This is a genomic window from Terrisporobacter mayombei (assembly GCF_020748465.1).
Taxonomy (GTDB): domain Bacteria; phylum Bacillota; class Clostridia; order Peptostreptococcales; family Peptostreptococcaceae; genus Terrisporobacter; species Terrisporobacter mayombei.
Genome location: NZ_JAHZMP010000007.1, coordinates 1 through 115,343, shown reverse-complemented (window position 1 = coordinate 115,343; position 115,343 = coordinate 1). Strand labels below are relative to the sequence as shown.

Sequence of the window (115,343 nt, the reverse complement as noted above, 5' to 3'; positions counted from 1 at the left end):
TCACCACCCTTACTAGCGTTATAAGAGTCATTAGAATATTCAAGTGCTAAATCATCAAAATCTTCTCCATTTAGCGCTCTTTTAAGTAGTTTTTCCGCTACTTCTTTATTTTCCTTCTTTTTATCATCACTTAATTCTTTTCCATTTTCATCATAATTACTAATTAAGATATGAGATGCTCTTATTTGGAAGAAGTCTTTTTTATTATTGTTATAATAATTCTTGGCTTCTTTTTCACTTACTTTAGAATTTTCTTGTAAATACGTTGTTGCTATCATTTCTTTTTTTAGACTTTCTTTCATATAGTCCTTAGTAAGATTAAATTTACTTAAATATGCATCCTCAGTTAAATTAAATGATGACTCAATTGATGACATAGTTTTAGAGTAGTTGCTCTCCACTTCAGCATCAGTTACTGTAATTTTTGCTTCTTTTCCAGCTTTATATAATGCTTCTAGATTTGTCATATAATTTATTGTGCTAGCTTCTTGAGATTCAATTTCTTCATTTGATAATTTTTTTAATCCTTGGTAGTAGAAGTATGGTTCCATTCTTTTTGCAAAATCTGCTCCTGTTATTTTAACATCTCCAACAGTTGCCAATACTTGTGATTTATTATAAGATTTATGAGTAGCTGGTAAGATTCTTCCCATATCTATTCCTATATAAATACCTGCGCCCATTCCTATAATTGCTACAATTAACATGGATACAATTGTCTTACCTCTTTTACCTCCTATGTACTTTTTTAGTTTACTTTTCTTTTCTCCACTATCCTCTTTATGTGAATGATCTACAGTCTCTTCTGTAGTTTCTACATTATCAATGATTTCATTTTCTTTATTCGGTTTATCTTGAGACATTTGGATCCTCCTAAATTTATTTCTTATTTATATATTACAACATATAATATTTTTTGTGTGAATAGAAATGGAAAGTAATATGAAATTTTTATGAATTTTATAATATTTTATAATCTTCGCAATAAGAAAGGAGTAATTATTAATGTTCCAATTAAACCATCTACCATATCTATCATTGTGTCTTTTAGGCCACCAGCTTGACAATTTATTTTAAATAATAAATCTAAAGTAAACTCTAAAATTTCCCATAAATTTGCTATTCCCAAGCTAAACATAAAAATAAAAATGAAGAAAAAAACTTTTTTTATATTTTTCCTATCTTCTTTTTTTGTACATACATTTATGATTGTATATGCAACCACACTTCCAATGGCTCCAGACCATATATGTAATATATCATCATAATAATTTATTTTGTATAATCCATAAGAAGTTCCAAGAACAAGAGAAAATAGTATAAATAAATCAAGCATTATTATCAGCATATCATTAAATAGGTAATCAAATTTTTTATTTGCTAGTCTAAGTATATAAGTTAATATAATACACCCTGCGCAAATAGCTGCGTAATTATATTTTTTAATAAATATTAAATAAACTACAGATAAACCATAAAACAGGCAGAGTAGCATATTTAAGCATTTTAAAATGTTTATTTTTTTCATACTATTATCCCTTACAAATTATAATATTTTAGGATCAATTTTATTTTTGCCTTCATCATAGGCCTTTAGAGGTCTTAATGCTGGTCCATTTAGAACCTCGCCTTTATAAGAAAACCTACTTCCATGGCATGGACAATCCCAAGTTTTTTCACCACTATTAAAACGAAGTTCACAACCTAAATGAGTACAAGTAATATCTACTATATATAAATGGTTATTCTTATCTCTATATGCTCCATATCTCTTTCCATTTATACTTACTCTTTTTCCTTCATCTTTATTAGGTAGTTCACTACTTCCTGATATAAATTTCCCTTTTATATAATCAATCGCAACTTCCACATTATTTTCTAAAAACTTAACATTTAAATAGCTTTTTAACCTACTTGGATTATACAAATCCTCATATTTAGATTTGTTTTTAGTAATTAAATCTTTAATTAAAATAGCACCCACACTACTATTACTAAGTCCCCATTTGCTAGTTCCTGTTATAATATACACATTATTTTTTTCATTATTTATCCTTCCAATATACGGTATATTATCTGATGAAATATAGTCCTGGGAAGACCAATCAGCTATAATCTCTTTCAAATGAAAATTTTCCTTGGCAAAGGCTTCTATGGCTCTAAAGTTATCACATTCGTTATCACATTTTCCTGTTTTATGATCATATCCTCCAGCGATTAAAAGATTCCTTTCCTTATCATCTTTACAAGTTCTAAATGTTCTAGTTGGCATTTCTACACTAATATAATTTCCTTCTGATATTTCATCTTTTAATTCTCCGCATAATAAATAAGATCTTGATGCTTCCTCTTTTGCAAAGAAAAATCTTAAGCCATCATACCATGCATTACATGATGCTATTATTAAATTTTTTGCTCTAATAACATTGTTATTCCCACATTTGATCAAACATTCTTCATCAATATTTACATCTACTACAGGAGTATTTTCGTAAATTTTTACACCCATTTTTTGATTTATTTTTCCTAAGGCGTCCACATATTTTTTAGGGTTAAATTGACCTTGGTTTTTAAAACATAAAGCTCCTTTTATACTCATTGGAATTCCTTCAATATAGTTCATATACTCACAAGGTATGTTTAATTCTTTACAAATTTCATATTCTTTCTTTATATCTTTAATATACCTGTCTTCTTCTGTATAAACAAAACTTGGGACTGTTTTAAAATTACAATCTATATTATTTTCTTTTATTATGTTTTCAATAAGTTTTAATCCTTCCTCATTTGCATCATAATAAAGTCTAGCTTTTTCACTAGAGTACTCTTTTTGTATTGTAGAATATATAAGCCCATGCTGGCTGGTTACTTTTCCCGTGTTTCGTCCTGATGTTCCAAATCCAACTTCATCAGCTTCTACAATAATAACTTTTTTATTTTCTTTAGCTAATAAATAAGCTGTAGTAAGCCCAGCTATACCACCACCTACTATTAAATAGTCTGCGTTTATATCCCTGTTTAAACTTTCATAATTTTTCTTTTCCTCTGATGATAAAATCCAATATGAATTCTTCATTTTTTCATCCTTTCATAGTTAATAATAGTAAATAATATTTATTATTAACTATTATTTGCTAAAATATTTTCCATCTTTGTATAAATTATTTTATTCATATATTTTTTTTATAAACTTGCTTTTTATAAATATTTTATCTATAATTAAATTATAAAATTGGTATATACCAATAGGTATATACCATAGAGGAGAAAAGGGATGAGATTAGTAGATAAAAATTCACAAATACCTCTTTATATTCAACTTATAGAAATAATAAAATATATGATTAATAACAATGAATTACAAGAAGGGCATTATTTAATGTCAGAAAGAGATATGTGTAAGATCCAAAATGTAAGCAGAATGACAGTTAATAAAGCTATTATTAACTTAGTCAATGAAGGAATCTTAGAAAGACGACAAGGAAAAGGTACTTTTGTTTCATATAAAAAACAAAAATTAACGTATGAAAAAATGCAAGGCTTTACAGAAATAGCAAAAGAAAAAAAACTAAAAGTAAAAAATGAGATATTAAAATTTAAATTAGATAAACCTAGTGATATAGTTAAGAAATACTTGCAGATAAAATACGATTCTTTCCTTGTTTTTCATATAGAAAGAATCAGATTTATTGATGAAGAACCTACAATACTAGAAAAAATATATATTCCTGAATATATGTGTCCAAATTTAAATGAAGATCTTATAAATAAGAATTCTTTATATAAATTATATAGAGAAAAATATATGCACAAAACTCAAAGGGCTAAACAAATTATTAATCCTATTACATTAGATAAAACTCAATCAAAATTATTAAATGTAGACTTAAGCTCTTTAGCCTTAAAAATTGATAGAGTTGTATTTACTGATAAGGAAGATGTTTTAGAGTATACTAGTTCTTTATTTATTACAGATAAACATCAGTATGAAATAATACTTAACGAAGATTAACAATTTAGGAGGGGATTATGAAGGCTATTATTAATGGTAAAATAGTTACCGAAAATAAAGTAATTGAAGATAAAATTCTTTTATTTAATGACAAAATAATAGAATTTTGTGACCAGGTAGATAAAAACGTAGAGATAATTGATGCTAAAGGTCTTTACGTCTCTCCTGGTCTAGTTGATATACATGTTCATGGTAGTTGTAATTGCGATGTAATGGATAAATCTTTACAATCCATAAAAACTATAGGTAATGGAATCAAAGAAAATGGTGTTACTTCTTTCTTGCCAACTACAATGTCAATGTCAAAAGAAGATGTATATGGCGCCCTTGATGTTGTAAGAGAGGCCATGAATATAAAATATGATGGAGCTCAAATTCTAGGTGCTCATTTAGAAGGTCCTTTTATAAATAGTAAATACAAAGGCGCTCAAAGGGATAAGTTTATTCAAGTTCCTAACTTTCCTTTTATAAAAGATTATGTAGATGTTATTAAAATAATATCTTATGCTCCTGAAGTTGATGATAGTTTAAATTTTACAAAGGAAGTAAAAAATAAAACTGATATAACATTATCCATAGCTCATACTAATGCAACTTATGAAGAAGCTAAGCTTGCAATAAAATTAGGTGCATCAAATGTAACTCATTTGTTTAATGCGATGAAACCTTTAAACCATCGAGAGCCTGGTGTAGTTGGAGCCGCTCTTACTAGTGATGTTTTCTGTGAAATGATTTGCGATAATATTCACGTAAATCCAGAGCTATTCCAATTTGTATTGAATAACAAAGGTAAGGATAAAGTAATATTGATAACTGATTGTATGAGAGCTGGTTGTATGGCAGATGGTAAATATGATTTAGGTGGGCAAGATGTTTTCGTAAAAGATGGTGTCGCAAGACTTACTTCAGGTACCCTAGCAGGTAGTGTTTTAAGATTAAATAAAGCAGTCTATAATTATAAAAAAAGCACAAACTTATCAATAAACGATGCAATAAATCTGGCTTCACTAAACCCTGCAAAATCAATAAATATGCATAAGACAAAGGGGAGCTTAGACATAAATAAAGATGCTGATATAGCATTATTTGACGAAGAATTAAATTGCTACATGACTATTTCTCATGGAGAAATTATTTTTAACAATTTAAACAAGTAACTATATTAATAAATTACTAAATATATTATAAAATTTTGGAGGGATACATTATGAGAATAATAGTTTGTGAAAACTACGAATCATTAAGCAAAAAAGCAGCACAAATAGTAGGAAGTCAAATGATTTTAGAACCAAAATCAGTTCTTGGTCTTGCTACCGGAGGTACTCCTATAGGAATGTATAAAAACTTAATAAAGATGTATGAAGAAGGATTAATCGACTTCTCAAAGATTAAAACTTTTAACTTGGATGAATATTATAAACTTCCTATAGATAATGATCAAAGCTATCATTATTTTATGGACGAAAATTTATTTAATTATATAAATATAAATAGAGAAAACATATATATACCTAATGGTATGTCTGATGACATAGAAGTTGAATGTGTTTCATATGACCAGTTAATTGACAATAATGGAGGCATCGATATACAAGTTCTTGGTATAGGAAATAATGCTCATATAGGATTCAATGAACCTACTATAAACTTTAAGAAGGGAACTCATGTAGTTACTTTAGATGAATCTACAAGACAAGCTAATGCAAGATTTTTCAATAGCTTAGATGAAGTTCCAACAAAAGCAATAACTATGGGAACAGGTTCAATATTCAAAAGTAAAAAAATATTACTTTTAGCAAGTGGTCAAAATAAAGCTGAGGCAATTTATAATACAGTTTATGGAAAAATCACACCAGAAGTACCTTCATCTATATTACAATTACACAAAGATGTGATTATAATTGTTGATAAAGAAGCTGCTAGCCGTTTAAATGAAAATGACTATGAGTTAATGAAAGAATATACAAAAATAAAATAAACTTTTTAATAATAAAAATCAGTAGCAATATAGCTACTGATTTTTTATAGTTATTCATTGTAAAGAGCATTAATTGTATTACTGTGTAGTTCTTCTTTTCTAAGTCTATCACTTTGAAGGAAATGGGAATAGAAAATATCAACTATAACTAAAACAGGGAACTGTGGTGAAATAGCTTTTCCATTTTCTAAATGTTCTTTAACAGCAATAAATAAAATTTCATCACAATAGGTTTTCATTTCTTCATCTTGTTTGGATGTTATTAAAACTATACTTGACCCCCTATTTGAAGCTTCTTTTAATGAGTTAATTACTTCTTTTGTGTTACCACTAACACTTATTCCAATTACCAAACATTCCTCATCCATTAAAACAGAATTCATCTTCATTATATGACTATCTAATATTGCTTCCACATTAACCCCTAGTCTCATAAGTCTTAACTTCATTTCCTGAGCTACAAGACCAGAACTTCCTCTTCCATAAATATATATTCTTTTTTTATTTGATATAAGTTCTACAACTCTTTGCATTTGCTTTTCATCTATCAATGTATAACTTTTATTTAAAAGCTCTTGATAAGTATCTAAAACTTGTTTTGTATAACTAGCTGTTATATTAGGAGTACTTTTTTCAAAACTTTGTTTGTACACGTAAGCAAATTGTCTATAACCATCAAACCCACATTTTTTAGCAAACCTGGATATAGATGCCTCTGAAACAAATAGTGTTTTAGATAAATTTTTCGATGATATGTCAATTTCTTCCGTATTATGAATGAAGAAATCTGCAATGGTTTTTTCTGAAGGTGTAAAGCTATCATATAAAGATTCTATATGCGGTACTATACTCTTTTGATATTCCTTAATTAATACTCTCCCTCTTTAGCTTTGTTAAAAATATATTTACCATTTATGTCTTTTTCACTTATATTTTTCATTTCAGCAACTTTCTTAACTAACACACTACATGATCCTAGCTCTTGAAAAGTAGACCCCATCATATTCATATAGCCTACTTCTCCACCACTCCCTAAAGCTCAGTGATATATTTCATTGTTTATAATAATTGCTCCACCTATACCTATTCCAGTAGTCAAACATAAACTTATATTTCTTCTATATCTTCCTTTGTGTTAGCACGAATCCCAACTACACAACCTTCTTTAGCCGCTTTAGCCATACACCCCATAATAATACAGTATATAATTTAAAGAAAATATTTTTAATACAAATTATTTTTTAGAAAGTACTTTCATGGATTTCATATTTTTAGACCTATTTATATTATTTTCATATAAATAAATGCATTTTCTTGCAATAAAAAAAGGAATCTACTCTGTATAATAGATTCCTTTTTTATTATATTTAATAAATTACTTTGTATTTAATCTTTCATATAAATCAACAAATTCTCCTGCTAATTGTTGAAATGTCATACTTGTCATTAAGTGATCTTGAGAGTGAACTAACATTACACTCATATCAGTTTTTTCACCACTAGCTTCTTTTTGTATTAATTCTGTTTGAAATTTATGAGCTTTAACCATAACTGCCTTAGATTCTTCAAGTTTTTCCCTTGCTATATCTATATTTCCTTTTTTAGCCTCATCTATAGCTTCAAAAGCTAAAGCTTTTGCATCACCAGCAAATCCTATGATCCCAAAAGTTATTTCTATCATTTTTTCATCCATATTGTCTTCCCCCTATAAGTCTTTATAATTTGTTAATAAAAAATTATCTTGTATGAAAACTTTCGTATCCTTAGAAGTTAATATTTTATGCTCCTTAAGTCTGGCCATAGAATATGATGTTGTTTTCATTAAAAAATCATCAATATAAGCAGGATGGCACATTATATCAGCTATTTCATATTCTTTAAGATAGTCTAACTTTTTCGCGAAATAATCTTCACTTACATTGTCACCATAAAAGGTATCTACTAAAGGTATAACTTTAGAATAACTAAAATCATACTCAAATCCACCTCTTATTGGTAAATTATATTTTTTTAAAATTTTTTCTATAACTGGTCTTAGCTTTTCTAAAGTATGAACATGATGATGACTGTCTAAATGTGTTATAACTGTTTTAGATTTCACCTTTTCAATTTGAGCACACAATTCATTGTATATTTCATCTAAATCCATATTTTCAATTACTTCATTGGTTATTCTTTTTATAAAATAACCATTTTCATCTACTATAGTTTTTAAGTTTGAAAGTAGTGGTTTATAACAGCTTAAGGTCAAATGAACACCACAACCTAAATTTTCATTTACTTTTAAAAGCTCCATAGCATGCTCAAATCCTGGCATATTTGCCATGGTACTAGTAGATGTAACTACACCAGATTTATATGCTGAAATTATACCATAGTTCACTGCTTCAGATAAACCAAAATCATCTGCATTTATTATTAGCTTAGTCATTTTATCACCTACTTATTAAATTGTGGTAGATATTCTTTATGAGCTTCCATCATTTCATCTAATACTACTTTAGCAATATCGTCTGATGGTACTAGTGGGTTTATACAAAGAGCAAGTAGTGCCGTCTCGTAGTCCCCAGTAACTGCAGCTTTTGCTGCCAATGATTCAAAACTCTTAATTTGACTTACTAATCCATCAGTACATTCTGGAAGATATCCAATGGAAAGTGGTTTAGGACCTTGTGAAGTTATTATGCTACTTACTTCTATAGCATGATCATCTTTGAAATTCCTTATGGCACCATTATTCAATGTATTTACCACTTGAATATCTTGTTTATTATTATATATTGAACTTATTAAATTACACGCTGCATCACTATAATATGCTCCACCTCTTTTTTCTAATTGCGGTGGTTTAATATCTAGGCTCTCATCTTTATAAAGTTCAAATAACTGATCTTCCAGCTCTTTAACTACTTGACCTCTAGCTTTTCCTTTTTTAAATTCATCTAATTCTTCTACTAACATTTCTTTAGTCTTATAATAGTATCTATGATATGGACAAGGTATGGCTCCTAAAGCTCTTACAAATTCTGGATTAAAATCAATAGCTTTTATATTTTCCATACTTATTTTCGTTGTAATGAATCTTTCAATAGCCTCTTTTGTTACGTCTTTTCCATCTAAGCATACCTTCAATCCATACACCATATGATTTAGTCCGCCAAACTCCATATAGATTCTATCTGGTTCTACTTGAAATAATTTAGCTACATCATTCTTTAAATGTATTGGTACATTACAAAGGCCTATATATTTTTTAAAGTTTGTATATTTAAATACTGCTTCACTTATTATTCCCGTTGGATTTGTAAAGTTAATTAGCCACGCATTTGGACATAATTCTTCTATATCTTTTATTATGTCAAATACTACTGGTACTGTACGAAGGGCTTTAAATAGCCCTCCTGCACCATTGGTTTCTTGTCCTATTAATCCGTGAGATAGTGGTATTCTTTCATCTTTTATTCTAGCCTCTAAAAGCCCCACTCTAAGCTGTGTTGTCACAAAGTTAGCATCTTTTAGGGCTTCTCTTCTATCTAGCGTAAGATGAATTTCCATATCTATTCCTGCTTTTTTAACCATCCTTTTGGCTAAACTACCCACTATTTCTAATTTTTCTTTTCCCTCTTCTATATCAACTAGCCATAATTCTTTTACTGGCAATTCTTTATGTCTTTTAATAAAACCTTCTATTAGCTCGGGAGTATAACTTGATCCTCCTCCAATTGTCACTACCTTTAAACAGTTTTTCATGTCATACACCATCCAATCTGTATATATCTATATTTAAGCAAGATTTTTTACCCTATTTGTCCTGAATCTTTTGCTAATTTTTTCTTTGCCATTCTTTCATCCGCCCCTACAAATGGTAAGTATATTAGAACAGATAATACTATATTAACAAAGGCTAATATACCTCCCTTTAAACTACCTGTTGCCATTACTGCACTAAATATTGGAGGTGTTATCCATGGTATTTTAGGCATTATTACTGGTGGTACAAGTCCACTAGATATTGCAAAATATGCTGTTATAGTGCATATAATTGGTGCTAATACAAAAGGTATCATATATACTGGATTTAACACTATTGGCATACCAAATATCATAGGTTCATTTATATTAAATAATGCTGGTGGTCCACCTAAAGCTATCATATCTTTACGTCTTTTACCTGCTATTAATAAAGCTATTACTAAACCTATAACCATTCCTGATCCACCTAAATATACAAATGCATCAAGAAAAGCTCCTGCAAATACATGATATCCTTCTGTAGCTCCAGCCGCCATTAATTCAGCATTTTTTCCACCAAGTTCCATTAATATAGGTTCAACAACTGGTAATGCTATATTTGCACCATGTAATCCAAATATCCATAATACATGAACGAATATTGCAACAAATATTGCTCCACCTAAAGAGTCTGCAACACCTGTTAAAGGTTTAGCTAGATAAGTTTGTAATAAGTCATTTATGAATTGACCATCAGAAAGAGTAGATATTATAACTCCAACTATTCCCATTATAGTTAATGCAATTAAACTAGGTAATAACTTTGCAAATGATCTTGAAACTGCTGGTGGTACACTATCTGGCATTTTAATAGTTAACCAAGATACATTTGATAATTTAATATATATTTCAGTAGTTACTAAAGCAACTATCATAGCTGTAAATAATCCATTTGTAGAAACATAAGTCCAAGGAATAAATCCCCATCCAACTATTGCTTCAGTTGCACCTTCTGGTACTATGGAAGCTGTTTGTGGACTTAATACCAAGAATGCACATAAAGATATAAGACCTGCTTGCAAACCATTTCCGTCATAAGATTTTGCAAGAGAATACCCAACTGATACTGCTAAAAATAAAGACATTAGTGCTATAGATCCCCACCATAAGTTCCCACCTACTGCTCCAATGTGTCCACCTATTGTAGTACCTGTTATGAAATTTTGATACGGTTCAAAAGGCAAGTTTTTTGCAAGATTACCAAATGCGCCTATCATAGCTATTGATATCATTCCAACAAAACCATCTCTTATTGCCACCAAGTGCCTCTGCGATCCAAACTTTGCTGCAACAGGAACTAAATAACGTTCCATGAAAGACATAAATTTTTCCATAAAATTTCCCCCTCAATTTTTATTTTAAATTTGCTAGCTCTATTGCTCTGTCTAATACTGCTTTCCCATTACATGTTCCATAGTGCATCATATTGATTACTTCAACTGGAACATTATAAGGCTTAGCTATTTCTGTAGCTTTGTTTAGCATAAATCTTACTTGCGGTCCAAGTAATATTACATCTGCATCTTGAACCTCCTTATCAATATTAGCCTCAGATATTGCCCATATTTTTGCTTCAATACCTGATTCTTTTGCTGCTGCTTCCATTTTTGTTACTAATAAACTTGTTGACATTCCTGCTGAACAGGCTAACATTATTTTTATCATTTTATAATACCTCCATAAAATATTAGTTTTTATTTATTTTTGTGTATTTATATTTATATATCCAGTCTTTTGTTGATGATTTCAAATAGAGTATATAAATACATAAAATGTCTATACATTTATTTTGTTAATCTAATTGTATAACAAATGTATAGACATTTCAAGAAAACATTTTCATTTTTATTATAAAATTTTTATTTTTTATTTTTCTATTGTTTTGTTACAGCACTCAAAGTTAAAGTATATCCATAATGATAGGTATGAGAATATTCAAATACATCACCATTATCAAATCTACTTACTTGTTTTATATATAATATTGGCTCTTTCTTATTTAAATCCAGTTGTTCTTCCAATTTCTTTGTTGATATTATAGCTTCAACTTCTCTTTCTGCAATGGCTATTTTATATCCGCAATCTTCTTCTATATATTTATATAATGAATCTTCACAATCTTTCTTTGTTAAATTTGGAAAAAGCTTTACAGGCATATAAGTAACCATGTAAGATACTTTCTTTTTATCTGCCAATCTAACTCTACATATTTCCCATACATTTTCACCTAAATTTAAGCTCAGATTCTTTGATAATTCTTCGTCTGCCTCAAGCACCTTTATATCTATTAGTATATTAGATACTTCTTTATTTTTGCTTTTCATCTCCTTTGTAAATCCACTTACAGAAGATATATTATCATAAATATTTCCACCTAGTACAATACTTCCAATACCTCTTCTTCTCGTAATATATCCTTCCTTCACTAGATTACTAAGAGCTGATCTTACGGTCATTCTAGTTACATTAAACTCTTCACATAATTGATTTTCAGAAGGTATTAAGTCTCCTTGGCTTAACTTACCTGAGTCAATTAAATTTTTTACATACTCTTCAATTATTTTGTACATTGGTTGCCCCATATTTTACACTCCTTTGATAATTGTGTTTATAATGAATAGCCTACACTTCTAATATAATTATCCTTAATTATATACAATCAAAATAAATATATATACATATACATTATCTTAAGCTACATTTTAAATCAAGCAAATACTTGTAATTTTTTGCAATAAAAAACACCTTTTAAAAGGTGCCTCTTATTTTAATTATAAATTATTTTATATTTACAATCACATGATTTTATTTTGTTTAAAATTGTAAACTTATTTTACTTTGTCCAGTGGGTTTTTAAGAATTGCTAGTAAAATTGCTCCTACTACTGAACCTGCTAATAATGCCACAAGATACATTAAAGGATTTATTATTGTTGGAAGTACAAATATTCCTCCATGAGGAGCTCTAAGTCCACATCCAAATGCCATGGATAATGCACCAGCAAGACCTGAACCTATTACACAAGCAGGTATAACATGAAGTGGATCTGCTGCTGCAAATGGAATTGCACCTTCTGTTATGAATGATAATCCCATTATATAATTTACTATTCCTGACTTTCTTTCACTTTCACTAAATCTATTTTTAAAGAAAGTTGTAGCAAGAGCTATTGCTAAAGGAGGTACCATACCACCTATCATAACTGCTGCCATTATGGCAAATTGTTCTGGACCCGCATTTACTACTGTAAGTTGAGCTGTACCAAATACATAAGCTGCTTTATTGAAAGGACCTCCCATGTCTATTGCCATCATCGCTCCAAGAACTGTTCCAAGTAATATTTTACTAGTTCCACTCATAGAAGCTAAGAAGCTGTTAAGTGCTGTATTTACAGAACCAACTATTGGATTAATACTTATCATTATTAAGCCCATTAAAAGTATTCCAAATACAGGGAATAATAAAACTGGTTTAATTCCTTCTAAAGAATCTGGTAAATATGAGAATAATTTTTTAAGTAATAATACTAAATATCCACCAACAAAACCAGCAAGCAGTGCACCTAAAAATCCTGCACTTATAGCAGTTTTTGCATCATAATGCATAAGATTACTAAAAGTATATCCTGCACTTGCTATAATACCACCAACAAAACCAACTGCAAGACCTGGTCTATCTGCTATACTCATTGCTATATACCCAGCTAGGACTGGCAACATAAATCCGAATGCTTGACCACCTATTGTTTTAAAGAATGCTGCAAGAGGAGTATTCATACCAAAGTTAGCTGGATTAATTGTGTAGTCATCAAATAAGAAAGCTAAAGCTATAAGTATTCCTCCACCAACAACAAATGGCAACATGTGAGATACACCATTCATTAGATGTTTGTAAAATTGTCTTCCTATGCTTTCTTTTTCATTTGATGCTTCTTCTATATCATTTCCTCTAGAGCCATGAAAAATTGGTGCATCACCTTTAACAGCTCTGTCTATAAGTTCATCTGCCTTATGTATACCATCAGCAACTTTTGTTATTATAACTTTCTTTCCATTAAATCTGTCCATTTCAACATTTTTATCAGCTGCTACTATTATACATGTTGCATTTTCTATTTCTTCTTTTGTTAAAGCATTTTTAATACCTGCTGAACCATTAGTTTCAACTTTTATGCTTATTCCTTTATTTACAGCTTTTTGACTTAAATTTTCTGCTGCCATAAAAGTATGAGCTATTCCTGTTGGACAAGCTGTAACTGCGAGAATTGTAGGTAAATTAGATTTTTTTTCTTTTACAACTACTTCTTTTTCTTCTTCCTCTGGAAATTTTTCTTTTTCTTTCACATTTATCAAATTTAAGAATTCATCTACTGAAGATGCATTTATTAAATCATTTCTAAAACTTTCATCCATTAGTATTGTTGATAGTCTTGATAGCACTTCAAGGTGGGTATCGTTTGCTCCGTCTGGTGCAGCTATCATAAAGAATAAATGAGATAAACTATCATCAAATGCTTCGTAATCTATCCCTTCTTTTGATATACCAGCAGCTAAACAAGCTTTACTTACTGATTTGTTTTTTGCATGTGGAATTGCTACCCCTTCCCCGATGGCAGTAGTACTTAATTCTTCACGAGCAAGTATTGCTTCTTTATATTCTTTTTTATTATTTAAATTTCCACTATTGTTAACTAAATCAACTAGTTCATCTACTACACTTGATTTATCTTTTGAAACTAAGTTTAGTTTCACTGACTTTTTATTAATAAGGTCAATTATTCTCATTTTTTATCTCCTCTCAACATTTATTTTTTTTATTAATTTATCAATAAACTCTTTCTTTGCTAAATCTGATGAAAATGCAGTTGCACTTCCACTTGCCGCTCCTAGTTTTAAAGCTTCTTCATAAGAATTGCTATTTATGTATCCAGATATAAATCCAGCTACCATAGAATCTCCAGCACCAACAGAGTTTACAACACTTCCTTTTGGTACATTACTTATGAACACTTCTTTATTTTCTGTTATAAGAAGAGCACCATCTTTTCCTCTTGAAACTAGCACATTTCTTGCTCCCATTTCTTGAAGCTTTTTACCATAAGTTACTATATCATCTATGCTTTCTAGTTTTGCATTAAACATTTCTTCCAATTCATGATTATTTGGCTTTATTAAAAATGGATTATATTTCAATACATTTAAAAGTAAATTTTTAGTTGCATCAACCACAACTTTCACATTATTTGCTTTTACATGCTTCATGATTTTTTCGTATAAGTCTTCTTTTAAAGTTGATGGAATACTTCCAGAAAGAACTAAAACATCTCCTTCTTTTAATCCACTTAATTTATTAAATAATTCTTTAAGCTTTTCATCGCTTATATGTGGTCCACCACCATTTATTTCAGTTTCTTCATCACTCTTTATTTTTACATTGATTCTAGTAAATCCATTATCTAATTTTATAAAATCTGATTTAACATTTAAATCAGATAAAGAGTTAGTTATAAAGTCACCTGTAAAATTACTTACAAATCCAGTAGCCACATTATCATGTCCTAAAGTTTTTAATATCCTTGAAACATTTATTCCTTTTCCTCCTGGATATACGTGTTCACTATTTGCTCTGTTTACATGTCCTGTATTTAAATGTTCAAGATTAATAACATAATCTATAGATGGATTTAAGGTTACAGTGTATATCACTTTATTTCCTCCTTTATTTTTCGTATATATTATTTTGCTCTTTAAATTACTTTTGTATCCTATGACTATGATATATGAAAAGGCTTTCTCCAAAAAGACAAAAAATTTCTCTTAATTAAAAGAGAAATTTAACTTTGTCTGCTTTAGGTACGTTGCTTAAAACAGTTTTATAAACTTTTCATAAGATTTGTTTTCACAAATATTAACCACTTTTGATGTTGTATCTAATTTATTATAGATACTTGAAAATACTTGTTCATAGTCAAGTATCTTTTCGTTATTTAATGCTAGCATTATTACAAGCCTAACTTTTCCATACTCCCAATCTATAGGTTCGTTTAGAATACCAACTACTATTTTATTTTCTTTTATATTACCTTTAGAGCCATGAGGCATTGACACCATATTTCCTATTTCTGTTGTGGCAATTTGCTCCCTTTCAAAATAGGATTTTTTCATTTCTTCATCAATGATGTCTTTTTTTAATAATGCATCACTCATAAAGTCTAGAACTTCTTCTTTATTTTTACAATCCAAATCTGTAAAATATAATGCTCTATCAAAGAAGTCTTTCACATTCACATCTTCATAAACATATCCTGTGTCCATGAATTTTTCTATTATTTTAATTTCTTTTTCAGTTAAAAATGGTGATACATTAATAACTGGTATTTTGTTGTACTCTAAAGGCATTGTTGATATTAAAAAATCTACCACAGCAGGGTCTATATACTCAATTAAATAAGAAGGAATAATTTTTACTATTTCTATCCTGTCTTTAAATAATTGCTGTAGCTTAGTATTTATTAACATAGATGTACCAGCTCCAGATGCACAAACAATAATAACCTTAAATATTTTTCTTTTTTTATTACTTGAATATCTCTCCACTGCTCCTCCCACATGAACAGCAATATTAGATACTTCATCTTCACCAATTTTCAAATCCAGCTCATTTTCTATGGCTTTTTTAGCTATTTTAGCAAGCTCATAAGCATAAGGATATTTAATTTTCACATCATTATTTACCACATTATAGTTACAAATTCCCAACTTATCTTTTTTAATCAAATTATTTATATGGTTATATAAACACTCCATAAAGAACTCATCTTTACTAATATCTATGGCTGTAGCTAATTTTAAATTTTTACAAAATAAAGCAATTGCTTTAGTTATTTTTTCTTTATTTACATTATCATTCATTATTGCTTCACGTTTAACTTTATATTCTTTTATATAATTTTTAATAAATTTATCATAATCCTTGTAATTATTTCGGCTTAGTTTAATAAAAATTGTACTACATAGATTTTTGAATTCTATATCACTTAAAATTAAATTTTCATTATTTAAGTATTTTAATATTTCATTTTTCAAGTTAAATACTTTATTGCTTACATCTTCAGTTAAAAAATCTTGTAATGTTAATTCATTATGTTTTCTAGAGCATAAGTCTATTATGCATCTTATAACTTCTGATTCATCGGCTTCAACACCGATTCCATGCTTATGCCTAGACACAATATTTATATTATATTTGCTTAGAATTTCTTTTACTTCTTTTAAATCATTCTTTACAGAAGAAACACTAATAAACATAGCATCTGACAACTCTTCCAACTTAATACTTTTTTCTTCTTGTAAATTTAAGTTGAGCATTGTTTTAATTATAAATTCAATTCTATCTATGTTTCCTAAAGTATTATTATTACATTCAGATACATCAATTTTTCCTTCTAATTTATAACCTACTCCCCTAATAGAAATTATTTTAGTATCCTTTAGTTGTTTATTAATATCTTTAATTTCACTTTGAATTGTTTTTGTTGAACATCCAATCTCTTCACTTAAAGCTAAACTACTTACAGGATGATTTAACTCTTTCAATATTTCTATTATAGCTAAGGCCCTTGTACTTAAATTATTCATACTCACACCTCTTTTGCTCATATATTCCATAGATTTTAATAAAATTTCCCAAATATTATTTACCCATTTTTTATCTTTAATGTTTTATTTTTTTAGTTTTGCTAAAGCTTCAGCAAATGGATTATTGAAACTTTCTTCTTTTTTGTTTTGATTCTTTAAGTATTTTTGTATATCTTTTTTAGATCCTTTTTGCTTTTCTTCTTGCTTTCTTTTATTAAACGCAGATAATTTTTCTCTATATCCACAAGCACATGCAAATATTTTATTTTCTCCTTCGCCTCTAAGTTCTAATTTTTTATGACAATTAGGACATCTAGAATTTGTTACTTGTGATACTGTTTTTCTCGTGTTACACTCTCTATCTTCACAAACTAACATCTTTCCTTTTTTACCATTAACCTCAAGCATAAATTTACCACAGTTAGGACATTTATTTTTCGTTAAATTATCATGTTTGAACTTGCTATCACTTTTATTTATATCTTTTACTATTTCTTTTGTATAAGTTTTAATATCTTCAATAAAAGTCTCTTTATTTGCTTTTCCATTTGATATATCTGTAAGCTTTTTCTCCCACTGAGCTGTTAAGTCTGGTGTTTTTAATTTTTCAGGAGCTAAATCTAATAACTGTCTACCTTTTGAAGTAATGTGTATTTCTTTGTTATTTTTCTTTTCTACTGAAAAAGAATTAAATAATTTTTCGATTATATCTGCTCTAGTAGCAACTGTTCCCAAATTACTTTTCTCCATTTCTGTAAGTAAAGTTCCTTCGTTTAAGTATGGAGGTGGATTAGTTTTTCCAGTTTTAACTTTTACTTCTTCAATCTTTAATATATCATTTACTAAGATTGCTGGAATACTATCTAGTTTTTCTTCTTCGTCATCTCCATATCCTTCTGTAAATCCAAGGTTAATCACTTTATTACCTTTAGCTCTAAAGTTTTCTCCTTCACAACTACCAGTAATAGTCGTTTCCACATATTCAAATGGAGGGCAAAGTATGCTTAAAAACCTTTTTACTACTAAGTCATAAATTTTTCTTTCTTTATCACTCAAATCACCAAGAAATACTCTTTCTTCTGTTGGTATTATTGCATGGTGATCAGTGACTTTAGAATTATCTACAAAAGACTTATTTCCTTTAATATTAGTTTTTAATAATTTATTACAAACTTTTGAATAATCACTTACATTAACTGCTTTTATTCTATCTTTTAATGTTTCAACTATATCTGTAGTCAAATATCTAGAATCTGTTCTTGGATAAGTAAGAACTTTGTGATGTTCGTATAGCTTTTGCATTATTGATAATGTTTCTTTTGCTGAGAAACCAAATTTTTTATTTGCATCTCTTTGTAATTCTGTCAAGTCATATAGCGGTTTAGAGTATCTTTTCTTATCTACTTTTTTAACATCTATAATTTTTATTTCTTTATTGTTTAATTTTTTTGCTATCTTTTCTATTTTTTCTTCATTAAAAGAAGTTGTATTATTTTTTTTATCTATCCAATTCATCTTAAAATTAGAGCTACCTTTTTTAGTAGAAATATCTATAGAATAATACTCCTTTGCCACAAATTTTCTTATTTCATCTTCTCTTTTTAAAATCATTCCAAGAGTTGGAGTTTGAACTCTACCACAAGAAAGTTGAGCATTATATTTTGTAGTAAGAGCACGAGTCCCATTTATTCCTACAATCCAGTCAGCTTCTGCTCTTGCTATTGCTGAATAATATAAATTATTATACTGTCTTCCATCTTTTAATTTTTCAAAACCTTCTTTAATTGCTTTATCTGTACTTGATGAAATCCAAAGACGTTTAATTGGCTTTTTCACATGAGCTTTTTCTATTACCCATCTGGCAACAAGCTCTCCTTCTCTTCCTGCATCTGTTGCTATAACTATTTCACAAACATCATCTCTATTTAACTGAGATTTAACTGTGTTAAACTGTTTAGATGTTTTTTTAATAACTACAGTTTTTAGTTTTGTGGGTATTATTGGCAAATCTTCCATTTTCCAAGACTTGTATTTTTCCCCATAACTTTCAGGATCTGCAAGTGTTACGAGATGTCCTAATGCCCAAGTTACTATATATTTATCTCCTTCTATATATCCATTTTTATCTTTATTACAATTTAATACTCTAGCAATATCTCTTCCAACTGAAGGTTTTTCTGCTAACACTAATATTTTTTTCATTTTAATCCTTTCTTATTTTAAATACATTTTAAAATAATATGTTATATATATCTTTATCTTTATAACTAATAATTTTACCATAAAATTCACTTTGTTCATAGGTTCAACGAAATCTATCACATAATACTTTATATATCTCCTTAAATAATCCTAGTGTGATAAACTATAATTATCATATAAAATTAGGGGTGATATTGTGATAAGAGATTTAGTTGAAAAAAGCAGAAGTTACAGAGTTTTCGATGAAAGTTATAAATTGAAAAGAAATGATTTAGTAGATCTAATAGAGCTGGCTAGGTTTTCTCCTTGTGGCAAAAATGGTCAATATTTAAGATTCATTCCCATATATAAAGAAGACATTTTGAAGGAAATTTATCCTTATCTTACATGGGCTGCATATTTAAAAGATTGGACTGGTCCAACGGAGGGTGAAAGACCAACTGGTATTATTTTAATAGTCTCTAAGGAAGGTACTTTAATAGATCCTATTTTATCTTGTGACATTGGAATAGCAAGCCAAACTATAATGTTGGGTGCTGTTGAAAAAACCTTGGTGGTTGTATGATAAGAGCTTTAAATAGAAAAAGAATAGCCCAAATATTAAACTTATCTGAGGATTATATAATACATATAGCTCTTGCTATTGGAAAACCTGCACAGACAGTTATTGTAGAAGATATTAATAAAGATGAGGATATAAAATATTGGATGGAAGATAATAAAACTCATCATGTTCCTAAGATTATTATTAATGATTTAATCATAGATTAGAAATAAGAGGGTATGCTTTTAATGCGTATCCTTTTTCTTTTATTATACTTAAATATTTGCCTAAAACTGATTTCTTAAATTATCTTAAATAATAAAGTAAATTCTTTATATTTATTTGTGTGTTAATTTTTTTCTTGCATATATCTACACAATAACATTGATTATGACAAGCTAATTATTTTTTATATTATTTACAAAAAAAATTTTATGTATTTTTGTCGTTATATGTATATTAATTTAACAAAGATATTAATTTTCCTGTGCTACAATTTATTTAACAAAATAAGGGGGTGTGTAATTTGAACAAAAAATTACCAAAGGAGGCTTATGGAGGTGTAGCTGGAAAGGACTACGTTCCATATATTACTGATAAGTCAAGAACTGGTGGAAATGCTGCTGTACTTATTATTGGTATTGTTTTTGCTGCCATATTTTCAGCTTCTACCGCATACTCCGGTATGAAAGCAGGTCTTACTGTTGCTGCCGGAATTCCTGGTGCAATCATAGGTTCAGCCTTTGTTGCTATTTTTGCAAAACAAAAAGGCATACTTGGCAAAAACTTAATTCAAGGTATGTCAAGTGGTGGTGAATCTGTTGCCAGTGGTCTTATATTTGTATTACCGTCTGTTATATTAATAGGTAGTGAAGTTTCCTTCTTAGAAGGTCTTTCTGTTGGTGTTGGTGGTGTGTTATTTGGTATAGGTATAGCTTCACTTGTTTATAATTACTTAATTATTGATCAACATGGCCAACTTGTTTACCCTGAGTCTATGGCTATATCTGAAACTTTGGTAGCTTCAGACAGTGGTGGAGATTCTATAAAATACATGGGTGTTGGATTTGTTATAGGTGGTGCTTTAAATACACTTACAAGTGCTTTTCTAAATATAGCAAACAACGTAATGTCTTTTTCGGGTAAATCTTGGTATAAGTGGAAATTCGATTTGGAAGTTAATCCACTATTATTAGGTATTGGATTCATAGTAGGTCTTGATGTTTCTTTAACAATGTTTGCTGGTTCCATATTATCAGTATTTGGTATTACTCCATTACTTGGTTACTTCACCGAAATGGCCGGTGACGGTATCATGGTATGGAATAATGCCTCATTAGCAGTAAATCAAATGGCTGTTGCAGATATTTCTAGTGCTTATGTTAAATACATAGGTGCAGGTATGATGTTATGTGGTGGTATAATTGGGGCTATAAAACTTATACCAACTATAATTGCTTCAGTAAAAGAAACTGCTAAAGCAAGAGCTACTGCTACTAAAGGTGATGGTTCTTCTACTCAATTATTAATTTTAATAGGTGGAGTTATTATTGGGTTTATTGCTTCATTTATTATTTCCGGGAATATTTTAATGGCTATTATAGGAGCTATATTATCATTTATCTTATCTTTATTATTCGTTATAGTTGCTGGTAGATTAACAGGAACTATAGGAACATCTAACCTTCCTGTGTCTGGTATGACAATAGCTTCTTTAGTTATAGTTACTTTAATATTTGTAATTATGGGATGGACTTCTACAGTTGATAATAAATCTTTACTTTTATTTGGATCATTTATAGTTGTTTCAATAGCTATTGCTGGTGGATACTTTCAATCTCAAAAAGTAACTTATGTTATAGGTGGTAACAAAAACGAGATGCAACGTTATTTTACAATAGCAAGTATTGTTGGTGTTATAGTTGTTGTTGCTGTTATAGTTTTACTAACAGATCAATTAAAAATAACTGGTGATAACCCTCCATTTGCTCTACCTCAAGCTAACTTAATGTCTACACTTACTTCAGGTATAATGTCTGGTCAATTACCATGGGTTATGATTGTAGTTGGTGTATTTATGGCAATAGTTCTATACCTATTAGATTTACCTATAATGACAGTTGCTATAGGATTCTACTTACCGGTTGCAACTACTTCTATAATCTTAGTTGGAGCTTTAATCCGTGTATTTGTTGAAAAAACATCTAAAGGCGAAAAAGATAAAGAAGTTAAAGTTAGTAATGGTATAAGTTTATCTTCTGGTTTAGTTGCTGGTGGTTCTATACTTGGACTTATTGGTATAATATGTCAAGTAACTGGTGTAGTTGGCGGAAATGCCCCTACTGGATTTGCTGCTGGAAATGGTATGGCTGCCCTATTATTAGTTGTCTTAATAGTACTTACAATTATGCCTATCCTAAAATCGAAAGTTAAGGATGATGAATAATGAATAACGAGGATGCTTTAAAGTTAATATTTAAAATTTCAAATAATATAGATTACGAAGTTGATAATAAAATTGTAACTGTTTTAGAAAATCAAAATCATCCTATACAAAAGTTTTTTAGAAAGTTAAAATTTAGAATACCTCTTTATAAGAAGATTAAACTTGATGAATATTGTAGTTTTGTTTTTTTACAGATAGACGGTGAAAAAACTGTTGAGGAAATAGGCAAAAATCTAGAAAGTATTTATGGCAAGGATTGTCATCCTCTTTATGAAAGATTGTTAATGTTTCTAAATCATATTGAGATTAATTGTAATTATATAGAGAGAGTTGAGTAAATTTTAAGGGGCATATTTGATATGCCCCTTTATAACATTAATTTACCTACTCCACTTCAAATAAACCATGTCTATTAATTGTTTTCCATTTTCAAATATGGGATGATCATAATTGTCCAAGAAAAAGTTTTTTACTCTATGAGATTCTTCAAATCCACACTTTTGATAAAATGGAATTGTTAAAGTACTATCTCCTGTTCCCACATACATTATATTACAATCCTTATAATAATTAAGAATATAATTTATAAGTATTTTACCATAGCCTTTATTTTGAAATTTTGTAATAGTAGCTATATTTTTTAATTCATATACTCCACTACCTTCATTTGTAACAACACATTCTGCTTTTACGCCCTCGTCTATTAATAGGAACATGTCTCCTTTTTCAAGGTACTTATTTATCATACTTTCTTGCTCATCGGCAAGTAACAGTAAATCCATATATTCTTTTTTGTTGCTTAATACTTTAATTATTTTCATCCTATTATCCTTTTTAATTTTTATTTAAAATCAAGGTAAGTTGTATTTGCTGGAACTCCTGTTACAGAGGCATCATATCCTTCATCTAATAAATTAATTTGCATCATATCGTCTTTAGAAATTTCAAAATCAAAAATATCTAAATTTTCTTTTATTCTATTTTCATTTGATGATTTTGGTATAGGAATAATTGCCCTTTGCAAATGCCATCTTAATACAATTTGAGCAATTGATTTTTCATATTTTTGAGATAAACTAATCATAAGTTCATTATCGAATATTTTGCCTCTCATTATTGGGCTCCAAGCAATTAGTTGAATTTCATATTTATTACAGTACTTTACTAATTCATTTTTTTGATTTGTGGGATGCATTTCAACTTGATTTACCATTGGTTTTATCTTTGCATTTTCTATTAATTCTTCCAAATGGCTTTGTTTAAAGTTACAAACACCTATGGACTTTACTTTTTTACTTTCATAAAGATATTCAAAAGCCTTCCATGTTTCATTATTTAATTTGTTTGGCCAATGAATAAGATATAAATCTATGTATTCAACTTGTAAATTTTCTAATGATTTATTAAAAGCTTCTATAGTCTTTTTATATCCATGATCATCATTCCAAAGTTTAGTAACTAAGAATATATCTTCTCTGTTTATTTTACTAGCTTTTATTCCATTACCTATACCTACTTCATTTCCATAAAATGATGCTGTATCAATTTGTCTATATCCAACTTCTAAAGCATACTTAACAATTTTTTCAGTTTCTTTATTACTTCCTGATTGGTAAGTTCCAAAACCTATTGAAGGTATTTTTAATCCATTATTTAATATTTTTTGAATTTCACTCATATTGCTTAAGTCCCTTTCTTTTCTCTAATTAATTTATCATTTTTAACTAATTCTAATCAATTATACATTCAAGTAAATCATCCTTAGTAATTTTATAAAAAAATTTGTCTATATACAATGTATCTAAAATTTTAGATATATCATCTTTAACATATTTACAATTAATAAAAGATTTTTCTACCATAGAAATATCACCACTTAGAAAAAAATCACCTTCTATAACACAGCCTTTAATTATTCCCTTTTTAATATCAAGTTTAAAATCTACTCTTCCACCATCAAATCTTTTCCATCTATTAATATTAAATACTGGATTTTTACCATAATTCCAATCCCATGATTCAAATTTTTCTTCTTTGATTTTATTTGTAGCTTCAATATCTTCATCGGTAAGAGTATAGACTTTGCTATCTTTTAACAAACTTTTTAACATAATATCCCTAAAGTCTTCACTAGTAATATTTTTATCCATTACTTCACTAATATTTATTACTCTTTCTCTAACAGACTTTATACCTTTTGCTATAATTTTATCTTCTGCCACAGTTATGCTCTCAACCATTGCTTTAATATCTGTATTAAATAAAATAGAACCATGGTGTAACATAGCATCATCTTTCCTATATTGTGCATTTCCAGAAAACTTTTTATTTCCTATTAATAAATCATTTCTGCTATTGAAATGTGCATCAATCTTTTCTTGTCTAAGAGCCTGAACAATTGGTTCTGTAAATTTGCCAAAAGAAATGCCATTTTCTTTGTGATTTTTTTCTATAAATGTGAATTGCCAAGCCCCCACATCAGTGTAAATAGTACCTCCACCTGAATTACGTCTTACTACGTTTATATTGTTTTCTTTTATATATTTTTCATTAATTTCACAGTATGTATTTTGGTATCTTCCAATCATTACTGTAGGATTTGTTCTCCAAAATAAAAATATTTCATCGTCTCCCAAATCCTTTTCAGTCATCAAGTATTCTTCCAATGCAAAGTTAAAATATGGACTAGTCGAGTTACTATTTATATAAATCATGTTTTATCCCCTCTCTACTGCTTTTGCTTCTAATGCCTCTGCAGCTTTATAAGAACTTCTAACTAATGGGCTACTTGCTATAAATCTAAATCCTTTTTTCACTCCAACCTTTCTATATTCTTCGAATTTCTCAAGTGAAACATATTCTTCCACATCCACATGTTTTCTACTTGGTTGTAAATATTGACCTATGGTAAAAATATCACACCCTACTTGTAAAACATCATCCATAAGCTTATATATCTCTTCATCTTTTTCTCCAAGACCTACCATAATCCCAGTTTTGGTAAGAATTTCTGGTGTATTTTCTTTTACATATTTTAATACATATAAAGATCTCTCATATATAGCCTCCGGTCTAACTTTTTCATATAGTCTCTCTATGGTTTCCATATTATGATTAATAACATCGGGCTTTGCATTTATTATTATATCTAAATTTTTATCTTCCCCTTTTAAATCAGGAATAAGAACTTCTATTGTTACCCCTGGATTTAATTTTTTAACCTCTTCAATAGTTTTTGCAAAATGATTTGCCCCACCATCTTCTAAATCGTCTCTAGTAACACTTGTTATAACAACATGCTTTAAGTCTAATTTTTTAGCAGACTCAGCAACATGTAAAGGCTCCAGTGGATCTAAATGTGTGGGTTCACCATTAGTTACATTACAAAATTTACAATTTCTAGAGCATTGGTTCCCCATTATCATAAACGTTACTGTTCTTTTTTTATAACATTCACCCCTATTAGGACAATTTGCTTCTTTGCACACTGTATGCAGTGAATCATCTTCCATCATTTTTCCTATACTACCTACTTCACTGTCATAAGCAACTTTAAACCAATCCGGTTTTCTAACCCTTTTTCTTTTGCTCTCCATCATAATTTCACCTCTTACCATATTTTGTCTTATACTTTTATTGTATAAATATAAATAAGAGCTGTAAATAAATTATTTACAGCTCTTACTCATCTTTATAAATTTTATTCACTTTCTACAAGTCTCCAAATTCCCATCTTTGGACTTACAAATAAATCTTTTCTATATTTAAGTACTTTATCAACTTCATAACTAGAATTAACTAAACCTGAGTGTATAAGCACCTTCGCTATCTTACCTATTCTCATTTCTTCTTTTTCTTTTAGCATTTCTATTATTTTTTCACTTATTATATCCATTTCTTCTTTAGTATATTTCATATTATTCTCCTTTATATCTTTACTTATATCTTATTATATAATATGAAACATAATATTTATACTAAATATAAAATGATAAAATTAATATTTTATATCCAATTTATTTCTGCTTCTTTTCTTGGAGCTGTTCTTTTATATTTAACATTTGGGTATCCTACGACCATGCATGCAGCAATCTTTTGATTATCTTTTATTTCTATTAAATCTAATATTTCTTTATTATTCTCAGATGCTATTTTTAAAAATCCACTATAAAAAGTTCCAAGACCTAAAGCATCTACCATAAGATTCATATTTGAAGAAGCTATTGCTCCATTAAACTCATTATTAGCAGTCACAATTATTACTACTGGTGCATTAAAAAATAATCTATCATTTTTAATTGGATCTTCTTTATATGCTTTATAAAAATTAGTCCATAAAGTAGCATATCTTTTTAAATATTCTGTTTCAGGAGTTAAATTATTAAGAATATATTCACCTTTTTTATTTAAACTTTCAAAAGCTAATTCTTTTAATGGTTCTATTTTATTAGTAACTACAGTATAAGATACATCTTGACTATTAGTTGCTGTTTGTGTGAATCTACCTGCTTCTATTATTTTTTCTATTTTTTCTTTTTCAATTTCTTTATCTTTAAAGCTTCTCACACTTCTTCTAAATTTTATAAAATTTAATAGATTTTCAGATTCTACTTCAAAACTTTCCTTTTCATATTCAACAACATCATCCATATTATAATCATCTGTTGAAATTGCCATAGTTGAACAGACTGCTACACAATGACCACATTTCATACAAGCTTGATTTTTTATATTAGCTTTTTTATTCTCTATAAAAATATCATTTACTGGACAGTCTTTCATACACTTAGTACATCCTATACATTTTTCTTTATCTACATTAAACATTTTTAACCTCCACCATTTTTACTATCTTAATAAGTTAATAATTTCATTATAAAATATATAAAAATAATTTATAATTAATTACTAATTCATCTAGATTTTTAATCAATATATTGTTATTATATCACTATAATTTTAAAAAGGTCTAATGGCTATTATTCATATAATAATAACTTTTAGTTATATATCGAAATTGATTTTTTATTTTTAAGGAGAATAATTATGAACTTGCAACATTTGGAATACTTTATAACTATTGCACAAAATAAAAGCTTTACAACTGCTTCTAATATATTATCAGTAACACAACCTGCACTTAGTAAAGCTATTTCTAAACTAGAAGAGGAGTTAGATGTCCCACTTTTCGAAAAAAATGGTAGAAATATTGAGATCACCAGATTTGGAGAAGTATTTTTAAATTATGCTAAACTAGCATTAAATGATATTGAAAAAGGTATTGAAGAGTTAAAATATATGAAAAAAGACGAAGAAAAAAATATATCTCTTTCATATACTGAGTGTATTGGAACTAGTTTTATTCCTTTTATAATTAGTAGTTTTCTTGAAGTACATTCAGATATTAAATTTAAATTTAACAATACTTCTGTGGAAAAAATCTTAAATAATCTTAGCACTAGAAAAACTGACTTAGGATTTTTTGATGATATTAGTTGTATTAATAATTATCCTGAGATTAAAACTGTATTGGTTAGTAAACAAAAGTATGTTTTAGTAACATCAAAATCACATCATCTTTCAAATAAAACTGAAGTCTCACTCTCAGAGTTAAAAGATGAATTATTTGTAGTTTATAATAAGGGCTTCAGCAATAAAGGGATTTCTTATACTAAATTTATTGATTATACGCCAAAAATATCTGTACAACCTAGTGAGGCAGGTATTTTAGTTGGATTAGTAGCTGCTGGCGCAGGAATCACTATAGTTCCAAACACACCTATGATAAATACGAATGAAATTTCCATATTAAATATAAAAGAAGATATTGGTTATAAATCTATTTACATGGTATGGAATAAAAATAATTTAAATTCAAAAGTCATAAATGAATTTAAAAATCATATTTTAAAAATAAATAATATTTAAATTAATAGTATATAAAAGTATATTATCTATACATAACATAGTTATGTTGTGCTTACAAATAACATAACTATGTTATTTGTAAGCACATGTTTAAATCAAGTAAGTTTTTTTACATTTTTTAACTATACTTTATAATATCTCTGTTATCCTAAGGCTACATCTAAAATCATCATTATTACAAAACCTAATGCAAATCCAATAGTTCCTATATTGGAATGTTCTCCCACAGATGCTTCTGGTATTAATTCTTCTACAACCACATAAATCATAGCTCCAGCAGCAAAAGATAAAAGATATGGCATTAAAGGTTGAATAGTTGTTGAAAATAAAATAGTTAATACTGCACCAATAGGCTCCACTACACCAGATAAAAATCCATAAAAGAATGATTTTGATTTACTCACACCTTCACTTCTTAACGGCATGGAAATTATGGCTCCTTCTGGAAAATTCTGAATTGCTATTCCTATTGAAAGTATGAATGCTCCAGCCATAGTTATTGTACTTTCTTGACTTATAACTCCTGCAAACACTACTCCAACTGCCATTCCCTCTGGTATGTTATGAAGAGCAACTGCTAATACGAGCATAGTTGTTTTTCTTATTTTTTCACTTTTTAGTCCTTCTGGTTTATCATTATTATAATGCAAGTGAGGAATAATCATATCTAATATAAGCATAAATCCTATACCTACAAGAATTCCTATTGCTGCCGGAGCAAAAGCTAATTTGCCCATATTACTGCTCATATTAATAGCTGGTATTATTAATGACCATACAGAGGCAGCAATCATTACACCTGAAGCAAAACCAAGTAAACCTTTATTAACTAATGCATTAATCTCTTTTTTCATTATAAAAACACAAGCAGCTCCTAATGTAGTACCTACAAGAGGTATTAAAACTCCAATCATTGTATTCATTATTCTATCTCCCCCCATTCTTCGTATAATTTAAATACTTATGACATTTTTAAAAATAAAATAATTTCCTAAAAATCCATGCTTAAGATTGATACATTTTGAGAAAATAATTCTGGTTCATTATTTTATAATATTTGTGTAGATTTTTTCATTTTTATAATAACTATATCATTTTATTTATACCCACAGTTGATAATTATTATCAATTTTAATTATATAAAGATTACTTGTCAAGGAATTACATTGATTTTCACTATTTCAAAATTACATCTTTAATATTTGTATAGCTTAATATTTTACAAAAATAAAAGCCAGCAAACACTTGCTGACTTTTTATAAATTTATATACTCTATATATTTTTCAATATACTCTAGCTTTTCATTATTCTTATTCTATTTTCATTATATATTACTAAACATAATTAAATTTAATAAAATCTACTATAAAATTTCTATATTTTTTAGTATTTCAAATTTTTTCAAATTAGTCATTTCAATATTAACAGGTGTTATGGAAATATAACCATCAGTCACACAAGTAATATCACTATATTCATCTTGATCTAGTTCCCTAATATTTCCTCCTATCCAAAAATATCGTTGACCAAAAGGACTTATTCTTTCTTCCATTACATTATCGTATTTTCTTTCTCCCAACTTAGTTATCTTACTTCCTTTTATTGTTGTATTAGGTATATTTACATTTAATATACAGTCATTAAGTAAATTCAATTTATCTTTGATATTTTCTACAAGCATAACTACATATTTAGCTGATTCTTTATAAACTTCACTTTTAACTTTAAATTCATTATATGACACTGCAATTGATGGTTTATTTAAAATAAGCCCTTCTATTGCTGCTGACACCGTTCCTGAATATATAACGTCCGTTCCCAAATTAGGACCATTATTTATTCCACTTAAAACTAAATCAAAATCTATATCCTTAAATATAGCATCTATTCCCACTTTTACACAATCTGCTGGTGTTCCTGATATGGAATAGGCCTTTATATTATCTGCAATATAAGCTTCTTGCACCATTATGGGACTATGTATTGTTATAGAATGTCCTGTTGCACTTTTTTGACTTTCTGGCGCAACTACATAAACATTTGCTATTTTAGATATTTCTTTTGCTAATTCTATAATTCCATCTGCAAATATTCCATCGTCGTTAGTTATTAATATATTCATGAAAATTCCTCCTTCATCATATTATTTATTTTGCCATAATAATTATTACTTATCAATTTTTCATAAAAAAAGGATGAGATTCACCCTCATCCTTATATATTACTTTTCATAAATAAAAATTCCTACACTTTTATTTTACTTAAAATATTTTTCTTTAATTTTATTTATTTCTTTCTCATCGAGAGTTGATGCTATTCCAATTTGTCCATCTAGCATATGCCATACATAATTATGTACTTCCACTGCATTATTAAAATCTCCATTTTTCCATTTTGTAAGTTCTTTTTCTAAATATTCTTTAGCTTCTTTGTTTTTTATATTATTTATTGAATTTAGTGCTATTTCAATATTTTTAGGAGTTATCTTTATCACTCCAAACTTTTTGCCATCGGCTGGATTGATAATTTGATTAGACATTTTATGTATAAAATTAACTACTCCATACTCATCATAAACTGTATTTTTATTATTACTGTCATTGCTTTCTTTCGTTTTATCTACCTTGTATCTCGTTATTTTTACAAAGTGAATTTTATTATCCTCTACTACAGCCTTTGGAATTATTGTGTCCAACTCTAATGCGGCGCTTATTTCATCTACTTTTAAAACATCATTTATTTTTTCCAAAACTGCCATTACTGGCTTTACATAATAAGCTAATGCTGGACTATATACTCCGATAGATAATAAAATAACTATTCTATCTGCTATTTTAACATATCTTTTCTTATTTTTACTCTTACATATATCTACTTCTGCTTTATCTATAGCTTCCTTTATGATGCTATCTTTATCAAAGCTATATTTTATATCATCTATTTTCTCTTTATCTATATAAAAATCATTCATTTCTTTATCAATTTCTTCCATTGTCATATCATCCATATTTTCATTATTCAAATTAATATCTTTTTTCTTTTTAATCATTAATGTAATCCTCCTTTAACAGATTTTTCATGTCTTTTATTGCCTTTCTAATATGCGTCTTTATAGTATTTACTGGATGCTCCAAAATTTTGGATATATCTTCAATTTTCAAATCCTCTATATATCTAAAAATAATTACATCCTTATATTTATCTTCTAACTCATCTATTGCATTGTATAAATCTATTTTAATTTCTACTTGGTCATCATTATGTACTTTTTTTACATAATCATTTTCATCATGTTCCAACTCTATCATTCCATTTTTTCTCATATAATCATTTGATACATTTATAAGAATTTTGCTTAACCAAGTTTTAAAATATTTTGGTTCTTTTAAACTTTTTATGTTTCTATAAGCTTTATAAATTGTTTCCTGTACTATTTCTTTCGCATCTTCCTCATGTTTACATCTTAAATATGCCTCTTTGTATAATCTATCAAAATACATATTTATCAAATCTTCAAAGGCTTCTCTATCACCTTTAATAGCTTTTTTCACTAAAAGTATATCTTCCATGATTACTCCTTTCATTTTTGTTTTCAACTATTAGACATAAATTTATAATAAATCGTTTTAATTTTTTAAAATTTAAAAGTAATTTTATTATTTTAATGAATAAAACTCTTTTAATATTCCTAAATCATATATATCTACATGATAAATGAAAATTTCAACTTAAAATAATATAATAAATATCATTTCTGTATAAAACATCAATAATTATCTTTTCAATATTCTTAAATAAATATTAGAAAGTATCTGTTAAATTTTATTTTGCAAATATTACATATTTTTTTAGAAAATTACATTTGGTATATAAGTGAAGCTTGTAAATCACTTCATAAATCCACTGATGTGGAGTTAGTCATTTGGTGCTCTATTAGCGAGAAAATTTATTTGAAAGCTATTGAGGGAACTGTTGAATAGATATTAAGTTTAGTTGATAACTATCAATTTATGATTGGAAAGTTTAGAATAATGTTTCTAGAAGAAGAAAAGCAAATTAAAGAAAGCTGGAAAAGAACTTTTCGTATGGGAATTTTAGATGTCTTTTCAGTTTGTGGTGAGTTGGTAAATCACATTGTTTATCCAGGTAATGATTTAATTAAATATCTATGATTACAAAAAATATTAATATTTAATTATATCCTTTCTTATTAAAAACACTCCGTATAATCTATATTTTACCAGAAAAATTTGTAAAAATATAGACTTTTCATGAAAACATTTTCATACTACTATAATAGTATAAATCATTTTAAAAGTAGATAAATACTTGCAACAATAAAGGTAGCTATCTATTCTAAAGAGATCAACAATTCACCAAAATTTACTATTTTTATCTGTATGAAATTAGTAAAATAAACATTTAATATTGGAGGTACATATTATGAAAATTAATATCGTCACAAAAAAAATTGAATTAACAAATTCTATTAAAGAAAAAATAGAAAATACTTTCTATAACTTAGAAAAGTATTTAAGTAGTGATACAGATGTACATGTAAAATTAGATGTTACTAAGAGAAGTCAAAAAATTGAAGTGACTATATTTACTAAAAATGGGACAATAATTAGAGCAGAAGATTCTAAAAATGATTTATATAATGCTATTGATGAAGTCTACGACAAGTTATATAAGCAGATAAGAAAATTAAAAACTCAACTTATAAATAAAAATAGATCTAATGATAGTATTAGATTCAATAACATAAATGAATATAATGACATAAATATTGAAAGTGAAAATACAATAAAAAAAGTTAAGAAATTTAACCTTGATAAGCCTATAACAACTGAAGATGCTATTATGCAAATGGATTTACTAGGACATAACTTTTTCGTATTCAGAAATTTAGACTCTGAAGATATAAACATTGTTTATAAAAGACATGATGGCTATGGTTTAATTGAACAAATCTAATTATATAGTTTGAAATACAATTTGCTTTTTAATATTATTAAATAAAAATAATCTCTTAGATTTTTTCTGAAAGTAACTTTATATAGTAGTTTTAGTTAAGGTATGGATCAAATAAACCATACCTTAACTTTTTCTTTATACATTAATAACTTTTAGGAACCTATCACAAATTCATAAGAATTCAATTTAATTTTTTAATTATATCTTCTTATTCAACTCTTCCTTATAATGTTTTAAATGTTTCAGAAATTCCTCTCTTCCAGAGTGCATTGCAAAAATAAATTTTTTCTTTCCAATTATTTCTTCATTTCTTTTCCTAATGTTTTCTTTTAATAATTCATATTTAACAATTATTTCATTGTCATTGGCAAATTTTCTTATATGAACCATAATTTTTAAAGAATAACATACATCTATAACAAATACACCGTAGAAAAAGCCCATTACAAAAGAAAATGATAAATGGTTTGATAGCCAATAAAGAGATTCTAGTATATCAGGATGAATTAAAAAGTAATATATGGCACTTAATATTGCCCAAAAAATTGAAAACTTAGGACAAATAATACCTTGTATATTTCCATATTCATCTGTATAGTCCCATAACTTTATATTCATTCCTTTAATAAAAATAAGGCCAGCTAAATATTCAATAAAAGTAACAACTAAGGCCATAATAGTAAATAAAACTAATTCCTCTATAAATTTATTGTGTATAAAATTAATATTTATTTGAGCTAATAAAAATAATACACATAAACTAAATCCATAAAGGGGCAAATATGGTCCTATTAAAAATCCTGGATTTATCCATCTTCTTTCTGGGTTTGCTCCAGAGAAAAACCTTCTAAAAATTAATTCTATTACCCACCCTACAATACTTCCAATAAAAAATATAAATGCCAATATTAAAAAATAACTCACGATGTTCACCTCATTTTTTATAAGTTTTATATAATAGATAATTATTTAAATCTTTTTATACTTAATATATTTTAAATCTACTATTTGCATATAAAATCTAATAACGTTTATAAAATTTGCTTAAATTATTAATAACATAATCCACATGCTTTATATCCCTTTGACTTAGCTTGTAATTCAGTAATTTTAATAGCTCCCTTCATTCCGTGTGCATGTTCAGAAGAATGATATTTATTTGAGCTTGAATTGCCTCCATTTGCATATACAGTTTCATTTAAATTACTTTGACTTGTATTATTACTAGAGCTACTATTACTTGATATAGCACCTCCATTATTATATGTATCTACATCAAAACCTTTGTCTGTAACATATCCATTAACTGACCATATATTTAGCTTGCTTGCCTTAGCTTTATCTTGAGCTTTATATAAAGTATCTAGGTGTCTTCTTTGGGAATAAACATATCCAACTCTTGCTAGGCCTTCTTCTACAATTTTTTCATTAAACATTTTCCAACTTTTATCTTCTTTGTTGTAAAACCATAAATAGCATAAATGTCTATCATATTTATCAGTTTTATCTCCATGATCATATTCAATATATACTTTATCTCCTACTTGAAGTAATCCTTTGGCAAAATTTGATGCATCTATTGAATATGGTTGTGGGTCTACACCAGGTTTTACAGACTCTGGTGTATCTATTAATAATAATCTTAATGTAACTATTTTCCCAGAATCTTTCAATTTCACCTTCATTGTATCACCATCAACAACTCGTTCTACAGAAGCTTCAGCTGAGCCCTTTGGTACTGAACCATTATTAGACGTGCTGTAATTATCATTTTTATCTTGAGTGGTGTTAGAACCAGTTATTGTACTTAAAATTGTTGTACTACTAGAACATCCTCCAAAGAATAATGATAAAGACAGTGCTCCCGCTAATAATAATGATTTAAATTTGTTTGTCTTAAATAATTTCATCTGTCTCTCCTTATCATTTCTACATTATTTTACATTTTTTTAATCAATAATATAAGTATAACTTTTTTATGACAAATACTGAATAAGTTTTTGTTATAAATTTTCTTTCAAAACATAAAAGAGCCTAATATGAATTAGGCTCTTTACACTATTTTTTATTAAATTTATTAAAAGATTATTAATGTTTATCTTATTTAGAATAAAGTCTAATTCCAACCAATAAACATCCATCTATATAATCATAATTATTTTCATCTAAAAATTTAATAATTTCATCACTACCTGCTCCTGGTTGTATAACAACACATTTAAATTTCTTCTTATTTTCTTTTAATAGTTTTAATCCTGCAGGAGGATTAATGCATAAATCAATTATATCAATTTCTTCATCAATATCATTGATAGACTTTAATTCTTTTCCAACAGAATATACTTTATAATTACTATTAATCAGCTCATTTTTTATCTTATACGCATATTTTTCTTCATTTAATGTATCTCCTAACACTGCAAAAGTATTATATTGCATTATTTCTTTTAAATCCATAATTTTTCCTCCTAAGTTTTATGTACTCTATTATAATTAGTATTATTCATTTCAGTTTATATATAAATAATATTTCAAAATATAATTAAAATTTTCAAAATAAAAAGTCATATGGATATATACCCGTATGACTTAAATTACTAACTATTTTTCAATATTCTATTTCTTATTTCCTCCATACGATTATCAAGATCAGCGCTAATTTCAGCACATTCTACTAAGTTCTTAGCCAGCATATCTGCTTCTTCTTGAGGTATATCTTTTTTATAACGTAACTTATGCTCCAAACTTGCCCAAAAGTCCATAGCTATAGTTCTTAGTTGAACCTCTACCTTCATGTTTTTCTTTTCATTTTCTAAGAAAATTGGCACCTCTATAATTAAATGTAAACTTCTATATCCACTTTCTTTTGGATTTTTTATATAATCCTTAACTTCTATTAAAGTTACATCGTCTTGTTGTAATAAGCATTCTGCAAGTAAATATATATCTTCTGGAAAAGAGCAAATTACTCTTATACCTGCAATATCATTTATATTTTCTTCTATTGATTCAAGAGAAAATGGATATCCTTTACGCTTTAATTTTTTAACTATACCTTCTGGCGACTTTAGTCTAGATTTTATTGTTTCTATTGGATTTCTATCATATTGAAGGGAAAACTGTTCATTTAAAACTTTAAATTTTGTTTCCACTTCCATAATTGCACAACGATAATAAGACATAAGCTGGTTAAGAGGCATCATGTTACGTTGAAATAAATCTATAACATTATCATCGATTAATCCTTTTATAAGTTGATCCCTTATTTGCGCTTTTATCATTTGTAAGTTCTCCCTCCATGTCAAAACACTTTATAATAATTATAAATCTTCTTTAATTTTCTATTTTTAGTTTCTTTAAACTTTATACCTTATTATAATATCACAAATATGGATTATATAATATTATTAAATTATTTTTAATAATCTTCTGTACTCTTTACAATATCCCTTGTTATTAATAAAACATAAAATATTGTTAATCTCATATTCAGAATCTACGGAGATCATTATTGCCAATTCCTCTTTAGTTGAATCTATTATTCTATGATCATATACACAGTCATTAATAAGATCTATAATTTCATCCTTTTTAGGTGATTTAAATATTAATAGTGCTTCACAATTATGATTTATAGTTTTTTCTACTTCTATTTTTTCTTTAGTAAATGAATCAATATTACATACTCTTTTATCAAGTATATCAATTACATCAGCATAAGCCGCACTTCCTGTAGGTTCTTTCCCTGCACCTTTTCCCACAAAAGAAACCTCTCCTACAGAATTGCCATTTAAAACAACTATATTGTATTCATTATCCACCCTTGAAAGCAAACTATCATTGTCTACAAGTACTGGCCTAACATACCCACTAATTTTTTCGTCACTTATCTCACTTTTACCTACTAACTTTATTTTGCATCCCAATTTCTTTGCATAGTAAATATCTTTCATATCTATTCTTGAAATGCCTTCTAAATAGAAATCTCTCCAATAAACTCTTCTGTCATAAGCTAATGTTGATAAAATAGATAATTTTCTTGCTGCATCATATCCCTCTACATCTGATTCTGGATTAGCTTCTGCAAACCCCAATTCTTGAGCTTCTTTTAAAACTTCTTCATAAGATAAATTTTCATCATACATTTTACTAAGTATATAATTTGTAGTTCCATTTAGAATTGCATACATACTTTTTATCAGATTTCCTTCCAGCGATTCTATAAGTGGTTTAAGAACAGGAATTCCTCCACCTACTGATGCCTCAAATCTTAAGCTAACATTGTTTTCTTTAGCTATTGTCACTAGTTTGTCACCATATTCTGCAAGCATATCTTTATTAGCAGTAACAACATTTATTTTACTTTCTAAAGCTCTTTTTATATATTCATATGCAGGATTTAATCCTCCTATTAGCTCTACTAATATATCAAATTCTTTATTAAATACTTCCTCCACATCTTCTGTAATTAAATTTGCATATTTTGAATCTTTATGCTTACTTTTATTATTTACTAATATACTTACTATTTTTATATTTCTTTTTTCTTTATTACTGTCTATCATATCTACCAGACCTTTTCCTACCGTTCCATATCCAAGTATTGCTATTTTCATGTTTAAATCCTCCTTGATAACATATTAACTTCTTTATCCCCACAAATATAAAAAAGCCTGAGTATAAACTCAGGCTTTGTAGACTATAATTTATACTTATCTTTCAGCATAATTGCTGCAGGACTTAGCACCATTGTATATAAATATATACTGGTTGCTGGGTTTCACAGGGCCTTTCCCTCCACCTCTCTGGATAAGAAGTATTTAATTTTTTATTTGATTTAAATGATAGCAGAATTTATATTTAATGTAAAGAAAATTCTATAAACTTAAATTATATAAGCATTGTGTAATTCTTATATATGTTGATTACACATTCTATACAATTTATTCAATATTTCGTCAAATCTTTTGTCTTCTCTTAAAAAAGAATATTTATCATCTAATAATAATTTCTTCAAACTTACAAGAATATATGCTTTAGAGTGAACACCTGAATTTAGCTCTATTTTGTTAAATAATAAATATTTTTCAAAATTAAAATCCATCTCATAGCATTCAAGTAACTTTTCAATATAATCTAATGTTTTTTTAATATTTTTCTCCTTAGCATATAGTTCTCCATACATAAGATTATTACTTACTCCATAGATACTGCTAACCTGAAAAATATCTACGAGCTTATCTTGAAGTTTAAGCACCTCTTTTGCTATATCATAATCTTTATCTTGAGCAAATAAGCTTATATAACTATCTAAGGACATTTTTAGACTACTTAATTTTTTATAAGTTAAAGTTCTTAAAAGTTCAATTGCTTCATCTTTTTTATTTTGATTAATATATAATCCTACTAACATATCATCTCTATCTACTGTTATTTTTGGTAGGCTTAGTAAAACATCTTCTGCCTTTTTAAAATCTTCATTCATTGAATATAAAGAACTTAAGCTATACTTGGAAACTTCACTTATTTCTATTTTGCTACTTTTTGCAGATTCTTCAAATAAATCTATAGATTTATTTAAAATAACTTTAGCTTCTTCTTCATCTTTTGCACTTGGAATTGACACTATATATAAAGATGCCATTCTAAATTTTAAAAATATATTGTTAGGGTATTCTTTCAAATAAGCTTCACATGTTTTTATAGCATTTTCAACTGTATCTTTTTCAAATAATGAAGCACTTTTTTTACTATTTCAATTACATCTTCATTACTTATATCTTTTTAATAATTTAAAAGTTTATCTATTGAAGTATTAAAAAATCTAGCTATAGATGGTAGTAAAGCAATATCTGGGTAAGAATTATTACTTTCCCATTTTGATACAGCTGCAACTGATACTCCTACAGTTTTAGCTAAAGCTTCCTGTGTTATATTCTTTTCTTTTCTTAATTTATATATAACTTGACCTATTTCTAGCTTCATATTTGTCTGCCTGTTTTATAATTTATTAATAAGATCTTATATTTTCATTATAACTTTATACAAAAACTCAAACAATGGAGACGTAGTTAAATAAAAATCAAAACAATTTAACTACAGGTTAATTTTATTAATTATTAGTTAATCTTCTTTTTTTTCAAATACTAAGTCAAACTTCATTTTTTTAATATTTTTATAAATCAATCCCACAGTTACAATTCCTATACTAATTTGAACAATATAGTATAGTATATTATTAGTATCTAATGAAAAATAGGCTAGTATATAAGGTGTAATAAATAATAGTATAAAACCGACACTAAGATATCTATTCATCCTATTTCTATCTTTCATATCTACAATTTCACCTGTAAGAACTTCCATTAAAAACTTGCATTTTTAATATATTCCCCTTAATTTTTTATATTTCCACATTCTTCCATGTATCATAAATATCTTTATTATAAAGTTCCTCATTATCTATTGTAGGAAGATTCAACACACAGTTATTATCCTCATCAACATTTAAAAAACCTCTTCTTAAATCTTCTACACTTAACTTCATTTTATATTTATTATCTTTGAAAAACTCCGGTCTCATTAAATAAGATGCCGCCGTAACGTCCCAATTATAAGTACCATCAATTCCAAACTTATCTAAATTATAATCAAACCAATAATCTACTTTTTCCTTTATATAAGGAACAATAGGATTAGAATAGTCATTTAGCTCCCTTTCATAGTCTTCTCTAGTCACAAGAACTTTAAGACAGTTGTTTCCTGTGATTACTGAAACATTTTTCCCCTTAGTTAAAACTGTATATGTTGCTATAGGGTCACAAGAAAAGTTTAGCTCATCCATTTGTCTTTTGGCAAATATCAAAGGTTCAGTTATTCCTCCCATTAATACTATTTCCTTAATCTTATCAAAAAAAGTGTTGTCTTTTAAATAGGCTCCATAAAGATTCGTTAAAGATCCTGTTGCTAATATGGATAATTTTCCTTTATATTTATTTGCCATTTCAGCTAAATATTCACTTGCTTTATTATCTAAATCCTGTGGATTTTTTCCGCCTTCTAGAACTGGTAATTTTTCTACTTTTAGTTCTTTAACCATTTTTAAAGTATTAGGATAAACTACTTCTACCTTGTTATTTCCATAAGTAGTTGTAACCCCTAATAAATTTACATCTTTATTTCCAATTAAATATATTAATGTAAGGCCATCATCCACATCACAGTCCGCTACTCCATAAGTATTATCACAGTCAAATATTACATTTTTCATTTTTTGTCCTCTTTCAATCTTAATATTTATTCAATTAATTTATATTCAAAATTAAAATCTACACTTCAAAATAAGTAATCTCTTCTTCTTTTATTATTATTCCTACCTTATTTCCTTCTTTAAAGCAATCTTTGCTTAATAGATCTGCACTTGCTTTAGCTAGAACTTCTTTTTTATCTTTCTTTAATGTAATTTCCACAAAATCACCTAAGTAAGTAATTTCTTTAATTTGAAAATCATTTTTATTATTATCTATTATAACATTAGCTGGTCTTATCATAGCTTCATAATTTCCATCTTTCTTATTACATTTGATTTCAAAGTGCTCTGTTTTAAATATTTTATTATCAACTTTGCCAATAAAATAATTATTTTTCCCAAAATAATTAGCAACTTCTTTTGAATATGGTGAAGTATAAATCTTGTAAGGATTATCATACTGAATTATATCTCCATGCATAATAAGAGCGATTTTATCAGAAAGTTGTAAGGCTTCATTCTTGTCATGAGTAACCAGTATCATCGTAATCTTATTTTCCCTTTGAAGTTTTTTTACTAATTGTCCCATTTCAATTCTTAATTTTTCATCTAAGCCTGAGAATGGCTCATCAAGAAGTAAGATTTTTGGATTTGATGCAAGAGCTCTAGCAAGGGCAACTCTTTGCATTTGGCCTCCTGACAGTTCTTTTATTTTTCTATTTTCGAATCCTTCTAAATGAACTTCTCTAAGTAGCTTTTTTACTACTTTTTTTTGCTCATTTTTATTTATTTTCTTTAAATTCATAGCAAAAGCAATATTTTTTTCTACTGATAAGTGAGGAAATAACCTTAAATCTTGAAAAACTATTACTGCTCCTCTTTTCTCAGGAGATATATCTTGAATTTCTTTATCAAATAGAATTACTTTTCCTTCTTGTAAATCATTTAATCCTGCTATAGTTTTCAGTAAAGTACTTTTACCACAGCCTGAAGGACCTAAAAGAGATATAAACTCTCCACTATTCATATCTAAATTTATATCATGAAGGATCTCATTTCCTCCCATATTCACTTTTAAATTTTCTAATTTCAAACTCATTTATTTCACCTATTTCCTATACACCATAAAAGTCCCTGCTTATATTTTTATTAATTTTAGAAACTGCTACTTGGAAAATACTAAATATTATTATTGTTATGCCTAAAAATACTAAAGAGTATGTGGATGCCATATTTCTATCTCCTCCAGATAAGTATGGAAACATTACAATAGCAAAGGTTTTAACTTTGCCACCACCTATTAGCAATGTTAAAAAATACTGACTAAAAGATATTATATATGACATACTAAGTGATGATAAAATCACTGGTGACAAAATAGGCAGCGTTGTTTTAGTAAAAGCTTGAAGTTGTGTGGCTCCAAGAACTTGAGCTTGCTCTTCAAGTTTATTGCCTATAGCCATAGTTCCATCCATCAACAATCTTGTTGCATAAGGTAGAGAATAAATTAAGTGAACAATAATCACTCCCAATATACTATTACTCAGTCCCCACTTTATAAACATTACATGTATTCCCATTGCAAATACTGTTGATGGTATTAAAAATGGCAATAAAGTTGAAAAATAAAGTTGTTTTTTAAATTTAAAATCATAAAAAACAAAAGCTCTTGCAGTCATTAGTCCAATTATCACCGATAATATGGCAACTACAAAAGAAAGTAATATACTCGATATGAAAAGTTGAATCATTTCACTTTTTCGTGAAAAAATCTCATTTATTGCTCTTAAAGAATAAGTCTGTGGTAATAAATCAGGCCAAGCCCATCTTTCTGTAAATGACCATATTATTAAATTTAATATAGGTAGTATTATACAAATACTCATTATAATTAATATAATCTTATTAATTTTATTATTTTTCATCTTATCACCTACTTTTCTTTCATTGATGGTATATTATTTTTTATTAAATTGTAGTAAATAATTGCAGCTATTAAGGAAATCATAATTATTATTCCATTTAGTGCCATAGCATATGGTCTGTTCTGTAAATTTGGATGTATATATTGAATATAAGAAAGGACAGGCAAAGCTTTAGGTAATGTAGGTCCTAGCAATTGAGGTATTTCATAAGCTCCCAGTGAAAATACAAATATTATCAAGAATCCGCTTAATATAGTATTTTTACATAAAGGTAGCGTTACCTTTTTAAATGTTTCATACTTACTAGCACCCAAGTTTATGGCCGCTTCTCCCAAACTATCATTTATATTTGACATAATAGATAGTACAAAATAAATTATAAAAGGTATTTCCTTCCACAAATAAGCTAACATTATTCCTATTCCATATTTGTCATAAATCAAATTTAAAAATTGATCTGGCGAAGAAATAAGACCAATAGATGCTAAAATTCTAGCCATAAGTCCACTTTTCGAAAAAATGTTTAATATAAAGATAGCTACAACTATATGTGGAACTACAATAGGTATCTCAATTAACTTTTCATAAAACCATTTAGTTTTTTTGTTCATTACTATTACGATACAAATTAATGTGCCAACCGCAACAGAGAACATTGATGATGCAAAAGCTATATATAAGCTAAACATAATTGAAGATTTCATCTGTGGTGACGAAAGTACTTCTGCATAGTATTTTAGCGTGGGCTTCTCTAAACCAAAAGTAGGAATCACCCCAAAACTTTGGGTGATTCCATTAATAAGCCCTATTAAAAATATTATCAGAAGTAATATTTGTGGTATTAACAATATATAAGGCGTATATTTCTTTTTCATTATTTTCCTACAACCTCTTCTAACCATATTTCTTCAATTATTGGAACTAAACCAGCTGGCATTTCAGGAAGTCTTTTTGATAATAATTCATCTTGAGGTATTGTACCTTTTCCTATATCTACTTTATCAAATTCTGCTTTTTCTTCCTTGCTTAATTTATGATTGTCAACTACAGGTATAGTTTTTAACTTTTCAAGTCTTGATGCTTGCATTCCTGCACTTATCATCTCATTTATAGCCACCATTGCTCCAGCTTTATTTCCACTATTTTTAGCTATTGCCATATAATTAGTATTACCTATAGTTCCCTTATCGAATAAGAAAGTTTTTGTAGAATCAGTGTAACTTCCATTTTCTATTCCTCTAGCAACTGCATACGCTGTATAAGTCATATTCATTACTACTTCATTGTCTTTAAACATATTATCTAATTGAGTTGAGTCTGCTGGGAAAGATTTACCTTCATTCCATAAATACTTATTTAATTCAACTAAATAATCAAGAGCCGGCTCAATTGCTTTTTTAACAGTTTCTTTGTCTTCTTTCATATCTTGGAACTGCTCATATCCACAGATGTCATATATTACATTACGAACAAAAGCACTTCCTGTAAAATCAGGTAATGCTGGATATGTAATCTTACCTTTATTTGCTTTAGCAAACTCTAATAATTCTTTTGTACTACTTGGAACATCCTTTGTAACCGCACTATCATGCATAAATACTAACTGAGCTTTTCCATAAGGTGCTTCGTATCCTTCAGTTGGAAAACCAAAATCATATTTATTTTCATCTGCATTTAGATCAAGATATTTCTCTGCATTTGGAAGCTTTTCTAAAAATGGTCCGTAAAGCATGTTATTTTCTTTAGCTGATTTAAAATTTTCACCATTTATCCATATCATGTCTATACTTCCATCTTCTTCGCCAGCTTGTATTTCACCTGATAACTGGCTAAGTACTTGGTCTATATCCATTGGAACTCTTTCCATTTTTATATCGTATTTTTCTTTCATTTTTGGTTCAAAAACATCATCTAACCAAGCATTTAGCTCTTCGTCTCCACCCCATCCATAAAATGTAACTGTACTACCTTTTGCTTTTTCTAATACTTCTTCCCATTTCATATTATCTACATTTGTGGCAGTATCATTGCTTTTTCCACAAGCAACCATGGATAACATTATAATTGAACTCATTAAAATTGATATAATTTTTTTCATACCCTCACTCCTTTATCTTATAATTAAATAATATATTTTTTATTTTCTAAATTTAAACATAGCCCTATTAATCAAAGATTTCATGCCTAAAGGTACTTCTTCTTTCACATTTAACACTAATGGAAGTATATGATAAGAATTTGAAAATCCCTTTCTTTTAAAGTTTCCAACACAGGAAGCACAATAAGTAAATAACCTATCCTCTCCTGCTAAGGATACTGATTTTGCAAATTTCGTTGATATTTCACTTTCTTTAGAGCTAGCGCATCCTCCCAATCCACAACACTGAGTATCTTTAAATGAATTTTCTATTTTTCCTTCTAAAAAAGGTTTTATAGTATTAAAAAATAATTTTTCTTCTCTGTCTGGACAAGGATAGTAAATAGGAAGAGTTTCTTCCTTTATACTTTGCCCTAAATTAAGTTCTTTTAATTTTTCATAAATAGTTATTATCTTTATATCTAACTTCTCATTTAAAAAATAATAACAATTTGGACACACTACTATAATTTCTTCAATACTCTCTTCTTTTATTTTATTTCTTAAGGATTGTAAGTTTTTATTTGCATCATCTTCTAAGCCTAATTCTTCTATCGGTTTTTGGCAGCAATCAAAAATAACTCCAATATCATACTTTTTAAGTTGATCTATTAATACTTTTCCTGTTTTTGGGAATAATGATACAAAATTGCATCCTGGAAATAATACTGATTTTTTATTTGAATTTTTATAGTTGGCAAAAATATAAGGATTTTTTTCTTTTAAAAGCATATTATAATCCTTATCCATTATAACATTACTGTTATTTTTAACCTTTTCTTTTCTCATACTTAAAGCAATTTCTTTTCCATCAATATCTTTAGGACAAACGGCTTTGCACTTCCCACAAAGGAAGCAATGATAAGCTAAATCTTCTATTTTTGAAAAGCCTTCCAGGTCCATATTATATTTTTTTAGAAAATCACAATTTTTAGTACATAAGTTACAATGAATACAGTTTTGTGCTTTATTCTTCATTTTCTATTACCTCTTTACTATTTCCTAGATATTTTCTTTGAATAAGTATTCCTGCAAGTGTTACAATTATAGCTAATACTCCTGCTATTATAAAATATCTCCATTTGTTATTACCTGCTGTAAATCCTGCAGAACCTATAGTAAAAAATGATACTCCTGGAAACATAAAAATAAATGTATAGATTGTATATTTCCAAAATCCTATATCTGTTATTCCATAGGCAAAGTTTTGCAAGTTATATGGAAATATAGGAACCATTCTAGTAATCATTAGGATTATTAAATCACTTTTATCATTATCACTAAAAAGAAGCTTCTTCAATGTTTTATTTTTTTCAAGCATAGGTTTTATCATATCTTTTAGGAAAAATCTACCTACTATAAATGCCATAGATGCACCTAAAGTTGTAGCAATTAAGCAAGCAAATATACCTAGAACTGGTCCAAATAAAATTCCTGCAAAAACTGCAAAAGTTACTCCTGGAATGGCAAGTACAACACACCCTACAATTGTTAAAATTATATAAATACTTATGGCAAGTAATATATTATCCTTCACCATTTGCTTTATATAATCTAAATTTTTAGCATCACTAATATAATCAGACCATCCATAATGATTATTTAAAATAATTATAGCTAAAATTATAACTCCAAAAATACTTACTTTTAAAACATTCTTTTTCTTCATTTTTTCATCCTTCTATAATTACAAAATAATATCTCAAGGTAAATTTGTAAATCTCCTTGAGATAGTTAATACAATTGTTTATTTTTCATTAAATAATTTCTTTTTTTGCCTATCATTATAAACCTGCTTCATTAAAAATATTAACGTTGTTAAAGCAAATAAAATCAATAGACCTGTAACAAGTAATTTAGCTCCACCAGTTAACATTCCTCCTACATAAGAGTAAACTATTGTAGCTGGTAATTGACCAATTCCTGTTGCTATAAAAAACCCCATAAAGCCCATACCTGTTAATCCTGCTGCATAACTTATAAGATCAAAAGACATAAATGGCAGAAGTCTAGCTATTAATATACTTTGTTTACCATACTTAGTAAAAAACTGATCTACTTGCTCTATACCTTTTCTACTTGTCATCTTTACAGCAATGTCACGACCTAAAATTCTCGCAATAAAGAAGCAAACTACTGCTCCTGCCATGGCACTAGTCCATGATAATATTGCACCTTGCCACCATCCAAATAAGTTTGCATTGGCAAATGTAATAAGAAAAGCAGGTAATGGAGCTGCTATAGACTGTAATATCATTAACATAAAAGATATTGCCATAGCATAAGGTCCATAAGATTTAATAAATTCTCCAACTACTGTAAAATCACCACTTTTGAACATGAAAACTATATTATCAAAAGTTGTTTTTACACTTGGAATTACAAAGTAGCTTCCTATACTAATTATTATTAAACTCATAATTGCTAATTTTACATAGACATTATTCTTTCTACTTTTTACTTCTTCCATGACCTCTCCTCTCCCTAAATTTCATATAATTTCGTAAATTTATTTTATCATGGCTGTATTTTTAATTCTAATAGTATTTTTCTATATAAGTTAACTTGTATAGATTTTTTCTATAAGTATATATTTAACACTTCTTAAAATATCTATTTTCTATCATATCTAAGAATTCTTTTGATAAATAATCATCTAACTTCTTAGCTGTAAACTCATTTCTTATTAATTTATTAGAATCTTTATATTGAACCCAAGCCATAGCACACCAAGTAATTCCTCTCAAACATGTTATAGGAAGATATAGCCTTAATCTATCTTCTATGTCATTTGTATTAAATCTATCTCCAACAACTTTTATATATTCTTCAGTAAATTTTTCAATTTCATCTTGTGATAAAATAACATCTGTTTTCCAGAATGTAGTTGTTGGTGCTAGAAAATGACCTAAATCTTGTGCCGGCTCTCCTAATATTGGTTTTTCCCAATCTATTATATAGTTATTATTGTTTTCTCCATTTATTAAGAAATTGCTTGAATTTAACTCCGTATTAATAATACATCTTCGTCCCTTGTACTCTCCTGTACTTTTTATCATTTCTTGCCCTAAATTTAACATTCTTTTTATTTGTTTTTTCTTTTCTTCATCTCCTAAATGACTATCATAATAAGTTTGTATCATAGTTTCGCATTCATCAATTATTGATTGTAATGGGTTTTTAGGACATAATAAATGTAAATTTTCTTCTAATACTACACTATGAATATCTCCTAAACAATTGGCCGCTATATACAAATCTTTTCTATAATCTAAAGGAACTCCTTGTAAAAAATTCATAACTAAAACACCATAATCAAGGTGTTTCTTTCTTCCATCCACATATATTGGTATTGGCGTTCTTTTACTTTCTTTTAGTTGTAATAATGATTTGTACTCATATTCAATTTGATCGCTTAAGTCCATTTGACTGGCTGTATTTACCCTAAGAATTAAATTATCTTTTGTTACTGGATGAGTGAATAAGTAATTTATATTATATTCACCTTGTGCCAATAACTGAAAATCAATTTTATGTTCTTTAGGAATGTTTAATTCTTCTAAAAATTCTTGTCTTTTTACATACTCTTCTAAACCGTTAATCGTAAACATTCTCTTTCATACTCCTCAATAACCTTAATAATATATTTTGATGTGTGCATATCTTTACTTACATTTTCTTTTTTTATTTCATTGTAAAAGTAAACTACATCTTCTTTCTCATCTATATCAACATTTTTATTAGTTAAATCATAAGTTAAATTTGAATTTTTTATTGATGCTATAGTATCATCTAATACATTTCCATAACCATATTGCACATTTTCAAATACTGCTTTAGTAGGATTTTTCATCCCTACTAAATAATATCCCTTATCCACTGTTGGTCCTAAAACAATATCCTTTTTTCTCAAAATTTTAAAAGCCTTTTTTAAATCATCTTCTTTTAAAAAAGGTATATCACTTCCTATTAATATACACGAGTTATATTTTTTCCCTAAAACATACTCTATAGCATTATACATCTTTTCTCCTAAGTCATTTCCTTCTTGTATTTTATACTTAAACTTATGTCCAAATATACTTTTCATCACATTGTTCTTATCTTCAGGTGTATAGAATATAAAAATACCTCTTTTCAATTTTTCACAAGTGTATTTAATATCTTTTAAAAAGTTTTTGTGAATCTCTGCACACTGATCTTTTGTAAGAAAACTCTGTAGCCTTGTTTTTGTCTTCCCTGGTATGGGAACTCTTGTAAAAATAATAATTGCCTCTCTCATTTAATCACCTAATGTCTCTATATTCTTTGTTAATTTCATTTATATCTCTTCCACACAAATATTGAAGTTGTAGTTTTTGCATTTGAGTCATAGTTTTAAATATACCTTTGTCCAAAAATCTTCTAGCTGAAGTTGTTATTTGGCTATCTATTTGTTTAAAATAACACTTCTTTCTTTTTAGCCTTAAAGAAAATTCTAAGTCTTCCATTATAGGTAAATTAGGCATTCCACCAATTTCTTCAAATAGTTCTTTTGTTATAAATATTCCTTGATCTCCAAATGCTATTTTTCTTAGTTTAACTCTTAAGTTAGACATATAACCACAAATTTTCATCCATATTATGTCATTATCAAATTTTAATTTTAAACAACCTAATTTATTACCTTTATTTATTTCATCTTGAATTTTAATAATTACATCAGCTTCAATCTCACTGTCGCAGTGAAGGAAAAATAGTACATTACCATTTGAAACTTTGCTTCCATAATTCATCTGATTTGCTCTTCCCTTATGGCAATTAATCACAGTAAAAATACTATCTATTAAATCCTTCGTTTTATCAGTACTTCCTCCATCACAAAATATAACTTCAAAATTTCCTTTTAATTTAGCTAAATTATCTTGAAGTTTTATTATATTTTTTTCTTCATTATAAATTGGAATTATTATTGAAATCATGTTTCCATCCTTGTTGTTTTGTTAAATTTAAACTTCTATTGTCTAATCTAATTCTCTTATTGTTAAATCATATTTTTTTAATTCATTTCTTGAGGTTTCCATTAAGTAAGCTCTTTCTCCATATTCATTAACCAAACAATACTCATTTATCCAATAAAGCAATGGTTACTCTTTACCATGATAAATCTTTTTACTTGTCTTTTAATCAAATTATCCAGCTACTAAACCAACCAGATTATCATTCCACCACTTATTAAACGTTTGAACTAAATCTTTCTTTTTTATAATTAACTTGTCTGGTGAATATATGTAAGAAAAACTTCTATCAGTGTAATTTAATCTTATAATCACTAGTTATACCCCTTTTATTAAGTTTAATTATACCTTCTTTTTTTATAATTCATCAATACAATAATTCTCAATAAAAAATCCCACTGACATTATATCAATGAGATTTCAAAGTGACCCATCTGGGACTCGAACCCAGGACCCCCTGATTAAGAGTCAGGTGCTCTACCAACTAAGCTAATGAGCCCTAAATATTTAACTACATATCAATTGTAGCTAACATTTTAATAAAAATCTACCCTTAACTAGTTATTTTATCATTATTTTTTTTCATATAATTTTTATCTATTATAAATACAATCAAAAGATGGCAAATGCCATCTTTTAATTTAAATTAATTTTTAACATTATTTATATTTACATAGTTACTACTTTATTAACTATATCTAATTATTCTTTATTTAATTGTTTATTAGGTCAATAATTAACGATATATTCATAGTATATTCCTCTTAATTTATTTAATCTTCCTCCAATAAAGGAACTACATTTCCTCCATATGGAATTACATATATATCTTTATTTTTGCAATTAATTTTGTTTAATAAGTCTTCAATATTACTTGAAGCTGTTATTTTCATGTCTTTTACCATATCTGGATCTATAGAACTTAGCATATAAACATTGCATTTTGATATGGATTCGCAAGCTGCATAGAATATATACCCTCCTATTGTAAAGCTTGCTCTAAGTTCTTCATCTAAAACTCCTCTTTTTAATGGATCAATCCAGTTAAAGAAATCCGGTGCTCCTCCACCTTCACTACATTCAGCTAGTAAAATTAATGCGCCTCCTTTTTTTACAGCTCTAGTGGCGTTAAATAAGGATTTTGTTGACTGATATAAGTTAATATCCTTTGGATATCCTCCACAACTAGCTATTACTATATCTGCTTCTTTTTTTATACGCAATCCATATGCATCATCCACATATTTACAGCTTTTTAACCATGCATCATGGAAATCACCACATATTAATTTACTATGCTTAGATGATGAATTTACAACTATATTTATTCCAAAAGCTACATCTATAAATTTTGCAGCTTCATTCATATCTTCGTTTATTGGATTATGAGTTAAAAGTCTAGCTCCAACTAATGGATCTGATCTTTTTTCTGTTTTACTTAAACTTTGAATATGATTTTGTCTTATTGTTTGTCTTCCAGCAACACCAGGTATTATACTTTTTCTTCCTCCACCAAATCCTGCCATTATATGATGAACTGTGCCTGTTATCATTATTACTTTTCTTCCTACAACTAAAGGATTCACATAAACTTCAGTACCTGAAGGAGTAGTTCCAACATTTACTAAATCATCTGCATCACAGTCATGATTTACAATTTTAACTTTATCATAAACTGATTTTGAAGCTAGTTTACAAAGTTCTTCTTCACTTTGCTTTCTATGACTTCCAAGGGCCACAACTACTACGATATTTTCATGCTTGACTTTTAATTCTCCTATTAAATAATTTACTAATTGCTCACATATTAAATCTTGTCTTTGCCAAAATCGCGTTAAGTCGCTAATCACTATGGTTACTTTGTCATCTTCATTTATAATTTCATTTAAAGGTTTTGAGTTTATAACTTCTGTAGTTATTCCTTTTTTAAAAGCTTTTTTTAAATCTTTTATTTCATCCATAGGTCTTTCATTTAAAATACTTACTGATTTTGCTCCTTCTAAATTAATGCTTATTTTTTCTTTTCCATATTTCATTTCTACTGTATTCATATTTTACCTCCAAATATTTGTATTTTGTGCATTATATTAGTAACAGAATATTCTGTAGTTTATTTTTTAGATTACTTTACCTTTTTATTGTAAGAACAATAAAAAAGCTCTCGTCCTCAAAAGGACGAGAGCTTTTCTCGCGCTACCACCTTAGTTTATAAACAACTCACATTGCTTATCTTAATAAGTATCCTTGGAATACCCTACGTGTGTTATCACGTCACATCCTACCAAGCTATGTCCTTCACCTTTATCAACACATTTTTTGAATTTTATTTATCTATTTATGTCTTGCTAAATTTAAGTTATCTATTTTATTTTCTTCATCACTTGCAATTACTTTATTTTTTTCCAATAAACTTATTACTACAAAAGTAATTCCACTAACTACTATCATCCAGTATCCTATATCTTTGAACATATCATGAAGTTCTGAGAATTCTAGCCATGCTACTACAGCGAATACTGAAGATAATATGGTAAAAAAACCTGCATTTTTACTTGAAAACTTAGGACACCAAAGACCTGCCACTACTATTATGGAAGTTCCTATCGCCATAGATAAGCATACTTTCATTGCACTTAATATAGTACCAAGTTGTGATGATAATATATAAGTTAAAATTCCAACTACTAATATTATTATTTTATTTATCATAAATGATTTATCTTTAAATTTATTTCCTGCTTTAGTTCTAAAAAATACATCATGACTAACTGTAGTAGAGCATCCTATTAACATAGAACATGCTGTTGACATATCTGCAGCCCATAATCCTGATAATGTAAGTCCTGCCATAACTGGCGGTAGACTCATTATTATCATTGGAAGAGCCTTAGCTGCTGCCACATTAGGAATTAATGCTTTAGATGCTATACCAAGCATGGCACATATAAACCCTATTGGTATCATTAAAAGTGCTCCTATTCTAAAACCATTTACTGCACTTTTATCATCTTTAGATGTTAAACCTATCTGTACAGCTCCTTGTACTGAGTTTGTATTGCCACACATTACTATCATCCATGATATAATTGCTGGAATCCCCATTCCTGAGGTTAAACTCATATACGGTACATTTGGTGTTGATTCAGCCATAATCTTAGCTGCTTCCCACCCACCTTGATTAAATAAAACTAATACTGCTGATGTTATTATACCTATATAAATTAAAGAGATATTTAATATATTACTTACGCTTGCAGATCCCATTCCTCCCACAAATCCTACTAACATAAATATTAAGAAAGAAAAGAATGTTGCAGTTTTCAAATCAAATACATCTGGTAATAAACTAGATAATATTGACCCACCTGCTATATATTGAAGTGCTATAATTGTACATTGAATTATTATCATTGCTATGGTCATCATTACTCCTGCTTTTTCATCATATATAGATTGAATTAATTTTGTAACTGTGCTAAAACCTGATTTTCTTAGTTTTTTTACTATGGTAAAACTTGCTATAATTGCACCAAATGCCCACGCCACATTGTACCAACCTGCTGATAAACCAACAGAAAATGCATTTTCTGCTATACCTATAGTAGATGCTCCACCTATTGCTACACCTGCTATTGTGACAGCTGTAATCATTGTACTATTTTTATTTTTATATAATAAGAAATCTTCTCCTCCATCTTTTTTAGATTTTATAGATATAACAACACTAATTCCAAGTAACATTATCACGTATAAAATAACAATTATTAATGGTATATTCATTATAATTTCCTCCTTTTAATAAAATAATTTTTAAATGTTTTTTGTATATTGTATTTTAATAAAGGTTGCAACTACTTTATTAAAATATACTTACTATAATTTCAATGCTATTTTTTCAAAATATTCTGTATTTTAAGCTTAAAATTTGCCATAGCGGCTTATCCAAGAATTAAAAAAAGCCCTCGTCCTTAAAAGGACGAGAGCTTATCTCGCGTTACCACCTTAGTTTATAAGTAATTCACATTACTTACCTCTACAAGTACTCCTTAGAATACTCTGTCACTATAACGTGTGAATACGTCACATCCTACCAAGCTTAGCTCTTCAGTGTGAAGCTCAAAGATGTATTCATAATTAAATAAGTATGCACCTCTCATCAACCGGTAACTTTCTGTATATCTTTCTTTTAATTACTACTTCTTCTTATCATCGCTTTTGTTTTTTAGTTTGATTTAATAGTAGTTTTATTTTTTTGTATTGTCAACTATTTTTTTATAATTTTTAACTCAAATTTTATTTTAATAGCTAGTAAGAATAAAAAACTTAGCACATTTTAGTGCTAAGTTTTTTTATATTAACTATATTTTATTGTAATAATTCAAAGTATCCTGATGGATGGAAGAAATATATTGATCCATTATCTTTGTCTACTAAGTAAGCTAAGTCAGTTTCTATATTTGGTAAAAATACATATCCTCTTATTCCTTTTTTCTGCATTGCTTTAAAAGTATTTTCATTACCTTGGTATGTGTAAGTAAAGTCAACTTTTTCAACTTCTTTTAAATATTTATTTAAAACTGCTTCAGACTGTGATTTTGTCATTCCTGTTTTAACTTCTTCTTTATCTTTATCACCTTTTACAGCTGTATTGTTAACTGGCTTAGTAGATTCTTCTTTCTTAGTCTCAACTTTTTTAGTTTCTTCTTTTTTAGTTTCTACTTTCACTTTTACAGGCTTTTTATTTTTTACAACTGTAGTTTCAGTTTTTACTGGTGTATTAGTTTCTTCCTTTTGTGTTGTTTTGTCTTCATTGTTTTTTACAACTTCTGTTTTTACAGTATTTGTAGCTTGTTCAACTTTTACTGGTTTTACATTTTCTTGTTTGTTGCTTTGTGAGATTGCGTTTGCAATTGGAGTTATTAATAATGCTCCAGTTAATAATAATGTTATTGCTATAATTCCTTTTTTCATTTTTCAACACTTCCTCATAATATATTTTAAGATTTCTTAAATTTTATCTTTTATTTATATTATTATAATATCATTACCCCTTGAAAAATTACAGTTACATACTTGTTACTTTGTATTACAAAATGGTAACATAGGTAATTACAGATTGTTACCAAATTTCAATATTATGTAAGATTCACTCTCTTTATGTATAATCTAAATATTTTTGTAAATACTTCATGCAACGAAGTTCTTGAATTAAAAAACAGAGTCCTATGTTGAACTCTGTTTTTTGTTAAAACAAACTTTTTTATTCTTTATTTAACTTCAGATAAGTCTCTAAACCTTCTTTTAAAAGTATGGCTGCCTTAGATAAATCTTTAGTATTTAGAATATAGGCCAGTCTTATTTCATCAACTCCAAGACCAGATGTTTGATAAAATCCTTCAGCTGGACAAGGCATTACAGTTTCTCCATCTTTATCGAAATCACTTAGTAACCATTTAGTAAAGTCATCTGCGTTTTTTACTGGTAGCTTTGCAACTATATAAAAAGCACCACTAGGCTTTTTGCAAATAACACCTGGTACTTTTATAAGTTCATTATAAAGTACATCTCTTCTTTTTCTATATTCTTCATTAACTTCTGTTAAATAAGAATTATCTGTTTTGTAAAGTTCTATTGCTCCTAATTGTTCTAAAGTAGGCACAGATAATCTAGCTTGACATAACTTAAGTATACCTCCCATAAAAGGCTTATTTTTAGAAGCTAATGAGCCTATTCTTGCTCCACAAGCACTATAACGTTTTGATACAGAGTCTACAATTATTACTCTGTCCTTTGCTCTTTCAATAGTACCTATACTAGTATACTCACCATCATAAACAAACTCCCTGTAAACCTCGTCAGCTATTATCCATAAATTATGTTCAAGTGCTATATCTGCAATCATTTCTAATTCTTTTCTTGTATAAACTACACCTGTTGGGTTTCCTGGGTTTGAGAATAGTATAGCCTTAGTTTTATCATTAATTTTTGACACTATTTCATCTTTATTAGGTAAGTGGAATCCATTTTCAGCCAAAGTAGTAATTGGATTAATGTTCACTCCTACAGATTTAGAGAAGTTAAAATAATTTGAGTAAAAAGGCTCAGGAACTAATACATTATCACCTTCATCACAAATAGTAAGCATGGTAAATAATAATGCCTCACTACCACCATTTGTAATTAAAATCTCATCATTTTTAAAGTTTAAATTATAATTTATATAATACTTTCTTATAGCTTCTATAAGATCTGGTAAACCTTCTGATAAAGCATATTCTAAAACTTCACCTTTATATTCTCTTATAGCCTTAAAAAAACCTTCTGGTGTTATTATATCTGGCTGACCTATATTTAGATGATATACTTTTTTACCTTGATTTTTTGCTTTTGCTGCAAAAGTTAATAATTCCATTATAGTTGATGGTGGAACTGATTGTATTCTTTTTGAAATATTCATAAATTATCCTCCTAACATACTTCTTCAAACTTAGAATTTCCAAATATCACAAATAATATTTTGTAAATAATGATAGAAATATAAAAAAAAGCTAAGAATATGTAATTTACATATTCTTAGCTTTTTTTATAAATTTTTTTCAAATTTTTCTATATTCATTTCTAAGTTATTTATTATAAGCTCAATGCAGTTATTATCAAAAGGAGATATTAAATTACCAGTTTTAACTATTTGTAGAAAAGACTTCGTTCCCCCAACTTTACAAATTTTCAAATAATCTTCCCATCCTTCTTGTCTGTTTTCTTCCATTTTTTTAAGGAATTGGAATGCACAAATTTGTGCTAATACATAGTCAATATAATAAAATGGATCTTTGTATATATGTCCTTGCTTAAAGAACCAACATCCTTTTTCCAATATTTTATTTTCTTCATAATCCCTGTGTGGTAGATATTTTCTCTCTAAATTTCTCCATACGGTTTTTCTTTCATCCTTGCTCATATTAGGATTATCATAAACAATATGCTGGAACTCATCTACTACAACTCCATAAGGTAAGAATTTTATAGCTGAGCATAAATGAGCAAATTTGTATTTTTGAGTATCTTCTTTAAAGAAAATATTCATCCAAGGATACGTTATAAACTCCATACTCATGGAATGAATTTCACAACTATCTAAAGTTGGAAAGTTTATTTCTTGCATATCTATGTATCTAGACATAAATAATTGGAATGCATGTCCTGCTTCATGAGTTAATACATCCATATCTTCGCTAGTTCCATTAAAATTAGAGAAAATAAACGGAGCTTTATAATCTGGAATATAAGTACAATAACCTCCAGCAGATTTATTATGTTTAGTTTCTAAATCCATAAGATCATTATCCAGCATAAAATCAAAAAATTCTTTTGTTTCTTTTGATAACTCATTGTACATTTTTATTCCATTTTCTATTATGTAAGCTGAGTCACCTTTAATGATAGGATTTCCATCTAAAAATTCTAGATTTTCATCAATATAAGTTAATTTATCTAAATTTAATCTTTTAGCTTGTTTTTCATACAACTTATTACAAAGAGGCACTATGTATTCTAATACTTGTTTTCTTAAATCACCTATCATTTCTGGGTTGTAGTCTGTTCTATACATTCTTATATAACCTAATTCTGTAAAATTACTGAATCCTAGTTTTTTAGCTATGTCATGTCTTATTTTTACTAAATTATTATAAATTTCATCGAATTCTTCTTCATGTATTTCAAAGTAATTATAGTAAGCTTTAGATGATTCTTCTCTAACTTTTCTATCTTGGGATAACATATATTTATAAAGCCCAGATAGATTTAGCTCTTCTTCATTAAAGTTAACTTTTGCTGAAGCTAATAGTTTTGTATATCTAGACATTAATTTATTCTCTTCTTGCAATTGTGGTATTATTTCTTTGGAAAAAGATTTTAAAGAGTATTCACATATTTTATAAAATTGTTCACTAAAATCATTTATTATATTCTCTTTAAATTTAGAACTAATAATAGCATTATAAAAATCTGAATTTAATTCTGTATAAAGTGGACCATGTTCATCCCAATAATCTGTCTCCTTTTCATAAAATTCATCTGCCGTATTTATGCTATTTCTTATTGAAGCTATGGTAGACATGGTTTCAATGTGTTTCCTAATATTGTTTAATTCCATTATGTACGCGTATTGATCTTTGTAATCGTCAGCAGATTTTATTTTATTTACTAAATCTAAAAATGATTTTTTTATTTCTTCATAATTAGGTCTTTCATATTTATAATCTTGAAATTTCATTTTTGCCTCCTAAATTTTATAATAAATATAATTTATCATATACAAGGTTACTTTGCCAATTATTACATCTTTATCTCGTAATTTTTCTAGCTAAAGTAGCTGTCCAGACACCAACCATAGTAACACCTAGTAACATTTCCACACATGAAAACAGTACACTATATCCGATGGGGAATATATCCCCATAACCCACAGTTGTAAATGTAACTAAACTAAAATAAAAACAATCTATTAGATCCATATACATTAGTTTTCTTGGCAAATAAGATAATATGTTTAAATTATAATGAATTATCCTTTCATTAACGCAAAGGCCAGAAAACATATATATTATGGAAAATATTAATACAATTTCTAAGGACGATATAAGAGCAAATGTCGGTCTTTCACCATATCCACAAGTATAATAAAAAAAATTTGATTTTAATCTTTCAAATCCTTTTAAAGATTTTCTTTCTGCACATTTTGCAAGATAATAATATTCGCCAGAATAATTAAATAGTCTATTTTTTTCAAATACCCCTGATATGCTTTTATATGCTTTAAATATATTCTCATAAGAGCTTTTATCCTTTTTATTTAATTTTAATAAATCAATAAATGTATTTTCATCTACCTTACTTGTAAATTCATCTTCAAAAATCAGTATATTCATATCAGTTCTTATAGTTTTCATAGATTTTAAATCACAATCAGAAAAAATTATATTTTCAATAAAGCATTGATTAAAAATACTATTTCTAAGACTACTTAAAGAAAATTTAACTTCTGTAAATTTAGTGAATTCGAATACCAAATTTTTCATATTTGTTTTATAAAAATTACAATTTTCAAATTCACAATTTTTTTTAAATAAAGCTATAGTTTTTTCTTCATCTTCAAAATTACAATAATAAAAGTCTACATTGTAAAATTTACAGTTTTCAAATTCACTTCCCCAAAAAGTACAGTTTTCAAATTTAATATTATTAAAATTGCATCCAACAAATTTATTGTAATCTATATTTTTATTGGATATGCTTTTATATATATGTTTAGAATTAAGTTTTTTTGTTCCTATAGTTTTGTTTTCAATATGAGTAAATGGATATTTTATTTCATCAATATTTAGAATTTCTTTATTTTCACCGTATATTTCACTTGTCTTATATTTACTGTCACTTCTATATCTTACTTTTTTAGTATTTATTATTTCATTACTTTTCATAAATCTTTTTTCTAATTCTATTTTTATTATTTTTCTATTCTTATCAAAATCATAGATTTGCATAATATCACCTTAATTTAAGTATTTAATATATATATTGATTTTTATTTTTTAAAATCCTTTATTGTTAAATATTTTTGTTTTTTAATTTGTAATAATATAAAAAAGTTTTTAATATGTATTATATATAAAAATTTACTCCTTTAGAAAATTGGAGGGATATTATGAAAAATGAAAATAAAATTTTAGAGGATAAATTACCAAAGAACTGTTGTACTTTTTGCACTCATTTAAGTTTGGAAGGTCCCGATGAAAACTTTAGATATTATATAAAATGTATAATTAATAATAAAATTCCAAAACCAACAGACTGTTGTAAGTTCTTTGATCAGGAACACACTAATTTAACAACTTATGATTTAGATTATTTATATTTAGATTTTTTAGAAACTAGCCTTAGAATTAAATATGAAGACTATCTTAACTCATTATATTGGCAATTATTTAAAGAAAATACTCTAAAAAAACACAACCATACCTGCACTATTTGCGATAGTATGGAAAATGTAGATGTATATCATATAAATAAAAAATTAGGCCGAGAAACAGATAAGGATGTGATTGTTTTATGTAGCAAATGTTTTCCAATAAATAAAAAGTAATTGTATAAAATAATACAACTTACATATATTATTTTTAATATAGTTTGTGAAGGAGGTCTAAAAATTGGATACCAGTTTAAGATGTGATGCGACTAGATGTATACATAACAATGGTAATTATTGTTATGCTGGAAGAATAAGTATTGATGGTTTTCTTGCAGATGATATTGATGACACTTACTGTTCTACTTTTAAAGAAAAGGACTATCAGCAGTTTACTAGTTCTATTTACGGTGAAAATAAGTTAGATCCTACCACTATACAAAATATAAAATGCGATGCAATAAAATGCTCATACAATGATAATAAGTACTGTAGCGCAAAAAAAATAAAAATAAACAGCGGTAATGCTAGCTGTGATATGTTTGTTGAAAAATAAATATTTAATATAAAAATTTTAAAATAAAAAAGAAGCTACCGAATAGTAGCTTCTCTTTTTATTCTTCTTCAACTTCCATACAAGTTTCAACTTGAATATTATTTTTACTTTTTAAAGATTTTATACTTTGAATAACACTTTCATGAGTTAGTAATTTAGAATCAATATGACTTATTTTAAAAGCAATTTGTATAGCATAACCTAATCCAAATCCACTTATTATTGTACCAATTCCTACACTTCCTCCTAAAAACCAGCCTACTGTTAATGCTGTTAATTCTATAATTGTTCTTATTGTACCTACAGATTTTGATGATCGTTTATTTATAGCTAACATTAAACCATCTCTAGGTCCACTACCAAGAGCTGGTTTTAAGTATAATACAGTAGCTATTGCTGCTAAAATTATTCCTATTAACATCATAATAATACCTGTAAATAAATTATTTGCATACGGTACTATATTTAACCCTTCAAATATATCTAAAAACGTACCTATAAGAAATACATTTCCTAAAGTAGCAAATCCAATACCTTCACCCATAAATGCATCAATTATTATAATTACAACTCCCACTCCTATGGATATTTGCCCCATAGTAAGACCTGTTTTTAAAGAGATACCTTGATGAAGCACATCCCATGGACTTAGCCCAATATTTGCATGTATCATTACTACTATAGCTAATCCGTATACTATAAATCCCAATAATAATCTAGCTGTAACCTTAATTATTTTATTCATGATATTATTCCCTCCCCCCAATTAATCATATCAAATAAATGTAAAAAATAGTAATCTAATTTAAGAATTAAATATAAAAATTCTCTACTTCTTTAGATGTCTACGTTGCTTGAGTCATTGCATTAGTAAATTACTTTCATATTAAGCAATTTGAATTATAAAAAAGACATATCAAAAGATATGTCTAGGATATATGTTTTATTACACTTCACAGTTTTCTATTTGTATTATGTAATCATTACAATGTTTACATATGATTATACTCACGATATAACTATCGTTTACAAGATTTGCTCTATGTAGTTTGTTAAATGACTTTCCTTGGTAATCTTTGTCTATAGTGCTTATTATATATTTGCCTCCTTTAGTGTAAATATATAAATGATATTCTAAAAATGGGAAGAATTTTTCTTTCTCTTTTATTCCTTTTAAACACTTCGGACATGCTTCTATATAAAACTCTTCATCAAATGCTATTTCTTCTGGAGAGTTATTTAGTAATTCTATAATCATGTCCTTACCAATACCTTCAACTGGCTTGTCATCATCGTTGATTAATTCATCAAAATTTTCATCATTTAATATGTATTCTTTTTCATCATAAGTAAATTTAAACATTTAGTCACCTCTTTTATTTTATAAATTTAAAATAGCATTAATTTTATTATAATATGAAAAAACTAAATATCAAGACTATATACTAAAAAATGCCAACAAGTCTTACTTATTGACATTTTAATTATTTATGCAATTTCAGATTTAAAAGGTGTTGGGTCACTAAGAGCTTCCCTATATTCATCATCATTTATATAACCTTGATCATACATATGTTTTAACACGACTTTTTGCCTTCTTTTTGCCTCATCGTGTTGCATGAATTTTGCTGGATTATTTGTTATTCCTGCTAACATAGCACATTCACCTAAATTTAAATCTCTAACATTTTTCCCAAAATAAGCTTTTGCTGCATCTGCCACACCATAACTTGCTTTCCCAAAGTATATATTATTTAAATAAGCAGATAGGATTTCATCTTTTGTCATTATTTTATTCATCTGCATAGCATTATACATATCTCTAATTTTACGTTTCATAGTTCTCTCTTCACTAGTTAACAAGTTTTTTGATACTTGCATATCAATGGTGCTTCCACCTTGTGTTGATTCCGATAAAATATTATTAACAACAGATCTAGCTAAAGATCTAAAATCGACTCCTTTATGTTTATAAAATCTCTTATCTTCTGTGGCAACAATAGCCTGTCTCAAGTCATCTGGTATTTCATTGACTGGAACTACATTTTGAGTTACATAACTATTGTAAATTAAGTCTTTAGTCACATCAGGAGTTCCCTTAAGTGAAACAGCTACTAATACAGAGGCAAATATACTTCCTATGAATGTTAACATTAGAAAAATAGTTAAACATTTTTTTATAATATTATTTCTTTTACGTCTTTTTTTATCTCTTTTTTTATAGAATAATTCTTTTTCTAATTCAAAATCTTTATCTATTTCTTTTCTATTAACTCTATTGATTTCTTGTTTATTTTTAGTACTAACTGCATTATGTCTGCTTTTATTTGAATTATTAGAACTAATTTTTTTTCGTCTTATTTTATTATCACTACTATCGTAATAGCTCATATATACCTCCTTACTCGTTAAATTAATTATACATTGTAAATTAAAATAAATCAAAGTACAAAATTGTAATATTACACTGTGTCAAATGTAAGGTATAAATGATTAATATGTTGAAAAAGATAAATTTTTGAAGTATTGTTTAATCTTTTTAACATGAATAAATTAAATATTTATTACTTTTATAATTTTTTCTTTTTTGCTATCACTTAAATTCTCAAAAACTAACTTAAGTGGTGTATTTTTTTTCTCTAATACCACCCCTATTTTTATTTCTTTCTGTTCTCCACTAGATAATGTTCCTACAAATCCTAAATATTTATTTTGACTTTGTATAAATGTTTGCAACTTTTTATTATCTTGATAAACAAAATAATCTATATTAGATAATTCCACATTATCTAGTCCATTATTAGTTATATCCATAGTAATAATAGAATAAGATTCATAAATTTCTTCTAAACTAATTGCACTATTTATTGTTTCCACATTTGCGATTTCTATTTTAATGTCTTTATCATTAATATTATTTACATATAATGAATTTTGAAATTGGTTATTTTTATTAATAGAGTAAGATACATTATTAAAAGTAAATACTACTATTAGCATAAATATGTAAATTATTAGTTCCTTTTTCATGATACTCCTCCTTATTAAAAGTATTTTAACCAATATTTAGAAATATATTTCTAAACATCTATTTCTCAATTGAAACATGTTATTAATTTTCATAAAAAATATTATTTTTGTCAAAAATACTTGCACATTTTGTCGAATTTTGTTATTATAAATATACAGTTATTTCCCCAATAACTGATTACTCCCCAAAAAAATATATTCCCTAATAAACCCCTTTTTATAATATATTTTAATAAAAAAACCTACTTGAACGGATTAAAGTAGGTTTTTTTGATTCTCTTTTATAATTTTTCTTATTATTCTATATCCTTGAGCCTTACTTTCTACTTCCATATTACTTTTGGTATCTTTTATAATATTTGATTCTATTGACCATATTTTATCCTCTCGTTTTAATATAATATAGTTATCATCTTTTATCCATGTAAAGTAATCTTTGCTTCTTTTATCATATCTCCAATCAAGATTTTCCTTAATTTTTGATAAATCATTTAAAATATCTAATATATCTTCATATCTGTCTTCTCTATTTACTTGTAAACATTTTTCTATAACTTCAATTAAAGATTTAGGTATATGTGGTAAATATTTCTTTCTTACAGGAAACTTCCCCTTTGATATGGCTATTTTTAAGTCATTTAGATTTTTATATCTCTTAAGTTGATTATTATATTCCTCATTCCCATTACACATCCTATATAAAGTAGTTCCAACTTGGTAAACATCAATACTGCCATCTACAGTCGATGTAAAACATTGTTCTGGAGCTATATGTTTATAATAAACATTTTTCAACTTACCACATCCGTGAATATCAAGTTTTATTGCAGAGCCAAAATCACAAAGTATAGCTTGATTATTATCATCTATGAGGATATTATTTGGTTTTATATCACAATGAATTATATTATTATCGTGTACGTAATAAATAGCTGAAAGAAAGTCTAAAGAGTATTTTATAATTTCCCTTACTGTTAAACTTCTAGAATCCAATATATGATTTAAAGATCCTTTTCTATAATAAGGCATGGTTATATAAATATACTCATCATCATAAGTTGCATAGTTAATTTTTATAATATTAGGATGATTTAATGAAGATATCTTTTTAGATTCTTCAAAATATTTATTATATTCTTTTAGTTTTTTCTTATCTATTTGCTTTAATATCATCTCACAGTTAAGCTGTCTATCTTCAACTATATACAAAGCAGAATTTACACCTTCTGAATTAATCTTTTGTAATATTTTTAAGTTTAATTTTGGACTTATTTCCATAGTATTACTCCTTTACTTGAGAATAATTCTTCTAGAACTCCTTCCATCTTTACTGCATCTACTATCTCCACACCTATATCTCTATCTACTTCCAAACAATATGCTTCTATATTATATTGATTTATTATTGTGCTTATTATTTTTTTTATATAATATAATTTATCACCCATACTAAAAGAAATAGGTAATATAATTTCATCATCTTTAATTTGTCTTTTCTCATTTTGATCATAGTAAACTATGTAAAACTTAACTTTATCTGTATAAATATTTACATAAATGTGATTCATATCTAATCCCCCTATTATTCCTACTAATATATACTATGAATCTATACTTTTATTGAACACAAAATTTCCAATATAAAAAAGAGCTATAGATTTATCTATAGCTCTTAGTCTTAATTATATAGTTTCTGGAAATACTTCATCTTTTATTATTAAGAACAACTCTGCTGTAGCCTTAGTATCGCTATCAGCTCTATGAGCATTTTCATTAATAATATTATAATAATTACATGCAGTTTCCAGTTTTTTATTTTTTCCTTTATATGATTTACATTTTTTAAGCATTTCTAGAGTACATATATGATTGTCTATTTGTTCTAAATTATATTTTTGCAAATAATAATTTAAAAACTTCAAATCAAATTTGGCATTATGCGCTATCATAACTCTATCGCTTAAAAATTTTCTAAATCTTGGTAAAACAGTTTCTATACCTTCTTCATTTTCTACCATTTCATTTGTTATACCAGTTATTTCTGTTATAAAAGAAGGTATATTTGCATCTGGCTTTACTAATCTTGAATAATTCCTTACTATTTGATTATTTTTTATTTCTGTTATACCTATTTCTATTATTTCACAACCACTATATGGGTCTAGTCCTGTAGTTTCTAAGTCTACTACCACATATTCTTGCATAAATACTACTCCTTATCCAAAAAGATTATAAGTAATTTAATGGGTTTTGAGGAGTTCCATTTACTCTAATTTCAAAATGTAAATGTGGCCCTGTTGATCTCCCTGATGTTCCTATTTTAGTAACAACTTGTCCTTTTTTAACCTTATCTCCTACTTTAACTACTAAAGAACTATTATGAGCATAAAGTGACACGAGTCCATTATCATGTCTTATCATTACTGTATTTCCATAACTTCCCTGAACACCTGAGTAAATCACCGTTCCACTAGCAACAGCTACTGCTGGAGTTCCTGTAGGAGCTGGTATATCTATTCCTGTATGTAATTTGCTTACACCTAGTACAGGATGTATTCTATATCCAAAAGGTGAAGATATTGTACTATATCCAGGTACTGGCCATGATCCATTTGATATTACATCATTTGAATTACTTGAATTACTTAAATCTGATTTGCTAGAATTTGATTCACTAGAAGCCGCAGCATTTTCTGCTGCTATTTTTTGTAGCTTTTCTTCTAATGCTTCCTCTTCATTACCTAATTCGTTCTTTAATTTTTTCAGCTCTGCTTTATCTTCATCTAAGCTTTCTTTATCCTTAACTAACTCATCTTTAATTACTTTGGCTTCTTCTTTATTTTTATCTATTGTTGTTTTTTTCTCTTCTATTTCACTTTTATCAGATTCTAAATCTTTTAGCATTTGTTTATCTTGTTCTACAACTTCTTGTACTATATAAACATTATTTAAAAAATCAGAAATAGAATTACTACTTAGTATAACCTTTAAATAACCTAATGTATAGTTATTGTTTATAACTTTTAATCTTTCTCCTAAGCTTTCTTCATTTGAGGCTATATCTTCTTCTAGTTTCTTAATGTCTTCTTTTAATTTTTTCGATTCATTATTTATTGTTTCTATTTTTTTATTTGCTTGATTAATTTTTTCTTCTACTTTTTCTTTCTTTTCATTTAAATTTCTTATCTTTACATCTAATTCATCCTGTTTTTCTTGATTAGCTTTTAACTTGCTTTCTGTATTTTCAGCATTAATATATATTGTACTACTAGCTGAAAATAACATTGAGCAAATTAAAGCTGTTGATATTATTTTCTTCATACTTTTCCCCCAAATTTTTTTATACTTTTAAATATTTTTTTACAGATAGTCCACTTCCTAATATTCCTACCATTATTCCTGTAACAAATAATACTAAAACTAGTAAGTAGGATACGCTTGAAAGAGGCAACATCATATCTCCAATAATTGAATTTAGAGATATTTGCATATTTTCCACTACATACTTATACATTCCTGTACATATAGCAAGAGATATTAAAGAACCAAATAAGCCTATTATGCATCCTTCTACTATAAATGGAGCTATAACAAATCTATTACTACCACCTATATATTTTATAACTTGTATTTCTTCCTTTTTGCTATATACTCTGGCTTTTATGGTATTAGATATTAATACTAAACAAACTATTAATAGGAATCCTATTACAATTCCTCCAAATTGTTTTACTGTATTTGAAGCTGTTATAAAGTTTTCCATAATTTCTTCATAATATTGAACCTCTATAACACCTTCTATTTTTTCCATATTATTTGCCAAAGTTTTTATTTCCTGAGAATCAGCAATAGTTACTACAAAATAGTCATCCAAAGGATTTTTAACTCCTTCTAACAGCTCCTTATCATCACCAAAACTTTCTTTCATATTGTTAAAAGCTTCATCCTTCGTTTGATACTCAACGCTTTCAACTCCACTTATTTTTTGCAATTCTTCTTTTACTTTTAACCTATTATCTTTGCTTAATTTTGAATCTAAAGCTACTCTTATCTCATTTACTTCATTTTGTGTTTTCTCCATAAATGAGTTAATATTTAATACTATACATAACACTATTCCAAGTATGGCTAGAACTGACGTTACTGAAACTACAGAAATTAAACTCATAGTTTTATTACTAAATACACCTTTTAATCCCTGCTTCAAACTATATGTTATTTTTGATATTATCTTCATTATTCGCACCTCTTTGTGTCATAAATTATTTTGCCACCTTCAATTTTAACAATTCTCCTAGGAAATTCTCTTACTAACTCCAAGTTATGAGTAGCCATGATTACTGTAATACCTCTTTTATTTATTTCCTCTAGTAGCTTCATTATAGAAATAGAATTATCCATATCTAGATTTCCTGTGCACTCATCGGCAATTATAATAGAAGGTTTATTTACTAATGCCCTCGCTATACCAACTCTTTGACACTCACCACCTGATAATTCATCTGGGTATTTTTTATATTTATGAGCTATTCCTACACTTTCTAAAACTTCCATAACCTTATATCTTATATTCTTAGGATTTTCTCCTACTACTCTAAGTGCTAATTCCACATTTTCATATACAGTTTTTTCTTTAATTAATCTGTAATCTTGAAAAACTATTCCTATATTTCTTCTGTACTTGTGTAGCATTGAGTTTTTTATATTAGTTATGTTTTCTTTATTAACTATAATTGTTCCATCTGTAACTTTTTCTTCTCTAGTTATCAATTTTAGAAGGCTTGATTTTCCTGCCCCTGAATGTCCTACTAAAAAAATAAATTCTCCTTTATCTATTTTAAGATTTATATCTTGTAGACATTTATTTCCGTCAGAGTATTGCTTCTCTACTTTTGTAAATTTAATCATTGTCTCAACTCCATGTATTTTAATTTTAAGCATCTAATTAGTTACAATTTTGTTACTTTCTAGTTTATTATATCATTTTTTTGTAAAATTTTGAGGTAAAAAATAAAATTTTATATTTTTTCCAAAAAAAAGTGCTTGAAACTTTTTATAATTAAGTTTCAAGCTAAAAAAACTATTTATTTTTTATCTTTTAAATAAATCAATCCATTACCTTGCACTGTTCTAGGATATCCTAAATTTTTTGTATACTTTATAAGTTGTGCGTAAATCTCTTCTTGAGTTAAATCTCTTTGAAATTCTTCATGAGACCAATTTTTAAGTAGTGCTAAACTTCCACTAACATGAGGTGCTGCCATACTTGTTCCACTTAAACTGGCAAATTGATTATTAGGATAAGTAGATACTACATCTACCCCTGGAGCTACCAAGTCTACTACTAGATTAGCATTTGAAAAGCTAGCAGGAACCCCTTTTTTATCTACAGCACCCACTGATATTACATCTACATAAGATGCTGGATATGAGTATTCAAAATCACCTGCATTTCCATCACCTTCATTACCAGCAGCACATACTACTAATATATTATTATTAACAGCATGTTTTATTGCTTTTTCAAGCTTTGGGTCATTGTTTGGCATACCAAGAGACATGGATATAATATCAACATTCTTATCCACAGCATAATTTATAGCATTAATTACCCAGCTTACTTTTCCACTTCCAGTTCTATCAATAGCTTTTAAAATGTATAAATTAGACCATGGAGCTACTCCTACTACTGTATTATTATTTCCATTTGCAGCTATAATTCCTGCCACATGAGTACCATGACCAACTCTATCAATCACTATATTAGGGTTTTTCTTATCTTCATCAGTAAAATTTCTAACAAATACAATATTGTCCTTTAAACTTTCATGGTCAATATCGCAACCTGAGTCTATTACTGCGATATTTATACCCTCACCTCTACTAGATTCACTCCACATATTTTTTGCTTGAATCATGGCTACTCCATAAGGTGTTTTTCCTATATTTTTTACTCCTCGATTCATAATAAAGGGAATAAGTTTTACTTTATAATCATCATTTTGGTTTTTCATAATATTTCACTCCAATATTATTAAATTATATATTAGAAACATCTCTTACAAAATAAGATCTAATATTTTTAATTACTTCTCTTTCATTACTTAAATCAATATTATAAATATATTCCTCTTCATGTCCTTCTCTTATATATGTGCCTTCTACAATTGTTCCATTTTCAATAATAACCTTTAAATATGAATTTTCTGGTAGATGGAATGTTCCTACTCTTCCCTTTCTATCTGCATAATACTGACCAATATATTTGTAATCGTCGCAAGTATAAACTCCAATACCTTCCTTGCATCCATTTTTAAAATCACCACTATAAAAGGATTTATCTGCAAATACATATTTACCTACACATTCCATTTTGTCATCTTTCCACATTCCCTCATAAACATCCTTATTTGCAAAGTAGCAAGTTCCAAGACCTTCTCTTATACCATTTTTAATTTGACCTTTATAAATATATCCATTAGCATATCTTATTACATCCTCATCACTATTTATGTTGTACACCTTAGCATCTTCTTTTCTACTATGTATATTAAACATATTGTATCTATTTTTAAGGAATGATTTTGTGTTTCTTCTTAATAAGTAATTAATCGTTTTTTTACCTCCTACCACTGATGCCTTAATATTTTTTATATACCTTATTATTATCACTGCAAGGACAATAAAAAATATTATTTTTATTAAAGTAGACATTTTTATAACTGTAGTTATAAACATACACCCTCCTCCTCTTACATAATCCTCTTTCTTATTTATATTTATAATATTTATTATTTAAAACAAAAAAATGATTTCTTTTGAAATCATTTTACGTTATATCTGTTGCTACTTCAGTTATATTTTCTACTTCTAAATCTTCATTAAATAAATCAATTATATTATCAACTTCTTCCTCATATTCTTGTTGATTCAATTTATATAAAAGAGCATCGTCTAATAGTTCTTTCATATCTAGGTACAAATTATCTAAAACATAAAAATAACCTTCTTTTATATCTTTTAATTTATCCAGTGATTCTAGTTTTTTGCTTACATCTCGAATAATATCTATCTCATGAACATTTATTTCTTTTATAGATGATAAATATAGTTTAATAGTTTTAATAACTTCTAAAGATATACAGTAAATATCAAATTCCCCATTTTGATTATATAAATACTGTCTATATTCTTCGAGTCTATTTTCCAAATCTTCATTTAAGGCAGTGAATGGTGGTTTTAAAAAATCGTGTATTATTAATAAATTTCTTATTTTATCATTTTCTTCTAAGACCTTATCTAATATATATAAATTGTATGCATCATACAATGGATCATGTGCATCCCCACAAAACTTTACATTTGCATATTCTAAAAGATTTTTTAAAGATACATAGTTCATACACTTCATACCATAATTTATATACTTATCTTTAATGTCCACAAATAAGTTTCTTATATTGCTTAAAAATCTTGGATGATTATTTTTTTGAGAGCTTAATCTATCTGTATAATTAAAACAAGTTAAGTCTAAATTTCCAAACGTATAAATTCCTTCAATATCTGAATATATACCAAGCCATGATTTAAAATCTCTCATAACATTTTCATAAGTTGGGGCAGTCTCCAAATCTTTAGTTGTAATGTGGGTAAGTTCCTCAATATGAGGAAATACTTCTTGATTAGTTACTGGTTTGATTAAAGATTTAAACTTATCTATTTTTCCACTTTTAGTATCATATTTAATGGCACCTATGGCTATAATCTCCGCTTTAAAACTCTCCCTCTTACTTTTGGAACTTGGCATATTCATTTCAAAATCCATGTAAATCTTCTTCAAAATAATTCCCCTCTCTTTATAACTATAATTATATTTTATCATAATTAGTATAAAGAAAAACCGTTGAATTGTTATTTCAACGGTTATTTTATATTTTATTCTTCATATTCAAATTTATCTAAGAAGGAATGTCTTTCTCCATCTTGTTCCCAGCCTAAAACTGAATCTAAGTATACATTTTGGGCTGATCTAAATATTGATTTTTCAACCTCTTGAAAGTTATCCCCTAAAGATTTAATTAAGTCTTTAATTTCATATCTTTTATTTCCTGTTTTTTTAGCCGCAACCATACAAGCACAATTTAATGGCCATATTCCACTATTTTGTATAAATTTAATAATACTTTCTTCTCTTATATAATAAAGAGGTCTTATTATTTGTATTCCATCGAAGTTTGTTGAATTAAGCTTTGGAAGCATTGTCTTAAAGTTTCCAGCACATAATAAGTTAAGCATTGTAGTTTCTATAACATCATCAAAATGATGACCTAAAGCTAACTTATTACATCCCAATTCCTCAGCCTTATTATATAATGCCCCTCTTCTCATTCTTGCACACATATAACAAGGATAATCACTTGCTATTTCATCCGCTACTTCAAATATGTTTGCATCAAATAGTTTTATTGGTATTTCTAAATATTCACAGTTATCTATTAATAATTGTCTTATATCTTTGTGGTATCCTGGATCCATTGCTATAAATTCTAATTCAAAGTTTACTTGCCCGTGTCTTTTTAATTCTTGAAACATTTTTGCCATAAGTAAACTGTCTTTACCTCCAGATATGGCTACAGCAATTTTATCTCCTTCTTCAACTAATTTATAATCTTTTATTGCTTTTATAAATTTAGACCAAGTGTATTTTCTATATTTTTTTAATATACTTTTTTCGATTTCTTTCAAAGGTTTGCGCTCATCAAAAGGTACTATTATTTGACAGCCATTTCCTGCTAATTCACTCATCTTTTCACCTCATATTCTCTACATATATATACATAAAATTAATTTTATCATATTTCATAGGTTTTATACAAGCAAGTACTCACGATTTCGAATAATCGGAATAGTATAGAATTAAGATAGAAATATCTAATTCAACAAGGAGGTTTTGACAATATGGAAAATACATCTAGAGGAGTTTCACAAAACTGTGGTAACTGCTTAGCTAGACCATATGTAAATGATCAAGTGCTTACAAAAATATATAATCTTGAATGTGCGCTTAAGTACGGTACAATTTTTCCAGAGTTAAACTTATTTGATTCTGAAATGTATAATCCTGCATTATATTCATCACCTAAAAAAAGAGGAGGTAGAAGATAATGACAAGTATGAGTAGAGCTGAACAAATGCTTAGAGTCCAAGAACTTTGTTTTGCATGTTTAGATTTAAATTTATATTTAGATAATAATCCTACAGATAAGAATGCTATATGTTTATATAACTCATTAGGACAACAGTTTGAACAAGCAGTAAAAGCATATGAAAAAAAATATGGACCTTTGATGAACTTTGGTCATAGTAGTAGTTCTTGTCCTTTTGGATGGGTGGATGAACCTTGGCCATGGCAAAGAGAATTTTATGAATAAAAATATAATAGGGGGATTAAATTTATGTGGATATATGAAAAAGCATTACAATTTCCAGTAAATCTAAAGTGTAAAGATTTACAGATGGCTAAATATATTTATACACAACTTGGGGGACCTAATGGGGAGTTAGCAGCAGCACTTAGATACCTACAGCAAAGATATACTATGCCTACCGGAAAAACTATCGCATTATTAACTGATATAGGTACTGAAGAACTTGCCCATGCAGAAATGATATCTGCTATGGTTTACCAATTAACTGACGGGGCTACTCCAGAAGAAATGAGAAAATATGGTCTAGGTAGCAATTATGCTCAAAATGGACATGGTATTTTTCCTGCAGATTCTAACGGTGTTCCTTTTAGTGCTTCTACAATAGCTGTTATGGGTGACGCTGTTACAAACTTACACGAAGATATGGCCGCTGAACAAAAAGCTCTTGCTACTTATTATCAACTAATAAACCTAACTGATAATGTTGACATTAAAGATACTCTTAGATTTTTAGGCCAAAGAGAAATTACTCATTATCAAAGATTTGGGGAAGCTTTGATGGATGTTTATGAATACAACGATTGTAAAAAAGTATTTTAATATTTAAAAATATATATTTAAAAGAGGTTGCAAGTAAAATTTTTCACCTGCAACCTTTAATATTTACATTTTTGATAAAGCACTTATCTTGGTATTTTCCATCAAATCATAAAATTTAAAAATACTATCTCCGTCTTCTTCAATGAAATATTGTAAATGACATATTACTTCTTTAACATATATACTTTCTTCTCTACCATAAAAATCATAATATAAATCCTTTAAATATTGTAAATAGCATTTATTTATTCTAAGTTTTACATAAATACTTTCTTTCATATTTATATTTATTTTGTCCAACAAAATAGTATAAACACATATATATTCTTCATTTAAATTCTTTTCTTTTAATTTTTCTATTAATAATGACTTAATTCCTTTTGCTGACTCTTTATTAATAAATACATTGATAAAGTAATTTCCTCTGCAGTATTTATATTGATAAAAATCAGTTATCCTACACATAATAAATCCCTTCTTTAAAATTTCTTATCTAGGATTATTACCACTATATATAATATTTTATACATATTATTTCAACTAAAAAATCCCTAAGCAAATGCTTAAGGATTTTTTTTAATTATTCACAAGGTCCATCACCATACTATCTCCAAGTATGCCTTGAAACTTAATATATTCTTTTTTTACCAATATTATTAACAACTCACGAAGCAAGTCTATTACTACTTCTCCATTAAAATCATCTGTTAAGGATATATAAGGTACTTGAAAAATAAGTTCATTGCTTTGACTAAGTACAAATTTATTTGCTGTATAAGTAGTATTCAAGCTATTAATTAAATTTAATACTTCATCTCTTTTATCTTCTAGTGCTAATTTTCCAAAGAAAATGTTAATCATTGTATAAGCCGATTCACTTAATATTATTGCTGTCAAACAATTGTTAGTATAAATTTCTTGAAAAGATCTAAATAAAACTAGGTTATCTTTTTCTACAATAGTAAACATATTTTCCATAGATTTTTTCCTTAAGGCTTCCTCTAGTAAAACTTTCTTTACTTGTAGATTTTCCATTATTTCTCCTCCTGTTTTATCCTTGAGTATCTAAAAAAGATAAAATTCCTTGATATATCCCTTCTGCCAAATCTTTTTGGAACTCAGGATTCATTAATTTTTTTTCTTCTTTAGGATTACTTAAAAAGCCGCATTGTATTAATATTGCTGGCATATTGTTGCCTTGTAACACATCAAATGTAAAAGGTGTAACTCCTCTATCTTTTAAGTCTACATATGCTGACACAGACTTTTGTATCAGTGTTGCAAGTTCATCTGAAGCATCATTCGCTCCAACTCTATAAAATGTTTGAACGCCTTCTGCATTATTGTCTTCATTACCAGTCATATGAATTGATACAAAAATATCAGCGTTTTGCTTATTTGCATCTTCTACTCTTTCACTATTAGATAATGTAGTATCTGTATTTCGTGACACAACTACACTAATATCACCTTGAGACGATAGCCTTGATGATACTAATTTACTTATTTGTAAATCTAAATCCTTTTCTAAAGCTCCATTATTTGTTTTGTATCCTGCGTCTGTACCACCATGACCTACATCAATGTATACTACATATTTCTTCTTTTCCGTAGTACCTTCCTCTTCCAAATCAAATTGTTTTTCTTTGTTTACTTTGCTAGTGTCTTCACCAGCTCCAAATACTGCTGTAATAAGAGACCCTACATTATCCTTTGCCACAGATATACCTGAAAATACAGTTTGTAAAACTTTAAATAAACCAAATACTACTATTAATATACCTACAGTTAAAAGAATCAATTTTCTTTTATTTATCCTAGTTCTTTTTTTTCCATGTTTTCCTTTTTTGTTTTGTCTTGCCATAATTTCACCCTTCTTAGCATATTATCCCATATAATGAAAATAATTCTGATAAATTTATTTTAACACCAAGAAAGATTCTTTTCAACTTTACAAATTACATATAGTATCCAAATATCTTTAAATATCGTCTTTCTCCAACCTTCAAACTCAAAGGGTAATCTAATAAATCATAAGTATTTTGACTTTCAAGGTAATCATGAACTTTATCTCCGTCAAATAATATTCCAGTAATGATCATTGTATGATATGCTTTCCCATCTTTTATTAATTGAACAATATCACCTAACTCCATCTCATCGTAGTTAGATTCTGCTGCATATGCTCCAAAATTCTTTGTATTACCTTTGTTATTTCCAGTAAAATACTCAAAAAATGGCTGTGCCGCCGTCCAACTAGGTGTTCTCCTTTTATCACTATACCAATACCACTGTTTCATAATATTGTCACCATAAGGGTCCATGGGAACTCCTCCTGCATTTACACATTGAGAAATAAAGTTGGTACAATTACCTCCCCAATCTTCATAATCCTGGAATTTGGGATTTCTACTAAGTGCCCATTTTCTTGCATACTGAACAGCAGCTATTCTATCATATTCATAAAACTTCATAAAACATCATTTCCCCCCATACCTAAAGTACTATTTTCTTCACAATATTTTTTATTGCGTATTTACTAAGATAATGATAAATTTTGTTAAAAGGTATTTTAAATTCAAGTAAATTTAAAATTTCTTGATCTATTTCACAAGAAGAAAAAGGCAATACCAAATATTCTGAAGTAAAATAAAATGTATTTTCTTCATCTAAACAAATATTATCTTCAACTATATGATATAAGCTCTCATCTTCATTCTTTTGCAATTCAGCAAGTAATGTTTTAGCTTGAACCCATATATATTTTTTAAGTATTTTTATATAATCTACACTTTCCCTAAATAAATCTTTTAAAATAATCTCTTTTTTTAATTTAAAATCGTAATTATAACCTTTTAAATAGCTTATATCATAAAATCCTGCCAATTGTGAAAATTCAATAGCTAAACTCATAATATTATCCGATGCATATCCAACTTGAAATTCTGTAATACTATTTATATGAATAAATTCTTCACTACTTATGTTATAGCTATCTTCCACCACGCCCATAAAATTCATTATATCTTCAAAAACAAGTTCATTAATACTTTCTATCATTTCATTTTTTATATAATCTTTGTCATTCTCTTGTTTATAATATATTTTTGGAAAGTTTATATAGTATTTAATATAGTCTTTCTCGTATTGTAGAAGTTCTTTTGCAATTACAACCATAATCGCCGTCCTCCCTTTTATACTTTTATATTTAATAATATGAAAATGATCTTATTTTTATTATTTATATAATTATAAATGATAATAAAGCATTATAATAACAACCTATTACCTTTCATAGTTTCCATTCTCATTTAATATTCAAAATAATAACAATTAAAAAAGCTATAATGAAAATAAAATTTTCATTATAGCTACTTATGTTAATTAATCAATTATTCTTCTTGCTGTTACATATCCTTTTACATAATAGGAAGTTGATAAACTTTCATATCTTACTGTTTTTCCTGGGCTTGGTGAGTGAACAAATTTATTATTTCCCACATACATCCCTACATGACGTATACTATTTGTACCACTATTGAAGAATATTAAATCTCCTGGTTTTAAATTACTCTTGCTAACATGTTTTCCATTTGATGCTTGATCTCTAGAACTTCTATTTAAATAAATTCCTGCTTTTTTATAAGAATAGTATGTAAGCCCAGAACAATCAAAAGAGTTTGGTCCTGCCGCTCCATATACATAAGGCTTACCTACTTGTGCTCTTACTGCAGATACTACTGTATCAATCTTTTTGTTAGTTGTAGATGATGTAGAAGGTTTTGAGTACGTTACTTTAATATCACTTGAATCTCCTGAATATGTTTTCATATAGTCAGAAAATACATATCCCGTTGAAGAGTTAGATATTTTTACCTTAGACCATCCATTACTATATGATTTTACCACTCCTACGACGCTACCTTTTTTTATTGTTTTTTTGACACCATAATCTGTACCAGGACCTTTTCTAACATTAAGCTTTGTAGATGTTACCTTTCCTACCTTTTTAATGATATCCTTATTTTCATTTGATGTTCCTGATATAGTCTTTAATTTTGAGTAATCATTACTAATATATCTAGTACTACCTTTATATTCAACTTTATACCACCCATTACTACACGTAGAAATATATTTAAGTTGCGTTCCTTCTGTCACTGTTCCAGCTATATAATTATCCTTACTTGGACCTTTTCTAACATTAAGAGCATAACATGTTACCTCTACAACCTTAGTTGTTTTCTCTTGTTGACTTCTAGATGTAACTTCATTTGCTTCCACATGTTCATTTAAAGCAACTACAGGCACCATACTTGTTGTAAGTATCCCCATTGCCATTGCTTTTGATATTGACTTCTTATTTTTATTAAAAACCATACTCCACACATCCCCCCTTTGTAACATATTTCTAACTATTATAACATAGTTTAAATTCTAATTACCACTATTTTACAGAAATAAATTTTTTATGTCGAATATTTCCTAGAAAAAGTAGGAATATGTAGTCTCTTTTTTGTAACTATTCTTTCTAAATCCGTTAACTATATATTTAGAAAAACAGTATAAAGCTTTATTTAATGGTAGTTTTTCAATATTAATATATATATTCCAAGTCCATATGGCTGACTTTATTTTATTATGGCTTAAAGATGAACTAGACTTTCTATAAGAAGACAAAACCTCATCTAAACCATAAGCTACTACATTATTTTTCAATATTTTTAACCATAGTACAAAATCTTCATGATGACAGCTTTCAAATCTTATGAGCGTATCAATTTTTAGTCTATCTATCATCACTGTTAAACAACCTATATCATTTCCTTTTAAAAGTCTTTCATAATCTTCATATTTTTTAGTATTAATAACTTTATTTAAGCTTGTACTATTTTCATCTATTAAATCATAGGCAGTATATGTAAAGGAATAGTTATTGTTTAACATAAAATTTATCTGATTTTTGATTTTGTTTTTTTTATATAAATCATCTGCATCCAAAAATGAAATAAACCTGCCTTTTGCATTTTCAATACCTATATTTCGAGCTACCCAAACACCATTATTTTTATTACATTTTATATATTTAATAAAGGGAAAACTTTTACTATATTTGTTTATTATATTTTCGCTATTATCCGTAGATCCATCATCAATAATTATCATTTCTATATTTTTATAACTTTGATTTAAAACACTTTTTATACATTCTTCAATGTATTTTTCACCATTATATACAGGTGTAATTATAGATACTAAATTATTTTCCACATAGATTTCCCCCTTTTTATTTAATATGTAAAAATAGGGAGAGATTAATAATAATCTCTCCCTATTTTTTCGTTATGTTTTACTTTTGTTATATTTTTATTATCTTATTATATATATTTTACGAAAATATTTCAAGAAAAGTTATGATTAATAATAATTTTTTATTTATCTAGCACCTTCTCCAGTAAAAATTACCTTCACTGTTTTAAATAATATAGACAAATCTAAAAAAACACTTCTATTTTTGATATAAAATAAATCTTCTTTTATTTTATCTTCTGGAGATATTTCATATCCTCCATGTACTTGAGCATATCCTGTAAGACCAGGTTTAACTACAAGTCTGTTAATAAAACCCGGTATTTCGTCATTAAATTCCATAGTTAAAGCAGGTCTCTCTGGCCTAGGACCAATTACACTCATTTCTCCTTTTAAAATATTTAAAAACTGCGGTATTTCATCAATTCTTGTCTTTCGTATGAATTTTCCAATCTTAGTGATTCTTGGATCATTTTTTTCAGCCCATATAGCTCCATTAGTTTCTGAATTAATCCTCATAGATCTTAATTTATATATAAAGATTATTTTCCCATCCTTGCCTAATCTATCTTGTTTATAAAAAATAGGACCACCATCTTCTTTTTTTATTAGAAAACCAAAGACTATTATCATAGGTATAGAAATTACCAGTCCAATTATTGAAATAATTATGTCAAGTATTCTATGATATATTTTAAATAAGAAAGAGTCATTTACTATGGAGTAATCTATGTTTGTTGCTATTTCACTACTATAATTACAAACATCGTCTTTAAATTTCTCAACATATTGACCCATCATTGTGCTTATACCCCCCTATGCACAAATATACTTATTAGTACCATAATATTCCATTTAACATTCTATTAACATTATAGTTTATAAAGTTGTTTATATCAATATTTTTAATTAGTTTTCAAAGTTCTTCATATTAAATTCACATTAATATCAAATTAGCTTTAAACGCTGGTTAATTAATTTTAAAAAACAGATTATTTTATAATCATCTGTTTTAATTCATTGCCATTTTAATTTGTAATAAAGAAATACTATTCGATTCACTAAGAAGACCATCATTACGCCCCAATTGTTTTACAACTAATGTATGTCCTTTATCTACTTCTTTTATTTTTAAAGTCTTATCATCCACAAATGTAGTATCCATTTTTTTATTATTAATATATGCTGAGCTATTTTCTGTGAAATTTGAACCCTTTATTAGAATAGAATCTTTTTCATGCTCTAAATAAGAAATTGTAACATTATCTAATCCCATTTGCATACTATTTTTCTTAGGTTTTTCATCATGTGTTAAATAATAGTTTTGTCCAAATAATATATCATATTCTAATAGTTCTTCATATTTTTCAAAATTTTTATCATTTTTTAAGTAAGTACGAAATTTTTCCATAGGACCATATTTAAGCCCTGCCAATTCCATTGCCATACTTGCAATGTTATATGATTCTGTATTATCAAAATTATAATTATCTATTTTATAATTGCTATAAAAAGCTAAAGGAGCTTTATATGTATTTAAATAAAAGTCTTCTTTTAAAAATAAATTTAATGCTGGCATATGATCTGAATATAGTACAACTAAAGTATCTTCATGACTATTATCTACCATTTCCATAACATCACCTATAAAATTGTCCGTCTCTTTCAATTGATTAACATAATAGCATAATTGATTTTTATCCACATCTGATAAGTTTCCCTTTACCTTTATAGGAAAATCATAAAGTTTTGAAGCATCACCTGGATATGCGCTATGACCTTGTACTGAAATGGTGTAAACTAGATCGCTACCATCTGTACTATCAAGTGCTTTCTTTATATATTTAGTCAATACCTGGTCTTTAACCCAACCTCTTTCATTCTTATCATAATCATTCATATATTCTATAGAAGTAAATGTATCAAATCCAAGCTTCTCATAAGCATTATTTCTCATATAGAAATTTCCTTGGAAATTATGAATAGCATGAGCTTTATATCCTTGTGACTTAAGTGTAGTTGCGATAGAATTATAAAATTTTCCTTTTAATATTGTATTATAAGGAATTTCTCCTGGAGTTAAATAATCAATGTTGTTTCCTGTCATAACTTCATATTCAGTTCTTACAGTTCCTCCTCCTGTTGTTGGAACACTTGCCATGTAACCTTTATTTTTATCACATACTTTTCTAAAATTAGGAATAGGATCTTCACTAAAATTAGCTTCCTTTATCTTTGTTGGATCCATAAAAGACTCCAATTGTATAAAAATCATGTTAGGCTTATCTGAATTCAATTTTCTATTATCTTCTTTTTCTTTTTCATTTACTTTCGTTCTAATTTCTTCTATTGCAGATTTACTATAACCTTCAGGCTTAACCCTTATATATTTTACAGCAGATTCTATAGTAGAAAATATATAACCATTCCTCTTATAAGATGATGTTATATCCCATCTCATATATCCCATATTACCTTTATCATATTGAGTATTAGTTATTATTGGAAAAGAAATAAATAAAATTAATACTAATACCAAATTAGTTAAGCTCGTAATTCGTTTATTATTTTTTTCTTTTTTAAATAAATATATAGTTATACCAATAACCATTACTATAAAAATTAGTATACCAATAATCATTGGCAATGTAACATAATTTTCTGCTATTTCCAACCCTTCTCCAATAGAATAAACATCCGAAAAAGTAAATGGTACTCCTCTTACAGTAAATAAATATCTACTTACACCTGAAATAGTTACAATTATGAAAGAAAGTAAAAAATAAAAAGTTTTCTTTCTTTTCAAAATAAATATTAATGATGTTAACAGTAATATTAACATATAGTTAACAAGAAACACACCTGGCTTATTTAATACCAGTAATTTAACATACCTTAATTCCCCTCGTAGCAAATACTCCGTTATAAGTAATAGAAAAAATCCTCCAATTAACCAAATTAGAACTTCTTTAATTGACTTTTTATTAATTCTAAAATGTCCTTTTATATCATTCTTCATTTATGTCTCCCCCATTACATTCTTTTTCTCTATTTGAAAATTATAGCTTATTTAATATAAAAAGGACATTAAGTTTTTCTTACCTTTTTGTCATAAGTAAAAAAGGCCTCCTCATTATTAATCAATGAGGAAACCTTTTGAATTTATATAGCCTCTTCTAAAGAAGCATCGTCATTATTTTCTTTTATTTCTTTTTTTATTTCTTTAGGTTGTGACTCGTCTGTTTTTTGAGAATTATAAGTTTTTTTAGAGTCATTTGCATTCTCTTTTATCTTGATTTTATTAATTCTCTTTCCTACTTTATCAAAAGTATAAATATAACCATCTATTTGTTTATCACAAGATTTGTAAGCTTTTCCATCACTACCAAAATAATAATAGTCAGTATTTATCTTAAATTCTTTATTCTTAAACATTTTTCCATCATTACCAAAGTAGTAGTAGTCAGTTCCTACTTGGACCTTTTTATCAGCTACCATTACACAATTATTATCAAAATAGTAGTAAGATCCATCTATATATCTCTTATCTTTAACTGATTGACCCTTTGTATTTCCTGTTTTTGTAAAGTAATATTTTTTACCAGATACTGTTTGCCATCCTGTTTGCATTTTTCCGTCTTTACCAAAGTAATAATAGCTATTTTCTATTTTAACCTTTTTATTAGCAACCATTACATAGTTATTATCAAAGTAATAGTAAGATCCATCTATATATCTCTTATCTTTAACTGATTGACCCTTTGTACTTCCTGTTTTTGTAAAGTAATATTTTTTACCAGATATTGTTTGCCATCCTGTTTGTCTTGCTCCGTCTTTTCCTAAATAATATTTCTTACCAGATATTGTTTTTAAGCCAGTCTGCATTCTTCCCTTACTATCAAAGTAATAAGTTTTATTACCAACAGTATACCAGCCAGTTGCATATTTACCATTTGACTTACAATAATATTTATAACCATTATTTGTATGCCATGTATTTCTAAGTTTTATACCATATTGATTAGCAATCCATGCATCATCATTAGATGTGCTTTTTATTATTACTGTAGCTCCAACTCTTATTTTATTATATAGCCACTCTACATCCTTGTTGTGCATTCTGATGCATCCACCACTTACATTTTTGCCAATCGAACTTTCATTATTATTTCCATGAATTCCATATGTAGTTCCATATCCATACATATTTAACCCCATCCATCTTTTTCCTAAAGGATTTCTTGGGTCTCCTCCTGGAATATTACCTTTATTGTAACGTCTGTTTTTAATTTTATTTACTATAGTTGTTTTACGCTGTGGTGTTGGCGTACTTGCTTTTCCTGTTGCACATTTAAATTTCCTTACTAAAGTATAATTTTCATAGAAATTCAAAGTGTTATTTTTTGAGTTAACTATAATTAATTGATTAGTTGCTGCATTTGCTACAGGTATACTCGATGCTAATATCATTACAGTTGCCAATAATATTGTACAAAATGATTTAAACCTTTTCTTCATATTTCATTCCCCCTTGCCTGTGATAAGGTAAAATATTATACATTAATATTCTAACATATTTTACCTAAAGAAATGATGACAATTTTATTACATCATTTTTAAATTATATGGTAAGATAAAAGGCTTACAATTAATCCTGATAATGCATTTCCAATAAAAATTCCACATAATGCCTCTTTAAGTCTCATTCTTAAAATTGATGCAATAGCCGCGGCTGTCCATGTTCCCGTTGTCGGTAAAGGCACACCTACAAATAATATAATACCTATTATTGACGCTGTCTTCATTTTCTTCATACTAATTTCTATTTTGTTATCTATTTTATTTAATAATGAAACAAATATTTTTTTGTCTCTTAAAAATTTCATCACATGTCTATATGCTAATACAAGAGGTATACCCACTAGCGTAGATCCTAATACACTGGCAATATAAACCCCTATAGGGTTCAAATCTAAAGCTATGCCTATAGGTATGGCCCCTCGTAGCTCTGTAACAGGAACCATTGATAAAATCATTATTCTTAAATACTCCAATTCATACCTCCTTTTAAGATTTTATATTTCATATGTAATCATACCTAATAATTCATTATTTTCTTCATAGCCTTTTGGATTATTACTTTGCCATCTCCAGGAATCTTCACACATTCTTTCAATATCAAATTCTGCCTTCCATCCTAACTCTTTATATACCTTGGTTGGATCTGCATAACACATATCTATATCTCCAGGCCTTCTTTCAACTATTTTATATGGTATTTCTATGTTATTAGCCTTTTCAAATGAACTAACTAAATCTAAAACACTATAACCTTTCCCTGTACCTAGATTATAAGTTACTAAACCATGCTTTTCTTCTAGTTTTTTGAGTGCAGCCAAATGACCTTTTACTAAATCAACTACGTGAATATAGTTTCTAACTCCTATCCCATCAGGTGTATCATAATCATTTCCAAACACACTAAGTTCCTTTAATTGGCCAACAGCTACCTTCGTTATATATGGCATTAAATTATTTGGTGTACCATTTAGTTCCTCGCCTATTATACCACTAATATGAGCTCCTATTGGATTAAAATATCTAAGAATAGCTAAATTTAAGTTATTATTAGCTTTACTTAAATCGCTCATAACGTCCTCTATCATAAGTTTAGTAGCTCCATAAGGATTTGTTGTCCATAGTGGAAAATCTTCTTTTATTGGACAATATTCTGGCTTTCCATACACTGTAGCTGATGATGAGAAAACAAAGTTATTCACATTTAACTCTTTCATTAACTCAAATACAACTAATGCCCCTACTAAATTGTTTTTATAATATTCTAAAGGTTTTTCAACAGATTCTCCTACTGCTTTTAATGCAGCAAAATGAATTATTGAATTAATATTATTTTCTTCAAATACCATTTTAAAAGAATTTTTATCTGTAACATCTACATTGTAGAATTTAAATTCCTTATTTGTTATTTTTCTTATTCTCTCTAGTACTAATTTATTGCTATTACAAAAATTATCTACTATTACTACTTCTTAGTTTTCATTTAATAATTCCACAACTGTATGACTTCCTATATACCCTGCCCTCCTGTAACTAGTACCATAATTATTCCCCCTAAATTAACAATTATATTATTTAGCATAGGTTAAATCTACCATATTTTTGAAGATTCTTCAATTTTGCATATTAACCCATAATATAAAAAGCATCTTATAGTAATTTATAAGATGCTTTTTATATTAGATATTTATTTTACATATACAGCTACACAATAACCTACAATATTATTATAGCTTACTTTTAGCCACCCATTTTTTTCTTCATATATTTTAATACTTGCCCCACTCGGCATTGTAATTAATGTCTTACCATCCAAATTAGGTAAATCTCTAAGATTTAATCTAGTTGTAGTAGTACCCAACTTATAGTTTTGTGTTGCTTTTGATGTTAAGTATTCTGCAATTACCCATCCGGATTTATCATTATATTTTACTTGCGCCCAAGTTTTGTCACTATTATATGATAAAATACTTACCTTAGCATTTTTGGGTATTGTACATATCTTTGTGCTATTAACACTTGAGCTAGTTCTTAAATTTACATTTTCACTTGTATATAATGTATTGTTATCGCTTACTTTTTTTAAATAAGATTTGCAGATCCAACTCTCTTTTCCATTATAATTGAATTTAACCCAATCACCATATTTATCAAAACCTATTGGCTTTACTAGTACATCTTTAGATAATACTCCTATTTTTTTATAATTAGTAGAAGGCCCTGTCCTAACATTTACTGATGAAGTAGTTATGTGATCTTCATATTTAGAAACATCATTGTCACCTTGTGAAGTTATTTTTTCTATGTAAGTATTACTAACCCAACCAGTTTGATTGTTATAGTTAACTTTAGCCCAGTTATTATCACAAGAAAAGTCAATAACTTCAATAGTATTACCCTTTGGTATTGTTAAAGTTATTATATTATCCGTAGATGGTCCTTTTCTTAGATTCAACTTTTCCTTCGTTTTATAATCACCAAGTTTTTTATCAGTTTCATTACTATTTTCAACTTTTTTAATATACTTTGCACACATCCATACATACTGATTATTATATTTCACTTTAACCCACAATTTATCTTGCGAATACTCTAATGGTGTTATTATTGTACCTTTTTTTAGAGTTCCTATAGATATGTAGTCTGTTCCTGGCCCTTTTCTCATATTTAAGTTATCAGCCAAATAGTACTGAGTCTCCCCTAATTTCTCAGCCTGAATAAATACTATACTAGATGATACTGTCGTGCCTACTACTAAAGAACCAAGTATTACTTTTTCAATTTTTTTCATTTGTTTTCCCCCATTTTTACAAAAATCTTTCCCCATACTAAGACTCTAACATAATTTAACGAAAAAGCCAATATTTCTAATATTTTTCCAACTCATTTAAGCACAATAAATTTATTTTCTTGTGAGAATTAATTATAAACATAAAAAAAGAACCCTATCTAGGATTCTTATAATCAAGCAAATCTATAAGCGGAGTTCTGTATTTGATAATCATCTATCTAGGCATATTGTCACCAATATGCTCAAGCGACCTACCTACCGGAGAGTGCGAGCAACACTCTTTTGGCCCTCTTTTGGTCTTGCTCCAGGTGGGGTTTACACGGCTCTCTCAGTCACCTGAGAAACGGTGAGCTCTTACCTCGCCTTTTCATCCTTACCAAGAAAATCTTGGCGGTAATTTTCTGTTGCACTTTCCTTAGGATTACTCCCACTAGGCGTTACCTAGCACCCTGCTCTATGGAGCTCCGACTTTCCTCACGTAGCAAATGCTACCTGCGATTATCTGACTTACTTAATCTTCGTATATATTACCATATAAAATTATTTTTGTCAAAACCATTATATTCCAAACGTAATCATAACTTATTTTTCTTAAGATACATTTAAATTTAATTATAAATGTTAATTGAAAATATTTTATCGTAAAAATAAAAGGAGCCATAAAGACTCCTTTTAGTACAGACTATATTGCTGCTATCAATCCAACTATTAATGCACTAAGTACACTTACTGTAAAACCACCTATCATTCCTCTGAACGCTAGCTTAGCTAATTGATTTCTTTTTTCTGGACAGAATACAGATATTCCAGATATACATATACCTATAGAACCTATATTAGCAAATCCACATAATGAAACAGAAAGAACTAAAGCTGTTCTTGGGTCAAGAGTTTTTATAATTTCTCCCAATTGACCAAATGCAACAAATTCATTTAATACTAATTTACTTCCAAGTAATTGACCTGCAAGTTGAGCATTGTTCATATCAAGTCCCATTAAATATCCTATTGGTGCAAATAATACAGAGAATATTTGCTCTAAAGATAATCCAAATATTCCAAGAATACCATTAACAAGTGCAACTAAAGATAATATTGCTATAAGAGACGCACCTATACCAAGAACCATGTTAAGTCCATCATTTGCCCCTTGAGATATTGCTGATATTAAGTTAGGGTTATCACCTTTATTATCAATCTTAATTTCTTCAGCTTCATCAATTTTTAATTCTTTATTCTCTGGTAACATAATTTTTGAAACTATTATACTCCCTAGAGGAACTAAAGCCCCACCTATTAATAAATATTTCATTGGTATACCCATACCTGAATATCCCATAAGTACTGTAGCTGACATACTACCCATTCCTGAAACTAAAACAAGCATTATTTCACTCTCAGTCATATTTTTTAAGTATTTACTTACTAATATTGGTGATTCAGTTTGACCAAGGAACATATTTGCAGTAGCAACAAAACTCTCTACTTTTGAAGTTCCCAGTATTTTACCTATTACCCCACCTATTACTTTAACAACGGCACCTATAACTCCTAAATAGTATAGTGCTGAAACTAAAGCTGATATAAATATTATGTTTCCTAATGTTTGTATTCCGAATATAAATCCTGTTGGCGCTCCACCATCAGCTAAAGATCCAAATATAAACTCAAGACCGTCTCTTCCATAACCCAATATATTAGTTACTACATCAGATACTTTTTCAATCATTACTTGTCCTAAAGGAAATTTAACTAGCAAAAATGCTAATACAAATTGTAATGCTAGTGCTTTTAATATCATCTTCTTGTCTATTAACTTTTTATTTGCAGAGAACAAATATAATACACCTAGTAAAACAATTATACCCATTATGTTTAATAATATTGTCATTTTATCAACCCATCTTCCATATTTTTTCGTATTAATTTATTTATATATATTAACACTTCAATCATTATATACTGTACTCATATATTTTTTCAATCTTTTTATACAATTTTCTACATTTTTCTACACATAAATTTGTTAAAGGTAAGAAAAATTGTATGTTGACAATTTTCAGTAAATTTTGTATCATTGTTTCATAAGGTAAAAAATAACATTAATTGAGGAGAACAGTAATGAAAAATATAAGTCTAACTAAAAAATCACAATTTAATTTATATTATTTTAGCTATTTTAGATAGATTTGTATTTATGAGATATATAAAATCATCATAGATACAAATCTTAAAAATTTGTATCTATGATGGCTAGAATTAATTTGTCATGTAAAGCCACATGGATAATTACTATGTGGCTTTTATTAATCCTAGGCCTAAAGCCACATAGTGTATGCTATGTGGCTTTTTATATATTAAAATTTAAACTTGAGGTGTTAAAAATGAATAAAAATAAAGATATTATAATAATTGGTTTTGCCCTTTTTTCTGTGTTCTTTGGAGCAGGAAACTTAATATTCCCTCCTTTTATAGGTATGACTTCAGGCAGTAATTGGCTAATAAGCTTTTTAGGATTTGTGTTTGCTGATGTTGGAATAATTTTGTTGTCAATAAATGCTGTGGCTAAGGCTGGCTCTTTCCAAGATGTTGTTGGAAAAGCTGGCAAAAAATTTGGAGTTACTTTAGAAGTTATAATGATGCTTTGTCTTGGTCCTATACTAGTTATACCAAGAACAGCAGCTACAACCTTTGAAATGAGCATATTGCCACTTACTTCTTCTATTAATTCAGTAATTTTTTCTGTTTTGTTTTTTGGTTTAACATTTATATTAACTATAAGACCAACAAAAGTTATGGATATAATAGGCAAATTCTTAACTCCAATACTTCTACTTGCTTTAGGACTTTTAATAACTAAGGGTATTATATCTCCTATTGGTAAATTAAATACGAATAATAATCATAATTTATTTGTAAATGGACTTAGTCAAGGATACCAAACTATGGATGCTTTAGGTATAGGTGGAGTTACAACTTTAATAATGACTTCTTTCATAAGTAAAGGATATACTGATAAAAAAGAAAATATATCTATGACTTTAAAATCTGCACTTATTGCTGGATTTGGACTAGTTATTGTATACGGTGGATTAGCATACTTAGGTGCTACAGTTTCAACAGTATATGATCCATCTATTTCTCAAACTGCTTTACTTGTAAATATAACTAATAGTTTACTAGGTAAAAGCGGAATCATATTATTGGGAATAATTGTTGCTTTTGCATGTCTTACTACATCTATAGGTTTAACTTCTGTTACTGCTAAATATTTTGAAGATGTGACTAATAAAAAATTAAAATACTCTCATTTAGTTACTTTTATTTGTATATTTAGTTCTGTAGCTTCTAATTTAGGTGTAGATAAAATAATAGCTATTGCAGCTCCAATTTTAACTATTATTTATCCTGTTTCAATATTATTAGTAATTATGAGTACCTTTAACAAATGTTTTTCTAAATCATCAGTCTTTAAATGTTCAGCTTATATAACTTTATTAATTAGTTTATTAAATGTTGTTGATAGTTTAGGTGTAAATATAAATTTTATACATAAATTACCTTTAGACTCTATAGGATTTAACTGGGTAGTACCAGCCATATTAGGAGGTCTTATAGGGAAATTAATAATAAAATATAATAGCAATAAAGAAGATTTAAATAAGATTAGTGCATAAAAAATGGCCAACAATTTGTTGGCCATTTTTTACTTTAATATTTCTATTGTTATATTTTTTATACCCCAGTCATTACAATTTTTTTCTGTTGGCATAAATATATCTATTGTATTTCCTTTTATTGCTCCACCACAGTCTTCTGCAGTAAATACTTTATCTAGTTCTTTAATATAAACCTTTGTTCCATATGGTATTACACTTGGATCTACTGCTATTGTTCCGTATTTTGGAACTGTTCCTGTAGCTGTTATTCCATCTCCAGTATATGCATAAGCTTTAACATCTAAAGTCTTTGCAACACTGTTTAAAGAATTATCTGATGTTGTAGTAATATAATCAGCACTTACCCATCCTGTACTGTCTTGTGAATATTTAATTTCATGCCATCCATTATTTGATGATAATATTTCTACTTTTTCACCTTTACTAAGTTTTCCTATTATTGAATATGATGTTGACGCACCGCTTCTTACGTTTAGTGAAGTTGCTGTTACTGTTCCTGTAGTAGTATTTTTTGATATATAGTCATCACATGACCATCCAGTTTTATTGTTATCATATTCTATTTTATACCATCCATTACTTGATGATAATATTTCTACTTTTTCACCTTTACTAAGTTTTCCTACTACTGAATATGATGTTGATGCTCCACTTCTCACGTTTAATGACGTTACTGTTACTGTTCCTGAAACATTAGCTGCATCTACTTTACTCACTGGTGCAAAAGCTGATACAGTTAACATCATAGCTGCTGTTAAAGTAATAGTTCTTATTGTTTTTTTTATCATAAGCCTTCCCCCGCTATTGTTTTATTTTAATTTAATCACTTTCGTAGTTGTCGAATTTTGCAATTCCATAAATCTATTTTATTACATTTCTGTAACTTTTAAAAGGCTTTTTTACAAAAAGAGTTACAAATAAGTAACATTTTTTCAATTTCTTAATTATTTAATATAAAAATATATAAGCATTTTCAATAGTTTCAGTTGTGTTAGTCTCACATTATTTAGTTAGAAAAAATATTTTATTCTTTTTAACTTTTTTATTTTTAAATATAAAAAAGAGAGGATTTTACACCTCTCTTTTTCCTATATATTACATTAATCAAATTTACGCATGACTACTTTGGCCCTATAAATTAAAACTTCATAATGGCACATTAACTTTAGATGTATTATTAAATAGTAAGTCAATAATATATATACCCTATCCACCATTTTAAAAATATTTTTAATATATATCATTTTATTAATACATTATTTCTATTTAATAAATTTATCTATTGCGCTATTTAAGTCTTGAAGAACTTTCTCATCTCCAGTTTCTACAGCATCTACAATACAGTGTTCTATATGATCTTGTAAAATTATTTTTCCTACATTATTAATAGAAGATTTTACAGCTGAGACTTGTATTAAAACTTCGCTACAATCTCTTCCTTCTTCTACCATTCTTTTTACAGACTCCAAATGCCCAATAGCTCTAGATAATCTATTAATTACTGCTTTCGTATTTTTGTGAGAATGATTGTGGTTATGTTCTTTATTATTTTCCATGTTATTCATCTCCCTTCTACTTAACTATATAGCTATACTTTTCCATTTTCCATGATTAAATCTTATAATAAGTAGGAATGCTCTTACAGTAATATCGATAGCATATGCGATCCATACTCCAAATAACCCAAAATTCATTATTACACCTAGAAAATATCCTATACCAACTCTCACACCCCAAATTCCAATTAATGTAGCATACATAGGAAATTTAGTATCTCCTGCTCCTTGCAATGCACTGGTAAAAATTTGCGTTATAGCTATAAAACATTGAAAAAGCGCAATTAATCTAAGTACATTAACAACCATAATTTGTACTTCTACAGTACTTGTAAATATTTTTACTATTTGTGGAGCAAATATAAATAAAAGTATACCTATTACTACCATACAAACAGTGGTTATTATATCAGCTAAATATACTATTTCTTTTGATTTTTCACTATCTCCTTCTCCTAAGCTAATACCGACAAGAGTTGCCGTTGCCACGCCAAATCCTAGTGCTGGAATATAAGTGTAACTTTCAATATTTCCTGCAATATTATGTGCAACATAAGCTGATACTCCAATTGAAATAATCATACTATTATAAACCAATTGACCCAGTCTCATTATTAACTTTTCCATTCCTGCAGGCGCTCCAATTTTAATTATAGCTTTTAATGTATCCTTTCCACCTTTAATAACCTCTTTATTTATTTTTATATTAATATTACACATTCTCAATTTAATTAACAAAATAACTACGTTCATACATCTAGAAATAGTTGTTGCTAAAGCTAGCCCTATAATCCCCATATTCACCTTTATAAAAAGTATATTTAATATTATATTTAACACATTAGCAAAAACTGAAGCAATCATTGGTGTTTTTGTATCCTTGGTTGACCTTAAACAACTAGATAAAATTAATGATAAACACAAAAATATAATTGGCACAGCGACAACCAAATAATAAGGTATCGTAAAGTCTAAAATCTCATTAGTTGCCCCACATATTTTTAAAATCGGCTCATAAAATAATATATTAATTACTCCTACCACTAAACTAATTATAATTCCTAAAAATATTGATTGAGTCGTAGCTTCTTTAACCTTATCCATTTCTCCTTTCCCAAAATTTCTTGCAACAACGGCGCTTGTTCCTAGGCTAATTGCTGTAAAAAATACAATAAATACATTTATAATTAGGTTAGTTACACCTATGGCTGCAATAGCATTATCATTGATTTGTCCAGCAAAATAAGTATCTACAGTTCCAAGTAAAGTTTGTAGTATATTCTCTATAATTACAGGAATTGCTAAGGTAGTAATAGTTATTATGTTATTTTTATTTTTAAGTAAATAATCCATAATCCGCCTCCTAATATCCCCCCTATGGGGTTATGAAAATTATAGCACTACCTTCAATTGGTGGCAATAAAAAAGAAGGTCCAATTTACACTGAATATGCAAATTAACCTTCTCTTTGCTAATTAGAATTACTTAAATATTTACGCTAACCTCTTTAACTTCATCTCTTTCTTCTTTACTTAATTTAGAAAGATAATATGATATGGGTTTATTATTAATAATCAATTCTTTATTTAAATCCATAAGAGGAATTAGTACAAAAGCCCTTTCTTTTATTCTTGGATGTGGTAAAGTCAATCTTTCATCATCACTTATTATATTATTAAAAAATAAAATATCCACATCAATAGTTCTCGGTCCCCATTTTATTGTTCTTTCTCTATTTAACATTTCCTCTATTGCATGACAAATTTCTAATAATTCTATAGAAGATAATGAGGTTTCTATCTCCATACATATATTTAAAAAATCATCTTGCTCCGTATATCCCCATGCCTTTGTTTCATAGACTTTTGATATTTTTGAAATATTAATTTTTCCATGTTCCTGAAGAGTTTTACATGCTTGTCTTAAATATCCTTCTCTATGTCCCATGTTAGTTCCTAGACCTAAGTAAGCTTTATTCATCTTTATCTCTCCTAATTTCCACAGCAAAGTAATCAAAAATACCATTTACAGGTGCTTCTGGTTTTTTTACTCTAACCATAATAGATTTAATCATACTATAGCTTTCTAAAACTTCTTCTGCAATTGTCTCTGCCAAAGCTTCAATTAAATCAAATCTTTTATTTTCTGTTATATCCTTTATTATTTCATATACATCTGCATAACTAGCAGATTTAGTTAAATCATCACTTCTTCCAGCCTCTTTTATATCAAGGAAAAGCTCAGCATCTATAAAAAACTTTTGTCCTAATACTTTTTCTGCTTCCAAAACTCCATGATAGCCGTAAAAACCTAAATTACTTAAAATTATTTTATCCATAATTAACCTCTATATATTCTATCCGCAATTTTTGCAGCTTGTAAATTTTCTTTTATATCATGAACTCTAACTATTTCAACACCATCCCTTATTCCACAGACAGTTGTAGCCACAGTAGCTTCAACTCTTTCCTTAGGTTCTCCTCCAACTATATTTCCTAAAACTGATTTTCTTGAAGTTCCAAGTAAAATTGGATATCCCAGGGTTTTAAGTTCATTTAGCCTTCTTAATACTTCTAAATTTTGTTCAAAAGTTTTTCCAAATCCTATCCCTGGATCTAAAACTATCTTTTCTTTTTTTACTCCTGCCTTTAAAGCTTTATCTATACTATTTTTTAAAAATTCTTTTATACTCTCCATTATATCCTTATCATAATCCGTTCCTTCTTGATTATGCATAATGCAAACAGAAGCATCATATTTTCCTATAACATTCGCCATATTTTCATCGTAAGTTAATCCCCAAACGTCATTAACCATATAAACTCCCAGCTTTAATGCTTCTTCAGCTACTTGAGATTTATATGTATCTATGGATATTGGTACATTAATACTATTTTTAAGTGTCTTTATTACAGGGACTATTCTCTCGATTTCTTCATCTGCTGAAACAAACTTATGACCTGGTCTAGTAGACTCTCCCCCTATGTCGATTATATCTGCTCCCTCTTCAATCATTTCTTTAGCATGCTTAACTGCTATTTCTACATTTGTATAGTTTCCTCCATCTGAAAAACTATCTGGAGTAACATTTAAAATTCCCATTATGTAAGTTTTTTTACCATATTCAAACATAAATCTTCTCCTCATATCTATTAATCAAATTTAATTAAACTCATAGCTTCGCTTCTTGCTAAGGCATCTTTCTCAAAAATTCCTCTAACTGCTGATGTTATTGTTTTACTGCCTGGTTTTTTTACACCACGCATTGTCATACACATATGCTCAGCTTCAACTACAACCATTACTCCATATGGTTCTAATTCTTCCATAATAATATTTGCAGTTTCTTTTGTGATTCTTTCTTGTAGCTGAGGTCTTCTGGCAAACGTTTCTATAACTCTTGCTAATTTAGAAAGTCCTGTAAGTTTTCCATCCTTTGGTATATAGACAACATGAGCCTTTCCAAAAAAAGGTACTAAATGATGTTCACAACTAGAATAAAAAGGTATGTCTTTAACTACTACCATTTCCTCATGGTTTTCATTTTTGAATAAAACTTTTAGATGTTCTCTAGGGTCTTCATGAAGTCCACTAAATATTTCTTCATACATTCTTGCTACCCTATCTGGCGTGCCTATTAATCCTTCTCTATCTGGGTCTTCTCCTATTGCTATCAATATCTCTCTAACTGCCTTTTCTATAGCAAGTTTATCAACTGTTCTTTTTTCACCCATTTTTATCCTCCAAAATTATAAATTTTTTAAAATATAGTCTGTTACTTTTATTATTTTTTTATATTTATCAGATCCATTAACATTACATATTAATTTATATAGTGTAGGTTCTCGCATCTTTAAAGACTTTAGTAACTTTTTATCTTTTGGTAGCCAAATATCATTAATAAGATAATACATTTTTATGATTTTATTTAAATACATATAGATTAGAAAATCATATTCAAACTCTTCATATTCATCTTTCTGTTTTAACCTTGATATATCTGATAGTAACTGATTGGTGCGAAATCTTTTTTCTTCTTTTGATAATTTATTTGGTCCTTCTTTATATTTTTCTTCACATAATGACAAAATTCCTTTTCCAAAATCATTTTCATCATATAATAATTTTCCATCCTTTATATTAAGAAAAAAATATGTTTTACTTTCTATAAAGTCATAACAACCCTTTATAGAAATATAATTAAAATCAAACTCTATTTCATCAATTTTTTCAACTTTCCTAATCTGATTTTTTTCTTGATTTTCTAAAATAATAAATAAGTCTATATCATTTACTTTAGGATTTTCTTCATAAATTTTTTCTTTGCTAGAACCTACATGAATGATAGACTTAACATTTTTATCTTTCTTAAAACCTTCTATTACTTTTACAAAAGTATTATAAATATTATTATTCATAAATCCCTCCTAGGAGTAAGAATATAATATTTGTTATGTTTTTGTCAATAATATGAACTATTTTTTATTTTTAAAGACATTATGTTGTTTTAAAATATCTAATGATTCTTCTATATGATTTAGATTCATCTCAAGTACTATAAATTCAGGATTTAAAGATAAAATATTTTTTAATTCTTCTTCACTTAAATTTCCTTTAAGTATACCTAGATGTTCATCTTCAATTCCATGATTATCATTAAGATGAATCACTCTTGTTTTATTCTTTAACAAGTTATAATTACTTTTACAAATTAAATTGTGTCCACTATCAAAACAAAAACTTATGGTTTGATTACGTTCAAAAATATATTTAAAATCTTCTACATCATTCCCCAAACTAGAAAAATCTCCACCTTTTGTATAAGTGTTTTCTATTGTAATATATAGGTGATTTTTTTCTAATGATAATTTATTGAAAAAGTCTACTATATTATTTAAGTACTTTTCTTTATTTTTACTTAACCTATTTGTCATAACATAGCCTAAATGCATATTAAAATATGATACATTTAAAAGTTTCAATTCTTTTCTTAATATGTTAATATATTCTATCCACTTTTCTTTAATAAATATAATATCTTCACATGGATTAAGTTCCATGGGCAAATGAATCCCCACACTTAAATCAAGTTCTTTTATATTATCTTCATATTTTTTAAGTTCTTTACAATCATAAATGTTATCAATACCTATTTCTATATGGTTTATTTCTTTATTTTTATTACAAATTTCTAAAGCTTCATTTATATTAAATATTAATGAAGATATTCCTACTCTCATATTTTTATCATTCATCATTTTTCCCCCATTTTTGTACTATTATTATAGATAAAGCTTAGTTTCCATCTTTTTATCATACACAGACCAAGTACCTTCTTTTGTTTCTTCTTTAACTTGATTAATTTTATTTAAAGTAGCATCAACAGTATCAGCAAAATTTAATATTATGGATTCTTCCATATTAGCTTTTTTAGGTGAACCATATTCCAACTTACCATGATGTTGAGTAATACATCCTTTTATTCTTGTGACAAACTCTTCACTAAAAGGAATGTTCAAGTCCATAATGCCTCTATCAATCATTTGTACACCAATAACAATATGGCCTTCGAGTTCTCCTTCTAAAGTATATTTAAAAGGACCACTATAATCCATTTCATAAATTTTACCTATATCATGAAGTTTCGCACTTAAAACTGCAATTTCTCTTCTTCTACAATCATATATATCACATAATATCTTTGTCAAATACATTACACCAAAAGTATGCTCCGCCAATCCTCCGATATAATTATGATGCATGCTAACTCCACCAATTCCTCGTTTAAATTTTTCTAAAAATTTCTCATCTTTGAAAAAGTAATCATCTAACATTTTACCTTGTGGTGAAGTTATACATTCCCTACTTATTGCTTCAATATCTTCCATAATTTCATCAATATTTCTATTTACAGTTGCAAGATAATCATCAATATTGTAGTCTTCTATTATCTTAACTTGAAAAACATCTAAAACATAATCTTTAACGCCTTCAATTTCAATAACTTGTCCTGGTTCTAGTTTTACTTTTACAGGAATTTTTGCATTTATATATCCACTTTTATCACTTAATAAATAAAGCATCTTATTTCCATCTTTATACAATTTCTTATTTACCATAAGAGAAATTTTTACACTACCATCTTTTAAATCTTTAAGATATGATTTTTTGTCTGTCATAATATTTCTCCTTAATTATAAAATTAGTCATTAAAAAGCTCTAGATTGAAATATAAACTATCAAATCTAGAGCTTATCGCAAAAGACATAGGTGATAGCCTAAGCTTTTGACTTATGTTTCTCAAACTTTTTAATACTATCAAAAGGTTAGACAATGCTAGCTTTTACCTAGATAGTTTGAGATTTAGTTGATATCTAATCAACTATTATTATATTAACCACTAACTTAATTTTAATGCAAAAATAAAAAATATAGTCAATCATATATCCTCATTATCACTTCGCATAAATATGTTACTAAAAATAGACATGCAATTTGCATGTCTATTTTTAAATTTATTATAATTCACTAACTATAGTTTTAACTAATGCTAAGAATTCTCCTTGGACTTTTTGAGTAGTTTCTATTACTTCTTCATGATTTAAAGGTTGATCAAGTATTCCTGCCGCCATATTTGTTATACAAGAAATTCCAACAACTTTAAGTTTACTGTGTGATGCAACTATAACTTCTGGAGCTGTTGACATACCAACTGCGTCTGCTCCTAAGATTCTTGCCATTCTTACTTCAGCTGGAGTTTCATAAGTTGGCCCTGAGAAGAAAGCATACACACCTTCTTGAACTTTTATATTTAATTTATCTGCGCATTTTTTAGCTAACTCCGCATATTCTTTTGTGTATGCAACTGACATATCTGGAAATCTTGTTCCTATTCTATTATCATTTGGCCCAATTAAAGGATTATTTCCAGATAAGTTTATATGATCTGTTATTATCATTAAATCTCCTGGTTTATAATCTTTATTAGCTCCACCTGCTGCATTAGTTACAAATATAGTTTCCGCACCTAATTCTTTCATTACTCTTACTGGGAAAGTTATCATTTCCATTGAGTATCCTTCGTAGTAGTGGAATCTTCCTTGCATTGCTACAACAGTTTTTCCTTGTAAATTACCTATAACTAATTGTCCTGCATGACCTTCTACTGTTGATACAGGGAAATTTGGTATTTCATCGTATTTTATTTTTATAGGATTTTCTATTTCATCAGCTAATACTCCAAGGCCTGATCCTAATATTAATCCTATATTTGGTTTTATTTCTGTTTTTGAATTTATATAATCTACTGATTCTTTTATTTTAGTATATAAATCTTTCATTATTTCACCCCATATGTCTATATTAAATTAATAATAATTTTTTATTATAAATCTATTTTACCCATTTTCTTTTTTTCTTTCAATCTATTTCCAAATAAAATTTATATAGCAACTACTGCTCCAACTATTAAAGCACTTAATAAACTTACTAAGAAACCACCTATCATTCCTCTAAATGCAAGTTTTGCAAGTTGATTTCTTTTTTCTGGACAAAATACTGATATCCCTGATATACATATACCCATTGAAGATATGTTGGCAAATCCACATAAAGATATTGTCATCATAAGACCAGTTCTATAATTTAATCCATTTATTATTTGTCCCAATTGACCAAATGCAACGAACTCATTTAATACTAATTTACTTCCAAGTAATTGAGATGCAGTAAAAATTTCCGACTTATCTAATCCCATTAAGAATCCCAGAGGAGAAAATACATAAGATAGAATTTTTTCTAGAGAAAGACCTACTGCTCCTAAAGCTCCATTAACAAGAGCAACTAAAGATATAATTGCAATAAGAGATGCACCTATACCAAGAGCCATATTAAGTCCATCGTTAGCACCTTGAGCTATGGCTGATATTAAGTTGGCATTATCACCTTTATTATCTATTGTTACTTCATCAGAAACTATTTCTGTAGCTATAGGCTCAGCAATTTCTGCCTCTATAAATGTATCATCTATATTAGTAACTTCTTCCTTTGGTTTAACCAATTCTTCTCTTTTATTTTCTGGTAAAAGTATCTTAGAGACTATTATACTTCCTAGAGGAACTAAGGCTCCACCTATTAGTAAGTATTCCATTGGTATACCCATTCCTGCATATCCCATAAGAACAGTAGCTGACATACTTCCCATACCAGATATTAAAACAAGCATTATTTCACTTTCACTCATTCCTGGTAAATATTTTGATACAAGAATTGGTGATTCAGTTTGTCCAAGAAACATATTTGCAACAGCAACAAAACTTTCAACCTTGCTAGTTCCAAGGACTTTACCTATTGCTCCACCTAGCACTTTAACAACAGCACCTATAATGCCTAAATAGTATAGGGCTGCAACTAAAGCAGATATAAATATTATATTTCCAAGAACTGATATTCCAAATATCATTCCTGTAGGAGCACCTGAATCAGATAATGAACCAAATACAAAGTTTAAACCTTCTCTACCATAACTTAATACATTAGTAACAACATCGGATACTTTTTGAATACCTATTCTACCCAGAGGGAACTTTACTAATAAAAAAGTTAATATAAATTGTAATACAAGAGCTTTTAATATCATTTTTTTATCTATATTTTTCTTATTGGACGAAAACAAATATAGCCCACATATTACTACCATTATTCCTAAAATATTAATTAATATTGTCATCTTATTCTCCCATTTTTTATTTTATTAATTCTAAGAATGATTCCCCTATTTCAAAATCATATTCTTTGTTATCATCATTAAAATTATCCAAGATAGTTATTCCAATATCTGCCATAGAGTTTAATTCATTTAATTTAGTAGGGTTTTCTAAATTTTTATTGTAAATTAAGACTGGCACATATTCTCTCGTATGATCAGTTCCTTTAAATGTTGGATCATTTCCATGATCTGCTGTGATAATTAATAAATCATCATCATTCATTTCTTTAATTAATTCTCCAAGTTTATTATCAAAAGATTCTAAAGCATTTTTGTAACCTATAGCATCTCTTCTATGACCAAATAATGCATCAAAATCTACTAAATTTAAAAACACTAGTCCTTCAAATAAATTTTCTTTTGCTATATTTATAAGTTCATTTATTCCATCTGCATTACTTTTACTTTTTATACTTTTAGTTATACCTTGATAAGAATAGATATCTCCTATCTTTCCGATACCAACCACATCTAAATTTCTGTCTTTAAGAGCATCTAGTACTGTGATTTTCGGTGGTCTCAACGCATAATCTTTTCTGTTTGCTGTACGTTTAAAGTTTTCTTTATTTATTCCTACAAAAGGCCTAGCTATAATTCTACCAACCTTATATTCTTCTCTTAGAGTAATTTCTCTAGCTATTTCACAAACTCTATAAAGTTCTTCTAAAGGTATAATTTCTTCATTTGCAGCAATTTGTAATACACTATCTGCTGAAGTATATAGAATTAACGCTTTGCTTTTTATATGTTCTTCTCCTAAATTTTTTATTATTTCTGTTCCTGATGCTGAAATATTTCCTATAAACTTATGACCACTTTTCTCTTCAAGTTCATCTATTAATTCCTTTGGAAACCCTGTATCTGTAAATACTCTAAATGGTTCTTTTATAAGTATTCCTGCCATTTCCCAATGTCCTGTTATTGTATCTTTTCCCTTAGATAATTCGCCACATTTTGTACTATAAGCTATTTGATTTTCTACAGGTTTTACACCATCTATTCTTTCTATATTTCCAAGGCCCATTTTTTGTAGGTTAGAAAGATTTAATCCTCCAGTAGTTTTTGCTATGTTGCAAAGAGTATTGGCACCTTCGTCCCCATACTCTTTTGCATCATTTAAAGCACCTATGCCTACAGAGTCTAATACTGTTAAAAATACTCTGTTAAATTTTTTCATATTAATACCCTGAACATTCTTCATTATTTATTAATTTTATTATTCTGCTTGTCCCAAGTCTTTTAGCGCCGATTTCTATAAACTGAGAAGCAGTTTCTAAATCAGATATTCCTCCTGCAGCTTTTATAAGTACATCTTTTCCAACATTATCAGCGAATAGTTTTAAATCTTCTGCTGCCGCTCCTCCACTGCTAAATCCAGTTGAAGTCTTTATATAATCAGCGTTTGCATTTGTTACACATTTACACATAGCTATTTTTTCTTCTTCAGTTAAAAGACAAGTTTCTATTATTACTTTTAATATTTTTTCGCCACATGCTTCTTTTATTGCTTTTATCTCATCTTCTATTTCTTCAAATCTATTTTCTTTCACCATTCCTAGATTTATCACCATATCTATTTCGTCTGCTCCTTTAGATATAGCATCTTTTGTTTCATATACTTTTACATCAGTTGTATTGTATCCATTTGGGAATCCTATTACAGTACAAACTTGCATTTTATCTCCCACATATTCCTTTGCCTTCTTTACAAAGGAAGGTGGTATACATACTGATGCTACTTCGTATTTCACAGCATCATCACATATTGTTTTTATATCTTCCCAAGTTGATGTTTGTTTTAATAAAGTGTGATCTACTGTTTTTAAAATAGTTTTATTCTCCATTGTCTCTCTCCTATTAAATACTGTTTATTTTAAAAGTTTTTAATTTTTATATCATTTTATAAATTATTGGAGCTTTTTCAGCTTTTTCACCTGCTATAATATAAGCACTTAATAACTCTTCTTCTGCTTTTCCAAACTTATATTCATCTGATGAATAAAGAGTTGCTAACACATCTCCTACCTTCACATAATCTCCCATTTTCTTTTCTAAAATAATGCCTGCCCCATAATCTAAATCATCTTCTTTAGTGTGTCTTCCAGCCCCTGTTAATAATGAAGATATTCCTACTTTCTCAGCATTTAATGCATATACATATCCTTCTTCAGTAGCTTTAACTTCATGAGTTAGGGGTGCTATTGTAAATAACTCAGGATTGTCTATTACAGACGGATCTCCTCCTTGAAGTACTGCTAATTCTCTTAATTTAGCCAGTCCACTTCCATCTTGTAAGCATTTTTCTAACTTTTCTCTTCCTTCTTCCATAGTTTCAACTAACTGCCCAAGCATTAACATTCTTGATCCTAATTGAAGAACTAGCTCTCTTAAATCTTCTGGTCCTTTTCCTTTTAATATTTCTATAACTTCTTTTAATTCAAGAGCGTTACCTATAGCATATCCTAAAGGTTCACCATTTAAAGTTATTGCAGCAGAAGTATTTCTTCCTAAATTTTTTCCTATATTAACCATAGCTTTTGATAATTCTTCAGCTTTTTCTGCTGTTTTCATAAATGCACCTTCACCATATTTAACATCTAGTAATATGGCATCAGATCCTGAAGCTATTTTTTTACTCATTATACTTGCGGCTATTAAAGGTATACTATCAACTGTTGCAGTTACATCTCTCAGTGCATATATTTTTTTATCTGCTGGTACTAAGTTTTGTGTTTGTCCTGCAATAACAAGTCCTGCATTTTGTACCATTTCTTTAAATTTATCTTCTTCCACAGATATATTGAATCCTGGTATTGATTCTAGTTTATCTAGTGTTCCTCCTGTATGTCCAAGTCCTCGTCCTGATAGTTTTGCAACTTTTCCTCCTGCAGCTGCAACCATAGGTACTAAAATCAAAGATGTTTTGTCTCCAACTCCACCAGTACTATGTTTATCAAGTTTTATTCCGTCTATCATGCTTAAATCAACTACATCTCCTGAATTAACCATTGCCATAGTTAAATTTGCAGTTTCTTCTTTTGTAAATCCATTTATATATATTGCCATTAATAATGCAGATGTTTGATAATCTGGTATTTCACCATTTGTATACTTTTCTACAAAAAATTCTATTTCTTCTTTACTTAATTCTTCTTTGTCTCTTTTTTTAGATATAACATCGTACATTCTCATTGGTTTTTCCCCCTTATGCGTTATAATTATCTCACTACATTTTCTATATTTAATTATACAAAGGAAAACATTTTCTTTATATAAATTATATTGAGGTTTGTTGTAACTATATTGATGTATTTTTATAGATAAGACTTGAAATATGTAATAATCTATAATAATTTTGACATTTTGTAAAAATATTGACATTTAATAAAAAAATAACCCACCATAAAGGTGAGTTATCTTTTACTATTTAAATATTCATCTAGTTCATCTTGTGTAGATGGTATAATAATTTTTTCATTAATAATTAGCTTCTTTACTTCTTCTACTTTCTTAATTATGTTAGAAGGAATTTCAACATTAGATCCTTCTCTTTCATATCCTATTACATCATCTTTAAGTCCTAATTCTTTTATCCCTGGTGTCCACTTATCTTTAACTAAAGACTCAATTTCATTGTATATGATTTTATTTGCATATCTAGTTGCTGTTGAAACTATATAATCTGGCTCATATACATTTTGATTAGCATCTACACCAAAAACATATTTATTCATTTCTTTTGCCGCTGCAAATACGCCAAATCCAGATTGGCCTGCCAACTGTTGAATATAATTTACACCTTTTTTATACATTAGAATGCCAATTTCTTTAGCTTTTGCTGGATTATCAAAATCTCCTACAGTAGCCTTTATTACATTTATATTAGGATTAATATATTTTACTCCAGCTTCAAACCCAATAGCACCTTCTTCCAAATAGCTTAAGTTTTTACCTAAAATTACACCTACACTATCACCTTCTTTTTGGGTTTCAGTTATACATAACCCTGCTAAAACACCATTTAAAAAAGTTTGCTCATTCCACTTTGTGTATATTGAACTAACATTAGGTAAACTTAATTTGGAATCTATAATAGTAAATCTTTGATTTGGATATTCTTCAGCTATTTTTTTAATAGCATCTTCTTGCTCTTCACCTAATCCTATTATCAAATCATATTTTTCATCTTTTGCATAATTTAAATATGCGTCATCATAATCATCCTTATTTTTCACATGTATATAATCAAATTCTATTCCTAATTTTTCTTGAGCTTCTAACATACCTTCATAGCATAAGTCATTAAATGACTTATCACCAAGTCCTGTTTGGTTAAATATAATAGCTATCTTAAATATTTTTTTTTCTTCTTCATTATTAAGTAGATTTGTTTCATTACTATTTACTAAAGAAATCATAAATAACATTATTATAAATAATATTAATATCGTTTTAATCTTATTTTTATTCATTTATATTCACCTTTAATATCTATCATCATCAGGAGATATACCTTTGTATTTTTTATATGTCTTAGAAAAATAACTTGGATTTTGGTATCCAACTTCCAAGGCTATTTCTCCAACCTTCATATCACTATTTTTTAAAAGATATTCAGCTTTATTTAATCTATAATTTGTAAGGTATGTTGAGAAATTTTCTCCCACTTCTTCTTTAAATAATCTTGAAAAATACTCATGTGATAAAAATACATTTTTAGATATATCTGCTAGGCAAATAGGCTCTTTATAATTAGAATTAATATATTCTAATGCCATTTCTATTGATTTTGAATATTTATTTTCATTATTTTTAACTTCTGTACTTTCATCTTCTTTGTTAATAAATAATTCTTTTTTAGCAATCACGTCTTCTTCAATTTTAGAAAATACTTCTTTTAGTTCCACTGGTCTTATATCTGATTTAATTAAATATTCAAATACACCATAACTTATAGCCTGCTTTGCATAATCAAACTCTGCATAATTACTTAATAATACTATGTAAACATTTGGCATTATTTCTTTTACCTTTTTTGTAAGCTCAATCCCATCCATCAGTGGCATTTTTATATCACTTATTATTACTTCTGGATTTAGACTTTTAGCTAATTCAAATCCTTCTTTTCCATTGTTTGCACTGCCTAATACTTTATAATCATCTGAAATTTTTGAAATATTATATACTATCCAATCTCTTATTGGCGCTTCATCTTCAACTACTAAAATATTTAGCATATATCCTCCCTTGAATTTGGTAACATAAATATAACTTTTGTGCCTTTACCTTCTATACTATCTATTTTCAATCCATATTTCATTCCATAATTTAATTGAATTCTTTCATGTACATTAGTAACACCTATAGAGTTTATACTTGCACCTTTATTTAATACATTTGTCAATTTATCTTTTGACATGCCTATTCCGTTGTCTTCAATTATTATTTTAATATATTCATTTTCTTCAAAGGCAGTAACTTTTATATTTCCAAAATTATTTTCCTTTTCCATACTATATAATATTGCATTTTCCAGTATGGGTTGTAATATAAATGAAGGAATTTTAAAATCTAATATTTTTTCATCAATATAATATTCAATTACAAAGGAATTTGGATATCTCATTTGTTGTAATTCACCATAGTTTTTTATATTTTCAATTTCATCTCTTAAAGTAATCATTTCACTTGCTTTTGGTAATATAGACCTAAGCAACTTTGTAAATCTATATAACATTTCTTCAGCTTCTTCATTTTTCTCCATAGATATCAAAAATCTAATTCCGCTTAAGGTGTTATATAAAAAATGTGGATTTATTTGTGCTTGTAAAAAGCTTAACTCTGCAACACGCTTTTGTTTTTCAGACTCTTTTATATTTTCTATAGATGCACTAAGTTGGTTTACCATACTATTAAATGATTCTTGTAAGTCTCCAATTTCGTCATCTCTATTAACAATAATGTGGGATTTTAAATTTCCACCAGTTACTTCTTGCACTTTATTTTTTGTCTGTATAATAGGTTTTGTAATCCACTTTGAAAGTTTATATGTAATTATTAAAGCTATAAAACTTATTAATATTATTATAAGAGTTGTTATAGATACAATTTGGTTTGATATTTTCATACTAATATCACTAGGTATTTCTTGTATTATTTTCCAATTATATTCTTCAATTTTAGAAATAATTTTGGTGTTATTTTTAATACGTCCTTCAAACTCTGCATTATCTTTTGATATATCTTCATAGTTTTTACCAATGTTTCTTTTATCTTTGCTTGATATAACTTTTCCATTTGAATCTGTTATATAAACATCAGAACCATAATCTGTTATTTTTGAATATCTGTCATACAACATAGTTTCACTTATATCCATTATTAAAATTCCCAAGGTTTCATTAGTTATAATATCCTTAATTAACCTTCCCATTTTAAAAATATTTTTATAAGGTCCAATACCATTTTCATCCTTATATGTATTAATTAAAACTGTATCTCCATCTGCCTTTACAATTTCTTCATACCATGGTTCTTTTTTTATGTCTTTTAAATAATATTTATTTTTTGAATATGTGCTGTATGTATATCCGTTATTTCCTACTATATATAGTTCTGGTTTCATATTATATCTTCCATACTCCCACACCACATCATTTAATAATCCTTCTACATAAGAATTCGTGTTTTTTTCTAAATCCTTATCAGAAGAAATATCATTATATGAAGTCGCTAATATTTCCATTAAATTACTATCAACTACAATATTATCTCCCATGATCTCCACATTAGATAACAAAATAGATATATTATTTGCTACTTCATCTAAAACTTGTTCCCTCATTACTTTCATTTCTTTATCTACTATTTTATTAGTATTTTTCACTTCCCAAAAGGAAATAGCAAATGATATTAATACTATAAGCATAAATAGAAGCAAAAATAATTTTAACGTAATACTTTTTCTCATTTTAAAAATATTTCCCATTTACTTTAACATCCTTAAAAATTTCTTGTTATAGTAATTAAGTTTAAACTATATCTTTTTTTTTATCAATTATATTTTATATTGCATAATAAATTTGTTTTAATACATCATCACTCACTAATACATAAAAAATAATCATTTACATTATAGCTTATAAAATATAACATAATACTTTTTAATATGTAAAAACAGCTGATTATTTAAATCAGCTGTTTTTATTAAGTTTATATAAAATTTTCTAAATGCTATACTCAAATTCTCCATTTTCTTTCATAGAAAAGAAATCAGCATATCCAATGTCAAATACTCTATCTCTTAAATTAGGTATTTCAACCTTATGTTTTATTAGATAAGTAATAGATCCAGTATAAGAAATATCACCTTGAGCTATAAATCCTGTTATTACATTATCCCTTATAACAAACTTTTTATATCCATCCTTGTCACATCTAGTAATTACATCATAAGTATCATCTGGTGGTATAACTATTCCTAAAGAGACTGTTGGTATCCCTGCAAAGTTCATACTATTTTTAAAAGTAAATTTATCGTCAATAATTTTTTCAACTCCAGCCATATTGTAAGCTGCTACAATTCCTTGTTTCACAGCTAGTGGCCAAATGGCATTTTTGCCAACTACATCTCCCGCCGCATATATATCTTTTACTGTAGTTTCACATTTATCATTTATAACTATTCCTCTATTATCTTCTATATTAGTATTAGCCACAATTTCTGTATTAGGTCTAACTCCTGTAGCAATTATTAATAAATCACATTCAACTATGCTATTATCTCCCAGTTCAACACCTTTAACATTCTTATTATCATCTAGTACAATTTGGTTTACTGATAAAGAAGAATATAATTTTGCACCAAGTTCTATAAATTTACTTTCATATACTTTAGCTGAATATTTATCAAGTTGTAGATCTAATATATACTCATTTGGATAAATTAAAGATACTTCTAAATTTACCTTATCTAAAAGTGACGTCAATATATCTATGCCAATAAGGCCTGCACCTATTATTGCAACTTTTTTACTATCTTTGATTTTTTCTTTTATATAGATTACATCCTCAATATCTCTAAGGGAATAAATTTTATTTCCATCTTTTGCATTTTTTATTGGAGGCACAAAAGATTTTGCTCCTGTTGCTATTAGTAATTTATCATAACTTATCTTTTCTAGTTCTAAGTTTACTATTTTACTTTCAGTGTCTATACTTTTTGCCTCAGTATTTTTTATCCATTTTATATTGTTTTTTTCCATAAAATCTGCATCTACAAAATTAATACTTTCCACACTTCTATGTTCTGAAATCACATGATGTAACATACAACGAGAATATATTTTTTCATCTTTTGATATAAGTGTAATGTTCCCCTTTGGATCTAATTGTCTTAAAGTTTTTGCTGCATTTACTCCTGCTGCACTTGCTCCTAAAATCACATATTTATTTGGAGTGCTATTTATTTCAATATAATTTTTTTCTTTATTAGATGATAATTTATTAAATAATTTATCTAGCATAAGCATCCTCCTTTTGTAGCTTAATTGCTCCTGTAGGACACATAGCTACACACTTAGGAATTTCTTCGTTTTTACATAAATCACATTTTAATATTTTTTGCTTGCTTCTATCGTCTACTTTTAATAAACCATAAGAACATGACATTACACACATATAGCAAGATCCACATTTACTCTCATCATAAGAAACTATTCCCGTCTCATCGTCTTTACTCATAGCTCCACTCATACAAGTCATTACACATTCTGGCTCATCACAATGTCTACAAAATATAGGTACTGGGTTATTATTTCTGTCCATTTCTATATGATTTTTACTTTCAGTATCTATACTATCTAAATCTAATGTGTATATATCTTCAGCATTACTATTTCTTAGCATACAAGCTAGAACACAACTTTTACAACCTTTACATAAGTCTTTATCAACTAAAATTCTATGCATAAGATTCCACATCCTTTAGCCCAAGTTTTACTCTTCTATCTATTATTATTTCTTCTAACTGATCTGCAGTTGATTTAGGGTCTGGGTTTACTATTACGTGACCCCCTGTTATATCTTTTAATCCTTCTGTTAAAACTTCTGTCACTAATTTACTCCCTGTTATAAATGGAGGAAGAGCCAAGTGTAGAGGAAGACCTAATGCTAGACCAAATGCTCCATCTGCAAGTGCTTGTTCTTCTAACCATTGTGGTGCAGAAAGTACAAGTGGAAGCTGTGGTAAGTCTATTCCTAAGTATGCTGCTAGTTCTGTTGCAACTATTTCAAGTCTACCTATTGCTAAACATGGTCCAAAGTTTAATACTGGTGGTATATTAAGTTGTTTACATACAGCTTTTAAATTTTCTCCTGCCAGCTCTTCTGCTCCTGGAGACATTAATCCTACGTTTTCAAGTCCTCCAGTTGAACATCCTGCTGACAATACTATAATATCTCTCTTAATTAATTCTTTAGTTAGCTCAACTGTATTTATGTCGTGTCCACCAGCAGTCATATTTGAACATCCAACAATTGCTGCCACACCTTTAATTGTTCCATTAGCTATTAAGTCTACTAATGGTTTCCATGAATCACCTAAAAATTCTTTTAAATTCTTTTCACTAACACCAGTTAAAGATTGTTCAAATCCATGATCTTTTGGTATATCTATTTTAACTTCACTTCTTCTATTTTTATAAGATTCTAAAGCTTCATTTATTAATTTTCTATCTATTTCATCGTATTTATTTCTATCTAAATAAACGTACTCTGCATTTTTCTTTTTAGCAACATCATCAAGACATATCATTTTAACTTTTAATTCATCTGCTATTGGCTCTAACCCTGGTATTGTACAGTTAAATTCTGATACTATCATATCTATTGCACCTGTTGATAATACTGCTTCACTTGTAAAGTTGTTTCCTGCATGACCTGCAAATATTTCTTGATAATGTTCTCCCCTAATTTGTAAGTCCTGACCTACACATGTACATCCTACTAATCTAAATCCTTTTGCTCCTGCTGCCTTAGCAAGTTCTACAACTTCTGGTTCTTTTAATTTTTCTTGGAATGATGTAAATGTTGAATGTTGATGTCCTGTAATCATTATGTTTATATAATCTTCGTCTATTACTCTAAATCCAACTGGTGCCATTCTTATAACTGGATCACCTAACATTATATCATTTATAAGGTTTGTAAGTGTTAATCCATAAAGTCCTGTTGAAATTCCAAGGCTTAAACAACTCATTAACATGTCTACTGGATCTGAGTTTAAGTTTGTTGATGATTTTACTACTCCGTCAAATACTTCTGACTTAGCACCGCCAGGCATAATACCTAACTCTTTCCATTTTTCAACTCTTGGTCCATATCCTATTTTTTCAACAAGTTCCATTTTATCGAATCTAGGTTTGTATAAATCCTTTAAGACTGCATCTGCTACTTTAATACATTTTTCATATTTGTCATCAGCTTCTATTCCTAATTTTTCTGCTAAATGATTTAATGCTTTTTCACTTTTGATTATTCCCTTTGTTTCTCCCACATGTTTTAGATTTAGAGCTGTATTTTCCACTACGTGAATATAACATGCTGATCCTGATGCAACTGCTCTTAAAAAGTTTCTACCAACTATAGTGTCTGCATCTGCTCCACAAATTCCTTTTGGTGATTTAGGTGTTATTCTACAAGGTCCATTTGAACAGAGTCTACAACAAACTCCTTGTAAACCAAATCCACATTTTTGCTTTTGAGTTTCTGTTCTGTGAAATGCTGTGTCAAACTCCTTACTTGCTACAAAACTTTCCAATCTTTCATCTGCACTTTTGCACATTTTACAACTATTACAATCCATTTTAACTCCCCCTAAAAATAATCTTTTTTAATTTTGACATCTTAAGAAATGATTTTTGATTAGCTTAATTTTTGTGATAGTTTATTATTTAACAAATTTTCCTTATTATTATAGATACCTAGAAAACTTTTTCCTAAACATTTTTTTGTATTTTTTGAATAAAAAAAGATAGAAACTAATCTATCAATTTTATTTTAGGCTTATACTTAAATTTACTACTAAATAATCTTTTTCAACAGATATTGATTTTATATTGGTATTTTTAAAAAAAGTTTTATCTATTATTATATCTCCCTTATCCACAGTAATATTGTCCAAGTTTGAAAACCAACTATCAGCTATAGCATCAACAATATCGTTATTTAAACTTAAATTTAGTACTCTAATATCTTTTAAATTAAGTCGCAAATCATTATCTTCAGTTAACGTAGGTAATATATCTATATCTATTGGTGTTTTTAAATAAGCAAGAAGCTTATATTGACCTCCTATGGTTAATCCATTTTCATTAATCGTAATTTTTATATTTTCAATATCTTTATTGTTTGTATTTTTCAAATAGTGATCAACAAAACTTAATATTGTATCTTCTGGTATATAAAAACTTCCCTCTATTCTCAATGGATTGTCCAATATTTTCATATCCTTTGATTCCAGTCCTACTAGTGACTGTATATATTCTATTTGGTTTTGTGGTAAATTAAAATTTGTATTTACATTCATATCTATCTTAGGACTATTACTATTTATACTTTTCCATTCAACACTTCCTATAAAAAGCAAACTTGTGATAACAAATAATATTATTCCTATAAGTAAATAATTCCTTCTATTTTTCAATAAAATACCTCCTTACATAAATTCCCACTTAATTCATAAGTTGTACTATATAAATATATGCTTATAAAGATTATATACATTACCAACAAATTACATAATTAATTAATGTAAAATTTAAAAATAAAAACAAGCTATCATGAATTTTTTTGATAGCTTATTTTTATTTTAACTAATCTTCTATTAAAATTTCTATTTGTCCAAGGGATTTTTCTTTCCCATCGTTTCCCACTCTCGTCATTATATATATTTCGTTAAAATCTCCAATAGTTTTTATATTATTACTTTCTATGTATTTCATAATCACCTCATAATATTTTCCTGAATCTCTGTAAGTATCATCAAAATACATGGTCAAATAATTTCCTTTCTCCATTGAAATTATTTTATCGTCTTTATAAGACACATTTTCTCCCAAATTAATCATTACATTTTTGCACTCTGCTCGTCCTTCTCTTTTCACATCTTCATAAGATATGGTAAAAGCTATTTCTGCATTAACATTTTCATAATCTCTTTCTACTTCCAAAAGAATTTTTCTTAAGTTAATTTCGAATTCATCAGAAAAACGATCAGTAAAGTTATACTGAATAAATTTTCTTTCTTCATTGTGTTTTATAAAAATGTCATTTATTCCTATGTTTAAAGATATCTTTATTTTAGCTTCTAAGGATTCCACTTTATTTTTTATATTTTCTAACTCTTTCATTTTTTCTGTTACTATTTTCTTTTGGTTCCCTAATATATCAACTATTGATTCCAAAGATGTGTAGTTGTTTGTAACCTCTTTTATTTCTTCTAAATAGAGTCCCATTGCCTTGCACTGCTTTATTAAATCTATAGTATTAAAATCTTTCATAGAGTAATACCTATATCCTGTATCTTCATTTATGTAAGAAGGTTTTAATAATCCTACCTTTTCATAATGTCTTAAAGTTTGTACTGATAAGTTATTTAATTTTCCCATTTGACCAATAGATAAATATTTTCCCAATCCATCACCTCCAAAATTATGTATTCAAAAAGGACATTAATTTAAATATTAATGTCCTCATTATACCTACATTATAGCGGCTTCTTCAAGTGCTTCTGCTTTTTTTTCTTTATTTAAAACAATATCTGTATATTTCTTTACATTAGCAATTATATACATAACTATAAATGTTAGTGATTCTGAAATTAAAACACTTGCCCAAATTCCGTTTAATCCAAATATTTTAGGCAATACATATAAACATATTGGTAAAAATACCATTGCTCTAAATATGCAGAATAAATTTGAGAATAAAGGTATTTCCACTGCTTGATAATAAACTAAAGTATCTAGGTTTATACTTCCTACTATATAAGCAAGACATGCTATTTTTATACCATTATAAGCAAGTTCAGCTATTTTAGGATCTGTTGTAAAAATGCCAACTACATGTGTTCCAAATATATAGCATGCTGCAGCTGCACTTATACTTACTACTAAAGATGATATTACATTAATTTTATAAAACTTAAGCATTTTATATTTATCTTTTCTACCAAAATTATAACTTATAAGTGGCTGTGCTCCAAATGTTAATCCTAATAATACCATATATATATTTGTTGTTATATAGTTTATTATGCTATATGTTGATATTCCCATTTCTCCCATATAATTTGAGAATGCGATATTGTGTAAGAATACTATTATTGAAAAACTTAATTGTCCAAAGAATGATGGGAATCCAACGTTTAATACTTCTTTTAAAGTATCTTTGTTTAATGATGCATTCCCAAAGCTTAATACTCCTCTTTTTCTTAAGAAATGTGGTAATAGCATTGAAACTGTAACTATTTGTCCAAGTCCAGTAGCTATTGCGGCTCCTTTTATGCCCATACCTAATGGGAATATAAATACATAATCAAGAATTACATTTGTAATGGCACCTGCTATAGTTGAAACCATTGCAAGTTTTGGTCTATTGTCATTCCTAACAAATGAATTTAGTACTATACCTACTAAATTTGGTGTGCAAAAAATTGCGTAATATCTTAAGTATTCAGTTGCCATAGGCGCCAAATTATCTGTTGCACCAAGCATCCTAACTATTTGTTCTGGAAATGCTACACAAACTATAGTTGTAACTATACATATTATTAATAATAATTTCATTACTTGTCTAAATATATTTAATGCTTTATCTATATTATTAGCACCAACATTTTTTGATACTAATGCCCCTCCGCCTACTGCTAACATACTTGCTATTCCAAATAATACAACAGTAAAAGGAAGTACTATATTTACGGCAGCTAAAGCTGTATCACCAACACCTTGCCCTACAAATATTCCATCTACTACTGTATATAAAGACGAAATAAAGTTTGCCAAAGCAGATGGTATTGCGTAACTTAAAAATTCTGTAACCATAATATACCTCCTGTTAAAATACTAAAGTATATTATAAAGTCTATACTAAGTATAGAGTCAATATATATTTCAAAAAAATATTTATGTATTAAGCAACTTCTTCAGTAGCTTTATCGTCACTTTTATTTATAAATAAATTAGAGATTAAATGTATACTCATACCAACTATTATGGCTACAACTAAATCAAATACTATTGTTAATATAAATGTTGATAAAAGAACTATCACGTCTATTTTAGGTAAGTTCATCATTTCCTTCATTTCTTTCCACTCACCCATATTATAAGAAACTATTATTAATATTGCAGATAAAACTGTCATAGGGATCATTTTTGCTAATGGCATTAATAATATCATTATTAAAAGAAGTGTAATAGCATGGACTATACCAGATATAGGACTTCTTCCTCCATTTCTAACATTTGCAGCGGTTCTTGCTATGGCACCTGTTGCAGGTATCCCTCCAAATATAGCCGAGGCAATATTTCCAAAACCTTGTGCTACAAGTTCACTATTTGAGTCGTGTTTATCATCTATCATTTTATCTGCAACAACACAAGATAAGAGTGATTCTATTGAAGCCAAAACTGCTATGGTTATGGCTGGCTGAATTAATTGAATTATTTTATCCATATTAATTTTTGGAATGCTTGGCATTGGTATAGTTGATGATATATTAGAATATAAACTTCCAATTGTATCAACATTTAAATTAAATATCTTTACAACTAGTGTAGCAAATACTAAAGCAATTATTGATGCTGGCACACTTTTATTTACTTTTGGCCAATATACCATTATGAATATACAAGCTAAACCTATTAAAAATGTAATTATATGAAAACTATTTATATTTTCCACATATGCTACTATTTTATGTAATGCTTCGGCAGGAACATCTTCTATATTTAATCCTAACAAATCTTTAATTTGTGTTATAAGTAAAGTAACTGCTATTCCACTAGTAAATCCAACTGTAACAGTTTGTGGAACATATTTTATAAGATTTCCCATTTTCAACATTCCCATAATGACTAGTATTATTCCAGACATTATTGTTGCAATAATAAGTCCATCAATTCCGTAGGTTTTTACAATTTCATAAACGATTACAACAAAAGCACCTGTGGGTCCTCCTATTTGTACCTT

120 protein-coding genes, 1 tRNA gene, 1 other RNA gene, 1 riboswitch and 1 other annotated feature (1 of these 124 running past the window's edge) are annotated in these 115,343 nt (G+C 27.8%); of the genes, 16 read left to right on the top strand and 106 right to left on the bottom strand.

The annotated features are described in order from the left end of the window. The 3 genes from K0039_RS17375 to K0039_RS17365 form a co-directional block, all read right to left on the bottom strand. A protein-coding gene (locus tag K0039_RS17375) for a peptidylprolyl isomerase (RefSeq protein ID WP_228106340.1) crosses the window boundary here: on the bottom strand, nt 1-863 show its 5' portion. Its footprint begins 250 nt before the window's first position; only the first 863 of its 1,113 coding nucleotides appear in the window; the start codon lies at nt 861-863; the stop codon falls past the left edge of the window. 107 nt (nt 864-970) lie between these two features. Then, entirely contained in the window at nt 971-1,528 is a 558-nt protein-coding gene (locus K0039_RS17370) for a DUF2238 domain-containing protein (RefSeq protein WP_228106339.1), read from the bottom strand. A gap of 18 nt (nt 1,529-1,546) precedes the next feature. Further along, the gene (locus K0039_RS17365) at nt 1,547-3,076 is read right to left on the bottom strand and encodes an FAD-dependent oxidoreductase (protein ID WP_228106338.1); all 1,530 of its coding nucleotides are present in this window, start codon (nt 3,074-3,076) and stop codon (nt 1,547-1,549) included. Nucleotides 3,077-3,274: 198 nt separating this feature from the next. On the opposite strand from K0039_RS17365, the gene K0039_RS17360 reads away from it, so the two are divergent. The 3 genes from K0039_RS17360 to nagB are packed head-to-tail and all read left to right on the top strand — an operon-like array spanning nt 3,275 to nt 5,990. Then, complete coding sequence (locus K0039_RS17360) at nt 3,275-4,012, top strand: GntR family transcriptional regulator (RefSeq protein ID WP_228106337.1); 738 nt, start codon at nt 3,275-3,277, stop codon at nt 4,010-4,012. A 17-nt stretch (nt 4,013-4,029) separates the two neighbouring features. After that, nucleotides 4,030-5,169, top strand: a complete 1,140-nt coding sequence (gene nagA / locus K0039_RS17355; RefSeq protein WP_228106336.1) for an N-acetylglucosamine-6-phosphate deacetylase — start codon at nt 4,030-4,032, stop codon at nt 5,167-5,169. Between the two features lie 50 nt (nt 5,170-5,219). After that, nucleotides 5,220-5,990: a glucosamine-6-phosphate deaminase gene (nagB, locus tag K0039_RS17350; protein ID WP_228106335.1), complete on the top strand. Its 771-nt coding sequence runs from the start codon at nt 5,220-5,222 to the stop codon at nt 5,988-5,990. 50 nt (nt 5,991-6,040) lie between these two features. Here nagB and K0039_RS22255 read toward each other — a convergent pair whose 3' ends face one another. The 12 genes from K0039_RS22255 to K0039_RS17285 all read right to left on the bottom strand — a co-directional run bounded on the left by K0039_RS22255 (nt 6,041) and on the right by K0039_RS17285 (nt 19,621). After that, a complete protein-coding gene (locus tag K0039_RS22255; RefSeq protein WP_322789399.1) occupies nt 6,041-6,826 on the bottom strand; it encodes a MurR/RpiR family transcriptional regulator in 786 nt (261 codons plus the stop codon). A gap of 32 nt (nt 6,827-6,858) precedes the next feature. Beyond that, a complete protein-coding gene (locus K0039_RS17340) occupies nt 6,859-6,999 on the bottom strand; it encodes a hypothetical protein (protein WP_228106334.1) in 141 nt (46 codons plus the stop codon). Nucleotides 7,000-7,365: 366 nt separating this feature from the next. Further along, nucleotides 7,366-7,683 (bottom strand): PTS lactose/cellobiose transporter subunit IIA, encoded by a 318-nt coding sequence (locus tag K0039_RS17330; RefSeq protein WP_228106333.1) that lies wholly within the window; start codon nt 7,681-7,683, stop codon nt 7,366-7,368. Nucleotides 7,684-7,695: 12 nt separating this feature from the next. Continuing rightward, nucleotides 7,696-8,421 (bottom strand): chitin disaccharide deacetylase, encoded by a 726-nt coding sequence (chbG, locus tag K0039_RS17325; protein WP_228106332.1) that lies wholly within the window; start codon nt 8,419-8,421, stop codon nt 7,696-7,698. An 8-nt stretch (nt 8,422-8,429) separates the two neighbouring features. Next, the gene (locus K0039_RS17320) at nt 8,430-9,740 is read right to left on the bottom strand and encodes a 6-phospho-beta-glucosidase (RefSeq protein ID WP_228106331.1); all 1,311 of its coding nucleotides are present in this window, start codon (nt 9,738-9,740) and stop codon (nt 8,430-8,432) included. 47 nt (nt 9,741-9,787) lie between these two features. Further along, nucleotides 9,788-11,116: a PTS sugar transporter subunit IIC gene (locus K0039_RS17315; protein ID WP_228106330.1), complete on the bottom strand. Its 1,329-nt coding sequence runs from the start codon at nt 11,114-11,116 to the stop codon at nt 9,788-9,790. A 19-nt stretch (nt 11,117-11,135) separates the two neighbouring features. Further along, nucleotides 11,136-11,447 carry a PTS sugar transporter subunit IIB gene (locus K0039_RS17310; RefSeq protein ID WP_228106329.1) on the bottom strand — a complete coding sequence of 104 codons (312 nt, stop codon included), beginning with the start codon at nt 11,445-11,447 and terminating at the stop codon, nt 11,136-11,138. 209 nt (nt 11,448-11,656) lie between these two features. After that, a complete protein-coding gene (locus tag K0039_RS17305; protein ID WP_228106328.1) occupies nt 11,657-12,364 on the bottom strand; it encodes a GntR family transcriptional regulator in 708 nt (235 codons plus the stop codon). 246 nt (nt 12,365-12,610) lie between these two features. After that, nucleotides 12,611-14,566, bottom strand: coding sequence for a PTS fructose transporter subunit IIABC (locus tag K0039_RS17300; protein WP_228106327.1), 1,956 nt, complete (start codon nt 14,564-14,566; stop codon nt 12,611-12,613). A gap of 3 nt (nt 14,567-14,569) precedes the next feature. Further along, complete coding sequence (pfkB, locus tag K0039_RS17295) at nt 14,570-15,487, bottom strand: 1-phosphofructokinase (RefSeq protein WP_228106326.1); 918 nt, start codon at nt 15,485-15,487, stop codon at nt 14,570-14,572. A gap of 156 nt (nt 15,488-15,643) precedes the next feature. Then, nucleotides 15,644-17,419, bottom strand: coding sequence for a BglG family transcription antiterminator (locus K0039_RS17290; protein ID WP_228106325.1), 1,776 nt, complete (start codon nt 17,417-17,419; stop codon nt 15,644-15,646). An 84-nt stretch (nt 17,420-17,503) separates the two neighbouring features. Further along, nucleotides 17,504-19,621, bottom strand: coding sequence for a DNA topoisomerase III (locus K0039_RS17285; RefSeq protein WP_228106324.1), 2,118 nt, complete (start codon nt 19,619-19,621; stop codon nt 17,504-17,506). A gap of 196 nt (nt 19,622-19,817) precedes the next feature. On the opposite strand from K0039_RS17285, the gene K0039_RS17280 reads away from it, so the two are divergent. From K0039_RS17280 to K0039_RS17265, 4 genes are all read left to right on the top strand, one after another. Then, nucleotides 19,818-20,186, top strand: a complete 369-nt coding sequence (locus K0039_RS17280) for a nitroreductase family protein (RefSeq protein WP_228106323.1) — start codon at nt 19,818-19,820, stop codon at nt 20,184-20,186. Further along, complete coding sequence (locus tag K0039_RS17275) at nt 20,183-20,392, top strand: hypothetical protein (protein WP_228106322.1); 210 nt, start codon at nt 20,183-20,185, stop codon at nt 20,390-20,392. Before K0039_RS17280 ends, K0039_RS17275 begins: the two co-directional genes overlap by 4 nt. A gap of 299 nt (nt 20,393-20,691) precedes the next feature. Continuing rightward, nucleotides 20,692-22,611 (top strand): OPT family oligopeptide transporter, encoded by a 1,920-nt coding sequence (locus tag K0039_RS17270; RefSeq protein WP_228106321.1) that lies wholly within the window; start codon nt 20,692-20,694, stop codon nt 22,609-22,611. Then, on the top strand, nt 22,611-22,949 hold the full coding sequence (locus K0039_RS17265) for a PqqD family protein (protein WP_228106320.1): 339 nt from the start codon (nt 22,611-22,613) through the stop codon (nt 22,947-22,949). Before K0039_RS17270 ends, K0039_RS17265 begins: the two co-directional genes overlap by 1 nt. 42 nt (nt 22,950-22,991) lie before the next feature. On the opposite strand, the gene K0039_RS17260 is transcribed toward K0039_RS17265, so the two are convergent. The 6 genes from K0039_RS17260 to K0039_RS17235 form a co-directional block, all read right to left on the bottom strand. Beyond that, entirely contained in the window at nt 22,992-23,432 is a 441-nt protein-coding gene (locus K0039_RS17260; protein ID WP_228106319.1) for a GNAT family N-acetyltransferase, read from the bottom strand. A gap of 20 nt (nt 23,433-23,452) precedes the next feature. Further along, nucleotides 23,453-24,289 (bottom strand): aldo/keto reductase, encoded by an 837-nt coding sequence (locus K0039_RS17255; protein WP_228106318.1) that lies wholly within the window; start codon nt 24,287-24,289, stop codon nt 23,453-23,455. 52 nt (nt 24,290-24,341) lie between these two features. Beyond that, complete coding sequence (gene lplA / locus K0039_RS17250) at nt 24,342-25,325, bottom strand: lipoate--protein ligase (RefSeq protein WP_228106317.1); 984 nt, start codon at nt 25,323-25,325, stop codon at nt 24,342-24,344. A gap of 3 nt (nt 25,326-25,328) precedes the next feature. Continuing rightward, nucleotides 25,329-26,210, bottom strand: a complete 882-nt coding sequence (gene lipA, locus K0039_RS17245; protein ID WP_331476776.1) for a lipoyl synthase — start codon at nt 26,208-26,210, stop codon at nt 25,329-25,331. Between the two features lie 101 nt (nt 26,211-26,311). Beyond that, entirely contained in the window at nt 26,312-26,527 is a 216-nt protein-coding gene (locus K0039_RS17240) for a hypothetical protein (protein ID WP_228106316.1), read from the bottom strand. An 89-nt stretch (nt 26,528-26,616) separates the two neighbouring features. Next, nucleotides 26,617-27,438, bottom strand: a complete 822-nt coding sequence (locus K0039_RS17235) for a nitroreductase family protein (RefSeq protein ID WP_228106315.1) — start codon at nt 27,436-27,438, stop codon at nt 26,617-26,619. 219 nt (nt 27,439-27,657) lie between these two features. On the opposite strand from K0039_RS17235, the gene K0039_RS17230 reads away from it, so the two are divergent. Beyond that, nucleotides 27,658-28,539 (top strand): LysR substrate-binding domain-containing protein, encoded by an 882-nt coding sequence (locus tag K0039_RS17230; RefSeq protein ID WP_228106314.1) that lies wholly within the window; start codon nt 27,658-27,660, stop codon nt 28,537-28,539. Nucleotides 28,540-28,682: 143 nt separating this feature from the next. On the opposite strand, the gene K0039_RS17225 is transcribed toward K0039_RS17230, so the two are convergent. The 4 genes from K0039_RS17225 to K0039_RS17210 all read right to left on the bottom strand — a co-directional run bounded on the left by K0039_RS17225 (nt 28,683) and on the right by K0039_RS17210 (nt 32,109). Further along, on the bottom strand, nt 28,683-29,462 hold the full coding sequence (locus tag K0039_RS17225) for a ZIP family metal transporter (RefSeq protein WP_228106313.1): 780 nt from the start codon (nt 29,460-29,462) through the stop codon (nt 28,683-28,685). Between the two features lie 441 nt (nt 29,463-29,903). Then, the gene (surE, locus tag K0039_RS17220) at nt 29,904-30,662 is read right to left on the bottom strand and encodes a 5'/3'-nucleotidase SurE (protein WP_228106312.1); all 759 of its coding nucleotides are present in this window, start codon (nt 30,660-30,662) and stop codon (nt 29,904-29,906) included. 135 nt (nt 30,663-30,797) lie between these two features. Then, a complete protein-coding gene (locus K0039_RS17215; RefSeq protein WP_228106311.1) occupies nt 30,798-31,589 on the bottom strand; it encodes a DUF6241 domain-containing protein in 792 nt (263 codons plus the stop codon). Next, a complete protein-coding gene (locus K0039_RS17210; protein ID WP_228106310.1) occupies nt 31,582-32,109 on the bottom strand; it encodes a sigma-70 family RNA polymerase sigma factor in 528 nt (175 codons plus the stop codon). Before K0039_RS17210 ends, K0039_RS17215 begins: the two co-directional genes overlap by 8 nt. A 441-nt stretch (nt 32,110-32,550) precedes the next feature. Here K0039_RS17210 and K0039_RS17205 point away from each other — a divergent pair, with 441 nt between their 5' ends. Both K0039_RS17205 and hpf read left to right on the top strand, forming a co-directional pair. Continuing rightward, nucleotides 32,551-32,712 (top strand): hypothetical protein, encoded by a 162-nt coding sequence (locus K0039_RS17205; protein WP_228106309.1) that lies wholly within the window; start codon nt 32,551-32,553, stop codon nt 32,710-32,712. Nucleotides 32,713-32,983: 271 nt separating this feature from the next. Continuing rightward, entirely contained in the window at nt 32,984-33,517 is a 534-nt protein-coding gene (gene hpf, locus K0039_RS17200; RefSeq protein ID WP_228106308.1) for a ribosome hibernation-promoting factor, HPF/YfiA family, read from the top strand. A 198-nt stretch (nt 33,518-33,715) separates the two neighbouring features. On the opposite strand, the gene K0039_RS17195 is transcribed toward hpf, so the two are convergent. The 27 genes from K0039_RS17195 to K0039_RS17065 all read right to left on the bottom strand — a co-directional run bounded on the left by K0039_RS17195 (nt 33,716) and on the right by K0039_RS17065 (nt 59,370). Continuing rightward, on the bottom strand, nt 33,716-34,441 hold the full coding sequence (locus tag K0039_RS17195; RefSeq protein WP_228106307.1) for a putative ABC transporter permease: 726 nt from the start codon (nt 34,439-34,441) through the stop codon (nt 33,716-33,718). A 128-nt stretch (nt 34,442-34,569) separates the two neighbouring features. Next, the gene (locus K0039_RS17190; protein ID WP_228106306.1) at nt 34,570-35,427 is read right to left on the bottom strand and encodes a thermonuclease family protein; all 858 of its coding nucleotides are present in this window, start codon (nt 35,425-35,427) and stop codon (nt 34,570-34,572) included. Nucleotides 35,428-35,617: 190 nt separating this feature from the next. After that, nucleotides 35,618-35,974 (bottom strand): CoA-binding protein, encoded by a 357-nt coding sequence (locus tag K0039_RS17185; protein ID WP_228106305.1) that lies wholly within the window; start codon nt 35,972-35,974, stop codon nt 35,618-35,620. Between the two features lie 140 nt (nt 35,975-36,114). Further along, nucleotides 36,115-36,798 (bottom strand): GTP pyrophosphokinase, encoded by a 684-nt coding sequence (locus K0039_RS17180; protein WP_228106304.1) that lies wholly within the window; start codon nt 36,796-36,798, stop codon nt 36,115-36,117. Between the two features lie 126 nt (nt 36,799-36,924). Then, nucleotides 36,925-38,133: a homoserine dehydrogenase gene (locus tag K0039_RS17175; protein WP_228106303.1), complete on the bottom strand. Its 1,209-nt coding sequence runs from the start codon at nt 38,131-38,133 to the stop codon at nt 36,925-36,927. 93 nt (nt 38,134-38,226) lie between these two features. Beyond that, nucleotides 38,227-38,333: riboswitch (SAM riboswitch) on the bottom strand. A 96-nt stretch (nt 38,334-38,429) separates the two neighbouring features. Continuing rightward, the gene (locus tag K0039_RS17170) at nt 38,430-39,200 is read right to left on the bottom strand and encodes a tetratricopeptide repeat protein (protein WP_228106302.1); all 771 of its coding nucleotides are present in this window, start codon (nt 39,198-39,200) and stop codon (nt 38,430-38,432) included. A gap of 101 nt (nt 39,201-39,301) precedes the next feature. Further along, entirely contained in the window at nt 39,302-39,502 is a 201-nt protein-coding gene (locus tag K0039_RS17165; protein WP_228106301.1) for a helix-turn-helix domain-containing protein, read from the bottom strand. A 138-nt stretch (nt 39,503-39,640) separates the two neighbouring features. After that, the gene (locus K0039_RS17160) at nt 39,641-39,883 is read right to left on the bottom strand and encodes a hypothetical protein (protein WP_228106300.1); all 243 of its coding nucleotides are present in this window, start codon (nt 39,881-39,883) and stop codon (nt 39,641-39,643) included. Nucleotides 39,884-39,920: 37 nt separating this feature from the next. After that, nucleotides 39,921-40,787 carry a nucleoside hydrolase gene (locus K0039_RS17155; protein WP_228106299.1) on the bottom strand — a complete coding sequence of 289 codons (867 nt, stop codon included), beginning with the start codon at nt 40,785-40,787 and terminating at the stop codon, nt 39,921-39,923. 58 nt (nt 40,788-40,845) lie between these two features. Continuing rightward, the gene (locus tag K0039_RS17150; protein WP_228106298.1) at nt 40,846-41,865 is read right to left on the bottom strand and encodes an ABC transporter ATP-binding protein; all 1,020 of its coding nucleotides are present in this window, start codon (nt 41,863-41,865) and stop codon (nt 40,846-40,848) included. A gap of 16 nt (nt 41,866-41,881) precedes the next feature. Then, the gene (locus K0039_RS17145) at nt 41,882-42,691 is read right to left on the bottom strand and encodes an ABC transporter permease (RefSeq protein ID WP_228106297.1); all 810 of its coding nucleotides are present in this window, start codon (nt 42,689-42,691) and stop codon (nt 41,882-41,884) included. 8 nt (nt 42,692-42,699) lie between these two features. Next, nucleotides 42,700-43,566 (bottom strand): ABC transporter permease, encoded by an 867-nt coding sequence (locus tag K0039_RS17140; RefSeq protein WP_228106296.1) that lies wholly within the window; start codon nt 43,564-43,566, stop codon nt 42,700-42,702. Beyond that, nucleotides 43,566-44,789 (bottom strand): ABC transporter substrate-binding protein, encoded by a 1,224-nt coding sequence (locus K0039_RS17135; RefSeq protein ID WP_228106295.1) that lies wholly within the window; start codon nt 44,787-44,789, stop codon nt 43,566-43,568. Before K0039_RS17135 ends, K0039_RS17140 begins: the two co-directional genes overlap by 1 nt. A 39-nt stretch (nt 44,790-44,828) precedes the next feature. Further along, entirely contained in the window at nt 44,829-45,806 is a 978-nt protein-coding gene (locus K0039_RS17130; RefSeq protein ID WP_228106294.1) for a heterodisulfide reductase-related iron-sulfur binding cluster, read from the bottom strand. Then, nucleotides 45,796-46,497, bottom strand: coding sequence for a TVP38/TMEM64 family protein (locus K0039_RS17125; RefSeq protein WP_228106293.1), 702 nt, complete (start codon nt 46,495-46,497; stop codon nt 45,796-45,798). The genes K0039_RS17130 and K0039_RS17125 overlap by 11 nt, the downstream gene beginning before the upstream one ends. Nucleotides 46,498-46,575: 78 nt before the next feature. Next, nucleotides 46,576-47,298, bottom strand: coding sequence for a TVP38/TMEM64 family protein (locus K0039_RS17120; protein WP_228106292.1), 723 nt, complete (start codon nt 47,296-47,298; stop codon nt 46,576-46,578). A 124-nt stretch (nt 47,299-47,422) separates the two neighbouring features. Continuing rightward, complete coding sequence (locus K0039_RS17115) at nt 47,423-48,439, bottom strand: aminoglycoside phosphotransferase family protein (protein WP_228106291.1); 1,017 nt, start codon at nt 48,437-48,439, stop codon at nt 47,423-47,425. Next, the gene (locus tag K0039_RS17110) at nt 48,418-49,110 is read right to left on the bottom strand and encodes a TIGR04282 family arsenosugar biosynthesis glycosyltransferase (protein ID WP_228106290.1); all 693 of its coding nucleotides are present in this window, start codon (nt 49,108-49,110) and stop codon (nt 48,418-48,420) included. Before K0039_RS17110 ends, K0039_RS17115 begins: the two co-directional genes overlap by 22 nt. Before the next feature lie 4 nt (nt 49,111-49,114). Next, a complete protein-coding gene (locus K0039_RS17105; RefSeq protein WP_228106289.1) occupies nt 49,115-49,789 on the bottom strand; it encodes a TIGR04283 family arsenosugar biosynthesis glycosyltransferase in 675 nt (224 codons plus the stop codon). 210 nt (nt 49,790-49,999) lie between these two features. Then, nucleotides 50,000-50,140, bottom strand: a complete 141-nt coding sequence (locus K0039_RS17100; protein WP_228106288.1) for a hypothetical protein — start codon at nt 50,138-50,140, stop codon at nt 50,000-50,002. A gap of 111 nt (nt 50,141-50,251) precedes the next feature. After that, nucleotides 50,252-50,324, bottom strand: a tRNA-Lys gene (locus K0039_RS17095). 274 nt (nt 50,325-50,598) lie between these two features. Next, entirely contained in the window at nt 50,599-51,876 is a 1,278-nt protein-coding gene (locus K0039_RS17090) for a nickel-dependent lactate racemase family protein (protein WP_228106287.1), read from the bottom strand. A 280-nt stretch (nt 51,877-52,156) separates the two neighbouring features. Continuing rightward, entirely contained in the window at nt 52,157-53,605 is a 1,449-nt protein-coding gene (locus tag K0039_RS17085; RefSeq protein ID WP_228106286.1) for a sodium:solute symporter family protein, read from the bottom strand. A gap of 189 nt (nt 53,606-53,794) precedes the next feature. Next, nucleotides 53,795-54,044 (bottom strand) — a binding site (T-box leader). 146 nt (nt 54,045-54,190) lie between these two features. After that, nucleotides 54,191-54,796, bottom strand: a complete 606-nt coding sequence (locus K0039_RS17080; protein WP_228106285.1) for a hypothetical protein — start codon at nt 54,794-54,796, stop codon at nt 54,191-54,193. 289 nt (nt 54,797-55,085) lie between these two features. Next, entirely contained in the window at nt 55,086-56,282 is a 1,197-nt protein-coding gene (locus K0039_RS17075) for a pyridoxal phosphate-dependent aminotransferase (protein WP_228106284.1), read from the bottom strand. Nucleotides 56,283-56,408: 126 nt separating this feature from the next. Next, nucleotides 56,409-58,100: a M3 family oligoendopeptidase gene (locus tag K0039_RS17070; RefSeq protein WP_228106283.1), complete on the bottom strand. Its 1,692-nt coding sequence runs from the start codon at nt 58,098-58,100 to the stop codon at nt 56,409-56,411. Nucleotides 58,101-58,170: 70 nt separating this feature from the next. Next, nucleotides 58,171-59,370 carry a pentapeptide repeat-containing protein gene (locus K0039_RS17065; protein WP_228106282.1) on the bottom strand — a complete coding sequence of 400 codons (1,200 nt, stop codon included), beginning with the start codon at nt 59,368-59,370 and terminating at the stop codon, nt 58,171-58,173. Between the two features lie 161 nt (nt 59,371-59,531). Here K0039_RS17065 and K0039_RS17060 point away from each other — a divergent pair, with 161 nt between their 5' ends. Both K0039_RS17060 and K0039_RS17055 read left to right on the top strand, forming a co-directional pair. Next, complete coding sequence (locus K0039_RS17060; RefSeq protein WP_228106281.1) at nt 59,532-59,969, top strand: hypothetical protein; 438 nt, start codon at nt 59,532-59,534, stop codon at nt 59,967-59,969. Nucleotides 59,970-60,033: 64 nt separating this feature from the next. Continuing rightward, complete coding sequence (locus tag K0039_RS17055; RefSeq protein ID WP_228106280.1) at nt 60,034-60,348, top strand: DUF1540 domain-containing protein; 315 nt, start codon at nt 60,034-60,036, stop codon at nt 60,346-60,348. A 58-nt stretch (nt 60,349-60,406) separates the two neighbouring features. Here the strand turns inward: K0039_RS17055 and K0039_RS17050 are convergent, their stop codons facing one another. From K0039_RS17050 to K0039_RS16985, 14 genes are all read right to left on the bottom strand, one after another. Continuing rightward, complete coding sequence (locus K0039_RS17050; RefSeq protein WP_228106279.1) at nt 60,407-61,093, bottom strand: YczE/YyaS/YitT family protein; 687 nt, start codon at nt 61,091-61,093, stop codon at nt 60,407-60,409. 201 nt (nt 61,094-61,294) lie between these two features. Next, a complete protein-coding gene (locus tag K0039_RS17045) occupies nt 61,295-61,711 on the bottom strand; it encodes a DUF3785 family protein (RefSeq protein ID WP_228106278.1) in 417 nt (138 codons plus the stop codon). Nucleotides 61,712-61,836: 125 nt separating this feature from the next. Next, on the bottom strand, nt 61,837-62,739 hold the full coding sequence (locus tag K0039_RS17040) for a transglycosylase domain-containing protein (RefSeq protein WP_228106277.1): 903 nt from the start codon (nt 62,737-62,739) through the stop codon (nt 61,837-61,839). A gap of 162 nt (nt 62,740-62,901) precedes the next feature. Further along, nucleotides 62,902-63,378: a hypothetical protein gene (locus tag K0039_RS17035; protein WP_228106276.1), complete on the bottom strand. Its 477-nt coding sequence runs from the start codon at nt 63,376-63,378 to the stop codon at nt 62,902-62,904. Between the two features lie 255 nt (nt 63,379-63,633). Further along, the gene (locus K0039_RS17030) at nt 63,634-64,656 is read right to left on the bottom strand and encodes a serine/threonine-protein kinase (RefSeq protein ID WP_228106275.1); all 1,023 of its coding nucleotides are present in this window, start codon (nt 64,654-64,656) and stop codon (nt 63,634-63,636) included. Beyond that, nucleotides 64,647-64,946 carry a hypothetical protein gene (locus tag K0039_RS17025; protein WP_228106274.1) on the bottom strand — a complete coding sequence of 100 codons (300 nt, stop codon included), beginning with the start codon at nt 64,944-64,946 and terminating at the stop codon, nt 64,647-64,649. Before K0039_RS17025 ends, K0039_RS17030 begins: the two co-directional genes overlap by 10 nt. A 114-nt stretch (nt 64,947-65,060) precedes the next feature. After that, nucleotides 65,061-65,582, bottom strand: coding sequence for a 3'-5' exonuclease (locus tag K0039_RS17020; RefSeq protein WP_228106273.1), 522 nt, complete (start codon nt 65,580-65,582; stop codon nt 65,061-65,063). 25 nt (nt 65,583-65,607) lie between these two features. Beyond that, nucleotides 65,608-66,699, bottom strand: a complete 1,092-nt coding sequence (locus K0039_RS17015) for a murein hydrolase activator EnvC family protein (RefSeq protein ID WP_228106272.1) — start codon at nt 66,697-66,699, stop codon at nt 65,608-65,610. A gap of 19 nt (nt 66,700-66,718) precedes the next feature. Further along, a complete protein-coding gene (gene ftsX, locus K0039_RS17010) occupies nt 66,719-67,615 on the bottom strand; it encodes a permease-like cell division protein FtsX (protein WP_228106271.1) in 897 nt (298 codons plus the stop codon). Further along, nucleotides 67,615-68,286, bottom strand: coding sequence for a cell division ATP-binding protein FtsE (ftsE, locus tag K0039_RS17005; protein ID WP_228106270.1), 672 nt, complete (start codon nt 68,284-68,286; stop codon nt 67,615-67,617). The genes ftsX and ftsE overlap by 1 nt, the downstream gene beginning before the upstream one ends. A gap of 176 nt (nt 68,287-68,462) precedes the next feature. Then, the gene (locus K0039_RS17000) at nt 68,463-69,392 is read right to left on the bottom strand and encodes a S8 family peptidase (protein ID WP_228106269.1); all 930 of its coding nucleotides are present in this window, start codon (nt 69,390-69,392) and stop codon (nt 68,463-68,465) included. Nucleotides 69,393-69,417: 25 nt separating this feature from the next. Then, nucleotides 69,418-70,116: an MORN repeat-containing protein gene (locus K0039_RS16995; protein WP_228106268.1), complete on the bottom strand. Its 699-nt coding sequence runs from the start codon at nt 70,114-70,116 to the stop codon at nt 69,418-69,420. A gap of 91 nt (nt 70,117-70,207) precedes the next feature. Next, nucleotides 70,208-71,218, bottom strand: a complete 1,011-nt coding sequence (locus K0039_RS16990) for a 3'-5' exonuclease (RefSeq protein ID WP_228106267.1) — start codon at nt 71,216-71,218, stop codon at nt 70,208-70,210. Between the two features lie 95 nt (nt 71,219-71,313). After that, nucleotides 71,314-72,183, bottom strand: coding sequence for a tRNA 2-thiocytidine biosynthesis TtcA family protein (locus tag K0039_RS16985; RefSeq protein WP_228106266.1), 870 nt, complete (start codon nt 72,181-72,183; stop codon nt 71,314-71,316). Between the two features lie 153 nt (nt 72,184-72,336). Here K0039_RS16985 and K0039_RS16980 point away from each other — a divergent pair, with 153 nt between their 5' ends. From K0039_RS16980 to K0039_RS16970, 3 genes are read left to right on the top strand one after another with little or no spacing between them, the layout of a single operon-like run. Beyond that, complete coding sequence (locus K0039_RS16980; protein WP_228106265.1) at nt 72,337-72,543, top strand: spore coat associated protein CotJA; 207 nt, start codon at nt 72,337-72,339, stop codon at nt 72,541-72,543. After that, nucleotides 72,543-72,809 (top strand): spore coat protein CotJB, encoded by a 267-nt coding sequence (locus K0039_RS16975; RefSeq protein WP_228106264.1) that lies wholly within the window; start codon nt 72,543-72,545, stop codon nt 72,807-72,809. Before K0039_RS16980 ends, K0039_RS16975 begins: the two co-directional genes overlap by 1 nt. 24 nt (nt 72,810-72,833) lie before the next feature. Beyond that, on the top strand, nt 72,834-73,406 hold the full coding sequence (locus K0039_RS16970; RefSeq protein ID WP_228106263.1) for a manganese catalase family protein: 573 nt from the start codon (nt 72,834-72,836) through the stop codon (nt 73,404-73,406). Nucleotides 73,407-73,469: 63 nt separating this feature from the next. Here K0039_RS16970 and K0039_RS16965 read toward each other — a convergent pair whose 3' ends face one another. The 15 genes from K0039_RS16965 to K0039_RS16895 form a co-directional block, all read right to left on the bottom strand. After that, entirely contained in the window at nt 73,470-73,871 is a 402-nt protein-coding gene (locus K0039_RS16965; protein ID WP_228106262.1) for a hypothetical protein, read from the bottom strand. A 111-nt stretch (nt 73,872-73,982) separates the two neighbouring features. After that, the gene (locus K0039_RS16960) at nt 73,983-74,441 is read right to left on the bottom strand and encodes a hypothetical protein (RefSeq protein WP_228106261.1); all 459 of its coding nucleotides are present in this window, start codon (nt 74,439-74,441) and stop codon (nt 73,983-73,985) included. 16 nt (nt 74,442-74,457) lie between these two features. Then, nucleotides 74,458-75,270: an N-acetylmuramoyl-L-alanine amidase family protein gene (locus K0039_RS16955; RefSeq protein WP_228106260.1), complete on the bottom strand. Its 813-nt coding sequence runs from the start codon at nt 75,268-75,270 to the stop codon at nt 74,458-74,460. A 94-nt stretch (nt 75,271-75,364) separates the two neighbouring features. Then, nucleotides 75,365-75,880: an amidase domain-containing protein gene (locus K0039_RS16950; RefSeq protein WP_228106259.1), complete on the bottom strand. Its 516-nt coding sequence runs from the start codon at nt 75,878-75,880 to the stop codon at nt 75,365-75,367. A 22-nt stretch (nt 75,881-75,902) separates the two neighbouring features. Then, nucleotides 75,903-76,583 (bottom strand): DUF3298 domain-containing protein, encoded by a 681-nt coding sequence (locus K0039_RS16945; RefSeq protein WP_228106258.1) that lies wholly within the window; start codon nt 76,581-76,583, stop codon nt 75,903-75,905. A gap of 207 nt (nt 76,584-76,790) precedes the next feature. Then, nucleotides 76,791-77,786 carry a C40 family peptidase gene (locus tag K0039_RS16940; RefSeq protein ID WP_228106257.1) on the bottom strand — a complete coding sequence of 332 codons (996 nt, stop codon included), beginning with the start codon at nt 77,784-77,786 and terminating at the stop codon, nt 76,791-76,793. Nucleotides 77,787-77,891: 105 nt separating this feature from the next. Further along, nucleotides 77,892-78,677, bottom strand: coding sequence for a glycosyltransferase family 2 protein (locus K0039_RS16935; RefSeq protein ID WP_228106256.1), 786 nt, complete (start codon nt 78,675-78,677; stop codon nt 77,892-77,894). A gap of 165 nt (nt 78,678-78,842) precedes the next feature. Further along, nucleotides 78,843-79,517 (bottom strand): sugar transferase, encoded by a 675-nt coding sequence (locus K0039_RS16930; RefSeq protein WP_228106255.1) that lies wholly within the window; start codon nt 79,515-79,517, stop codon nt 78,843-78,845. A 211-nt stretch (nt 79,518-79,728) separates the two neighbouring features. Next, on the bottom strand, nt 79,729-81,735 hold the full coding sequence (locus K0039_RS16925) for an LTA synthase family protein (RefSeq protein ID WP_228106254.1): 2,007 nt from the start codon (nt 81,733-81,735) through the stop codon (nt 79,729-79,731). Nucleotides 81,736-81,878: 143 nt separating this feature from the next. Beyond that, entirely contained in the window at nt 81,879-83,234 is a 1,356-nt protein-coding gene (locus K0039_RS16920) for a L,D-transpeptidase family protein (RefSeq protein WP_228106253.1), read from the bottom strand. Nucleotides 83,235-83,332: 98 nt separating this feature from the next. After that, the gene (locus tag K0039_RS16915) at nt 83,333-83,770 is read right to left on the bottom strand and encodes a COG2426 family protein (protein WP_228106252.1); all 438 of its coding nucleotides are present in this window, start codon (nt 83,768-83,770) and stop codon (nt 83,333-83,335) included. Between the two features lie 21 nt (nt 83,771-83,791). Beyond that, on the bottom strand, nt 83,792-84,712 hold the full coding sequence (gene galE / locus K0039_RS16910) for a UDP-glucose 4-epimerase GalE (protein WP_331476777.1): 921 nt from the start codon (nt 84,710-84,712) through the stop codon (nt 83,792-83,794). 269 nt (nt 84,713-84,981) lie between these two features. Next, nucleotides 84,982-86,085, bottom strand: a complete 1,104-nt coding sequence (locus K0039_RS16905; protein WP_228106251.1) for an SH3 domain-containing protein — start codon at nt 86,083-86,085, stop codon at nt 84,982-84,984. 170 nt (nt 86,086-86,255) lie between these two features. Further along, nucleotides 86,256-86,599: RNase P RNA component class A (gene rnpB / locus K0039_RS16900), an RNA gene on the bottom strand. Between the two features lie 168 nt (nt 86,600-86,767). Next, nucleotides 86,768-87,976: a NupC/NupG family nucleoside CNT transporter gene (locus K0039_RS16895; RefSeq protein WP_228106250.1), complete on the bottom strand. Its 1,209-nt coding sequence runs from the start codon at nt 87,974-87,976 to the stop codon at nt 86,768-86,770. 493 nt (nt 87,977-88,469) lie between these two features. Here K0039_RS16895 and brnQ point away from each other — a divergent pair, with 493 nt between their 5' ends. Next, nucleotides 88,470-89,762, top strand: coding sequence for a branched-chain amino acid transport system II carrier protein (gene brnQ / locus K0039_RS16890; RefSeq protein ID WP_228106249.1), 1,293 nt, complete (start codon nt 88,470-88,472; stop codon nt 89,760-89,762). Nucleotides 89,763-89,791: 29 nt separating this feature from the next. Here the strand turns inward: brnQ and K0039_RS16885 are convergent, their stop codons facing one another. The 25 genes from K0039_RS16885 to K0039_RS16765 form a co-directional block, all read right to left on the bottom strand. Next, nucleotides 89,792-90,553 (bottom strand): SH3 domain-containing protein, encoded by a 762-nt coding sequence (locus tag K0039_RS16885; RefSeq protein ID WP_228106248.1) that lies wholly within the window; start codon nt 90,551-90,553, stop codon nt 89,792-89,794. A gap of 474 nt (nt 90,554-91,027) precedes the next feature. Next, complete coding sequence (locus tag K0039_RS16880; RefSeq protein ID WP_228106247.1) at nt 91,028-91,321, bottom strand: metal-sensing transcriptional repressor; 294 nt, start codon at nt 91,319-91,321, stop codon at nt 91,028-91,030. Nucleotides 91,322-91,345: 24 nt separating this feature from the next. Then, nucleotides 91,346-92,674 (bottom strand): MATE family efflux transporter, encoded by a 1,329-nt coding sequence (locus tag K0039_RS16875; RefSeq protein ID WP_228106246.1) that lies wholly within the window; start codon nt 92,672-92,674, stop codon nt 91,346-91,348. Nucleotides 92,675-92,806: 132 nt separating this feature from the next. Beyond that, entirely contained in the window at nt 92,807-93,301 is a 495-nt protein-coding gene (folK, locus tag K0039_RS16870; RefSeq protein WP_228106245.1) for a 2-amino-4-hydroxy-6-hydroxymethyldihydropteridine diphosphokinase, read from the bottom strand. Next, nucleotides 93,294-93,659, bottom strand: a complete 366-nt coding sequence (gene folB, locus K0039_RS16865) for a dihydroneopterin aldolase (RefSeq protein WP_228106244.1) — start codon at nt 93,657-93,659, stop codon at nt 93,294-93,296. The genes folK and folB overlap by 8 nt, the downstream gene beginning before the upstream one ends. Nucleotides 93,660-93,661: 2 nt before the next feature. After that, complete coding sequence (gene folP, locus K0039_RS16860; RefSeq protein ID WP_228106243.1) at nt 93,662-94,453, bottom strand: dihydropteroate synthase; 792 nt, start codon at nt 94,451-94,453, stop codon at nt 93,662-93,664. A gap of 20 nt (nt 94,454-94,473) precedes the next feature. Next, entirely contained in the window at nt 94,474-95,055 is a 582-nt protein-coding gene (gene folE, locus K0039_RS16855; protein WP_228106242.1) for a GTP cyclohydrolase I FolE, read from the bottom strand. A gap of 15 nt (nt 95,056-95,070) precedes the next feature. Next, nucleotides 95,071-95,739: a hypothetical protein gene (locus tag K0039_RS16850; protein WP_228106241.1), complete on the bottom strand. Its 669-nt coding sequence runs from the start codon at nt 95,737-95,739 to the stop codon at nt 95,071-95,073. A 57-nt stretch (nt 95,740-95,796) separates the two neighbouring features. Then, nucleotides 95,797-96,576 carry a sugar phosphate isomerase/epimerase family protein gene (locus tag K0039_RS16845; RefSeq protein ID WP_228106240.1) on the bottom strand — a complete coding sequence of 260 codons (780 nt, stop codon included), beginning with the start codon at nt 96,574-96,576 and terminating at the stop codon, nt 95,797-95,799. A 27-nt stretch (nt 96,577-96,603) separates the two neighbouring features. Beyond that, nucleotides 96,604-97,500 (bottom strand): 3'-5' exoribonuclease YhaM family protein, encoded by an 897-nt coding sequence (locus K0039_RS16840; RefSeq protein ID WP_228106239.1) that lies wholly within the window; start codon nt 97,498-97,500, stop codon nt 96,604-96,606. Nucleotides 97,501-97,839: 339 nt separating this feature from the next. Continuing rightward, nucleotides 97,840-98,661, bottom strand: a complete 822-nt coding sequence (locus K0039_RS16835; protein WP_228106238.1) for a purine-nucleoside phosphorylase — start codon at nt 98,659-98,661, stop codon at nt 97,840-97,842. Nucleotides 98,662-98,762: 101 nt separating this feature from the next. Continuing rightward, nucleotides 98,763-100,049 (bottom strand): NupC/NupG family nucleoside CNT transporter, encoded by a 1,287-nt coding sequence (locus K0039_RS16830; protein WP_228106237.1) that lies wholly within the window; start codon nt 100,047-100,049, stop codon nt 98,763-98,765. Between the two features lie 16 nt (nt 100,050-100,065). After that, nucleotides 100,066-101,289, bottom strand: a complete 1,224-nt coding sequence (locus K0039_RS16825) for a phosphopentomutase (RefSeq protein ID WP_331476775.1) — start codon at nt 101,287-101,289, stop codon at nt 100,066-100,068. Next, nucleotides 101,267-101,932: a deoxyribose-phosphate aldolase gene (gene deoC, locus K0039_RS16820; RefSeq protein ID WP_228106236.1), complete on the bottom strand. Its 666-nt coding sequence runs from the start codon at nt 101,930-101,932 to the stop codon at nt 101,267-101,269. The genes K0039_RS16825 and deoC overlap by 23 nt, the downstream gene beginning before the upstream one ends. A 46-nt stretch (nt 101,933-101,978) precedes the next feature. Further along, nucleotides 101,979-103,280: a pyrimidine-nucleoside phosphorylase gene (locus K0039_RS16815; RefSeq protein ID WP_228106235.1), complete on the bottom strand. Its 1,302-nt coding sequence runs from the start codon at nt 103,278-103,280 to the stop codon at nt 101,979-101,981. Between the two features lie 221 nt (nt 103,281-103,501). After that, nucleotides 103,502-104,560 carry a BMP family ABC transporter substrate-binding protein gene (locus K0039_RS16810; RefSeq protein ID WP_228106234.1) on the bottom strand — a complete coding sequence of 353 codons (1,059 nt, stop codon included), beginning with the start codon at nt 104,558-104,560 and terminating at the stop codon, nt 103,502-103,504. Nucleotides 104,561-104,572: 12 nt separating this feature from the next. Continuing rightward, entirely contained in the window at nt 104,573-105,325 is a 753-nt protein-coding gene (locus K0039_RS16805; protein WP_228106233.1) for a response regulator transcription factor, read from the bottom strand. Continuing rightward, nucleotides 105,319-107,076: a sensor histidine kinase gene (locus K0039_RS16800; RefSeq protein WP_228106232.1), complete on the bottom strand. Its 1,758-nt coding sequence runs from the start codon at nt 107,074-107,076 to the stop codon at nt 105,319-105,321. The genes K0039_RS16805 and K0039_RS16800 overlap by 7 nt, the downstream gene beginning before the upstream one ends. 238 nt (nt 107,077-107,314) lie before the next feature. Further along, nucleotides 107,315-108,613, bottom strand: a complete 1,299-nt coding sequence (locus K0039_RS16795; RefSeq protein WP_228106231.1) for an NAD(P)/FAD-dependent oxidoreductase — start codon at nt 108,611-108,613, stop codon at nt 107,315-107,317. After that, entirely contained in the window at nt 108,603-109,058 is a 456-nt protein-coding gene (locus K0039_RS16790) for a 4Fe-4S dicluster domain-containing protein (RefSeq protein WP_228106230.1), read from the bottom strand. The genes K0039_RS16795 and K0039_RS16790 overlap by 11 nt, the downstream gene beginning before the upstream one ends. Continuing rightward, nucleotides 109,051-110,952: an anaerobic carbon-monoxide dehydrogenase catalytic subunit gene (gene cooS, locus K0039_RS16785; protein WP_228106229.1), complete on the bottom strand. Its 1,902-nt coding sequence runs from the start codon at nt 110,950-110,952 to the stop codon at nt 109,051-109,053. The genes K0039_RS16790 and cooS overlap by 8 nt, the downstream gene beginning before the upstream one ends. A gap of 189 nt (nt 110,953-111,141) precedes the next feature. Beyond that, nucleotides 111,142-111,792 (bottom strand): hypothetical protein, encoded by a 651-nt coding sequence (locus K0039_RS16780; RefSeq protein WP_228106228.1) that lies wholly within the window; start codon nt 111,790-111,792, stop codon nt 111,142-111,144. Nucleotides 111,793-111,961: 169 nt separating this feature from the next. Then, nucleotides 111,962-112,783, bottom strand: a complete 822-nt coding sequence (locus tag K0039_RS16775) for a MerR family transcriptional regulator (RefSeq protein ID WP_228106227.1) — start codon at nt 112,781-112,783, stop codon at nt 111,962-111,964. 66 nt (nt 112,784-112,849) lie between these two features. Next, the gene (locus K0039_RS16770; protein WP_228106226.1) at nt 112,850-114,193 is read right to left on the bottom strand and encodes an MATE family efflux transporter; all 1,344 of its coding nucleotides are present in this window, start codon (nt 114,191-114,193) and stop codon (nt 112,850-112,852) included. A gap of 88 nt (nt 114,194-114,281) precedes the next feature. Then, on the bottom strand, nt 114,282-115,343 hold a 1,062-nt coding region (locus tag K0039_RS16765), incomplete at its 5' end, for a SulP family inorganic anion transporter (protein WP_331476774.1).

Bases quoted from the DNA above. Each gene is read 5' to 3' on its own strand.
- K0039_RS17370 (WP_228106339.1), bottom strand. From the start codon at position 1,528: ATGAAAAAAATAAACATTTTAAAATGCTTAAATATGCTACTCTGCCTG.
- K0039_RS17365 (WP_228106338.1), bottom strand. From the start codon at position 3,076: ATGAAGAATTCATATTGGATTTTATCATCAGAGGAAAAGAAAAATTAT.
- K0039_RS17360 (WP_228106337.1), top strand. From the start codon at position 3,275: ATGAGATTAGTAGATAAAAATTCACAAATACCTCTTTATATTCAACTT.
- nagA (WP_228106336.1), top strand. From the start codon at position 4,030: ATGAAGGCTATTATTAATGGTAAAATAGTTACCGAAAATAAAGTAATT.
- nagB (WP_228106335.1), top strand. From the start codon at position 5,220: ATGAGAATAATAGTTTGTGAAAACTACGAATCATTAAGCAAAAAAGCA.
- K0039_RS17340 (WP_228106334.1), bottom strand. From the start codon at position 6,999: ATGAATATGATGGGGTCTACTTTTCAAGAGCTAGGATCATGTAGTGTG.
- K0039_RS17330 (WP_228106333.1), bottom strand. From the start codon at position 7,683: ATGGATGAAAAAATGATAGAAATAACTTTTGGGATCATAGGATTTGCT.
- chbG (WP_228106332.1), bottom strand. From the start codon at position 8,421: ATGACTAAGCTAATAATAAATGCAGATGATTTTGGTTTATCTGAAGCA.
- K0039_RS17320 (WP_228106331.1), bottom strand. From the start codon at position 9,740: ATGAAAAACTGTTTAAAGGTAGTGACAATTGGAGGAGGATCAAGTTAT.
- K0039_RS17315 (WP_228106330.1), bottom strand. From the start codon at position 11,116: ATGGAAAAATTTATGTCTTTCATGGAACGTTATTTAGTTCCTGTTGCA.
- K0039_RS17310 (WP_228106329.1), bottom strand. From the start codon at position 11,447: ATGATAAAAATAATGTTAGCCTGTTCAGCAGGAATGTCAACAAGTTTA.
- K0039_RS17305 (WP_228106328.1), bottom strand. From the start codon at position 12,364: ATGGGGCAACCAATGTACAAAATAATTGAAGAGTATGTAAAAAATTTA.
- K0039_RS17300 (WP_228106327.1), bottom strand. From the start codon at position 14,566: ATGAGAATAATTGACCTTATTAATAAAAAGTCAGTGAAACTAAACTTA.
- K0039_RS17290 (WP_228106325.1), bottom strand. From the start codon at position 17,419: ATGAATAATTTAAGTACAAGGGCCTTAGCTATAATAGAAATATTGAAA.
- K0039_RS17285 (WP_228106324.1), bottom strand. From the start codon at position 19,621: ATGAAAAAAATATTAGTGTTAGCAGAAAAACCTTCAGTTGGAAGAGAT.
- K0039_RS17275 (WP_228106322.1), top strand. From the start codon at position 20,183: ATGATAAGAGCTTTAAATAGAAAAAGAATAGCCCAAATATTAAACTTA.
- K0039_RS17265 (WP_228106320.1), top strand. From the start codon at position 22,611: ATGAATAACGAGGATGCTTTAAAGTTAATATTTAAAATTTCAAATAAT.
- K0039_RS17260 (WP_228106319.1), bottom strand. From the start codon at position 23,432: ATGAAAATAATTAAAGTATTAAGCAACAAAAAAGAATATATGGATTTA.
- K0039_RS17255 (WP_228106318.1), bottom strand. From the start codon at position 24,289: ATGAGTGAAATTCAAAAAATATTAAATAATGGATTAAAAATACCTTCA.
- lplA (WP_228106317.1), bottom strand. From the start codon at position 25,325: ATGATTTATATAAATAGTAACTCGACTAGTCCATATTTTAACTTTGCA.
- lipA (WP_331476776.1), bottom strand. From the start codon at position 26,210: ATGATGGAGAGCAAAAGAAAAAGGGTTAGAAAACCGGATTGGTTTAAA.
- K0039_RS17240 (WP_228106316.1), bottom strand. From the start codon at position 26,527: ATGAAATATACTAAAGAAGAAATGGATATAATAAGTGAAAAAATAATA.
- K0039_RS17235 (WP_228106315.1), bottom strand. From the start codon at position 27,438: ATGTTTAATGTAGATAAAGAAAAATGTATAGGATGTACTAAGTGTATG.
- K0039_RS17230 (WP_228106314.1), top strand. From the start codon at position 27,658: ATGAACTTGCAACATTTGGAATACTTTATAACTATTGCACAAAATAAA.
- K0039_RS17225 (WP_228106313.1), bottom strand. From the start codon at position 29,462: ATGAATACAATGATTGGAGTTTTAATACCTCTTGTAGGTACTACATTA.
- surE (WP_228106312.1), bottom strand. From the start codon at position 30,662: ATGAATATATTAATAACTAACGACGATGGAATATTTGCAGATGGAATT.
- K0039_RS17215 (WP_228106311.1), bottom strand. From the start codon at position 31,589: ATGATTAAAAAGAAAAAAGATATTAATTTGAATAATGAAAATATGGAT.
- K0039_RS17210 (WP_228106310.1), bottom strand. From the start codon at position 32,109: ATGGAAGATATACTTTTAGTGAAAAAAGCTATTAAAGGTGATAGAGAA.
- K0039_RS17205 (WP_228106309.1), top strand. From the start codon at position 32,551: ATGATTGGAAAGTTTAGAATAATGTTTCTAGAAGAAGAAAAGCAAATT.
- hpf (WP_228106308.1), top strand. From the start codon at position 32,984: ATGAAAATTAATATCGTCACAAAAAAAATTGAATTAACAAATTCTATT.
- K0039_RS17190 (WP_228106306.1), bottom strand. From the start codon at position 35,427: ATGAAATTATTTAAGACAAACAAATTTAAATCATTATTATTAGCGGGA.
- K0039_RS17185 (WP_228106305.1), bottom strand. From the start codon at position 35,974: ATGGATTTAAAAGAAATAATGCAATATAATACTTTTGCAGTGTTAGGA.
- K0039_RS17180 (WP_228106304.1), bottom strand. From the start codon at position 36,798: ATGATAAAAGCGCAAATAAGGGATCAACTTATAAAAGGATTAATCGAT.
- K0039_RS17175 (WP_228106303.1), bottom strand. From the start codon at position 38,133: ATGAAAATAGCAATACTTGGATATGGAACGGTAGGAAAAGGTCTGGTA.
- K0039_RS17165 (WP_228106301.1), bottom strand. From the start codon at position 39,502: ATGAAGCTAGAAATAGGTCAAGTTATATATAAATTAAGAAAAGAAAAG.
- K0039_RS17160 (WP_228106300.1), bottom strand. From the start codon at position 39,883: ATGGAAGTTCTTACAGGTGAAATTGTAGATATGAAAGATAGAAATAGG.
- K0039_RS17155 (WP_228106299.1), bottom strand. From the start codon at position 40,787: ATGAAAAATGTAATATTTGACTGTGATAATACTTATGGAGTAGCGGAC.
- K0039_RS17150 (WP_228106298.1), bottom strand. From the start codon at position 41,865: ATGAGTTTGAAATTAGAAAATTTAAAAGTGAATATGGGAGGAAATGAG.
- K0039_RS17145 (WP_228106297.1), bottom strand. From the start codon at position 42,691: ATGAAAAATAATAAAATTAATAAGATTATATTAATTATAATGAGTATT.
- K0039_RS17140 (WP_228106296.1), bottom strand. From the start codon at position 43,566: ATGAAAAAGAAATATACGCCTTATATATTGTTAATACCACAAATATTA.
- K0039_RS17135 (WP_228106295.1), bottom strand. From the start codon at position 44,789: ATGAAAAAAATTATATCAATTTTAATGAGTTCAATTATAATGTTATCC.
- K0039_RS17130 (WP_228106294.1), bottom strand. From the start codon at position 45,806: ATGAAGAATAAAGCACAAAACTGTATTCATTGTAACTTATGTACTAAA.
- K0039_RS17125 (WP_228106293.1), bottom strand. From the start codon at position 46,497: ATGAAGAAAAAGAATGTTTTAAAAGTAAGTATTTTTGGAGTTATAATT.
- K0039_RS17120 (WP_228106292.1), bottom strand. From the start codon at position 47,298: ATGGAAGAAGTAAAAAGTAGAAAGAATAATGTCTATGTAAAATTAGCA.
- K0039_RS17115 (WP_228106291.1), bottom strand. From the start codon at position 48,439: ATGTTTACGATTAACGGTTTAGAAGAGTATGTAAAAAGACAAGAATTT.
- K0039_RS17110 (WP_228106290.1), bottom strand. From the start codon at position 49,110: ATGAGAGAGGCAATTATTATTTTTACAAGAGTTCCCATACCAGGGAAG.
- K0039_RS17105 (WP_228106289.1), bottom strand. From the start codon at position 49,789: ATGATTTCAATAATAATTCCAATTTATAATGAAGAAAAAAATATAATA.
- K0039_RS17090 (WP_228106287.1), bottom strand. From the start codon at position 51,876: ATGAATACAGTAGAAATGAAATATGGAAAAGAAAAAATAAGCATTAAT.
- K0039_RS17085 (WP_228106286.1), bottom strand. From the start codon at position 53,605: ATGAATATACCATTAATAATTGTTATTTTATACGTGATAATGTTACTT.
- K0039_RS17080 (WP_228106285.1), bottom strand. From the start codon at position 54,796: ATGAAAAAAGGAATTATAGCAATAACATTATTATTAACTGGAGCATTA.
- K0039_RS17075 (WP_228106284.1), bottom strand. From the start codon at position 56,282: ATGAATATTTCAAAAAGAATACAATCAGTTCCACCATCAACTATAATG.
- K0039_RS17070 (WP_228106283.1), bottom strand. From the start codon at position 58,100: ATGAAATTTCAAGATTATAAATATGAAAGACCTAATTATGAAGAAATA.
- K0039_RS17065 (WP_228106282.1), bottom strand. From the start codon at position 59,370: ATGCAAATCTATGATTTTGATAAGAATAGAAAAATAATAAAAATAGAA.
- K0039_RS17060 (WP_228106281.1), top strand. From the start codon at position 59,532: ATGAAAAATGAAAATAAAATTTTAGAGGATAAATTACCAAAGAACTGT.
- K0039_RS17050 (WP_228106279.1), bottom strand. From the start codon at position 61,093: ATGAATAAAATAATTAAGGTTACAGCTAGATTATTATTGGGATTTATA.
- K0039_RS17045 (WP_228106278.1), bottom strand. From the start codon at position 61,711: ATGTTTAAATTTACTTATGATGAAAAAGAATACATATTAAATGATGAA.
- K0039_RS17040 (WP_228106277.1), bottom strand. From the start codon at position 62,739: ATGAGCTATTACGATAGTAGTGATAATAAAATAAGACGAAAAAAAATT.
- K0039_RS17035 (WP_228106276.1), bottom strand. From the start codon at position 63,378: ATGAAAAAGGAACTAATAATTTACATATTTATGCTAATAGTAGTATTT.
- K0039_RS17030 (WP_228106275.1), bottom strand. From the start codon at position 64,656: ATGGAAATAAGTCCAAAATTAAACTTAAAAATATTACAAAAGATTAAT.
- K0039_RS17025 (WP_228106274.1), bottom strand. From the start codon at position 64,946: ATGAATCACATTTATGTAAATATTTATACAGATAAAGTTAAGTTTTAC.
- K0039_RS17020 (WP_228106273.1), bottom strand. From the start codon at position 65,582: ATGCAAGAATATGTGGTAGTAGACTTAGAAACTACAGGACTAGACCCA.
- K0039_RS17015 (WP_228106272.1), bottom strand. From the start codon at position 66,699: ATGAAGAAAATAATATCAACAGCTTTAATTTGCTCAATGTTATTTTCA.
- ftsX (WP_228106271.1), bottom strand. From the start codon at position 67,615: ATGAAGATAATATCAAAAATAACATATAGTTTGAAGCAGGGATTAAAA.
- ftsE (WP_228106270.1), bottom strand. From the start codon at position 68,286: ATGATTAAATTTACAAAAGTAGAGAAGCAATACTCTGACGGAAATAAA.
- K0039_RS17000 (WP_228106269.1), bottom strand. From the start codon at position 69,392: ATGAAAAACCAAAATGATGATTATAAAGTAAAACTTATTCCCTTTATT.
- K0039_RS16995 (WP_228106268.1), bottom strand. From the start codon at position 70,116: ATGTTTATAACTACAGTTATAAAAATGTCTACTTTAATAAAAATAATA.
- K0039_RS16985 (WP_228106266.1), bottom strand. From the start codon at position 72,183: ATGAGTGAATTAGCAGGAAATGGCTGTCAAATAATAGTACCTTTTGAT.
- K0039_RS16980 (WP_228106265.1), top strand. From the start codon at position 72,337: ATGGAAAATACATCTAGAGGAGTTTCACAAAACTGTGGTAACTGCTTA.
- K0039_RS16975 (WP_228106264.1), top strand. From the start codon at position 72,543: ATGACAAGTATGAGTAGAGCTGAACAAATGCTTAGAGTCCAAGAACTT.
- K0039_RS16970 (WP_228106263.1), top strand. From the start codon at position 72,834: ATGTGGATATATGAAAAAGCATTACAATTTCCAGTAAATCTAAAGTGT.
- K0039_RS16965 (WP_228106262.1), bottom strand. From the start codon at position 73,871: ATGTGTAGGATAACTGATTTTTATCAATATAAATACTGCAGAGGAAAT.
- K0039_RS16960 (WP_228106261.1), bottom strand. From the start codon at position 74,441: ATGGAAAATCTACAAGTAAAGAAAGTTTTACTAGAGGAAGCCTTAAGG.
- K0039_RS16955 (WP_228106260.1), bottom strand. From the start codon at position 75,270: ATGGCAAGACAAAACAAAAAAGGAAAACATGGAAAAAAAAGAACTAGG.
- K0039_RS16950 (WP_228106259.1), bottom strand. From the start codon at position 75,880: ATGAAGTTTTATGAATATGATAGAATAGCTGCTGTTCAGTATGCAAGA.
- K0039_RS16945 (WP_228106258.1), bottom strand. From the start codon at position 76,583: ATGGTTGTAATTGCAAAAGAACTTCTACAATACGAGAAAGACTATATT.
- K0039_RS16940 (WP_228106257.1), bottom strand. From the start codon at position 77,786: ATGGTTTTTAATAAAAATAAGAAGTCAATATCAAAAGCAATGGCAATG.
- K0039_RS16930 (WP_228106255.1), bottom strand. From the start codon at position 79,517: ATGATGGGTCAATATGTTGAGAAATTTAAAGACGATGTTTGTAATTAT.
- K0039_RS16925 (WP_228106254.1), bottom strand. From the start codon at position 81,735: ATGAAGAATGATATAAAAGGACATTTTAGAATTAATAAAAAGTCAATT.
- K0039_RS16920 (WP_228106253.1), bottom strand. From the start codon at position 83,234: ATGAAGAAAAGGTTTAAATCATTTTGTACAATATTATTGGCAACTGTA.
- K0039_RS16905 (WP_228106251.1), bottom strand. From the start codon at position 86,085: ATGAAAAAAATTGAAAAAGTAATACTTGGTTCTTTAGTAGTAGGCACG.
- K0039_RS16895 (WP_228106250.1), bottom strand. From the start codon at position 87,976: ATGACAATATTATTAAACATAATGGGTATAATTGTTTTACTAGGTGTA.
- brnQ (WP_228106249.1), top strand. From the start codon at position 88,470: ATGAATAAAAATAAAGATATTATAATAATTGGTTTTGCCCTTTTTTCT.
- K0039_RS16885 (WP_228106248.1), bottom strand. From the start codon at position 90,553: ATGATAAAAAAAACAATAAGAACTATTACTTTAACAGCAGCTATGATG.
- K0039_RS16880 (WP_228106247.1), bottom strand. From the start codon at position 91,321: ATGGAAAATAATAAAGAACATAACCACAATCATTCTCACAAAAATACG.
- K0039_RS16875 (WP_228106246.1), bottom strand. From the start codon at position 92,674: ATGGATTATTTACTTAAAAATAAAAATAACATAATAACTATTACTACC.
- folK (WP_228106245.1), bottom strand. From the start codon at position 93,301: ATGAATAAAGCTTACTTAGGTCTAGGAACTAACATGGGACATAGAGAA.
- folB (WP_228106244.1), bottom strand. From the start codon at position 93,659: ATGGATAAAATAATTTTAAGTAATTTAGGTTTTTACGGCTATCATGGA.
- folP (WP_228106243.1), bottom strand. From the start codon at position 94,453: ATGTTTGAATATGGTAAAAAAACTTACATAATGGGAATTTTAAATGTT.
- folE (WP_228106242.1), bottom strand. From the start codon at position 95,055: ATGGGTGAAAAAAGAACAGTTGATAAACTTGCTATAGAAAAGGCAGTT.
- K0039_RS16850 (WP_228106241.1), bottom strand. From the start codon at position 95,739: ATGAATAATAATATTTATAATACTTTTGTAAAAGTAATAGAAGGTTTT.
- K0039_RS16845 (WP_228106240.1), bottom strand. From the start codon at position 96,576: ATGAATGATAAAAATATGAGAGTAGGAATATCTTCATTAATATTTAAT.
- K0039_RS16840 (WP_228106239.1), bottom strand. From the start codon at position 97,500: ATGACAGACAAAAAATCATATCTTAAAGATTTAAAAGATGGTAGTGTA.
- K0039_RS16835 (WP_228106238.1), bottom strand. From the start codon at position 98,661: ATGAAAGATTTATATACTAAAATAAAAGAATCAGTAGATTATATAAAT.
- K0039_RS16830 (WP_228106237.1), bottom strand. From the start codon at position 100,049: ATGACAATATTAATTAATATTTTAGGAATAATGGTAGTAATATGTGGG.
- K0039_RS16825 (WP_331476775.1), bottom strand. From the start codon at position 101,289: ATGAAGAATGTTCAGGGTATTAATATGAAAAAATTTAACAGAGTATTT.
- deoC (WP_228106236.1), bottom strand. From the start codon at position 101,932: ATGGAGAATAAAACTATTTTAAAAACAGTAGATCACACTTTATTAAAA.
- K0039_RS16815 (WP_228106235.1), bottom strand. From the start codon at position 103,280: ATGAGAATGTACGATGTTATATCTAAAAAAAGAGACAAAGAAGAATTA.
- K0039_RS16810 (WP_228106234.1), bottom strand. From the start codon at position 104,560: ATGAATAAAAATAAGATTAAAACGATATTAATATTATTTATAATAATG.
- K0039_RS16805 (WP_228106233.1), bottom strand. From the start codon at position 105,325: ATGCTAAATATTTTAGTAGTTGAAGATGAAGCGCCAATAAGAGATTGG.
- K0039_RS16800 (WP_228106232.1), bottom strand. From the start codon at position 107,076: ATGGGAAATATTTTTAAAATGAGAAAAAGTATTACGTTAAAATTATTT.
- K0039_RS16795 (WP_228106231.1), bottom strand. From the start codon at position 108,613: ATGCTAGATAAATTATTTAATAAATTATCATCTAATAAAGAAAAAAAT.
- K0039_RS16790 (WP_228106230.1), bottom strand. From the start codon at position 109,058: ATGCATAGAATTTTAGTTGATAAAGACTTATGTAAAGGTTGTAAAAGT.
- cooS (WP_228106229.1), bottom strand. From the start codon at position 110,952: ATGGATTGTAATAGTTGTAAAATGTGCAAAAGTGCAGATGAAAGATTG.
- K0039_RS16770 (WP_228106226.1), bottom strand. From the start codon at position 114,193: ATGGTTACAGAATTTTTAAGTTACGCAATACCATCTGCTTTGGCAAAC.